The organism is Ruegeria sp. SAZD011 (genome assembly GCF_059612545.1).
The window spans coordinates 1-108,859 of sequence record NZ_JBXWQU010000031.1 but is presented as its reverse complement, the minus strand read 5'-3'; the positions used below and the strand labels follow the sequence as shown (position 1 = coordinate 108,859).

Below are 108,859 nucleotides of genomic sequence, written 5' to 3'. Positions count from 1 at the left end.
GCCGCCAGCACCGCCGCGCGATACCCGCCACCCATGGCGCGAAACAGGACCAGCAGGATGAAGCCAAGGGCAAACAGCGTCTGAAGCGCGATGATCACCGCCAGCGCCAGGCCGGTCTCGGCAATGGTCCAGAGTTGCAGGCTCATCAGCGACATCGCCAGGAACGCGCCCAGCGCAAATTCCGAGATCAGCGCCAGCGTCGGCGTGCGCGACACGCGCGGGGCGCGCGGAAACAGCGCCGTGCGCAGGTTGCCCACCACGATGGCGGTCAGCAGGCAGGGCACGAAAAGCGGCAGTTTCAGGCCCATCTGGTCGATGGTTTCATGCAGCGCAAAGCCCAGCAGGATCGCCACGTTCAGCGTGAACAGCACCCGCATCAGCGACTTGTGGTCGATCCGGGGCGGTTCCTCGTCCATCTCGTTGGGCAGACCAACGGTCAGTTCCTCGTCCGGGCGGTTCGGGGTCAGGTTGCGGCTGTCGACCAGATAGGTGGCGATGGGCCCGCCGATCAGCGCCGCAATCACCAGACCCAGCGTCGCCACCGCGACCCCCAGTTCGGTGGCCGAGGCCAGGCCCGTGGCCCGCGCAACCTCGGGCGCCCAGGCGATGGCGGTGCCGTGTCCCCCGATCAGCGAGGCCGAGCCGAACAGCACTCCCGCCTGCGGCGGAAAGCCGAACACCACCGCGCCCAGAACCCCGATCACGTTCTGCGCCAGAATGGTCAGCAGGGTCAGCACCAAGAGGATCGCCAGCGGCTTGCCGCCCGCGATCAGATCGCCAAGCCGCGCGTTCAGCCCGATCCCGGTAAAGAACAGAACCAGCAGGAAATCGCGCCCGGTCAGGTCAAAGGCCAGTTCGATACCGAAGCCGGAATAGAGGCCCAGCACCACCAGCGAGGCGAGCAACCCGCCCGTCACCGGTTCGGGGATGCTGAACCGTTCCAGAAACGGCAGCCGGTCATTGATACGTACACCGATCAGATAGACCGCCAGCCCCAGGGTCACGGTCATGAAGGCGGATATGTGCAGTGTCTCTGTCACCGGTTTCCGCCTGTCGCTTCAGTTTTCGGGGCGCGGCGGACATTCCTCGCCGACCACGGTACCGTCATAGGCCTTTTGCCCGCAATTGTTGAGCGTATGCCAGACATGGCCACGCCCGTCCTCGGCCACGGTGACGATCCTGTCCACCCCATAGTGGATGTTCTTGGCCGCCAGATAGGCGCGCGCTGTCCCGGCTTTCAGCGCCGCGGCAATGGCCGTCGCGTCGTAGCAATCGAACCAGGCGGGCGCGGTCAAGGGTTCGGGCGCTTCGGCGGGTTCATAGCCTGCGCTCAGCGCATCTAGGGTCAGATCGGTGGTGAAACAGGCGCGGTACCGAATGGGCGAGCTGTCGGCGTCGATGGCCCGGAACCCGTCATAGGCTATGGGTTGCGGCGTGCCGCCACCCAGCGGCACCAGCGCCACATCCTGGCCCGGTGTCGCCGTGACCTCGTAGTAAAAGCCGTAGACCTGAAGGTAATACATCGCCGCGCCGGCGGCCGCACCGCAGAGCAGCAGCACAATGACCAAGACCTTGCCTGTCATGGGGTTCTCCGATTGACCGCCTGGACCTGGATTCAGATCCAGTCGAGATTGACCTTGCTGGTGGCGTATTTCTCCCCGATCCGCTCTTTCAGCGCGCGAAAGCGCGGGCGCAGGTCGGGAAACTTGCGTTCATGGGTTTCGACTAGGGTGACGCGGACCGGCGCGAACAGGTCGCGCTCTTCCATCGCTTCGAGGATGTCCAGTTCGGCCCCTTCGATATCCATCTTGAGCATGGCGATATCGCCATGTTCGGCGACCAGCCCGGACAGAAAGGCCGGAAAGTCGATCATCTCGACCTCGATCACGTTGTCCGTCTCGGTGCTGATGCCCCGCCCGCCGGGCAGGGTGGTGCTCATCACCGTGTTCTTTTTGGGGTCCTCGCCAAAGCTTTCGGCGCGCATCAGGCCGATACTGCCCGCCGTCACCCCGGCGGCCTGATTGTGCAGATGCACATTCGCGGCATCGCCGAACCGGTCTTCGAGCAGGGAAAAAGCATAGGGGTCAGGCTCGAAACAATGCACGGTTGCGCCGGTCGCGGACAGCACCTCGGTAACGTCACCGACATTGGCGCCGCAGTCGATCACCACATCGCCCGGTCGCAGCATCGCGGCGGCCCCGGTCATGAAACCCTCGCTTTGCGCCGTGCGGACATGACGTTTCAACCGGCGCCGCGCCTTGCGCAGCTTCTCCTCATAGGCGTCGCGTGTTGCCTGATCCATGGCGGTTGCCCCTGCCCTGTTGTCCTCAGGCCGCAGCATAGCCCCCGGCAGCGGTCTGCACAAACGCATCCGCGCATTGCTTGGCCAGCGCCCGCACCCGGCCGATATAGGCCTGCCGCTCGGTCACCGAGATCACGCCGCGTGCATCCAGCAGGTTGAAGATATGGCTGGCCTTGATGCACTGGTCATAAGCCGGATGCGCCATCACGATGCGCTTGCCGGTCTTGGGGTCGTCATGGCTTTGCGCCAGGATCGCGGCGCATTCCGCCTCGGCCTCTTCGAAATGCCGAAGCAGCACCTCGGTATTGGCCACATCGAAATTCCAGCGCGCGTATTCCTCTTCGGTCTGCTTGAACACGTCGCCATAAGTCAGCGGAATCGGAGATTGCGGGTCGTTGAAGGGCATGTCCATCACATGGTCGATCCCCAGCACATACATGGCCAGTCGCTCCAGACCGTAGGTCAGTTCGCCCGAGACCGGCGCGCAATCATACCCGCCCACCTGTTGGAAATAGGTGAACTGGCTCACCTCCATGCCGTCGCACCAGACCTCCCAGCCCAGGCCCCAGGCGCCCAGCGTTGGGCTTTCCCAGTCATCCTCGACAAAGCGAATGTCATGCAGCGCCATGTCGATGCCGATGGCCTCCAGCGAGCCGAGATACAGCTCTTGCAGATCCGGCGGGCTGGGTTTGATCAACACCTGGTACTGGTAGTAGTGCTGAAGCCGGTTGGGGTTCTCGCCATAGCGCCCGTCGGTCGGGCGGCGCGACGGCTGCACATAAGCCGCAGCCCATGGGCTGCTTCCCAGCGCGCGCAGGGTCGTGGCCGGGTGGAAGGTACCCGCGCCGACCTCCATGTCATAGGGTTGCAGAATGGCGCAGCCCCTGGACGCCCAATAGGTTTGCAGCCGCAGGATGATTTCCTGGAAGGAACGCGGAGCGGTGGGGGGCGGGTTGGTCATGACGGCCTCGGGCGCTGGATGGCGATAGGATCGCGCCTTTCCTATGCAACCGCCCCTCCAGCGTCAACGGCGCTTCTGCCCTGCGCCGGCCCGCCGCTGCGCTGATATCGCCACACCGGCCCATACCGCATGTCTGCCCCATGGCATTTGCCGGCAATTCCTGCATAACCTGCGAGGACGATACGTATTTGAAGGTACGAGACCCAACAATGATAAGACCGCTGATCGCCGTCCTTACTCTTTTTTTTCTGATTTCCACAGCCGCGCAGGCCCAGCAATCCGCCAATGAGGTGGTCTGGGTCCAGATCGAGGCACAACCCAATCTGCGCACGGCGCAAGAGCGCGCGCAGGCCTATGCCGCCGACCTGTCGGACGTGGCTGGTTTCTCGCTTGGCGGGGGCTGGTACGGGATCGTGCTGGGCCCCTATCTGCGGGACGATGCCGAACAGGTATTGCGGGTGTATCGGGCCGAGCGGCGCATCCCGAGCGACAGTTTCATCGCCCTGTCAGGCGCGCTGGGGCAACAATTCTGGCCGGTGGGCTCGGATCTGCTGAACCGGGGCGCGGTTGTCGCGCCGGTCGAGCAGACCGCGCCCGAGCCGGTGGCCGAAGCAACGCCGCAGGTGCAGCCGGAACCCGCGGACGAAACCCCTGCCCAGGCCCGCCGCAGCGAACAGGCGCTGAGCCGGGAAGAGCGGCAGGAGTTGCAGATCGCATTGCAGGCGGCCGGCTTTTACAATGCCGCAATCGACGGCGCCTTTGGCGCTGGCACGCGCCGGTCGATGGCCGACTGGCAGGGCTTCAACGGGTTCGAGGTGACCGGCGTGCTGACCACCCGCCAGCGCAAGGTGCTGATGGATCAGTACAACGCGCCGCTGATCTCGACCGGCATGGCGCGTCACCGCGACACCGCTGCCGGGATCGAAATGGACCTGCCGCTGGGCGTGGTCCGGTTCAGCCGCTACGAGGCGCCCTTTGCCCATTTCGATGCCTCTGACACGCTGGGCGCACGGGTGCTGCTGATCAGTCAGCCCGGCGACAAGGCGACACTCTACGGCCTCTATGACATCATGCAGACGCTGGAGATCGTGCCGCTGGACGGTCCGCGCGAACGGCGCAGCGACAGCTTCACACTCGAAGGGCGCGGCAATGGCATCGTATCCTATACCGAGGCTGCGCTGAGTGGCGGCGAGATCAAGGGTTTTACCCTGATCTGGCCTACCGGCGACGAGGATCGCCGCACCAGGGTTCTGGATGCGATGCGGGCAAGCTTTACCCGCACCGACGGGGTACTGGACCCGGCGGCGGGTGGCGACGCGGTACAAAACGTCGATCTGGTCTCGGGGCTGGAAATCCGCAAGCCGCGCCTGTCGCGCTCGGGCTTCTTTATCGATGGCAAGGGCACGGTGATGACCGTGGCCGAGGCGGTGCAGGGCTGCACCCGCGTAACGCTGGATGGAAGCTATGACGCGCGAGTGGTCGACACCGATGCCGGTCTGGGCGTGGCGGTGCTGCGGCCAGATCAGGCGCTCGCACCCATGGTGGTGGCCGGATTGGGCCGCGAGATGCCGCGCCTGGGCGCCGAGATCACGGTGGCGGGCTATGCCTACGAAGGTATCCTGGGCGCCCCGACGCTGACCTTTGGAACGCTCGATGACGTCAAGGGCCTGCGCGGTGAAACCGAACTGGCGCGGATGGGTCTGCTGGTTCAAACGGGCGATGCAGGCGGGCCAGTGATCGACGACCAGGGCGCGGTGGTGGGCATGCTGCTGCCGCAACCGGCAACCGGCCAGCAATTGCCACGCGGAGTAAGCTTTGCCGCCAAGGCGCAGGCCCTGCGCGACGTGCTCGCCGCTTCGGGAATGACCCCACGTGAGGCGGCGCCGACAGGCCGGATCACTCCGGACGAACTGAACCGACGCGCCAGCGGCATGACGGTTCTTGTCAGCTGCTGGGATTGAGACCCGGCGTTCCGGCAAAGCCGGAATTTTGCAAAAATTCCGGCCTGGAAAACATCCGTTTTCCAGGCCGTTTTTCGTGACGAAAAACGGTTAACCCCTGTCAGGCGCGCCAGAACTGCACGGTGAAGAGAACATAGACCGACATGACCTCGAGCCGCCCGATCAGCATGCCCACGCTCAGCATCCATTTCGCAGCATCGTTCAGCCCGGCGAAATTGCCCGCTGGCCCGATCTCGTCTCCCAAGCCGGGTCCCACATTGGCAATCGCCGTCGCGGCTCCCGACAGCGCGGTGATGAAATCGAGCCCGGTCAGCGCCAGCCCCCAGGCCAGAACACCCATGGTCACGATGAAAAAGACAAAGAAACTCATCACCGAGCCCAGCACATCAGGCCCGATCGGACGGCCCTGGAAGCGGGGCAGGAACACCCCGTGCGGGGTCCGGATCCGTTGCAACTGAACCTTGATCGAGGCGAAAAGCAGCTGATAGCGGAAGATCTTCACCGAACAGGCGGTCGATCCGGCGCAGCCGCCGATCAGCCCGATGACAAAGAACATGGTCACCAGGAACCCGCCCCAGCCCATGTAATCGACGCTGGCATAGCCGGTGCCCGAGATGATCGAGGTGATGTTGAACAGCGCCTCGCGAAAGGCCTGTTCGACATGATGTGGAAACACCGTTGTCAAAACCACGGTGGTCATTCCGACCAGGATCGCGATGACGATGAGGAACACATGCACCTGGCTGTCGCGGAACAGCGGCGCCGAGTGGCCGTTGACCATCTGCACATAGCGCACGAAGGGTAGCGCCGCGAGGATCATGAAGACCGAGGCGGCATATTCCGGCAGGCCCTGGAAAGTCCCGAACGAGGCGTCGTAATTCGAAAATCCACCGGTCGAGACCGTGGTCAGCGAATGCACCAGCGCGTCGAAGAAACTCATCCCCAGCGCGCCATAGACCAGGGCACAGGCAAAGGTCAGCGCCACGTAGATCACCGTGATCTGGCCCGCGATCTCCTGCGCGCGGGGCAGGATCTTGCCCATCGTGTCGAACCCTTCCGAGCGGAAGATCTGCATGCCCCCCACCCGCAATTCGGGCAGGAACACCATCGCCACCACGATGATCCCGATGCCGCCCAGCCATTGCAGCACGCCGCGCCACAAGAGCAGCCCCCGCGGCAGACCGTCCAGCCCGGCAATCACGGTGGAGCCGGTGGTGGTGAGGCCCGACATCGCCTCGAAGAACGCATCGACAAAGCGCAGTTCCGTCGCGCCGAACATGAACGGCAAGGCGCCGAACAGCGGCAGCGCCACCCAGACCAGCGTGGTCAGCAGAAAGGTCTGCTGGATGGTCAGCCCCTCGCGGACGCCATTGGCACAGCTCAGCGCCAGAATGCCCCCGGTCAGCACGGTTATCACGCCGCTTTGCAGAAAGACCGGCCATTCGCCGCGCCCATCGATCAGGTCGGCGGCAAGGGGAAACACCATGGTGGCGCCAAGAATGGCAACCAGCAGACCGATCACATATCCGACGGGGCGCATGTCCAACATGAGGCGCAGGGTTGGCGCCCCTCGGCGCCGGAGTCAAGCGGCTGCGCGCGTCACTTGTCCGAGGACTCTTCCTTTACCGGCATGGGCGCCGGTGTCGCGGGTTTGCGCCGCCGACGGGGGGCCGGATGTGCTGCCGCGACCGGCGTCATCGGCTGTTTGGGTTCGGGCTCCTGCGCCATGGCGGACTTGGCGACCACTTCGGTTACCTCCGTCGCTTCGCCGGCTGCCTCCTGCTTTGACACCGTTTTCGCAGATGCCGGCTTCTTTTTCGATGCAGGGGCCGAAGCGGCCGCCTGCAACGCCTGAACCTGCGCAAGCGGCGCATTGAGCGCCGCGCGGGACAGGATATGCATCACGCGCAACTGGTTGCTGATCGCATATCCGGCCAGCCGATAGGCGGCGGCCTGAACATGCAGCGGAGAGGTCATCTGTAGCATCGCCATCTTACTCCATCAGACAGATCGGGCGAATGCAGCATCCGGCCGGGAAGCGGGGCGGCCCGAAAAGCGAATCTGCATCAAGGCCAGTCTACGGCACACAACCCGTGCTTGCGCAGCAAAAAATGCCGCAGCGCGGCACAAATCCGCCATTGCGCCGCCCGATTGTCCAAGACTCCGGCTATCCGATGTGGAACAGCGTGGTGAACAGGCGCGGGTCGAGGCTGGCCGAAGCAAAAGTGGGGCCCTCGGTCAGGATCGACACCGCGTCATGGCTGTGCAGACTTTCCTGGTGGCTGGCGATCACCCGGAAGTCGCCGACATGGTGATCGGCCTGCAACTCGGCACAGAACAACCGCGCCGCATCCTCGACAAAGATCGGATTGGCGGCATTCAACTCGGCAAAGGCCTGCTCGTCCTCGCGCTTGACCATCACCTGGGTCTCGGTCGGTACTGCCCGGCGGCAGAGCGCGATCAGATCCTCGAACCACAGGCAATCGGCGTTGCAATCGACCACTACCGAAATCCGCGCCACCGAACGCTGTGAGTGCGGGGTGGCCAGCTGGCCGCGCGCCGATCGCGCGTGCTCACTCAGCTCCAGCGAACAGGGACAGGTCGAGGAGTAGACATAGTCGAGATGTATGATCTTGAGCCGTTCGCCATCCTTTTCGACCAGCTCCAGCGCGATGTCGTAATACTGGTATCCCTCCAGCCCCGAGCGCAGGCTGCGCACCTTGTCGGGAAACGAGAACCGCATCTGGATGCGCGCGTCAAACGTGTCCAGATCGGTCATGTAGTCGTCCAGCGCCGCTTCCATCACCTCGAAACTGAAGGTGCGCTCGGCATGTTTGTAGAACGACCGCATGATGCGGGACATGTTGATGCCCTTCTTCTCGGCATCCAGACTCACCGTGCCGGTCACCGAGGTTTCCAGTGTCAGATCGTCACCGCCCTTGCGATGAAAGCGGATCGGCAGGCGGAAATTCGAGATGCCCACATGCTGGATCTGCTGCTTTGCGCCGCGGATAAGACTGGCGGGCCCGTTCTGCAGATCGGGCAGCGTGTCGCGATAGGCTTCGTCGGCGACGAAGTCCTGCGGATAGTGGCGCGACAGGTCGGGATAGTTGGATGGCACGGCGCCGGGGATCAGTCTGGCCACCGCAGGATCAAGCAGGCTGACCTCGGTCGCGCTCGCCTTGGCTGCCCAGCGCCGCAGCACGTCCAGCGCGGCCTCGGCCTCGTCCCGATCCGGGGTGGGGGTCACATCGCGAGGGTGAATGTTCATGCCGTGCGTCCTCGATTGATCGCGGTTTCATAGCTGATCCCGCTCAGGGTTCCAATGCTCCCTGTTACGTAGAACATAGCAGAGTGGATTTGTTTTTCCTGCAAAACCCACCGCGTCGATGTCCGAAACCGGCACAATGCCCCTGCCGGTCGCAAAGCGCAGGGCAGTTTTTTTTGGTAGACGCGCGCCTGAATACCATCAGATTGGGTCAAACCCGCGGGGAGGAAAGCAATGCAGGATATTATCGATCTAGATCGCTATCCGCTGGACCGGCCCGGCAGCTCTGACTGGCAGGCGCTGGTGGAACGCTGCCGCGCCGACCTTGTCACCAGGGGCATGTTCGACCTTGACGGCCTGATACCAGGCGATGTTGCCGCTAGCATGGTCGAGGCGATGATCCCGCGGTTTGCCAGCGACGCCTTCCTGCACGAACGCATGCACAACATCTATTTCAACCCTGTCGAGGATTTGCCCCGGGATCACCCCGCGCTGCGGCAGCTCAGGACCGCCAACCGAACCTTGTGCGCCGACCAGATCGCGGGATCCCCCCTGTTGCGCCTGTATGATTGGCCGGAATTCGCCCGGTTTCTGGCCGCAGCACTGGACAAGCCCGAATTGCATGTGATGGATGATCCGCTGGCGCGGGTAAATGTCATGGCCTATGGCGCGGGTCAGGCACTCAACTGGCATTTCGACCGGTCCGAATTTACAACAACGCTGTTGTTGCAGGCGCCTGAGGCCGGAGGCGGTTTTGAATACCGCACCGACCTGCGCAGCGACACCGACCCCAATTACGACGGCGTTGCCCGGCTGCTGGCCGGGGAGGACCCCGAGAGCCAGATCGTCACACTCAGCCCCGGCACGCTCTCCGTGTTCCGGGGCCGCAACACCGCCCACCGCGTCACCCCGGTCGAGGGCGCACGTGCCCGTGTCATCGCGGTGTTTTCATACTACGAACGCCCCGGAGTGACCTTTTCCGAGGCCGAACGGATCGGCTTTTACGGGCGGTCGCGCTAGAGCGCCCCGCCTGTCCTCTTTCCAACGATACGCCGGGAGAGGTGACAAAATTCTACGAATTTTTGCACCCGTGGCAGCGCTCCCACTTCCCACCCGGACAAGGCCCCGATCCTCTCGGGCACGCCTCAGCCCCGGGATGCCTCCAGCGCCTGCTGCAAATCCGCCAGCAGATCGCCCGCATCCTCCAGCCCGACCGAGAACCGGATCAGCCCGGGCGTGATGCCCAGCGCCGCGCGCTGCTCCTCGCTCAGCCGCTGGTGGGTGGTGGTCGCCGGATGCGTGGCGATGGATTTCGCATCACCCAGGTTGTTCGAGATCACCGGGATCGTCAGCGCGTTCAGGAAGCGGAAGGCAGCCTCTTTGCCGCCCTCGATATCCAGCGACAGAACCGTGCCGCCCTTGCCGCCCAGTTGCGTCTGCACCAGCGCGTTCTGCGCATGGCTCTTCAGCCCGGGATAAAGCGTGCGCGCCAGCGCCGGATGCCCCTCCAGCGCCTCGGCCAGCTTCTGCGCGGTCTCGGCCTGCGCATTCACGCGCAGCGCCATGGTCTCGATCCCCTTGAGCATGATCCAGGCGTTGAACGGGCTCAACGCGCCGCCGGTATGTTTCAGATAGGGTTCGACCGTGCCCCGGATGAACTCGCGGCTGCCGATGATCACACCGCCCAGCACGCGGCCCTGACCGTCGATATGCTTGGTCGCCGAATAGACCACCACATCGGCGCCCTGTTCGATGGCGCGCGAAAAGATCGGGGTCGAGAACACGTTGTCCACCACCACCTTGGCGCCCACCGAATGGGCGATTTCGGACACCGCAGCAATGTCGATCACTTCCAGCGTCGGGTTCGACATGCTCTCAAAGAACACCGCCTTGGTGCCGGGCCGTACCGCCGCGCGCCATTGCTCCAGATCGGTGCCGTCGACGAATGTCACCTCGACCCCGTAGCGGGTCAGGATGTTCTCAAGGATATAGAGGCACGAGCCAAACAGCGCCTTGGCCGACACCACATGGTCGCCCGCCTTCAGCATCGACACCAGCGCGCCATTGACCGCAGCCATGCCCGAGGCGGTGGCAAAGGCATCCTCGCCGCCCTCGAGCGCCGCGATGCGCTCTTCGAACATCGCCACGGTCGGGTTGCCATAGCGGGCATAGATGAACTCATCCGGCCCGCAGTCGATAAACCGCGCCTCGGCCTGTTCGGCGGTCTCGTAGACAAAGCCCTGCGTCAGAAAGATCGCCTCGCTCACCTCGCCCCATTGGCTGCGGCGGGTGCCGCCATGGACCGCCTGTGTGCGCTTGCTCCAATCCGTGCTCATATCCGTTCCTTTCGGCCCCGGAACCAGAAGGGCAAAGAAAAACCCCAATCGCGGGTCAAGCGAAAGGGGGTCTTTCATCCTGACCTTTTAGCGGTGATGTTTAGCGTGGCCCGCAATCCGGTAACAAATCGCCACGTGGTTCCTGAAAAGGGGCTTTAGACCCGTGAAGCAGTTGCGTCAAGCCCGCGCGCATCGGATCGCAAGGCAATCATCGCCCCCGCTCCTCGAAGCGGTTGGCGGAATTCTGCAAGAATTCCGAATCGGAAAACGAGCCGTTTTCCGAGCCGGTTTTCCTTCGAAAACCGGCTCCGCCTAGGCACGCTCGACCGCCACCAATCCCAGTTCGCGCGCGGCAGCGCGCGAGAGGATACCGCTGTCCAACCCCTGCGGTTTCTGATACCGGCGCACCGCGGCGCGGGTCCGGGCATCCATCTCACCACTTGGTGCGCCACGATAGAGGCCGCGCACCGCCAGCGCCCTTTGCACCGAGGCTATGAATTCCGGAGTCATTTCCTCGGCGCAAAGTGTTTCGAACCAGGTTTCCTTGCGCTCTCGCACGATCTCTTGCCGGGTCTCGGTCTTGTACACCGCGGGCCGCAGCACGCTGCCATCGCTCTGCACTTCGGCCGGTTGCAACATCACCTGATGGGTCACCGTTTCGATGATCGCAGGTGTCACCTGTTTGCCCCAGCAGGTGCCAGGCGCAGCCCCCGGTGGCGCTTCGGCGGTAAAGCGCGAAACTTCCGGCTCGCGGAGCGCATCCACATCCGGCAGTCCGGCGTTGCATGCGCTCAGGCCAAGAAAGGCCAGCGCACAGAAAAGGGCGGTTCGTGACGTCATGCTCGGGCCTCTGGGGCTTTTGCCGCACCTTACCCCATCTTGCCCCCCGCGCAAAGCCTCGAGGACCGGGGGTGGGACGCCGCAAAAGCGGCTGACAGCGCACCGGCTGGCAAAACGGGCTGGCCAGACCTAAATGGCTTGGCTATTGGAGTCAGCGCAACGTTACAAAGGAACATCCGAGCCATGGCAAAGATCACCTATATCGAGCATAACGGCACCCAGCACACGGTCGAGGTCGCCAACGGGCTGACCGTGATGGAAGGCGCCCGCGACAACAACATCCCCGGGATCGAGGCCGATTGCGGCGGCGCTTGCGCCTGTTCCACCTGCCATGTCTACATCCATCCTGACTGGGTCGAGAAGCTCCCCGCCAAGGACGACATGGAAGAAGACATGCTCGATTTCGCCTACGAGCCCGATCCGGCCCGCTCGCGCCTGACCTGCCAGTTGAAGGTCACCGATGCGCTGGATGGCCTTGTCGTGCAGATGCCCGAAAAGCAGATCTGATGCCGGGGGCGATGTCTGCGCTCGCGGAAACCATTTTTTCCGCTGGCGTCGCACGCAGCCCGGACAAGGCGCCGCGTCCACCGTTGCGCCTCTTGCACTCTGCGTCCCGCGGCGCGGCTCTGATGGCGTGCCTGTGGCTGGCCCCAGCCAGCGCCTGGACCTGCGAGGCGCGCTATCCCGAACGGGGTCTGCCGGGGCGCGCGGCCGAGGCAAGCTTCTCCAACCGTACCGCTTCGGGAAGGCACGAGGACTGGGCGGCGCGCGACGCGCAGCTTCAGTTGCATGCCGCCTATGCGGTTGAAACCGACGAATACGGCCATGGCGTATTGGGTCGGCTCAGAGATGCCAAGGCGCTGACCATCCATCTCTCGAGCCCCGGCGATCCCCGCATCACCTGTCCCGCTGAAACCACCCTGCCCGACGGCGCGGTGTTTGAGGATATCGCGCCGCATCTGGCCGATCTCGACGGAGACGGCCTGCCCGAGGTGATCGCCGTGCGCAGCACCGTCACCGATGGCGCAAGGCTCGAGGTCTATGACCGCCGCGCCCGCCTCTTGGCCGCGACACCCCCCATCGGCACCCGAAACCGCTGGCTGGCTGTGTTGGGCGCCGCCGATCTGGACGGTGACGGATATATAGAGATCGCCTATGTCGATCGCCCGCACCTGGCCAAGGTCCTTCGCATCTGGCGCTACCGCGACGGTACCCTGACCGAGATCGCCGCCCTGCCCGGCCTGACCAATCACCGCATCGGCGAGGAGTTCATCACCGGTGGCCTGCGCGACTGCGGCAGTGGCCCCGAAATCGTGCTGGCCAGCGCCGACTGGCGCCAGATCATCGCCCTGCGCCATGACGAGGGCTGGCAAAGCCGGGCGCTTGGCCGCTTTTCAACTAACGCGATTGCTGCCGAACTCGCCTGTAAGCCCCTCTGACCACCCCTCACCCGGCAGATGGCACCACATGTTCTCCGCCGATATCGCCCAGTGACTGGAACAGGGCGGCGGTATTGCTGACCCCGAACTTCTTCAAGAGCCGCGCCCGGTGCACCTCGACCGTGCGATAGCTCAGGTCCAGCTCGCGCGCGATCTCCTTGCTGGTCTTTCCCTCGCCCAACAGCGAATAGACCTCGCGCTCGCGCCGGCTCAGCGGCTGATAACGGCGGATCTCGGAGAGGTCGGCAAAGGTCCAGACCGCGCGGGCCAGCGGTTCTTCGGGGGTAAAGGTCTGGCCGCGCACCCGACACCAGAACAACTCACCGTCGCGCCGCCGCATCACCCGCTCGTCCCAATAGAGATTGCCCTCGCCCAGATCCTTGTCGCCGCGATGCAGGATATTCTGGAACTCCTCATCCGAGGGGTAGAGGAACACAAACAACCGGTCCAGCAACTCCTCGCGCGCATAGCCGAACATGGAACAGAAGCGGTGATTGACCTCGCGGATCACCCGCGCTTCGGTCACCACGATCCCGACCGGCACCCAGTCAAAGGCCAGCCCGCGCAATTCGCGCGTGGCATAGGCGTTGTCCAACAGATCCTTGTCGACCGGTCCCGGCATGCCGTTCCTCCCTGACCCGATCATATCGCGTGACCAAGACGAATGAAAACCTCTCTCCGGGCCGCACCGCTCCCCCTTCATTTCACCTCAAATACTCCCGGGGGGCCGACAAAATTCGGCGAATTTTGTCGGCGGGGGCAGCGCCCCCTTGCCCGGTCAGAGTGCGCGCCAGCCGATATCGCGGCGATAGAACCCACCCGGCCAGTCGATCGCCTCGACCATGGCATAGGCCCGCTCGCGCGCCTCTTGCAGGCTGTCGCCCCGCGCCGTGACATTCAACACCCGGCCGCCTGTCGCGACGATCGCGCCCTCGCGTTCGGCGGTACCCGCATGGAACACCATGTTGCGACTATCTTCGGGAAGCGCATCCAGGCCCCTGATCTCGCTGCCTTTCTCATAGGAACCAGGATAACCGTTGGCCGCCATCACCACGGTGATCGCGTGATCGTCGCCCCAGTTCACCCGCGCTTCGCCCAGACGACCCTCGGCGGCGGCATGCATCAGGTCCATCGCCTGCGCGCCCAGCCGCAGCATCAGCACCTGGCATTCCGGGTCGCCGAAGCGGACATTGTATTCCACCAGACGCGGCGCGCCGTCCTTGATCATCAGCCCGGCATAGAGCACGCCCTGGAACGGCATGCCGCGCCGCGCCATCTCGGCCATGGTGGGGCGCACGATCTCGTCCATCGCGCGCGCCTCGACCTCGGCGCTCAGCACCGGCGCCGGGGAATAGGCGCCCATGCCGCCGGTATTGGGGCCGGTATCGCCTTCGCCCACCCGCTTGTGGTCCTGCGCGGTGCCGATCGACAGCACGGTCTCGCCGTCCACCAGCACGAAAAGCGAGGCTTCTTCACCTTCCATGAATTCCTCGATCACCACCTCTGCCCCGGCGCCGCCAAAGACACCGCCCAGCATGTCGTCGATGGCATCCAGCGCGGTCGCCTCGTCCATTGCCACGATCACACCCTTGCCAGCGGCCAGCCCGTCTGCCTTGATCACGATGGGCGCGCCCTGCGCCCGGATGTAATCCTTGGCAGGCCCTGCCTCGGTAAACCGCGCATAGCCTGCCGTGGGCGCTCCCGCCGTATCGCAGATCTCCTTGGTAAAGCTTTTCGACGCCTCCAGCCGCGCCGCCGCCTCGGACGGGCCAAAGACCAGGAAACCGGCCTCGCGCAGCCGGTCGGCCACGCCCGCGGCCAAGGGCGCCTCGGGGCCCACGATGACAAAGTCGATGGCGTTCTCTTCGGCAAATGTCGCCACCAGCCCGCCATCCATGATGTCGAGACCCGCGCATTCCGCGATCTGCGCGATCCCCGCATTGCCCGGCGCCACGATCAGCTTGTCGCATTTGGGGTTCTGCATCACCGCCCAGGCCAGCGCATGTTCACGCCCGCCGCTGCCGAGAATGAGGATGTTCATCGGGATCTCCACGCATTGCCGTCGCGCGCGGTCTACCCCCCGGAACCGCCCCCTGCAAGGGCGACACCGTCACACCCTGCACCCAGGCGAAACAAGACAGGCCCCGTTTAGCAACGCTGCCCCGATTTCTTCAGCCCCTCCACCAGCAGCGCATTGTGTTCGGGAAGACGATAGAGCGTCAGGCGGCCCGACACCAAACTGTCCAGGAAGGTAGGTGCGAAATCCGCCAGCGCTTCTGTATGAGGGCGCGCCTGCTCCAGAAGACCTAGATGGGCCGCTGCGGCAATCATCAGGGCCCGCCGGATCGGGGCACGTGGCGTCATATCGATCGCCCGTTCGCCCCACCTGCGGGCCTCGATGAAATCACCTTCGGCAAAACTGGCCTGGGCCAGTGCCAGGTATGCGTCTCCGACCCAGATATCGGCATCCCTCGGCGAAAGCCGTAGCGCCAGCAACGCGTGTTCCCGCGCATCTTCGGTGCGCCCGACCAGCGACTCGTGCCAGGCCATGAAGAAGAGGTTCAGCGCAAAATTCGGGTTGAGTTCAAAGGCACGTCTGAAATCGGCGGTGGCCGCATCATAGTCATGTCGGAAATGGCGGATCATACCCCGGACCGACAGTGCTCGCGGATCGGACCTGTTGTTCTGGAACAGCCGATCCGCTGCGGCCTCAGCATGTCCCAACGATTCCTCGGGCGCTTCACCAAACTGGTAAAGGTACCGTATTTTATAGACATAGGCCTGGATCCAAAGCGCTTGCGTGTTGCGCGGATCAAGTTCCAGCGCCCGCCGGGTAAGCTCCAGAACCTTATCATGACCCTCACTGTCGGAAAAGGCACCTTCGTGGAACGTTGCCTGTGCCTTTAGCGCCAGATCGTAGGAACTGATGTCGATACCCCGCGCGCGCCCCGCGCGCTCCAGTTCGGCCTTGGTGATCTGCGGTGCGATCGCGCCGACGACGCTGCTGGTGATTTCGTCCTGCAGCTCGAAAACGTCCTCGATATCGCGGTCATAGCGCTCCGCCCAGACATGAACCCCGGTTTCGCAATCAATCAGCTGGGCCGTGATGCGCACACGATTAGCCGCGCGGCGCAAGCTGCCCTCCAGCATGTACCGTACACCGAGATCCCGGGCCACTTCGCTATGCGTGACGGGCCGGCCCTTGTAGGAAAAGGAAGAATTGCGGGCTATCACGAACAAGTCTGGGAACCGCGACAGCTCGGTGATGATATCCTCGCAGACCCCGTCGCAAAAGTACTCCTGCTCCGGGTCGGCGGACATGTTCTGGAACGCGAGAACCGCGATCGAGGGTTTCCTCTGGGCCGGACCGGGCGCTTGCGCCTGAACGAACGGCGCAGTGCCTTCCAGGTCGATGGCATAGGCATGTACCGGCGACGGTATGTTCTTCAGACTCAGTTCGCCCAGATCGACAAACGAAAGCCCGACCTTGCCCCGGACCTGACTTTGAACATCCGCCGAAACAACGATACCGCCGGGCTCGGCCTGTGCCTCGAGGCGCGCCGCAATATTCACCCCGTCACCGTAGATCTCTCCATCATCGACGACGACATCCCCGACATGAATACCGATGCGGTAGCGAATGCGCCCCTCCAAGCTACCGGTTTCGATCCTGCCAAGGGTGTCTTGAATCAGCGCTGCGGTCTCGACAGCCTCAACGACACTCGTGAAAAGGACCAGCAACCCGTCCCCGATCAGCTTTACGATCTCGCCACCCCCCCGCAGAATCGCGGGGTCAAGAACATCCCGGCGCATGTCCTTCAACCGGGCAATCGTCCCGGCCTCGTCTGTCGCCATCAACCGCGAATACCCGACCATATCGGCGGCGAAGATTGCTGCAAGCCGGCGTGACACCTGAAAGCCTTCGTTCCCATCAAGCGTGAAATCCACATCGAATGGTACATTTGACCGGCTTGGCATTCAAAGCCCTATTCTCCCACGGCAAGACTCCCGCCAGTCACCGCGACCGGGATGCTGCACGTCCTCCAAGACACAGGCGAAGGTTTTCGGTACTCTACTACCCATAGGCTCAAAAGAGGTTCACCATGAACAAGACGGTCGCGATCCTTACGTTCTTCTTCTGCACGCCCCTCGCTGCACTCGCCGATCCCGCCTCTGAATGCGGTGGAAGCAGCCAGGTCGAGATCGCCGCCTGCGTGTCCGATACGCTGGACCGGGTCGATGCGACAGTCGCGCTCTATCTCGGCTTTGCCATGGCCGCCGCGCAAGAGCTGGACGAGGTCACCGGCCGCAAGGTTGCCGCCCCGGCGCTGACCTCGTCGCAAGACGCTTGGGCAGCCTATCGCGATGCCCATTGCGAATATGTCGGCGCAACGTTCGGTGGTGGGTCGGGCACCGGCATCGGGATCAATTCCTGTCGCATTGAAATGGGCCGCGACCGCGCCAAGGATCTGATGCGCCACACTCAATAACGCCAGAGGACAGACCCCGCAGGGTGGGCAGTCTGCCCACCTCCGATCCTTCCGATATCGCCCCGCCGCCACCCCCAACCGATGTACAAAACGGTTAAAACGCAGCCTTCGCGCGACCTGCTTGGCCTTCTCCGCCGACAAGTCTAATCTGGCGCGACAGGCAAATCAGGACACAGACATGGATCTCCTCGACGACCCCCAACCGGGCCAGAACATGCCCGAATTCACCGTCTCCGAGATCTCGGGCGAGGTGAAGCGTACGCTTGAGGGCAGCTTTGGCCGCATCCGGGTACGGGGCGAGGTCGGGCGGGTTTTTCAGGCCCGGTCGGGGCATCTTTACTACGACATCAAGGACGACCGAAACGTGCTGGCCTGTACCACCTGGAAGGGTCAGGTCGCGAGCCTGTCCGTGGTGCCCGAAGAGGGGTTGGAGGTCGTGGTGACCGGCCGCCTGACCGCCTTTGGAGCCCAGTCGAAATACAATCTCAACGTCGACGAGGTGGCGGTCGCCGGCCAGGGCGCGCTGATGGCGCTGCTGGAAAAACGCAAGAAACAGCTTGAGGCCGAGGGACTGTTCGCGCCCGAACGCAAGCGGCCGCTGCCCTATCTGCCGCAGATCATCGGGGTGATCACCTCGCCTCAGGGGGCGGTGATCCGCGATATCCTGCACCGCCTGCGCGACCGGTTTCCGCGCAAGGTGCTGATCTGGCCGGTGGCCGTGCAGGGCGCCAATTGCGCCCCAGAGGTGGCCCGCGCGATCGACGGGTTCAACCAGCTCACCCCGGGCGGCGCGCTGCCCCGGCCCGACCTGCTGATCGTGGCGCGCGGCGGTGGCTCGATCGAGGATCTGTGGGGTTTCAACGAGGAAATCGTCGCCCGCGCGGCAGCGGCCAGCCAGATCCCGCTGATCTCGGCCGTGGGGCACGAGACCGACACCACACTGATCGACTTCGTCTCGGACCGGCGCGCGCCCACTCCGACCGCCGCCGCCGAGATGGCCGTCCCCGTTCGCCTCGAACTGCTGGCCTGGACCGGCGAACAGGGCGCCCGCCTGTCGCGCGCAGCCTCTGACGCGGTGCAGAGGCGCGCCCAGCGCCTGCGCGACCTGTCGCGCGCCTTGCCTGGCAAGGACAACCTGCTGTCAGAGCCCAGACAGCGTTTCGACCGGGTTGCGGAAAAGCTCGACGGTGCGCTGATGACAGGGGTCCAGCGCCGCCGCCTGCGCCTGACCGAACTTTCGGCACCGCTGCGCCCCGCCAGCCTGCGCGCACTGGTCGCCGCCCGCCGCGACCGGCTCGCCCATCTGGGCTCGCGCCTGTCGCCGCGCGCGCTGGACCGCGAGATCGTGGCACAGGGCGACCGGCTGACCCGCCTGTCGGACCGCCTGCACAACGCCCACACGAGCCGCGTCGACCGCCTGCGCCAGCAGCTGGAGGCCACCGACCGGCTACGCATCCAGCTCGGCTACAAGGCCACGCTCGCGCGCGGCTACGCCGTCGTGCGCGACGATCAGGGCGCGCTGCTGACCACCCGCGCAGAGGCGGCCAAGGCCGCAGCCTTGCAGATCGAATTCGCCGATGGCACGCTCGACGCCGGCGCCGCCCCCGCAAGAGCCGCCAGCAAACCGAAACAGACCCCGCCCGAACAGGGCTCGCTGTTCTGATGCTGACGATCTGGGGCCGCAAGACCTCCTCGAATGTGCAGGCGCTGATGTGGTGTGTGGGTGAACTCAACCTGCCCCATATCCGCCACGACGCCGGGCATCGCTATGGCGGACTCGACACGCCGGAATTCGGCCGCCTCAATCCCAATCGCACCATCCCGGTACTTCAGGACGGCACCAACCCACCGATCTGGGAAACCGGTGCGATCCTGCGCTATCTCGCCGCCCGCTATGGCAAGGACAGCTTCTGGCCCGCCGAGCCGCTTCGGAGGGCGCGGGTGGATCAATGGGCCGAATGGGCCAAGCTGAACGTGGCCCAGGCTTTCACCACGCCGGTCTTCTGGCGCGTGGTCCGCACCGCTCCCGAAGAGCGCGATCCCGACGCGATCAAACGGGCCGTGCGTGAACTCGAGGTAAAGCTCGCCCTCGCCGACACCCAGCTTTCGCGCCACACGCATATTGCCGGAGACGCTTTCACCCTGGCCGATATCCAGCTCGGACATATCCTCTATCGCTACTACGACATCGATATCGACCGCGCGCCGCTGCCGCATCTGCAACTCTACTATCAACGCCTCGGCGCGCGTCCGGCCTTCCGCCAGCATGTGATGATCTCTTACGAAGAGCTTCGCGTGACCTGAGCCGCTTCATTTCGCCCAAAATACTCCGGGGGAATCGCCGCAGGCGATGGGGGCAGCGCCCCCTGCCCGGCCTCAGACCCCGACATCCGGCCCGTAGCAGAGCATCTCTTCGCCGATCTCGTCGGCCTCGTAGAGTTCGGTCTGGGTCGGATCGCCCTCGAACTGCGCCACCAGCCCACCGCCGGTATCGCGAAACACCCAGCATTGCGGGTCGGACCTGTCCTCGTAAACGAAACAGATCTGTCCCGCCGCCTCGTACCAGACGCCTTCCTTGCACTCGCCGTCGAGAAACGACCAGATCACCCTGCGCCCGGAAAGATAGCGCTCCACACCATAGGCGGTGCCGTCAAAGCCATAGAACAGTGTCTTGCCCTGCGTATAGCGGTCGAACTCCTCCGCCGACATGACAGGCTGCGCCAGCACCGGCGGCGCCAGCATCGCGAGAATCAGGGCCAATCGCATCATGCGCTCAAGTTTGGCAGAAGCCGCCGCCGGGGGCTACTCACAGTTCTCTGTAACCGCGTGAACCCGCGGGTCCATCACCCGCCGCCAAAGCGGCGGCACCGTTGCCAGAACCGCCATGATGGGCATCGCATAGGGCCATTGCGGCATCCCGGGGTCCAGCCGCAGCGCCGCGAAATCGCGGGCCGGGTACTGGTGGTGATCGGAATGGCGGGGCGCGTTCAGCATCATCGCCGAACTGTACCAATGCGGCGCATTCCAGGAATGGTGCGCGCGGGCCGGTTCGTATTTGCCATTGGCCAGCGTTTCGCGCCGAAGCCCGTAGTGCTGGATGTAATCGGCCAGCAGCAACTGTATCTGCGCATAGCCCGCCAACAGCAGCAGCACCATCACCCCGCGTCCGCCCGCCAACAGCCAGGCAGCCGCCAGCATCGCCGCCGCCCCGGCAAGATAGGCCCGGTAGGGGGTCGCGCCCCGGCCCTTCCTCAGCGCCCGCTCGGCCGCCAGCCCGGCGCGGAACGACCCGATCCAGGCGCGCGGCAAAAAGGCCCAGAACCCCTGCCCAAACCGCGCCGAGTTGGGGTCGCGCGGGGTCGCCACCCAAAGGTGATGCACCCGCATATGGGCCGAGGTGTGGTGACCGAACAGCAGGCTGACATAGATCGCCGCTCCCAGCCAGTGCTGCCAGCGGTCCCCCCGGTGGATCAGTTCATGCGCGTTCGAATTCGACACCTGCCCGAAACACAGCGCTACCGCCACACCCAGAGCCACCGCCTGCACGCCGCTCAGCGCCCCCTGCGCCAGCGCCGGGATCGCCAGCGCCAAAAGCGCGAAATGCGCCCCCGCCAGCACCACCGGCAGGGCTTGCGCGCCCGCCCAGTCAGTCGCTGCCAGCGGCCGCACCGGCAGCTTGTCCATCACCGCCACATAGACGGTCATCCAGATCAGCGCCCCCCAGGCCCAGCCCCCCCCAAGCAGGCAGGCGGTGCCAAGCACCGCATAGGGAGAAAGGCTGGCAAGGATATAGCGGTACATGCAGGCTCTCTCTCGATCGTCACCTCTGCTTAACATCGCGTCAGGTTGGCGGAAATCCCCTTGCTCGCCACGCGCACCCCGCGTCAACTGAAGCACCAGCCCGGAGGAACCCTTGACCCAATCCCTGTTTCTTGCCGCCGCCTGCGCCCTGACCTATCTGGCGCTGACCGCCCGCCCCGCCAGCCTGATGCGCAGCACGGTCAAGACCGCCTCGGTGGCGCTGCTTGCGCTGATGGTGCTGGTCGCGGGTGGCCCTGCGCTGCTGGTGCTGGCACTGGCCCTCTGCGCGCTCGGCGACTGGCTCCTCTCGCGCGAGACCGAGGCCACCTTCATGGCCGGTGTCGGTGCCTTTGCCGCCGGTCACCTGGCCTATGTCGCCCTGTTCCTGACCCATGCCACCAGCGAGACCGGGCGGCTTGCCGAAGAGTGGCCACTGGTGGCGGGCCTCGCGGTGCTGGGGCTTGTGATGGCCCGCCTGCTCGGCGCCCGTGCGGGTGACCTCAAGGGGCCGGTGCTGGCCTATATCCCGATCATCCTCGGCATGGGTCTGGCGGCGCTGACCCTGCCGCAGGCGGGCATGCTGGCCTGGGTTCTACCTGCCGCGACCGCCTTCATCGCCTCTGACATGATCCTCGCGACCGAGAAATTCCTGCTGCCGCCCGGTCACCCCGCCCTGCGCCTGACCCCCTATCTGGTCTGGCCGCTCTATTGGGGCGCGCAGATGGGCTTTGCCCTTGCGCTCACCTGACCCTTTGCAACCGGCGCCAATCCGCATTAGGTGAGACAGGATCGCAAGCGGAGGGCCGGACATGGCGTTTTTCTCGAAACTCAAGGACCGTCTGTTCAAATCGTCCTCGAAAATCGAACAGGGGCTCGACGCGATTGTCGAGGATGGCGGGGTCGAGGAGACGGTTACCGCCGCTCAACCCGACCCGGTGATCCCCCAGCCCGACCCGGAACCGCAACCGGTGCCGGAACTGCCCGACACGCCCGAGATGCCAGAGCCGCAGCCGGTTGACCCCGCCCCGACGCCGATGCCGCCCGAGGCGCCGCAGCCCATCGACCCGACCCCGCCCGCTGAAACCGGCACGGGTCGCGGCCTGCTCGGCCGCCTCTTCGCCCGTCCCGGCAGCGCGACCGTGGTGCGCCGCACGCTGGACGACGACATGCTGGAACAGCTCGAAGAGCTGCTGATCGCCGCCGACATGGGCGTCGATACCGCCCTGCGTGTCACCGCCAACATGGCCGAGGGGCGGATCGGGCGCAAACTCTCGACGCAGGAAATCAAGGAACTGCTGGCCCAGGAAATCACCCGCATCATGGAACCGGTCGCACGCCCGATGCCGCTCTACCCCAGGCGCCCGCAAGTGGTGCTGGTGGTGGGCGTCAACGGTTCCGGCAAGACCACCACCATCGGCAAGCTCGCCAGCCAGTTCAAGGCGGCGGGCAAGAAGGTGGTCATCGCCGCCGGCGACACGTTCCGCGCTGCGGCTGTTGAACAGCTCCAGGTCTGGGGCGACCGCGCCGGCGTGCCGGTGCTGACCGCGCCCGAAGGCTCCGACCCCGCCTCGCTTGCCTTCGACGCCATGACCCGCGCCCAAGCCGACGGCGCCGACCTCCTGCTGATCGACACGGCGGGCCGCCTTCAAAACCGCGCCGACCTGATGGAGGAGCTGGCCAAGATCGTCCGCGTCATCCGCAAAAAGGACGACACCGCCCCCCACAACACGCTTCTGGTGCTCGACGCCACCACCGGCCAGAACGCGATCAGCCAGGTCGAGACCTTCCAGAAACTCGCCGATGTCTCGGGCCTGGTGATGACCAAGCTCGACGGCACCGCCAAGGGCGGCATTCTCGTCTCGCTGGCCGACCGCTTCGGCCTGCCGATCCACGCCATCGGGGTGGGCGAACAGATCGACGATCTGGCCCCTTTCGACCCCGAGGAGTTCGCCGCTGCACTGACCGGGCTCGACACACAGGCATGACGCCCATCCCCCTTCATTTCGCCAGAAATACTCTCGGGGGGTCCGGGGGGCAGACAGCCCCCCGGCGCTGGCCCCGAAACACTCCCCCGCGATCATGAGCACCTGGCTCGTCTCGCTCGAAGGCACCGCCGCCGGTCACGACCTTGCGCTGGGTCTCGCACTCATGGCGGCCTTCCTGCACGCGGTCTTTGGCGCGTTGCAAAAGGGCCGCCACGATCCCTGGCTCAGCCGGGGTGCGATCGACGGCGCCTATGCGCTGATGGCCGCGCCCTTTGCTTTCTTCGTGGTGCCTTGGCCCGAGCCGCATATGTGGCCCATCTTCGCCACCGCCTGGCTGATCCATGTCTTCTACAAGCTGTTCCAGGCCATGGCCTATACCAAGGGCGCCTATACGGTGGTCTATCCGGTGGTGCGCGGCACCGGGCCGCTCTTTACCGTGATTGGTGCCTATCTGCTCTTTGGCGAGACCTTCACCGCCCTGCAATGGCTGGGCGTCGGTGTCCTGCTGGCGGGTATCTTCGGGCTTGCCGTCTATAACATGATCTTTCTCGACACCGCGCGCGAGACGCTGATGCCCGCGCTGGGTCTGGCGGCGATCACCGGCCTCTTCGTGGCGCTCTACACCACCTATGACGCCTATGGCATCCGGGCCACCGCCGACCCGTTCACTTTTCTGGCCTGGTTCTTCTTCATCGACGGTCTGGTGTTTCCGGTCATCGCCGGGCTGCGCTGGCGGTCGATGATTCACCGCCCCACCCCCGGTCCCCTGATCCTGCGCGGCTTTGCCGGGGGCATCACCGCCTTTCTCTCCTTCGGCGCCATCATGCTGGCCACGCGGCTCGACAAGGTGGGCGAGGCCGCGGTGCTGCGCGAAACCTCGACCGTGTTTGCCGCGCTCATCGGCTGGCTGGTGCTGAAAGAGACGGTTGGACCGCGCCGGATCGCTCTGATGGGGTTGATCGCGGCGGGTGCGGTGATAGTTGAGTTCGGAGGCTGAAGGAATGGACAGGAACGGCATGGCGGCGGAAAAGGACATCAACCCGATCATCAAGCAGGTGCTGGAACTGGGCCCGACCGTGGCCTTTTTCCTGATCTACCTCAGGCTCAAGGAAAAGACCTTCGAGATCGCCGGCGCCGAATACTCGGGGTTCATCGTGGCAACGCTGGTCTTCATCCCCATCCTGCTGGCGGCGATGGGGGTGCTCTGGGCACTGACGGGCAAGCTCAGCCGGATGCAGATCTTCACCGCCTTCATGGTGATCTTCTTCGGCGGGCTCACGGCCTGGTTCAACGACGAGCGCTTCTTCAAGATGAAGACGACGCTGGTTTATGGCGTCTTCGCGGTCCTGCTGGGCATCGGGCTGATGCGGGGACGTTCCTATCTGGCCTATGTATTGGGTGACGTGCTGCCCATGCGCGACGAAGGCTGGATGATCCTGACCCGTCGGCTATGCGGCGCGTTCACCGGACTGGCGGTGGCCAACGAGCTTGTCTGGCGCAACATGTCCACCGATCTCTGGGTCAAGATCGAGACCTTCGGCTTTCCAATCCTGCTGATGGGCTTCATCATGTTGCAATTCGGCCTGTTGCAGGCCCATATGATCGACCCCGACCAGGACCAGGGCTGATCCACCGCGCCGCTTGAGTGTCGCTCATCCCCGGCTTAGGGTATTGACCTGAAGCCCGTGAAAGGTCCGCGACGCCATGATATCCCTGCCCGATACCGGCTTTCTGGCCGACGCCTCGCCAAGGCTGAAACAGATGCTGGCGGCCCAGGCCACCGAGATCGGGCTTGAGCGCGGCGCGGGGCTCTTCAAGCAGGGTGATCCGGGGGACGCGCTTTATGCCGTGCTGGCGGGTTCGATGGAAATATCGATCCTCTCGCTAGACGGGCGCAAGCTATCGCTCGATCTTGTCGGCCCCGGCGCTGTGTTCGGCGAGATCGCGCTGTTCGATCCCGGCCCGCGCACCGCGACGGTGACGGCGGTAGAACCGTCGCGGGTGCTCAGGGTGCTCAGCGCCGACGTGATGGCCGAGCTTCACCGGCATCCGGAACTGGCCATCGACATGGTGCGGCTGGCCGGACAGCGCATGCGCTGGATGGGCGGACAACTCAACGAACAGGTGTTTCTGCCTGTTCCGACCCGGCTGGCGCGCAAGCTACTGCACCTGGCACCGCATCACGACGCGGGCGGGGCGACGGTGCGACTGTCGCAGGCGGAACTGGCGGAATATGTCGGCGCGACGCGCGAGGCGATTTCCAAGACCCTGGCCACCTGGAAGCGGTTGGGCGTGATCGATGTGGGGCGCGGGACACTTGCGATCCGCGACCCGAATGCTCTGCGGGCGCTGGCCGATCCCGATCAGATCTGACCCGCGCCCGCGGCCTGGGAACCGTGGCCCCGGCACCGGATTTTCATCGCTTGTGACATGGGTCACAGACCCGAATCGTCACTGCCATCATACCTGTCCGTGGTTACCGTCCTGAGGTCGGGGAGCATCCCCAGTGTTCCGTCCCATACTGACCTCTATTACCTCACTTGAGCCATGTGCCCCCGCACATGGCTCTTTTTCTCTGGCGCCTCAACCGACCGCGGGCGTGTCCTGGCTGAACAGGTTGCGCCAGCCGCCCTCGCCATCCCGCCGCCAGATCGAGCTGACATACATCTCTTCGTCCGCCTTCCGCCCGACCCGGCGGTACCGTGCGCTATAGCTCAGCACCGCACAGCCCGGAGCCAGTTCCAGCACCCGTGCCTGCGACAGGGTGAACCGTGCAACCGTCGGACCATTGGCAAGTTGCCCCGCATGTGCGTCGCGCCCGGCAAAGCCGTCCGGATAGACCCCCAGAAAACCCGGATCGAGCGCCGCGATATCGGCCGCGGCATCACCCGCGACGAGCGCTTGCCAGACCCGGGTTTCACATTCCAGAAGCGTTTCGAGCAAATCTCCCATCACGTCCTCTCGCCAAATAAAAAGCGGCCGGGAAAACCGGCCGCCTTTTTGTCGGTATTCGCGCGTGTCACTGATCGAGGCTCAAGGCCACAAACCTCGGCTCGCCACCGCGCCGCACCAGCAGCAGCAGCGACTTGCGGCCCGCCTCGCGCGCCTCGTCGATACGGGTTTCCAGATCGGCCAGCGTGGCCACTTTCTGCTGCCCCGCCTCGGTGATCACATCGCCCGTGCGCAATCCCTTTTCAAAGGCTTCCGACGCTTCGTCGACCGCGATGATTGCAAGCCCGGTCGCATCGTCGGCAAGGCCCAGCTCGGTTCGCATATCCGACGTCAGCACGCTGACCGTCAGGCCCAGGAACTCTTTCTTGCTGGCTTCCGGCTCGGACTGGCCGCCATCGTTCTCGTCCTCGGTTCCCGAACCGGCGCGCTCGGCATCCTCGCGACGGCCAAGGGTCACCAGCACGGTCTGGGTGCCACCGTCGCGGAACACCACCACACGCACCGATTTGCCGACCTCGCTTTCGCCCACCCGGCGCACCAGGTCGCGGGTGTCACGCACCTCGGCCCCATCAAAGCTCAGGATGACGTCACCGGCCTTGAGCCCGGCCTCCTTGGCGGGGCCGTCCGGCACATCGCTGATCAGCGCGCCGCCGGTCTTTTCCAGCCCCATCGCCTCGGCCATGTCCTCGGTCACATCCTGGATACGTACGCCCAGCCAGCCGCGGCGGGTCTCGCCATATTCGCGCAGTTGGCCCACCACCTTGGTGACCACGTTCGAGGCCATCGAGAAACCGATGCCGATCGAGCCGCCATTGGGCGACAGGATCGCGGTGTTCACCCCGATCACTTCGCCATCCATGTTGAACAGCGGACCGCCGGAATTGCCCCGGTTGATCGCCGCGTCGGTCTGGATGTAATCGTCATAGCTGCCGCTGAGCGCCCGGTTGCGGGCCGACACGATTCCGGCCGAAACCGAGAAACCCTGTCCCAGCGGATTGCCCATCGCCATCACCCAATCGCCCACACGGGCGGTGTCGGAATTGCCGAACTTGACATATTTCAGCGGCCCGTCCGCCTCGACCTTCAACAGCGCGATATCGGTATTTTCGTCGGTGCCCACCACCTTGGCCGGCAATTCGCGCGCCGGCTGGCCGTCGCCGGGAAAGAACTCGATCAGGATCTCGTCGGCCTTGGCGATCACATGGTTGTTGGTGACGATATAGCCGTCCTCGGAGATCACGAAACCCGAGCCCAGCGCCGAGCTGCGCCGGGGCCGGTCGCCACCGCCGTTGCGGTCCTGGAACTCGCGAAAGAAATCCTCGAAGGGCGAGCCTTCGGGCACGATTCCCTGCGGGCCGGTCGGGCCCTCGACCAGGGTCGAGGTGGTGATGTTGACCACCGCCGGGCTGACCTTGTCCGCCAGCGGCGCCAGGCTTTCCGGCCGGGCCTGGGCGATGAGGGTCTGGAGCAGCAGGAACAGCACGCTCAGTCCCGCCATCGCCAACAACCGGGCGTTGGTGATCATCCTGCTATCCTGCGTCCGGGCGATACTGCGTGCCTGTGGCTGCACTGGGGGTCTCCTTGTCACCTACCTGCCGACCGGGGGCGCTGCCTTGTCCGGTCACTGTCTCGACAACAATGTAGTCAGTTTGCCCCCGCCCGCAACTCGGGATCGCGGGGAAATGAAAGGAGGCAGGCACCGAGCCAAGTAAAAAAGGTCAAAACCCGATCTGATAGGCACCCCAGACCAAAATCAGGCCAAACACCATGCTTAGCAGGCCGGTCTGCCGCCGCGCCGCCAATGGCAGGCTGCGCAGCATCTCGAGCAGCCTTTCCACCATGCCGGGCGCCAGCGCATAGACCGCGCCCTCTGCGATCATCACCAGCCCCAGCGCCAGCACCAGCAGGCCGATCATCCGTCGCCCCCCCGGTCACGGCACGATTTGATGCCTCCCGCACCCTGGTAGCGCATCGCGTAGGTGACCAAAAGCTCCGCTCCCGCCTGCGACAGCCGCCCATCGGCCGAAGTCAGATGATCGAGCGCGATGAAATACTCGCGGTCGCAGGAATAGGACGGGAACTTGCGGCTTTCACTGACCCCAAGCCCCATGTCACGGGCCGATTGCGTGGTTATCTCGCCACTTTCGCCACCACGTTCGGCATCGTCTGCCCCGGTCAGCCGGGCCGAGATGACGCCCTTGCAGCTCTCGTCCTCATGGCTCAGGCGCTCCCAGATTTCGAAATAACGGGCACCATCCTCGGGCAGGTCCTGCACATAGCGGAGCGCGCGCATCTGCATCCCCTTGGGATAGCTGGTGCTCTTGGCATAGGTCGCGGTAATCTGAAGCTTGGCGTCGATGGCCGAGAGCAGACCGCCCACGCCTGCCGCCAGTTCCACACCGGCGGTCTGTTCCAGCGTGATCTCGTCGCTGCAATTCTTCTCCTCGACCAGGAGACGTTCGAAGAAGTCGCGCGCTTCGCGAAAACTTTGCGCGTCAAGGTCAAGGTCGGCAATATCCCGCGCCAGCCGGGCCAGCGCGTCGCCGCGTGTCAGGGGCCGGATCGGCGCATAGCTGGTGTCGTTGCGCAGCTCGTCGGTATCGACAAAGACGAAATCGCTGTCCTCGCGCGGGATTTCGACCGTGGTGGCGGCGTCGAAACCGGGCTTGCGGTTCTCGGGGCCGACGGCCAGCGTCACCGTATCCTCGCTGTGATCGACCAGCTGATACCGCTCGGAGCTGCTGTATTCCAACACCCGGCCATCGGTGGTTTCCACCGCCCCCGGACGCTGCGCCACGGCGATGAACCCGTCATAGCCATCGGCCTTGAAATAGCCCTTGCTGTCGGCCCGCACATAGACGGGCAGCCCGTCCTGGGTGACGGCAAAGCACCACAGGTCGAGCGACTGCTTGCGACAGAGCGGGCCGCGCCCCACCAACAGGATCTTGCCCGCCGGCAGATAGGCGCGGGTAGCGCTCATGCTGACACGATCGCCGGTGATGGTGGCCAGGCGCACGACGCTGCTGACCGAGACCCGCTTGCCGTAGGTGTCATAAGCGGTGTCGTCCAGCACGATGGCAGGCTCTGACAGCGCCGGAGTGCCCAGAGCGAGGGCCGTCAAACAGGCATAAATCAATCGCATTTCAGTTCCCGAGTTCCGGTCTTGCCGCATTTGACGGCATTCATGGCCACGGATCAAGACAACTGTGGGGAGAACGTGAAAAGGGCCGGCACAGAGGCCGGCCCTTTCGGTATCCGTCGATGCCGCGTGGCTTACTCGGACCTGCCCGAGGGCGATTTCAGATAATTGAAGAACTCGGAATCCGGGCTCATCACCATCGAGCTGTTTCCCCCTTGCAGCGCCTTTTCATAGGCCGAGAGCGAACGGTAGAATTCGAAGAACTCCGGGTCCTTGCCATAGGCTTCGGCAAAGATGCCGTTCCGCTGGGCATCGGCCTCACCGCGGACGATTTCGGCCTCGCGGCGCGCCTCAGAGACCAGCTCGACCACGGTCCGATCGGCCTGCGCCCGGATCCGCTGTGCCGCCTCGTTACCGCGCGCCACCTCGTCGGCGGCTTCGCGTTCGCGCTCGGCCCGCATCCGGGCAAAGGTGGCGTTCAGGTTGGCCTCGGGCAGGTCGGTGCGTTTCAGGCGCACGTCGATCACCTCAAGCCCCAGATCGCGGGCCTCGAAGATGGCACCGTTGCGGATGCGCAGCATCAGCGCGGCACGGTCGGAGCTGAGGATGTCGTTCGAGCTGACCGAACCCAGGATCTCGCGCGTCTTGGCGCGCAGGATCGAGTCCAGACGCGTTTCGGCGGTTGCGATACCACCGGCACCCACCGCCTGACGGAACTGCCGCACATCGGTGATGCGATAGCGGGCAAAGGCGTCGACCACCAGTCGGCGGTCATCCAGCGGGGTGACTTCCAGCGGGCCGACTTCGCGGCTCAGGATGCGGTCGTCATAGCGCACCACTTCCTGGATCAGCGGGATCTTGAAGGCCAGTCCCGGCTCTTCCTTGACGTCGATCACCCGGCCGAATTGCAGCACCAGCGCCTTTTCACGCTCGTCCACGATGAACAGCGACGACAAGCCCAGCGCGACCAGCACCACGACGATGGGCAGGAGAAAGGTCGATTTCCGCATCAATTGTTCTCCTTGTCGCCGGATTTGCGCAGCTCGTTGAGCGGCAGATAGGGCACCACGCCCTGGCTGCCCGCCCCGTCACTGTCCAGGATCACCTTGTCGATATCGCCCAGCACCTGCTCCATCCGCTCCAGATAGAGACGTTTGCGGGTCACGTCGGGCGCCTTGGAATATTCTTCGAGCACCGCCGAGAAGCGGCTGGCCTCACCCTGGGCCTCGTTGACCACGCGGGCGCGATAGCCTTCGGCCTCTTCCAGCACCTGCGCCGCTTCACCGCGCGCACCGGCCAGAACCGTGTTGGCATAGGCATCGGCCTGCTTTTCCAGCCGGTCGCGTTCCTGACCCGCCGACTGCACCTCGCGGAAGGCATCCTTGACCGGCTCTGGCGGGTCGGCCCCGTCAAAGTTGACCCGGACGATGTTGATGCCCGAGTTATAACTGTCCAGCGTCAGCTGGATCAGCTCTTCGAGCCGCTCGGCGATGACCGCACGGTCACGGTTGAGGATCGGCGCCAGTTCCGACTGCGCGATGATCTCGCGCATGGCCGATTCCGACACCGCCTGGATGGTCTGGCGCGGGTCGCGCAGGTTGAACAGGAAATTGGCCGGATCGGTGATGTTCCACACCACCTGGAAGTCGATATCGACGATGTTCTCGTCGCCAGTCAGCATCAGACCGGCATCGCTGCCGCGCCCGCCCGAGCCGATGGTCTCGGTCTGTTCGACCTTGACCGGGATCACCTCGGCGGTGACCAGCGGCCAGGGCGCAAAGTTCAGACCCTCGGTGCCGATGCCGGAAAACTCGCCCAGAAACAGTTCCACCGACTGTTCTTCGGGTTTGACTGTGTAGAAGCTGGCCATGCCCCAGAGACCAAGCGCAACCACAACGCCCAGACCCAGCGTGCCGCGGGTAAAGGCCGGGCCACCGCCACCGCCGGTGCCGCGACCGTTGCCGCCGCCCCGGTTGCCGGTTCCGCCGCGCCCGCCCATCAGGACACGCAGCTGTTCCTGGCCCTTCTTGACCAATTCGTCGATCTCGGGGATCTGCGGGCCATCACCTTCGGGCGGCTTCTGACCGCCATTGTTTCCCCTGTTTCCGCCGCCACCGGAAGAGCCTCCGCCCCCCCAGGGGCCACCTGAGTTGCCCGCCATCTGGTTTCCGTCTCCTTGTTGTTCACACGGCCGTGACCGACCTGTTCCTTAACCTGAGCATTTCGCTCCGTAAATCAAGCACTGCGGACCGGTTGCCGCAGGGTGACCAGTTCTTCGGCCATTACCGGGTGAACCGCAACCGTCCGGTCGAAGTCCTCCTTGGTGGCGCCCATCTTGACCGCGATCCCGGCCAGCTGGATCATTTCGCCCGCCCCCGGCGCCACGATATGGCAGCCCAATACCTTGCGCGTGGCCTTGGATACGATCAGTTTCATCAGCACCCGCTGGCTGCGCCCGGCAAAGGCGGTCTGCATCGGCTTGAACGAGGTCGCATAGATCTCGACCGGCTCCTGCGCCGCGGCGTCTTCTTCGCTCAGCCCCACGGTGCCCATCTCGGGTTGGGTAAAGATCGCGGTCGGGATCAACTCGTGATCGACCGGGGTCGGCTTGCCCCGGAACACGGTGTCGACAAAGGCCATGCCCTCGCGGATCGCAACCGGCGTCAGGTTGACCCGGTCGGTCACGTCCCCGATGGCATAGATCGAGGGCACCGCCGTCTGGCTGTAGTCATCCACCACGATCTGACCCTTGCGGCCGAACTCGACGCCCAGCCCCTCAAGCCCCAGATCGTCGGCATTGGGCACCCGGCCGGTGGCGAACATCACCTGGTCGAACAGCTCTTCGTCGCCGTTGGTGGCCTTGACCCGGATCCGGTCTCCCTCGCGTTCCATCTCCAGCACATTTGTGCCCAGATGCAGCTTGATGCCGTTCTGGCACATCTCCTCGCTGACCAGCCCGCGCGCCTCGTCATCGAAGCCGCGCAGGATCTGGGCGCCACGATAATACTGGGTCACCTCGACCCCCATGCCGTTCATGATGCCCGCAAATTCACAGGCGATGTAACCACCGCCCACGATCAGCATCCGCTCGGGCAGCTTCTCCAGATGGAAAATCTCGTTCGAGGTGATGCCCAGCTCGGCGCCCTTGATCTCGGGCTTGACCGGACGGCCGCCGGTGGCGATCAGGATATGTTTCGCGCTCTTGCGGGTGCCGTCGGACAGTTCGACCGTATGGGCATCGACCAGCCGCGCGCGGGTGTCGAAGGTCTCGACCCCGTTGTTCTTGAGGATGTTGCGATAGACGCCTTCCAGCCGGTCCAGCTCTTTGTACAGCTTGGTGCGAAACACGTCCCAGTCGAACGCGCCCGGCTGGATGTCCCAGCCATAGGCCTGCGCGTCCTCGACCATGCCGGCATATTCGCTGGCGAACACCATCAGCTTTTTCGGCACGCAGCCCCGGATCACGCAGGTGCCGCCATAGCGGTCCTCTTCGGCCAGTGCCACCTTGGCCCCGGTCTCGCCCGCCGCAACGCGCGCCGCGCGCACGCCGCCCGAACCGCCGCCGATGACAAAAAGGTCGTAGTCAAAATTCATCTGTTCGCCTCGTAGTCCCGCCGCTGCCCAGCCGGGCGGCAGCCTTTTGATCCTGTGCCGGCCCGCAGGCCCTGCATGAGTTGTTCACATATGGCCGACCCTGCCGAAAACAACGTCGATCACACCCGCGTGAGCGCCCGCTCAATCCGCCAGATCGGTAAAAAGGTTGTCGCTTTCGACAAAATCCAGCCGGTCATGTTCCACCGTGCCCTGGTTGATGTCGCGGATTTCCACCCGCCCGTCACCATGGCCCACCACGACCGTGTCACAAATGTCGATGAACAGGCCATTTTCCACCACGCCGGGGATCTGGTTCAGCACCAGCGCCACCTGACGGGCATTGCCGATCCGTTGCAGGTGCAGGTCCAGGATATGGTTGCCCTCGTCGGTGACAAACGGTGTGTCGCCGTTCATCCGCAAGGTCGCCGTCCGCCCCAGCACGTCCATCGAGATCAGCGTCTCCTCCAACAGCGCCTGGGTGGTCTGCCAGCCAAAGGGGATCACCTCGACAGGCAGGGGAAAGGCGCCCAGACGGCCCACTTCCTTGCCGACATCGGCAATCACCACCATCTGGTCCGAGGCTGTCGCCACGATCTTTTCGTGGAGCAGCGCGCCGCCACCGCCCTTGATCAGGTTCAGGTCGCCATCGAATTCGTCGGCCCCGTCGATGGTGATATCCAGCCAGCGCGCCTCGTCCAGCGTGATGATCTCGATCCCCACCTCTCGCGCCAGCTGCGCGGTGCGGGTCGAGGTCGGAACGCCGCGCATCTTCAACCCTTCGTTGCGCACCATCTCGCCGAGGCAGCGCACCAGCCAGGCGGCTGTGGACCCTGTCCCGAGGCCGACCCTCATACCATCCTCGACCAGATCCGCCGCCCGCTTGGCGGCAACGAATTTCGCCTTGTCGATGGGCGAGAGTTCTCCGGTCATGGCAGTATCCCCTGTCGATGATTGCCAGCGTTATACGCAACGCCCCGCCCGACTGCGAGACCAAATCCGGCCGTCAGCCCCAGACCCGCCCCTCAGCCCCGTTGCATATTGCCGATCACCCGGCGCATCAGCGCGGTGAATGTCGCGCGCTCTGCCGCGTCCAGACCCGCCAGCGCCTGCGCATTCTGCGCCCCCGCCGCCGCCTTGGCCTCTGCCTCCATCGCGTGGGCGCGGTCGGTCAGATGGATCAGCCGGGCGCGGCGATCCTCCTCGGACGGCAAGCGCCGGATCAGCCCGTCCCGCTCCATCCGCTTGAGCGTATTGGCCATGGTCGCCTGCTCCACATCCAGCGCCGTGTTCCTCGCGCTCCGCGCCAATGCCGGTCAGTTCGATACGCTCTTCTATTTCGTGCAGGCGCTGGAACTTCTGGCTGGGGTCACCAACATCACCCTGCTGACGCTGAACCTTCGCGCCGGTCTGGCCTTGCGCCGCCGCCGCGCAGGGTGACTCCGAACAGGGCAAGGCCCTGCCGGGCCCCGCCGTTTTTGGGGCGCTTCGCTGAATGTGCTATGGTCGCGGCAGGAGGAGCAATCGCATGCTGCAATTCGACGAAGACACCGCCCGCATTCTGGAGGATGCTTATCAGGGCGCCGATGTCACCCGCCGCCGCTGCGCCAGTTTCGATGCGCTGTCACCATCGCCGGGAGATCGATTGCTGGATCTGGGCTGTGGCAACGGCCTCTTGACACTCGACCTGTCCCGCGCGGTGGGCGACACCGGTCATGTGCTGGGTCTTGATCCCAGCCCCGACATGCTCGATCTCGCGCGCGCCCGCTGCGCGGATCGCGGCAATGTCGCCTTCCTGGAGGGCCACGCCGAGGCCCTCCCCTGCGATGAAAACAGCCTCGACGGCGCGGTCTCGCTGCAAGTGTTCGAATACTTCCACGACATGCGCCCACCGCTGGCCGAACTCTTTCGCGCCCTGAAGCCCGGTGGCCGGCTGGTGATCGGCGACATGCATTTCGATACGCTCACCTGGCACAGCGACCAGCCCCAGCGCATGGCCGAGATGTGCCGCATCTGGGACCGCCACCTCGCTTGCCGCGATGTGCCCGCGCGGCTGCCTGCGCTGCTGGCCGAGGTCGGGTTTCGCAAGGTCAGCACGACGCCGCTTGCCTTTTGCGACACACAGCTGCGCCCCGACGGGCTGGCCGCGATGATGATCCGCCTGATGACCGCCTATGCCATCCAGATAGACGCAATGCCCGAACCCGAGGCGCGATCCTGGGCACAGGAGCAGCAGGAGCTGGCACGCGCGGGGCGGTTCTTCTTTTCCCTGACCCATTTCGTCTGTCACGCGCAGAAACCGTGACTCGCGGCAAGCTTACGCGTTTCCGATGGGAAACGTCGCAATCGGTGAATGCAGAATCGCCCGTGCATCTTATATCGGGGGCATGACCGCGCCCTATCGCCTGCATTACGCCCCCGACAACGCCTCGCTGGTGATCCGGCTGGCGCTGGAGGATATGGGTCTGCCCTATGAAACCATGCTGGTGGACCGCACCAACCGGGCGCAGGACAGCGCCGCCTATCGCGCGCTCAACCCCGCCGGGCTGATCCCGGTGCTGGAAACCCCGCAGGGTCCGATCTTTGAAACCGCCGCCATCCTGCTCTGGCTTGCCGATACGCATGGCCAACTTGCCCCGGCCCCCGCCGATCCGGCGCGCGGCGCCTTCCTGAAATGGCTGTTCTTCGCCTCGAACACGCTGCATGCGGATATGCGGATGTTGTTCTATCCCGACAAATACATCGCCGAGGCTCAGGTCGAGACGCTGCGCACGGGCCTGCGCCCGCGCCTGCGCACTCATCTGGCCCTGCTCGATGCCGTGGCGGCAGGGGCGCCGGACTGGCTGTCGCCCGCCACCCCGTCCATCCTGAGCTGGTATCTCGCCTGCCTGATGCGCTGGCTGGTGCTCTATCCGCAGGACAGCGACCGCTCCTGGTTCGCCGCCACCGACACGCCGCATCTGCACCGCATCCTCGCAGCGCTGGAAACCCGCCCCGCCACCCGTGCCGCTCAAGTGGCCGAGGGGCTGGGCGACACCCCGTTCACCGCCCCTCATCACGCAAACCCGCCAGAAGGTTCGGCTACCTGATATGTTCCTCTCCGTCTTCGACATGTTCAAAGTGGGCATCGGCCCGTCCTCGTCGCACACAATGGGGCCGATGGTGGCCGCCGCGCGTTTCCTCGACATGATGCGCGCCTCACCCTTCGAGTTTCATGGGGTCAAGGGCTCGCTGCATGGCTCGCTGGCCTTTACCGGCGTTGGCCATGCCACCGACCGCGCCACCATCCTCGGCCTCGCGGGCTTTGTCCCCGACAGCTATGACAACGACAAGGCAGAGGAAGCGCTGGCCGCGATCCACGCCACCCATACGGTAACGCCCGAAGGGCTGCCGGAGCTGGCCTTCGACCCCAAGCGCGACCTTGTCTTCGACTATGACCACACCCTTCCGGGCCATGCCAACGGCATGATCCTGATGGCCACCGACGCACAGGGCGACGTGATCCTGCGGCAGGTGTTCTATTCCGTCGGTGGCGGCTTTGTCCTGACCGAAGATGAGCTGGCCCAGGGCAAGGACAGCAATGACGGCCCGCCGGTGCCCTATCCGTTCAAATCCGCAGCCGAGATGCTGGAGATGGCCGCCGCCTCGGGCAAGTCCATCGCCCAGATGAAACGGGCCAACGAAATCGCGCGTGGCTGCGAGGTCTCATTCGCCAGGGGCACTGCGCGGCTCTGGGAAGTGATGAACAACTGTATCGAACGCGGACTGGCCACCGATGGCATCCTGCCCGGGGGCCTCAATGTGCGCCGTCGCGCCAAGGGGATCCATGACGCGCTGGTGGCCGAGCGCGGCATGAACCTGAACGCGCCGCATACGATCAACGACTGGATGAGCGTCTATGCCATGGCGGTGAACGAGGAAAACGCCGCTGGCGGCCAGGTTGTGACCGCCCCCACCAACGGTGCGGCGGGCACTCTGCCCGCGGTGCTGCGCTACTACCTCGACCACGTGCCGGGTGCCGCCCCCAGCCATGTCGAGGATTTCCTGCTGACCGCCGCCGCCATCGGCGGGCTGGTCAAGTACAACGCCTCGATCTCGGGCGCCGAAGCGGGATGTCAGGCCGAGGTCGGCAGCGCCGCCGCCATGGCGGCGGCAGGCCTCTGCGCGGTGATGGGCGGCACGCCCGAACAGGTGGAAAACGCGGCCGAGATCGCGCTGGAACATCACCTCGGCATGACCTGCGATCCGGTCAAGGGTCTGGTTCAGGTGCCCTGTATCGAACGCAACGGTCTGGCCGCGATCAAGGCGGTCTCGGCAGCTTCGCTGGCCTTGCGCGGCGACGGCAAGCATTTCGTACCGCTGGATGCGGTGATCGAGACCATGCGCCAGACCGGTGCCGACATGCACGAGAAATACAAGGAGACCTCGCTGGGCGGGCTCGCGGTCAATGTTCCGAACTGCTGAGGCGGGCGCCATTTTCTGACACAGAAAATGGCCCAGAAAATCTGCGATTTTCTGTACCGGAATTTTTGCAAAATTCCGGCTTGCTCACTTTTTCGCCGCTTGTATCGCCTCATGCGGGAAACTAGCGTGGCGCAATGACCGCCGACCGTCCCCTGCTCGGCATCTTCCTGATGCTCGGTTTCTGTGTGCTCGCCCCGATGGGCGATGCGCTGGCCAAACTGTTGGGCGGCACCATGCCCACCATGCAGCTCTTGCTGGTGCGCTTCGGCCTTCAGGCGATCATTCTCATCCCGCTGGTCCAGGTCACCAGGCGCCCCTGGCAATTGCACGGGCGGCTCTTGCGCCTGACCGCCCTGCGCACCGCACTGCATATCGTGGGCATCTGGGCGATGTTCACCGCCTTGCGCTATCTGCCATTGGCCGACGCCATCGCAATCGCTTTCGTGATGCCGTTCATCATGCTGCTATTAGGTAAATACGTTCTAGGCGAAGAAGTCGGCCCGCGCCGCCTTGGCGCCTGTATCGTGGGGTTCATCGGCACGCTTCTGGTGATCCAGCCCAGCTTTGCCGAGGTCGGCCCACCAGCCCTGCTGCCGCTGCTGGTCGCGGTGGTCTTTGCTCTCTTCATGCTGGTCACCCGGCAACTGGCCAAGGATACCGACCCGATCGCGCTTCAGGCAGTGTCCGGTGTCATGGCCAGCGTAGTCCTCGCCCCGGTGCTGATGGTCGGACATGCCACGGGGGTCGAGGCGCTGACATTCGTCGCCCCCTCGGGCACAACACTCTGGCTGCTTCTGGCCATCGGCGTGCTGGGCACCGCGGCGCATCTGTTGATGACCTGGTCGCTGCGCTATGCGCCCTCGGCCACGCTGGCCCCGATGCAGTATCTGGAAATCCCGGTCGCCACAGCCATCGGCTGGCTGATCTTCCGCGACCTGCCAAACGGGCTGGCCGCACTCGGCATCCTGATCACCATGGCCGCGGGCCTGTACGTCATCCTGCGCGAGCAGGCCAGCGCCCGCAGTTCGGCGACAGGAACCAGCGGATAATCCCGTCCAGCGCCCCGCGCGGCACCATCGCCAGCAACCCCGGCCCATCTGCCTCGATCACCACCGGCCCGGTCGCCCGGTTCGAGGTCCCGATCTGCCCGTCGGGCGCCATCCCGAGGCCGTCGAGCGGCCAGAACAGACCCTCGGACCGCGCCGTCACCGGCGCCAGCGGAAACAGTGACACGACTTCGCCCGGTACCAGATCCAACTCCAGCCGGGGCGGCAGGTGAAAGATCACCTCGACCGCGCCGATCAGCAGACAAGGACGATCGACGTGCCGCACCAGCGCATTGAACGTGGCCAGTTGGTGATCCACACGCGCGCCCAGAAACCCGACTCCCAATACCAGCGGCGCCGCGATATGGCGCAGGGCCTTGTCGAAATCGGTGCTGTCCTGCTCGGAAATCGAATGAAGCCGCTCGTCAGGGATGCGGACGCGGTGCAATGCCGGCAGGCTGTCCATGTCCCCGATCACCGCATCGGGCATCCGCCCTTGCGCCAGCGCCACCAGCGCGCCACTATCGGCGGCGACCAGCGTACTGGCGCGCTCCAGCGCCAGTTCCAGGTCTCCTGAGCCGACCTCACCGCCGCCAATCAGGGTTACTGGTTCCGACGCCTCAACAATCGCGGTTTTCATGGCGGGATTGTCGCTCTCTCTGGAAACAGGACATATTGTAGTCACAAAATGATACGCTCATTTGCACAGAATCGGGCCGAAATTGACGCCCAAGGGATGGTAACCGCTTAGGCACAACTATGTAGAGGACGAGCATCCCATGGTACAGAACAACAAGGTCTTGACCGTCTCCTATGGGACGTTTTCCTGCACCCTTGAGGGGTTCGAGGATTCCTTTGACACGATGAAGGCCATTGCCGAGTACTTTCGGGACCTTGCCGCCGATGACCGGTATTTCGGGGCCGAACCGCCACAGCCCGATGCCGACATGCTGGCCCGTATCGCCGAACGCGAGATCGCCCGCCAGGTCGAAGCGCGGCGTGACGACAAGGGCATCGTGCTGCGCGCCGCTGCGCCCGCCGCGCTGGCAGCAGAGCCCGCGATTGCGGAAGCGGTGAGCGACGACGCCCAAACCGCAGGACCGGTCGCCGAAGCACCTGTTTCCGATATCCCCGCCGCCGATGCGGCGCCGGCGACCGCCGAACCGGTCGCCGAGGCACCGGTTGAAGCAGAGGAGCCCCCCGCGCTGGCCCCGGAGGATTCGCCGGAAGTCGCCGAGGACCAGCCCGCACCCGCTGATGACGCGCCGATTGTCGAGGCATCAGACGACGAGGCACCCGAGTTGCCGGTGTCCGAGGCGCCCGAAATCGCCGAAGCGCCTGCGGAAGCCGAAGTGGCAGACGCGGTGGTCGAGGACGATGCCGACAGCGAAGCCCTGCTCGCCAGCATCGCCGCGCAATTCGACGACCTGCCCGAGGACGCGGTTGAAGCGCAGATCGAGGATGAGGACGAACTCGACATCCTGCCCATGGCCGAGGTGGTCGAGGACGCCCCCGAAGCGCCGGTCGCACCCGATTCCATCGCGGCCAAGCTGCAACGCATCCGTGCCGTGGTGTCGCGTAACGAACAGGCCAGCCAGGCTGACGCGCGCTATACCGAAGACGAACATGCCGAAAACGTCGCCGAACTCGACACGATCGACGAGGACGCCAATCCGATCGACCAGATCGACAGCGGGCTCGCGGCGCGTTTCGTAACGGAAACCGCCGACGCCGAGGAAGCGCGCGAAGAGGCGATTGCCGACGCCACAGCCGAAGAGGCAGCACAGCCCGAAACCGTGAGCCCCCCGCGCGTGGCCGTCCGTGTCAGCAAGATCAAGCGCACCGAGTTCGAGGCCGAAACGGCAGAGGTCGATGCCCGCGCAACCGGCTCGCTCTCGCCCGAGGATGAAGATGATCTGCTGCGCGAGCTTGCCGCTGTAGAGGCGGAATACCTGGCCGAACGCGGCGGCGACACCGCCCGCACGGATGTGGATGTGGAGGACGACGACGACGACATCGACCTGCTCAGCCTCGACGACGATGACGATGACGATGACGATGACGAAGATACCTCGGATGTGGATGGATCGCTTTTTGCCGAGGCCGACGCCACAAGCGATGTCGATGACGATGACGTCGATACGTTCGAGGGTGGCCCGGAAACGGCCGCGGCCGCTCCAGCCGGCGGCGACGACGACATTTCGCGACTGCTTGCCGCCGCCGACGAGAAACTCGAAGACCCGGATCTGTCCACCACCCGCGAGACCTATTCGCAGATGCGAGCGGCAGTTGCCGCGACCCGCGCCGAGCGGTCGGCTGGCGGCACCTTGGGCAGCCATTCCAGCGAGGACGAATACCGCACGGACCTGTCCGAGGTCGTGCGTCCGCGCCGCCCCGTCGCCAGCAGCAGCACACCGCGCGCCCGGACCGAGGAGCGTCCGGCGCCGCTGAAACTGGTGGCTGAACAACGCATCGATACCAAGCGCTCGTTGGGCAGCGGTCCGGTGCGTCCGCGTCGCGTGGCCAGCCTGGTCGCCGAAGAGGCCCCGGCCAAGGCCGCCGAGGGCAGCTTTGCCGATTTTGTCGCCGAGACCGGTGCCAGCGGCCTGCACGAATTGCTGGAGGCCGCGGCCTCGTACCTGTCCTTTGTCGAGGGTCGCGACCAGTTCTCGCGCCCGCAGCTGATGAACAAGGTGCGCCAGCTCGACGATCAGGAATTCAACCGCGAGGACGGGCTGCGCTCGTTCGGTCAACTCTTGCGCGAGGGCAAGCTGAAGAAAACCGCCAGCGGTCAGTTCACCGCCTCGGGGCAGATCGGGTTCCGACCGGACAAACGCGCCGCCGGCTAACCCATACAAGACCCATGAATGCAAAACGGCGCCCGGTCATCGCGGCGCCGTTTTGCACTTTCAAGGGTACGGATCATTCGTCGACATCATCGACATCGGATTGACCGGCCAGGTGCCGCCGGACGTGGCTCCAGCTCAGCCCGACGCCCAGCACCACCGACAGGGCAAAGATGCCCAGCCAGACATTCACCGTGGTATTGTCCAGATGCAGCAGACCGAAATCAAACAGGACCCAGAGCAGCGAGGCGATCACCGACAGCACCAAAGCCATCCCGAACGGCCCGATCGAACGCAGGGTGGCCCGCAGATAGATGATATAGCCAATCGTCAGCAACAGCCCCATGAACACGGCGACCGACAGATGGGTCTGATAGTTCCAGTATGCCCACCGGACAAAATTTATTTCCGTCGGATTGTAGGTCAATGCCAACAAACCGAAGGCGAACATCCATCGCAGGAAAATGCCCATGTCCCGAACCGCCTGTTCTTTTTTGCGCACGAGAATCACCCAAATAGGTGAATCTGTCCAGTGATTCAGATCACATGCGTCGAAATTGCGGTTTCCCTGCCGCGCGCGCACCGATATATGGGCGCGGGTTTGTAACACCAGCAAAGGACCTATCATGGCCAATGTCGTCGTTGTCGGCGCCCAATGGGGCGACGAGGGTAAGGGCAAGATCGTGGATTGGCTCAGCGAGCGCGCCGATGTGATCGCGCGCTTTCAGGGTGGCCATAACGCCGGTCATACGCTGGTGATCGACGGCAAGGTCTACAAGCTGCACGCGCTGCCCTCGGGCGTGGTGCGCGGCGGCAAGCTGAGCGTGATCGGCAATGGCGTGGTGCTGGACCCCTGGCACCTGATGGGCGAGATCGAGACGGTACAGGCGCAGGGTGTCGAGATCACCCCCGAAACGCTGATGATCGCCGAGAACACGCCGCTGATCCTGCCGCTGCATGGCGAGTTGGACCGCGCGCGCGAGGATGCTGCCAGCAAGGGCACCAAGATCGGCACCACCGGCCGCGGCATCGGCCCGGCTTATGAGGACAAGGTAGGCCGCCGTGCAATCCGCGTTGCCGATCTGGCAGACGAGGCCACGCTGGTTGCCCGTGTCGACCGCGCATTGCAGCACCACAATCCCCTGCGCAAGGGGCTGGGTGTCGAGCCGGTCGATCGCGACGCGCTGATCGCGCAGCTGAAAGAGATCGCGCCGCGCATCCTGCCCTTTGCCGCACCGGTCTGGAAAGTGCTCAACGAGAAACGCAAGGCCGGCAAGCGCATCCTGTTCGAGGGCGCCCAGGGCGCGCTTCTGGATATCGACTTTGGCACTTACCCCTTTGTCACCTCGTCGAACGTAATTGCGGGTCAATCGGCCACCGGGGTGGGCATCGGCCCGAACTCGATCGACTTCGTTCTGGGCATCGTCAAGGCCTATACCACCCGCGTCGGCGAAGGCCCCTTCCCCACCGAACTGCACGACGCCGATGGCGAACGGCTTGGCACGCGCGGCCATGAATTCGGCACCACCACCGGGCGCAAGCGGCGCTGCGGCTGGTTCGACGCGGCGCTGTTGCGCCAGACCTGCGCCACCAGCGGCATCAACGGCATCGCGCTGACCAAGCTTGACGTGCTCGACGGGTTCGAGACGCTGAAAATCTGCGTCGGCTACGACCTCGACGGCGCCCGGCTCGATTATCTGCCCACCGCCGCCGACCAACAGGCGCGCTGCACGCCCATCTATGAGGAAATGCCCGGCTGGTCGGAATCGACCGAGGGCGCGCGCAGCTGGGCCGACCTGCCCGCCAATGCGATCAAATATGTCCGCCGTGTCGAGGAACTGATCGACTGCCCGGTCGCCATGCTCTCGACCAGCCCGGAGCGGGAGGACACCATCCTGGTGACCGACCCGTTCGCCGACTGATGGCGCTGTCGCACAAGGCCCGCCGCCGCTGGTCGCTGGTCGTCCTGCTGGTGGCGCTGCCGCTATATATCGTGGTGGCGGTCACCCTGACGGATTGGCTGCGCGCCCGGTTCGACGGGTTGCCGGTGCTGGTCGAACTGGTGATTTTCGTGGGTCTCGGGATCCTCTGGATCCTGCCGTTCAAGGCCGTGTTTCGCGGGGTCGGTCAGGCCGACCCCGACGACAAGGGCTGATCACTCGGCCAACCGCACCGGCTGGCCATGCGGCGTTGTCAGATAGGCAAGCTCCCAGGCCGCGCGCATTTCGGCGCGTTCCTCTGGGGCGGCCTCGCCCGACTCGCCCAGCAGAGCCTCCAGCGTTTCCAGCCAGGCATTGAAATAATCCTCGCCTCCGTCCAGGTCGCGCGACAGCCCGTGGCGTTTGAGCGTGGCCGAGAACCGGTCCACCCACTCGGCCCAGGTGAACCGCCCCGCCTCGTTCAGATGCACCGTCAGGGCAAAGACCTGCGCATGCCAGGGCTCGGCAAAGACCGGCTCGGGGGCAGCGATATCGGGGCAGTCGCTCATGCCGGCTCCAGATAGCTCTGCCAGAGATCCAGCACCACCTCGTCCCCAGGCGCTTCGGGATCGGCCCACAGCTCCGAGGCCGGAAAGGCCACCGCATAAAGCGGCTCGGGCGCCTCGCCCAGCCGGTGCGCATTGCTGTCGGGCAGCACATGGCTGCCGTGTTTCAGCACGATCCGCCCGCGCGCACCCGCCGCATAGGCGGGAAGCCGCGTATGGCCGCCATCGACCAGCCGGTTCGCCGCCGGGCGCAGGGTGCGAACCATCTGCCCCACCTCGAACCGCGCCGCAACATTCGACGGGCGGTCCGCCGGACCGCCGCGCGCCAGCACGCCCGCGACTGCTTCGGCCTTCATTGCGCGTTCGGCCAGCGGGTGAACCCCTGATGCGCCGTCTCCACGCAGGTCTTCCTCGGTCAGCACTCCGGTCTCGACCAGCAGATCGGCCAGCGCCGCGATCCATTTCTCGAAATAGCTGAAGCGGCCATAATCCGCCGGTGACAGCCGCTCGCGCGCATGGCGCGAGACGTCGATGTTCCACTGTCCCAGCGACCCGGTCGCCAGTGTCAGCGCCAGCGCCCTTGCCTGCCAGTCGCCAAGTTGCGGGATGCCATCGGCCTCGGGCGTGATGGCACCATCGCCAAACCGCCCGCCCATGTCATGCACTCGCGTCATGCCGGCACCCGCGCCAGGCCGGTGCCGATCATGCTGTCGCGCGTCACCAGCGCCGCCAGCGCCTCCTCGTCCAGTCCCTCGCTCCCCTCGGGCCGCATCGGCAGCACCAGATAGCGGATCTCGGCTGTCGAATCCCAGACACGCACGGCGGTCCCCTCGGGCAAGCTCACCCCGAACTCGGCCAGCACCTTGCGCGGCTCGCGCACCGCGCGCGCGCGATAGGCGTCGGATTTGTACCAGCCCGGCGGAATGCCAAGCAAAGGCCACGGGTAGCAGCTGCACAGGGTACAGACGACCATGTTATGGGTATCGGGCGTATTCTCGACCACCACCATGTGCTCACCCTGCCGACCGTAATACCCCAGATCGGCCAACAGGGGCATCGCATCGGTCAACAGCGCCGCCTTGAACGCCGGATCGGCCCAGGCCCGCGCCACCACGCGCGCCCCGTTCTGCGGGCCGATGCGATTCTGATAGGTGTCGATGATCTCGTCCAGCGCGGCCGGATCGATCAGCCCCTTGCGGGTCAGGATCGTCTCCAACGCCTTGACGCGCAGCGCGGGGTCCGGAGGAAGAAGCGAATGCGGGTGGTCGTGATGGTCATGTGGCATGGCGCAAAGACTGCCGCGCCGCCCCATCCCTGTCCAGCCTCTTTGATGTGATCGTCCGCTTAACCGCAGGTGATCCAAACTCGCGACTTGCCCCTGCGGGCAAACTTGCATAGATACCACGCGGTACACGCCACCGGCCGCAGGAATACCATGGAAAACGTCGTCCTCATCATTCACCTTCTCCTGGCTCTGGGCCTGATCGCCGTCGTCCTGATGCAGCGGTCCGAAGGTGGCGGCCTGGGCATGGGTGGTGGCGGCGGCGGCGTGATGACCGGCCGGGCGGCGGCAACCGCTCTCAGCAAGGTGACCTGGGTTCTGGCCATCGCGTTCATCGTGACCTCGATCACCCTGACCGTGATCGCAGCGCAAAAGGCGGCAGGCACATCTGTCATCGATCGGCTTGGCGTTCCCGCGCCCGCGGCATCCGAACCGGCGACACCCAGCGTTCCGGCAGGCAGCGACCTGTTGCCGCCTAGTGCGGGCGACAATGCACCCCTGGTGCCGAAGGCCGACTGATCTACAACAGTTTGCACTCCTGGTGAGGGCCGCAACAGCATCTTGCGGTTCTCTTGCGCAATTGGCGCGAATCCTTTATACGTGAAGTCCCGTGATGCTGCGGTTTTTCCGAAACCGCCGGGCAGCTGAATTATGACTTCTCACGGGGGCAGCCGAACACTCATGGCGCGTTTCATCTTCATCACCGGCGGTGTCGTTTCTTCGCTTGGCAAGGGTCTGGCCTCGGCCGCATTGGGCGCATTGCTGCAAGCGCGCGGATTTTCCGTCCGCCTGCGCAAGCTCGACCCCTATCTGAACGTCGATCCGGGCACCATGTCGCCCTTTGAACATGGCGAGGTCTTCGTCACCGATGACGGTGCCGAGACCGACCTGGATCTCGGCCACTACGAACGCTTCACCGGTGTGGCGGCGCGCAAGACGGACTCGGTCAGCTCTGGCCGGATCTATTCCAACGTGCTGGAGAAGGAACGCCGCGGTGATTACCTCGGCAAGACCATCCAGGTCATTCCCCACGTCACCAACGAGATCAAGGATTTCATCTCGATCGGCGAGGACGAGGTCGATTTCATGCTCTGCGAGATCGGCGGTACCGTCGGCGATATCGAGGGCCTGCCCTTCTTCGAGGCGATCCGCCAGTTTTCCCAGGACAAGCCGCGCGGCCAGTGCATCTTCATGCACTTGACGCTGCTGCCCTATATAAAGGCGTCCGGCGAGCTCAAAACCAAGCCCACCCAGCACTCGGTCAAGGAACTGCGCTCGATCGGTATCGCGCCCGATATCCTCGTCTGCCGCTCCGAAGGCCCGATCCCGCAGAAGGAACGCGAGAAACTGGCGCTCTTCTGCAACGTCCGCCCCGAGGCGGTGATCGCCGCGCAGGATCTCTCGACCATCTACGACGCGCCGTTGGCCTACCACGCCGAAGGGCTTGATCAGGCGGTGCTGGACGCGTTCCAGATCAGCCCGGCGCCCAAACCCGACCTGACGAAATGGGAAGACGTCAGCGACCGCATCCACAACCCCGAAGGCGAGGTCAAGGTCGCCATCGTCGGCAAGTACACCCAGCTGGAAGACGCCTATAAATCCATCGCCGAGGCGCTGACCCATGGCGGCATGGCCAACCGCGTGAAGGTCCGGATCGAATGGGTCGATGCCGAGATCTTCGACCGCGAGGATCCCGCGCCCTATCTCGAAGGCTTCCACGCGATCCTGGTCCCCGGCGGTTTTGGCGAACGCGGCACCGAGGGCAAGATCAAGGCGGCGCAATATGCCCGCGAACACCAGGTGCCCTATCTGGGCATCTGCCTCGGCATGCAAATGGCGGTTATCGAGGCGGCGCGTAACGTCGCGGGCATGGCCAGCGCCGGATCCGAAGAGTTCGACCACGAGGCCGGCGCCAAACGGTTCGAGCCGGTAGTCTATCACCTCAAGGAATGGGTGCAGGGCAACTACAAGGTCAGCCGCAAGGTCGACGACGACAAGGGCGGCACCATGCGGCTCGGCGCCTATGACGCGGTGCTGGCCGAAGGCTCGAAAGTGGCCGAGGTCTATGGCACCTGCAACATCGAGGAACGCCACCGCCACCGCTACGAGGTGGATATCAAGTACCGCGACAAGCTGGAAAAGGCGGGGCTGCGCTTCTCCGGCATGTCGCCCGACGGGCGCCTGCCCGAGATCGTGGAATGGGCGGACCACCCCTGGTTCATCGGGGTTCAGTATCACCCCGAGCTGAAATCGAAACCCTTTGCGCCACATCCGCTCTTTGCCGATTTCGTGCGCGCCGCCAAGGAAAGCTCGCGCCTGGTCTAAGCGAAAGATGGGGGCTCTGCCCCCGTCGCCTTCGGCGCCTCCCCCGGGATATTTTCAGCAAGAGGAAAGTACAGGGTGCAATCCTGCTTCTTTCTGGTTCGAAATACTCCGGAGCGCGAGGCAGCGCCTCGCATGCCGCGCCGCAGGCGCGAAAACAGACGGGCGCGCCGCAGGCGCTCATTTTGTGAACAGTCAGGCGGCCTCGCCCCAGGTTTCGGTCAGAACCCGCATCCAGTTGCTCCAGCAGATGCGCTCGATCCGGGCGGCGGGATAGCCGTGCCGCTCCATTGCCTCGATCAGGGCCGGCAACTTGTCGACCGAATTGAGCCAGCCAGGCGGCGTGCAGCCATCGTAATCCGAGCCGATTGCCACGCCCTCCTCGCCCAGCCTGCCCAGCAAGTGGTCGAATTGCGCCATCAGCCACGCTGCGGGTATGTCATCGTCTGGGCGCCCATCAGGGCGCAGGAAGGTGGATTCGAAATTCACCCCCGCCAGGCCTCCGCTCTCGGCCATGATCCGCAGTTGTTCATCGGTCAGGTTGCGCGCATGCGGTACCCGTGCATGGGCGTTGGAATGGGTCGCCACCAGCGGGCGCGTCGATATCGCCGCCACGTCACGGAAGCCGGCCAGGTTCAGGTGGCTGAGATCGACCAGGATCCGCATCTCGGCGCAGCGCGCGATCAGGGCGCGGCCGCGCTCGGTCAGGCCCGGCCCGATATCGGGGCCGGAAGGATAGCAGAACGGCACACCGTGACCAAAGGCGTTGGGCCGGCTCCAGACCGGCCCGAGCGAGCGCAGACCCAGCGCGTATAGCTCCTCGAGTTCATAGAAATCGGAGCCGATTCCCTCGGCCCCTTCCAGATGCAGGATTGCGGCCAACAGCCCCTCGTCCCGAGCCCGCGCGATCTGGCCAGTGCTGGTACAGATCCGCAGCGCGCCTGCCTCTTCCAGCGCCACCAGCGTGTCGGCCTGGGCCCGGATCATCTCCCAGGCCTGCGGTTCGGGCACCGGTTCGGGCAGAGGCAGATCGTATTCCGGGCCCAGCGCGCTGAAATCCGTGGCACCGTCAGAGCGCGCCCAAAGCGCGAAGAAACCGCCACCAAACCCGCCAGCCCGGGCGCGCGGCAGGTCGAGTTGCCCCGGCAGCCCGGTCAGGAACCCACCCGCGGCAGCCCTGCCGCCGGCGCGGGCGAGCTCGGTCAAGACATCGTTATGGCCATCGAAGACAATCATGCCAGCAAGTTTGCCCGATTTCCGCGCCTGCACAAGCGGGATTGCATCGCCGCGCGTTGCGGGCCACCCTGCGGCCTGAACGACGAGGAGACAATCATGCCCAAAGGATACTGGGTCGCCCATGTGGATGTGGACGACATGGAGATCTACAAGAGTTATATCGCGGCCAACGCGGCGCCCTTTGCCGAATATGGCGCCCGGTTCCTGGTCCGTGGTGGCGGGCGCGAGACGCGCGAGGGCCAGGCCCGCGCGCGCACCGTGGTGATCGAGTTTCCCAGCTATGAGGCGGCGCTGGCCTGTTACGACAGTCCCGGCTATCAGGCGGCCAAGGCCCTGCGTGACCCGGTCTCGACCGGCGATCTGGTTATCATCCAAGGCTATGACGGGTAGAACACGCTTGGCCAGACGCAACATATGGGATAGATTGCGCCCATGCTGAAAAAGTTCCTTCAGGCCTTTCGCCCGCCTTCTCCATCGCCGCTGCCCGACCCCGATGCCGAGCTTGCGCTGGGTGCGCTTCTGGTGCGCGTGGCCAAGGCGGACCGCGAATACCAGGTCGAGGAGATCAGCCTGATCGACCGGATCCTGGCCCGGCTCTATGGTCACAACGCCATAGAGGCGGCCAAGGTGCGCGCAACCTGCGAAAAGCTGCACGCCGCCGCGCCCGACACCGATACCTTCGGCAAGCTGATCCGCGAGACCACGGGCCTCGAAGAGCGGCTTGCCGCGCTGGATGCGCTTTGGGAAGTGGTGCTGGCCGATGGCCTGCAACGCGAGGGTGAGCTGAAGATCGTCGAAGAGGCACGGATTGCCATGGGTCTCAGCCGCAAGGACAGCGACGGCGCCCGCGACCGCATACTGGCGCGCGCGGGCTAGGTCCGTCGCCACCAACGACCAGACCCGGATGGAGTCGCCATGTTCCGAGAGTTTCTGACCCGGCTGACACAGCCGCAGCCCGCGCCGCTTGACGATGGCGATGCGCGTCTGGCGCTGACCGCGCTCTTGGTGCGGATCGCCCGCGCGGACAATGACTATGCCCAGGCCGAGCGCGACCGGATCGACCGGATCGCAGCCGCCCGCTATGGGCTGAGCCCGTTCGAGGCGGCGCAGCTGCGCGCCCGCGCCGAAGAGCTGGAGGCCGAGGCGCCCGACACCGTCCGCTTCACCCGCGCCATCAAGGAAGCCGTCGCCTATGAGGAGCGCCGGGCCGTGGTCGAGGCGCTTTGGTCGGTGGTACTGGCCGATGGGGAACGCGCCCAGGAAGAGGATGCGTTGTTGCGGCTGGTGGCGAACCTGCTGGGCGTCAACGACCGTGACTCGGCCCTGGCACGGCAAAAAGCGGCAAGCCGATGACCGCCATGCTGGGCATGTATGACATGCCGCCCCTGCGCGCCGCCAATGACCGGTTCTGGGCCTTGGTCCGCGCCGAACTGGGATATGGCCCCGAAACGCTCGACCGGACGCGCGATGTCTGGGCGATCTGGCGCGATCCCGAACTGGTGCTGGCGCAGACCTGCGGCATGCCCTATCGCACCCGGTTGCATGGCCATGTGCAACTGGTGGGCACTCCCGATTACGGGCTGCCGGGCTGCGCGCCGGGGCATTACCGCTCGGTCTTTGTGGCGCGGATCGACGATAGGCGCGACCTGACCGCGCTGGCAGGTGGCACCTTTGCCTATAACGAGGCGCTGTCGCAATCGGGCTGGGCGGCGCCTGTAACCCATCTGCAAGGGGCCGGGCTGGCCCCTGCCGCGCTGCTGGAAAGCGGCGCGCATGCGGCCTCGGCCGCGGCCGTGGCCGAGGGGCGGGCCGATCTGGCGGCGCTGGATGCGCTGACCTGGACGTTGCTTTGCGAACACACCGATCTGGGTGCGCGGCTGCGTGAGGTGGCCCATACAACGCCCACCCCGGTGCTGCCCTATATCACTGCGCCGGGACGGGATGCCGCCGCTATTGCCGCCGCCGTCCGGACGGCGATTGCGAATCTGGACCCGGCCGATCGTGCGGCACTGCATCTCAAGGGGCTGGTTGACATTCCTGCCTCGGCTTATCTGAGCGTCCCCAATCCGCCGGCACCGTCTGCTATTTGTTCCGCAGACTGATCATTTCGTCGGGTTAACCGGTACAAACCGTCGATTTGAACATTGCAATGTGTCGGTTTTTCCGACCTAGTACCGCCCTAACACGCAAAACAAGACATCGGGACAACACGTGACAGAGACTGCCCCCGTCATCCAGATCAAGAACCTGCACAAGAGCTTTGGCCAGCTCGAAGTCCTCAAAGGTGTCGATATCACCGCCCATCGCGGGGACGTGGTGTCGTTGATCGGCTCATCGGGATCGGGCAAATCCACGCTGCTTCGTTGCTGCAACCTGCTCGAGGACAGCCAGCAGGGCGAGATCCTGTTCAACGGCGAACCGGTCCGCTGGACCGGCAGCGGCAGTTCCCGCCGCCCGGCCGACCCCAAACAGGTGTTGCGCATCCGCACCAACCTGAGCATGGTGTTCCAGCAGTTCAACCTGTGGGCCCATATGACCATCCTGCAAAACGTGATGGAGGCGCCGATCCACGTGCTGGGCCGCGACCGGGCCGAGGTCGAGGAGAGCGCGCGGCGCTATCTCGACAAGGTGGGGATCGGCGACAAATGCGACAATTACCCGGCCCAGTTGTCGGGTGGCCAGCAGCAGCGCGCCGCCATCGCGCGCGGCCTGTGCATGGAGCCGCAGGCGCTGTTGTTCGACGAGCCGACCTCGGCGCTCGACCCCGAGTTGGAGCAGGAAGTCATCAAGGTGATCCGGGACCTGGCCGCCGAGGGCCGCACCATGATCATCGTCACCCATGACATGAAGATGGCCGCCGATATCTCGTCCCATGTCATCTTCCTCCACCAGGGGCTGGTCGAGGAAGAGGGGACCGCCGAAGATATCTTTGCAGCGCCGAAATCCGAGCGTTTGCAGGGCTTTCTTTCCGTCACCAAGGCCGCATAATCAAAATACCAACGACAATGGGAGTCTCTCAATGAAGAAACTGATTCTGACCACTGCCGCGCTGGCGCTGACCGCTGGCATGGCCATGGCCGATACCGTGCGCATGGGCACCGAGGGCGCGTATCCTCCGTACAACTTCATCAACGACGCGGGTGAAGTCGACGGGTTCGAGCGCGAACTGGGCGACGAGCTGTGCAAGCGCGCCGGCCTGACCTGCGAGTGGGTCAAGAACGACTGGGATTCGATCATCCCCAACCTGGTGTCGGGCAACTACGACACCATCATCGCCGGCATGTCGATCACCGACGAGCGTGACGAGGTGATAGACTTCACCCAGAACTACATCCCGCCGACCGCCTCGTCCTATGTCGCCGCCTCTGATGGCGCCGACCTGTCGGGCATCGTCGCGGCCCAGACCGCCACCATCCAGGCCGGATACATCGCCGAAAGCGGTGCGACGCTGGTGGAATTCGCAACCCCTGAGGAAACCATCGCCGCCGTCCGCAACGGCGAGGCCGATGCGGTCTTTGCCGACCGGGACTATCTGGTTCCGATCGTCGAAGAATCGGGCGGCGAGCTGATGTTCGTGGGCGATGACGTGCCGCTGGGCGGTGGCGTCGGCATGGGTCTGCGCGAAAGCGACGGCGAGCTGCGCGGCAAGTTCGACGCGGCCATCACCTCGATGAAAGAGGACGGCACGCTGAACACGATGATCAAGAAATGGTTCGGCGAAGACGCCGCCGTTTACGAATAAACCCTGCGGGCGGGCCTGCCGATCGCGGCAGGCCCGATCCCATGCGGCCACCATTGCCGCGCCCTGCCCCGCAAAGGCCCGCCGATGTTCTCCTACTGCACCGATCCCGACACGCTGGACACGGTCCGCTGGTTCTCCTGCTTTCTGACCAACGGCGTGCACCTGTCCTTCTACATGTCCTTCCTCAAGGTTCTGGTCCTTCTGCTGGTCACCGCCCCGGTGGCGCTGGCGGTGGGCTTTGCCGGGGCCATGGCCACGCGGGCCACGCTGCCGCCGCTGCGCTGGCTGGGCGAGGGCTATATCGCGATCATGCGCGGCGTGCCCGACATTGCCTTCTTCCTGTTCTTCGTGATCGCGCTGGATCAGGCGTTCGAATGGACCCGGCATCAGATCCTGTGCCCCGACTGGACCGATCCGATCCGGCAGGGCAACGATTTTCTGGTCTGCCCCGATGCCAAGCTGCCGCTGGGCCGGGCGGCGGAATGGGTGCATCAGACCTATTCCTTTTTCCTGGCCGTGGTGACCTTTGCCATCGTGTTCGGCGCCTTCGCGGCCAACGTGTTGCGCGGTGGCATGCGCGCCGTGCCCCATGCCCAGCTTGAAACCGCCGCCGCCTATGGCATGTCCCGGCGCCAGACCTTCTGGCGCATCCTGGTGCCGCAGATGTGGATCTATGCCCTGCCCGGCCTGTCGAACCTGTGGCTGATCCTGATCAAGGCAACCCCGCTGCTGTTCCTGCTGGGGATCGAGGATATCGTCTATTGGGCGCGCGAGATTGGCGGCACCAAGACCTCCAAGTTCACCGACTATCCCCATGGCGACTGGCGCATGTGGTATTTCCTGTTCCTGCTGGTCTTCTACCTGAGCTTCACCCGCATCTCGGAAATTCTGCTTGAGAGGCTGACCGTCCGCCTCAGCCACGGCCAGGCCACCACCGGCGGTGAGGCCCTACGCAAGGAGGCCGCGGCATGAAATCCTGCATCGACACCATCCAGGACTATGGCCTGCGCGCGATCGGTATCGGCGAGCGACTGTTGCCACGGTCCGACTTTACCCTGTGCGAGCAGTTCACCCTGATCGGCTCTGGCATGATCTGGAACATCTATTTCGGCCTGATGGCGCTGGTCACCGGCTATTTCCTGGCCGTCACCCTGGCACTGGGCAAAAGCGCGTCCAACCCCTGGGCGCGGAAACCGGCGGAATGGTTCATCTTCATCTTCCGCGGCTCGCCCCTCTTCATCCAGTTCTTCTTTGCCTATTTCTTCTTCCTGTCGCTGAAGAAGAGCTATCCGATGTTCGACATGCTGACCTCGGCCTGGGCGGGTGCGCTGATCGTGCTGTTCTTGAACACCGCCGCCTATTCTGCCGAGATCTTCTATGGCGCGCTGCGCACGATCCCCAAGGGCGATGTCGAAGCCGCTGACGCCTATGGCATGAGCGGCTGGCCCCGCTTCCGCCGCATCGTCTGGCCCACCATGATGCGGCTGGCATGGCCCGCCTATACGAACGAGGCGATCTTTCTGTTTCACGCCACCACGCTGGTGTTCTTTTCGGCCTTCCCGGCCTGGCAACAGCGTGGCGATGCGCTGTATTACGCCAGCTATTTCGCGGACAAGACGTTCAACCCGTTCGTCCCCTACCCGATTCTCGCCTTTTATTTCATCCTGCTGACCCTGGCGGTGGTGGGCGTGTTCGGTGTGATAAACACGCGGCTGAACCGGCACCTGCCCGCCGAACGCCGGCCCAAGATGCGCCTGCGCCCCAACCTGATGCGGTGACCCTTTCCCGTGGGGGTCACGGGGTGCTGGTCTGGCTGCTACTCCCAACCTGCCGCCTTGGCTGTCTGGACATGGTTTGATCCGGGACCGGTCTCCCATGACACGCGGTCGGACAAGACCGTGGAAATATCGCTTGCCAGCCCCCCATGGCTAGTAGTAGAAATTTGATCAAATCTAACAGACATCGCGTGAGAAGGGCCCATGCAAGCCAAAAACTGGCTGCGGAAGAACCCGCAGGTAAGAACAATTCGTGTGGCCGCTGCCGACCTGAACGGCCAGCCGCGCGGCAAGCGCGTGCCCGGACGTTTTGCTGACAAGGCGATCGAGGGCGGCACCCGCTTTCCATTGTCGGTGATGAATCTCGACATCTGGGGCGAGGATATCGAGGACAGCCCGCTGGTGCTGGCCTCGGGTGATCGCGACGGTGTTCTGCAACCGACCGAGCGCGGTTTCATGCCGATGCCATGGCTCGACACGCCCACCGGCCTGCTGCCGATCTGGATGTTCCACGAAGATGGCCGCCCTTATGAGGGCGACCCGCGCCACGCATTGAACACCGTGGTCAAACGCTACAGGGCGCGCGGCCTGAAACCGGTCGTCGCGGTGGAGCTGGAATTCTTTCTGATCGACGACAGCGGACGCCATTTGCAAGTGCCGCAATCACCGCGCTCGGGCAAGCGGCGCAAGGCGGGCGAGATCCTGTCGCTGCGCGCACTGGACCAGTTTGATCATTTCTTCACCGAGCTTTACGACGCTTGCGAAGTCATGGATATCCCCGCCGATACCGCCATTTCCGAGGCAGGCGTCGGCCAGTTCGAGATCAACCTGATGCATCAGGACGACGCCCTGCGCGCCGCTGACGATGCCTGGTTGTTCAAGATGCTGGTCAAGGGCCTGGCCCGCAAACACGGCTTTGCCGCCAGTTTCATGGCCAAACCTTACGAGGATTATGCCGGTTCTGGGATGCACATGCATTTCTCGGTTCTGGATGAAGAGGGCAACAACATCTTTGACGACGGCACCGAGCGCGGCAGCGACACCATGCTGCATGCGGTGCGCGGTTGCCTGGACGCGATGTCCGGCAGCACGCTGATCTTTGCCCCCCATGACAACAGCTATGCCCGGCTGGTCCCCAATGCCCATGCCCCCACTGGCATCGCCTGGGCCTATGAGAACCGCACCGCCGCCATTCGCATCCCCTCGGGCAGCCCGGTCGCGCGCCGGATCGAACACCGGGTCGCGGGCGGCGACGTCAATCCCTATCTGATGATCGCGGCGGTTCTGGGCGCGGCACTCAACGGAATCGAGGATGGCAAGATGCCGCCCGAACCAATCTCGGGCAATGCGTACAAGGCGGATCTGCCCCAGATCCCCGATCGTTGGGACGCAGCGATTGACGCATTCGAATCCGACCCGGCTGTCGCGCGGATTTTCGCGCCCGAGCTGATCCGCAACTATGTCATGACCAAGCGGCAGGAGTTCCGCTATTTTCAGGAGATGACCGAGAAGGAAAAAACCGAAGTCTATCTGGACACGGTCTGACCTGATCACGACATGGGCACTGCCGGAGCCCCGATCCGGCAAGTTTGATGACTGGTGACACATGAAGATCGGTATTCTCCTCACGGGCCACGCCCCGGATACGCTCATCGACGCGACCGGCGACTATGACGCGTTCTTTGTCCGCCTGCTGGGGCCACAGAGTTTTGAGTTTGAAACCTTTGCGGTGGTGGACGGTCAGTTCCCCAGCAGCGCCGAGGCCGCCGACGGCTGGCTGATCACCGGCTCGCGCCACGGCGTGTACGAGGACCACCCCTGGATCCCGCCGCTCGAGGCCCTGATCCGCGAGATCCGCGACAAGGGTCAACCTCTGATCGGCGTGTGCTTCGGCCACCAGATCATCGCCCAGGCCCTGGGAGGCAAGGTCGAGAAATTCAAAGGCGGTTGGGCCATCGGCCCCACAGAATACGACATGGGCGGCGAGCAGGTGACGGTGAATGCCTGGCACCAGGATCAGGTCGTGGCCCTGCCAGACGGGGCCGAGGTTCTGGCCTCGAACGACTTTTGCCGAAATGCGATGGTGGCCTACGGCGACACCATCTGGACCATTCAGGCACATCCGGAATACGACAACGAGTTCATCGGCGGGCTGATCCGGACCCGTGGTCGCGGCGTGGTGCCCGACCCTGTACTCGACGACGCGACCGGGCGGCTCGACAGCCCGCTCGACAGCCCCGCCATCGGCAAGCGCATGGCGGAATTCTACAAGAAAGCGAGGGCCTGACATGGCCGACTGGACAGAAAATCTCCCCGAGGCCGCGCAGGCCTATCTGGAAAACCGCCGCCTGGACGAGGTGGAATGCATCATCTCGGACCTGCCCGGCATTGCCCGCGGCAAGGCGGTTCCGGCAAGCAAATTTGCGCGGCAGGACTATTTCCACCTGCCCGACAGCATCTTTTACCAGACCATCACAGGTGACTGGGGCGATGCCGCCGGAGACGAGGGCTTTATCGAGCGGGACATGATCCTGCGCCCCGATTACTCGACCGCGACCGCTGCGCCCTGGACCGGCGACTGGACGTTGCAGGTGATCCACGACGCCTATGACCGCGACGGCGACCCGATCCCGTTCAGCCCGCGCAACGTGCTGAGACATGTGGTCTCGCTCTATCATGCGCAGGGCTGGAAACCGGTCGTGGCCCCCGAGATGGAATTCTATCTGGTGGCCCGCAACCTGGACCCGGCCAAGGAAATCGAGCCGATGATGGGCCGCTCGGGCCGTCCCGCCGCCGCGCGGCAGGCCTATTCGATGACCGCGGTCGACGAATTCGGCCCGGTGATCGACGACATCTATGACTTTGCCGAGGCTCAGGGCTTCGAGATCGACGGCATCACCCAGGAGGGCGGCGCCGGCCAGCTGGAAATCAACCTGCGTCACGGCAGCCCGGTGCGGCTGGCCGACGAGGTGTTCTACTTCAAGCGGCTGATCCGCGAGGCGGCGCTGCGCCACAACTGTTTCGCCACTTTCATGGCCAAGCCGATCGAGAACGAGCCGGGCAGCGCCATGCATATCCACCATTCGATCGTGGACATGGAAACCGGCGAGAACATCTTCTCGGGCCCGCAGGGGGGCGAAACCGACGCCTTCTATCACTTCATCGCGGGTTTGCAGAACCACCTGCCCTCGGGTCTGGCGGTAATGGCACCCTATGTGAATTCCTATCGCCGCTACGTGAAGGACCATGCCGCGCCCATCAACCTGGAATGGGGCCGCGACAACCGCACCACCGGCATTCGCGTGCCGCTCTCCGGCCCCTCGTCGCGGCGGATCGAGAACCGGCTCGCGGGCATGGATTGCAACCCCTATCTGGGCATCGCGGTCTCGCTGGCCTGCGGCTATCTAGGCCTGATGGAAGAGGCGCGCCCGCGCAAGCAGTTCCGGGGCGATGCCTATGACGGCGAGGGCGACATCCCGCAGGTGATGGGCGACGCGCTGGACATGTTCGACGAGGCCAAGGCCCTGCACCAGGTGTTGGGCCCCGAATTCGCCCGCGTCTACAGCATCGTCAAACGCGCCGAGTACAACGAGTTCCTTCAGGTGATTTCGCCTTGGGAACGCGAGCATCTTCTGCTGAACGTCTGATCAGCGGCCGATTGTTCTCCCCGTGATGCGGGAAGGGCTTGCCCTTCCCGTTTTTTTTGCGGCGTCCGCGCATCGTGCTGGTCCGGTTCGAGCCCATAGCGGCCGAGCCTCTTCCGAAGAATAATGTCTGATTTCAATTTTTTAGTGGAAGTGGACTCCTGCATCTACTCCGATACTCTGCCCGGTAGTTGTCCGAGACTTGCAAAAGTAGACAACTTGAGAAGCAACATCGTCGATCTCGGTAAAGCTCTTCAGTGCGGCCCTGTCCCGCCAGATATCGTAGCCTGCGTTGTCGGCACCCGGCTTGGGACCACCACCTCCCAAGGCAGTTTCAACCATTAGTCCAGGTGCAACGCAGTTTACCGTGACATCTGGTGCCAAAGCTGCGGCTAAGAACCGAGTGAGGGGGACAACGGCCGCCTTGCTTGGGGCAAATATTCGGTCCTGATACCAATCACCATGACCGAGCGTAGACCCAATGTTCACGACGCGGCCCCATTTAGAGGCCCGCAGGTGGGCAGCGGCAGCACGTACAACCAGATATGGCCCCCTTACATTTACCATCATCATTTCATCCCAGATTTCAGGAGTGAATGCTTCTAGGTCGCCGGGCTCTATCGAGTGTCCACCCGACGCTATTGCCGCGTTATTGACGATAATGTCTAATGATCCCAGATCGGCGACGACCTTGGTTACGGCGTTCTTGATCGACGCGGGATCTGTTTGATCCACCTGAACGGCAAGCGCCGATCCACCAGTGGCTTCAATTCGCTTCCTTACCTCTTCAGCCCGTTCTTGGCCTCGACAATAGCCAATCGCGACTTGCACACCCTCGTCAGCGAGAAGGGTGCAAATTCGAGAGCCAAGCCCTCCACTCCCACCTGTGACAAACGCTACCGCTCCGGAGATTTCCATATCAGGATCCTCTTCTGACTATCCGGTCAGATTATATCAGAAGGGGCTTGGAGTCTCTTCATCACAAGCCATCCCGAAGCGGGCCTTGGAACTCTAGACAGGACAGTCCGGAAAGTCCGCATCGCGAACCAGCACGATTTGCGGAACCGATTTCCCCTGCTCGGCGGATTTCTGTATCTCCGTTCAGGATTTTCTTGGCTCTGTTACACAACTGATTTACAATTTTGAAAGGTTTAATTCGGGAATACCAAATATGACACTGCCGCCCAACGTTCACGACGCCGAACCCATCCCCGCCGCCGCGCGCGAGGCCATCGACGCGCTGATGCAATCGGGTGACCTGTTCCGCTATACCGCTCCGCAGGATGCGCCGGTTGCCCTGCTCGAAGCAGAGTTTGCCGACCTGCTGGGGTCGAAATACGCGCTGGCGGTGTCCTCGTGCTCGGCGGCGCTGTTCCTGTCGCTCAAGGCCTTGGGCCTGCCGCGCGATGCGCGAGTGCTGATCCCCGGCTTCACCTTTGCCGCCGTACCCTCGTCGGTCGTACATGCCGATTGCCTGCCGGTCCTGTGCGAGGTCGGCGCCAATTACCGGATCGACATAGCCGATTTCGAAGCCAAGCTGGACGGCGTGCAGGCGGTGATCATCAGCCATATGCGCGGTCATACTTCGGACATGGACGCGATCATGGCGCTCTGCGAAGCGCGTGGAATACCGGTGGTCGAGGACGCGGCGCATTCGCTGGGCACCACATGGCACGGGCGCAATATCGGCACCATCGGCCTGGTCGGCTGTTTCTCGTTCCAGTCCTACAAGATGATCAACGCGGGCGAAGGCGGCATCCTGGTGACCGACGACGCCGATCTGGTGGCGCGCGCAGTGATCATGTCGGGCGCCTACGAGCATAACTGGAAGAAGCACAAGGGGCCCGAGGGGCAGAACTCGCCCGAACTGGCCGAGGCCTTTGCCCGCTGGCAGAACAAGCTGCCGCTTTACAATCTGCGTATGTCCAACCTGAGCGCTGCGGTGATCCGCCCGCAAATCCCCGAACTGGCCCGCCGGGTGCGCGACGGGCTGGTCAATCACGACTATGTGGCGGGTCGCTTGAACACGTCCCCCTTCATCGACGTCCCTGCCCCGCTCGCCCCGGAACGGCGCGCGCCGGATTCGATCCAGTTCAACCTGATCGGGCTTGACGAGGCCGAAACCCGCGCCTTTGCCGCCGCGGCCGAGCGGCGTGGGGTCAAGGTGCAGGTCTTTGGCCTGAGCGAGGATAATGCCCGCGCCTTCTGGAACTGGCAGTTCCTGGGCGATGTGCCCGAGCTGCCCCAGACCCGCGCCATGCTGATGCGCGCCTGCGACGTGCGCCTGCCGGTGCGGCTGAGCCGGGCAGAACTGGACGTGATCGCCGATATCCTGCTGGCCGCAATGACCGAGGTCACCGGCCCTGCCCGCGCCTATGGGACCTGAGGCATAGATTTTCCTAGGAAAATCGCCGCCGTTTTGTTGGAATGGGCTTGCCCGTTCCAACAGAGCCGCCACCATGACCCGACGCCTGACCGCTATCCTTGCTGCCGATGTCGTCGGGTTTTCCGCGATGATGGGCCGGGACGAGGCCGGCACGCTGGCCCGCCTGATCGACATGCGCAAGACCGTGTTCGACCCGGAAGTGGCGCGCACCGGCGGCCGCATCGTCAAGCTGATGGGCGACGGCGCGCTGGTCGAGTTTTCCAGCGTCGCCAATGCGGTGTCCTGCGCCATCGCGGTGCAGGAACGTCTCGCCGCGGACCCAACGCTGAAACTGCGGATCGGGATCAATCTGGGCGACGTGATCCTTCAAGGGTCCGATCTTTACGGCGACGGTGTGAACATCGCCGCGCGGCTCGAGGCGCTGGCCGAACCCGGCGGTATCTGCGTTTCTGGCCCGGTTGCCGACAGCCTGGGCAGCAGGCTGGACCCGCGCTTTGCCGATACCGGGTTGCAGCCGCTCAAGAACATCGAAAAACCTGTCCGCGTGCTGCGCTGGTTGGCAAACATGGAACCCGCAATAGCCCTGGCCGAACCAGGGTTCGACCGGCCGGGCATCGCCGTACTGGCCTTTGACAACATGTCCGCCGACCCCGAGCAGGAATACTTCTCGGACGGGATCGCCGAGGACATCATCACCGCCCTGTCGCATTTCCGCGAATTCAAGGTCATCGCCCGCAACACGACCTTTACCTACAAGGGCAAGGCCGTTCGCGTCGACCAGGTCTGCCGGGATCTCGGCGTGCGCTATCTGCTCGAAGGCAGCGTCCGCAAGGCGGGCAACAAGGTTCGCGTCACCGCGCAGTTGATCGATGGCGAAACCGGCGCCCATCTCTGGGCAGACCGCTATGACCGCTCGATCGACGACATTTTTGCGGTGCAGGACGAGATCACCCAAGCCATTGTCGAAGCGGTGGCGCCCGAGACCATGAACGCCGAGTTCAAACGCGCCCGCAACCGGCCCGAAAGCCTGTCCTCGTGGGACAAGGTGCTGCGCGCGCGCTGGTATTTGGGCAAGTTCTCGCAGCCTGACAATGAAGAGGCGCGCGCGCTTCTGAGCCAGATTGTCGCCAGCGACCCCAACATGAGCGAGGCGCATGCAGGGATTGCCCTGTGCGACCTGATGGCCATGCTGCATGTCTGGCGCACCGACACGGGTGTCGCGATCCAGTCGGCCAAAGCTTCGGCGGCAAAGGCGGTCGAACAGGACGACAACAGCGCCAATGCCCATGCCATTCTGGGAATGGCCTGTCTCTTTGCTCGTGATTTCGATGAGGGTGAGACCCATCTGATGCGCGCAATCCGGCTCAACCCCAACCTGGCGGTCGGATATGGGAATTGCGCCGCGCTTTACGGTGTCTCTGGCCAGTACCCCGAGGCAAGGGCGGCCTATGAACGGGCCGCTGCGCTCAGCCCGCGGGACCCGCTGAAACCTTTCTGGAGGGGCGGCTTCGGCATCGGCGCCTATGTCGCGGCGGATTTTGAGACCTGCCTCCACAACGCGCAGGCCGGCCTGAAAGAGACACCGGCATATGCCTCTCTGATGCGGCAGGAGGCCGCCGCGCTGGCAATGCTGGGACGACAGGAAGAGGCACGTGCCTCGGTCGCCAGGCTGGTTGAGAAGATGCCCGGACTGACCGTGACCCGCGTGCGTGCAATCGTGCCGGTCCGGAACGAGGCCGATTGGGAACTCTGGCTGGAAGGATTGCGTCGGGCCGGATTGCCGGAATAGACAGCGGGCTAGCCGCTGACGACAAACGGGAGACGCGGGTCTTCGCGACGCTCACTCTTCGTTCAGGTCAAACAGCGCCACTGGCAGGAACAGCGCCGAAACGCCTTTGGCCGATGACGCGATGCGGGACAGGATTGCCGCGACGCCGGGGCGTTCCGTTGAACCGGTCAGCAAGGGCGCGCCGGAATCGCCCCGCATCACCGGGCAGAAGCCGCGCAGCAATCCCTCTGTGTCCGGGCGCACCGGGCATTCCCCTGTCACGCTCAGCACATGCGGGCGCAAACCGCTATACCCGGCGAGGAAACCGGCCTCTCCCGGCGCAGCAGCCGGTAAGAAACCGACCGTCGCCCCCAAAGGTTGCGTCAGTTCCAGCACCGCCCAATCAAGCGCTGGATCAGGCTGAAACCGGCCGTCGAGACCCTGTTGCGGATCGAGGCGATAGCGGCGTACCGAGGAGGTCGCCGCGACCTCCCCACGCTGGTATCCTGCCACGAATTGCACCGAAACAGCCGACACCCAGCGTTTGCGCGCGTGATCATAGAGACAATGCGCGGCCGTCAACACCAGCCGATCAGAGACAAGAACACCGGTACAATGCATGCGGGTATCGGAACCGGCAAAGTTCACGCGCCCGATGGCACGCCATGGGCGCTCAGCCGCATCCACGATCCGGCGCGCCCGGATATCCGCACATCCGGTCTCGGATTGGCTGCCCAAACCGCAGATGCCGTCATATTCGGGGTTCCAGACGCCCTGCGCCTCGCCAGCGTCGATGGGCAGCAGGGCCAACAGCGCCAGCAGCCATAACCGCCCCGGGATCAACTCAGCTTGGAAAGCTTGCGCTGCAGCTCGGCGAGCTGTTTCTTGATGTCATCCAGGTCTTCGCCCTGTTCGCCCTTGGCGCCGTCGCCCTCTTTGCCCGGCGCGCTCCAGGTGCTGCCAAGCCCACCGGTCATGGCGCGGATAAAGGCCTCTTGCTGGGCCTTGAGCGCCTCGAAGCCGGGCATCTGCGCCATCGGGTTCATCGCGTTCATGTTCTCCATCAGCTTGGACTGGCTATCACGCAGCATGTCGAAGGAGCTTTGCAGGAACTGGGGCATCATACCGCCACCCGGCACCATGTAGCTGCGGACAAGGTCATTAAGCACATTGACCGGCAGCACGTTCTCTCCGCGGCTTTCATGCTCGGCAATGATCTGGAGAAGGTATTGCCGGGTCAGGTCGTCTCCGGTCTTGAGATCGACGATCTGAACCTCGCGCCCGGCCCGGATGAAGCCCGCGATATCTTCCAGCGTCACGTAATCGCTGGTCTCGGTATTGTACAAACGCCGACTTGCATAGCGCTTGATCAGCAGCGGTTTTTCCTCTTCGGCCACGACGTTACTCCCCATTCTTGTCGCATTGCAGCGAGCCTATGCGAGCGCAGAACAAAAGAAAAGAGAAACGGCACCGAGCACCGCCGCCTCGGGCGGCACCGGAATTTGGCACAAATTCCGGCTCGGAAAATTCAAGGAATTTTCCTGGCCGTTTTCCGGACCGGAAAACGGCGCTGCGCAACAAGAAAGGGCAGGTCTTTCGACCTGCCCTGCGGTATCGCACCAAGGGGGAGGAGAGCGGTGCGCCCCGCCTGTCGTCTTACTTCGCGGCTGCGGCCTTCTTGGCGGCGGCGGTCACGTCGTTGGTGGCTTTCTTCACAGCGGCGGTCGCATCTTCGGTGATGTCCTTGCCGGCAGCCATCAGCAGCTCGACGGTGTCCATCTGCACTTTCTTGGCGATCTCGGCGAAGGCGGCCATGTTCTCGGCAGCGACTTCGGCCGATGCGCTGGCGAAATCGGTCATCGCCTTGGCATAGTCTGCCGGCTCTGCCTTTGCTTTCGACATGTCGCTCAGCTTGGCCAGGGTTTCCTTGGTCCACTTGCTGGAGATCTCGGCCGATTTCTCGGCGGCTTCCAGAGCAACGCCCGACAGTTTCTCGTTCAGGGCTGCGGTCGACTTGAACGCGTCTTCCATTGCCTTGGTGTCAACGGGGAATGCGCCCATCATGTCTTTCATGATCGCGGAAAAGTCTTGGGTCTTTGCCATTGTCTCAATCCTCATTGCCGGGTCCGGGCCCACCCCGTTTCCTGCGGCTTGAGAGGAATATGCTTTCTGCGGCGCAGCATTTCAAGGAAAATAATGCTGCGCCGCAGAAAAATTTCAGGAATGACGAAAAATCAGGTACTTGCCTTGGCCACCACATAGGTGCCCGGGGCCGGGCACAGGCGGGGATGCTCCGAATCGCCGGTGTCGCGCGCCGGAATTTGCTTGCCCGCGCGCGGTTTCAGCCAGGCCGCCCACATCGGCCACCAGGATCCTTCGTTGAAATCGGCCTCGGCCAGCCAGGTGTCGGCATCGGCCTTCAGGTCGGGATTGGTGTAATGGCCATATTTCTTCTTGGACGGCGGGTTCACGATGCCCGCGATATGGCCGGATTCGGACACCACAAAGGTTTTCGAGCGCGACCCCATCTTCTGCACGCCGCGATAGCAGTCCTTCCAGGCGGCGATATGGTCGGTCTCGCAGGTGATCGCCATCAACGGCACATCCACATCGCGCACATGCAGCGTGTGGCCCATCAGTTCGAACCCATCGCCCGCGAATTCATTCCGCTGGCAGAGCCCGCGCAGATATTGCACGGCCATCTTGGCCGGCAAGTTGGCGCCATCACCGTTCCAATAGAGCAGATCGAAGGCGGGCGGCGTTTCACCCAGCATGTAGCTCTGGATCGCGGGTTTATAGATCAGGTCGTTCGAACGCAGATAAGAGAAGGTCCGCGCCATGATCCACGAGCGCAGCACGCCCTCGCGGGTGACCTCTTCCTCGATTCCGTCGATGAAATCGTCTTGCAGGAACGGGGTGAACTCTCCCTGATCCGAGAAATCGGTGAGCGCGGTAAAGAAGGTCGCGGATTTCACCGACTTGTCGCCGGTCTGTTTCATCAGCGACAGCGTCAGGCTCAGCGTGGTGCCCGCGATGCAATAGCCCACCGCGTTGACCTGCTTGACCTTGCAGATCTTCTTGACCTCGTCGATGGCGGCCAGGAACCCGTCCTGGATGTAATCCTCCATCCCCACGTCGGCATAGCTGGCGTCCGGGTTGATCCAGCTGACCACAAAGATGGTGAACCCCTGCTCTGTCACCCACTTGATGAAGCTGTTCTGCGCCTTCAGGTCGAGGATGTAGAACTTGTTGATCCAGGGCGGGAACAGCACGATCGGGATCTCGTGCACGGTATCCGTGACCGGCTTGTACTGGATCAGTTCCATCATCCGGTTGCGATAGACCACGTCGCCGGGCGTGGTGGCGATATTGCCGCCCACCTGAAACGCCTTTTCATCGGCCAGCTTGACCACCAGTTCGCCATTGTTGGCCTCGAGATCGGTGATCAGGTTCTCCAGCCCCTTGAGCAGCGAGCGGCCCTCGGTCTCGACCGCGCGTTCCAGCGCGTCGGGATTGGTCGCGAGGAAATTGGTAGGGGCCATCATGTCGATGATCTGCTGCGAGAAATACTTGAGCCGCTTGAGATCCTTGTCCGGCAGGTCATCGACCGAGGCGACTGCCTGGGCCAAGGCGGCGGCGTTGGTTTGATATTGCTGGCGAATGAAGCGGAAATAGGGGTTGTTCTCCCACATGGGGTGCGAGAAGCGGCGATCCTTGGGGGCCGCGTCATCATCCTCGACCCCGCCGGTCATCAGCGCCTGCTGCGCCTCGGCGAAATTCATGACCGACTTGCCCCAGAATTCCAGCTGCTGTTCCAGCAACTTGGCGGGATTCTGCCAGGCCTCGGCCCAATAGGCGGTTGCTGCCTTTGCAAAAAGCTCTTGATTCGGGGCATCCAGTGCCGGGGTATGGGGCTTCTTACCGGCCATGATCTCGACCAGACGCTTCGAGAGTTCCTCGACCTTGGTCATGTTTTCCTTAAGCTGTTCAAATTGTTCGCCTGTCAAATGCGTCGACATATCTTCACTTGTTGTCATTTTAAGGAATCCCCCCTAACCTCGCTGCTATGCAGAATAACGTCGTGCATTGCGGGGGGCAAAGCGACGAATGGTCCGAAATCTCCAGGTGTGGCTTAGGAGGCCCGTTTCATGCGTTACATGATGACCTACGACTGGATGGAAACCGTTCGTAATACCAATCAATGGATGGGGGCGACGGCCAATTCGATGGCTTCCTACCCGCTGTTCTCGATGGTTCCGAACCCTGTCTTCAACTGGATGTCCGCCTGGGGCGAAGTGACCGAGCGCACGTTCCAGCGCATGGTGGTCAAGCCCGATTGGGGCATCCGCACCTTTACCTGCGAGGATGGCAAGGACCACCTGGTCGAGATCAAGACCGTGGTCGAGCGTGACTTTGGCGATCTCATCCACATCAACGTCACCGGGCGCGAGACGCAGCCGCGCAAGGTGCTGTTGGTGGCGCCGATGTCGGGTCACTACGCGACGCTCTTGCGCTCTACCGTCAAGAGCCTGCTGGTCAATTGCGAGGTCTATGTCACCGACTGGCACAACGCTCGTGATATCCCGGTCTCGGCCGGCAAGTTCGATGTCGAGGATTACACGCTCTATCTGGTTGAATTCATGCGCGAACTGGGGCCCGACACCCATGTGATCGCAGTCTGCCAGCCCGCCCCGCTGACGCTGGCCGCCACCGCCTATCTGGCCGAGCTTGACCCCAAGGCACAGCCCAGCACGCTGACCCTGATCGGCGGTCCCGTCGACCCCGACGCCACCCCGACCGAAGTGACCGATTTCGGCCGCCGCGTCACCATGGGCCAGCTGGAACAGTCGATGATCCAGCGCGTCGGTTTCAAATACCAGGGTGTTGGCCGCATGGTCTATCCGGGCCTGTTGCAGCTGGCCTCGTTCATGTCGATGAATGCCGAGCGCCACTCCAAGGCCTTCAGCGACCAGATCCACCGGGTCATGCGCGACGAGGCCTCGGACCACGATGCCCATAACCGTTTCTACGACGAATATCTGGCCGTCATGGACATGACCGCCGAATTCTACCTCTCGACCGTCGAGCGGGTGTTCAAGAAGCGCGAGATCGCGCGCAACGCATTCATCGTCGATGGTCACAAGGTCGATATCAGCAAGATCACCGATGTCGCCGTGATGACCGTCGAGGGTGCCAATGACGATATCTCGGCCCCCGGCCAGTGTATCGCCGCGCTCGACCTGTGCACCGGGCTGGCCGACAGCAAGAAGGCCAATCATCTGGAGCCGGGCGCGGGCCATTACGGCATCTTTGCCGGGCGCAGCTGGCGCGACAATATCCGGCCGCTGGTGATCGACTTCATGAACACAAACAGCCGCAAAGGCAAATCGCTGCGTCCCGCCAACAAGAACAGCGCCGCCTGATCATGGCACAGGCCAAGGCGACCGAGCTTGCCTTTGCCTGTTCCTGCGGGGCGCTGGCGGGGCATCTGACTGCCGATGCTGTCCGCACTGGCACCAGGGTCGGGTGCCACTGCCCGGATTGTCGCGCGGCCGAGCTCTACTTCGATCAGCCGGACCCGGCGCCGGGTCCGGTGGATATCTTCCAGACCAGCCCCGACGGTTTCGTGATCGACCGCGGCGCAGAACATCTTGCCCTGATGCGCCTGTCGCCCAAGGGGCTGTTCCGCTGGTACGCCAAATGCTGCAACAGCCCACTGGCCACGACGCTCAATTCCGCCAAAAAGCCTTTTGTCGGGGTGAATGTGCGCCGGCTGGCCGATCCCGATGCGTTGGGCCGCACCCGCGCCCATGGCTTTGTGCCGCAGCCCGATGGCAGCCGCAAACACCGCAATATCGCCCCCGCCGTCTATGGCCTGCTGAGCCGGATGCTGGCCGGGCGGCTATCGGGCCACTGGCGCAAGACGCCGTTCTTTGATGCCTCGACCGGCGAACCGGTGGCCAAACCATATGTGCTGGACAAACAAACGCGCGCCGCACTCTATCGCTGAGGCTCGGCCAGCCACTCCTGCAAAGCCTCTGTCACCACCTCTGGCGTCTCAAGCGTGGGCAGGTGACCCGCCTCTTCGATCACCATCAACCGCGCATCGGCGACGAGATCGGCCATGAAAATGTGTCGCTTGACCGGCGTCAGCCGGTCATGGGCGCCGCACAGGATCAGGGTCGGCACCTTGATCCGGCGCAGGGTCCCCTGCTGGTCGGGGCGCCTCTGAAGCGCCCGCATCTGCCGCACGAACTGGTCCGGCCCGGCCTCCAGCCCCATCTGGCGCACCACCTCCAGCACCGGCATCCGTCCCGGCCCGGGCGCCAGACTGTCGGGGCGCAGTACCTGTCCCAGCGCCTGCTCCAGCTTGCCCACACGGGCGCTGATGATCAGCGGTTCGCGCGCGGCAGCGATCTGCGGCGTATCGGTTTGGGCATCGGTGGACATCAGACACAATCGGCTCACCCGGTCGGGCGCGCGCCGGATCATCTCCATCGCAACGATACCACCCATGCTGAGCCCCGCCAGCGCAAAGCGCGCGGGCAGATGCGGCAGCAGGTCCTCGACGATCCGGCTGATCTGATCAGCCTGTCCTACGGGGCAGACGGTGACGGCGCGCGAACGCGAGAGAACCGCCAGTTGCGGTGCAAACAGCCGCGCATCGCAGCACATGCCGGGCAGGAAAATCAGTGGTTCGTCCATGTGTTCCCTCCTGCACCCTTCCGGTTACCCACCGGCAGAATGGGCAGTTTCCCGCATCACGACAAGCCCTGTCAGGGATAGGCGATGGCACGAAAGGGCGGAAAATCGGCATAGGCCCGGCGCCGTTCGTCCTGCGGCATCGGCGGCTCCTGCCCGGCCACCACCAGCCGTCCGCGCGGCGCGATATAGCTGTCGATCCGGCGCAGCGGGGTCGGTCGCCACACCAGGTTAAAGGCGCAGAGCTTGGGAAAGAACCAGATCTCGGAATAGTCCAGGTGATCGTGCAGCCACCAGGCCAGATCGCGCCAGTCGCGCCCCTGCGCATAGCGGTCGGCAAACCAGGGAATCACCACTGAAGCCCCGGCAATGCGCGCCTCTCCCGGACCCCGGTCCCAGATGTGGCATTCCAGCGGATGATCGTTGCGGGCACAGTTCAGACGGTTCTCATTGCCGAACCGGTTGAGCGCCGCCGAGCGATAGCCCGAGCGCACCGCGATACGGCCGAATGTCTCCTCCAGCGGGTCCAACAGCGTCTCGCAAAAGGCACGCCCGGTCTCGATCGCCAGATCGGGATCGTCGGGAATGTTCTGACGGGCATGGAAATTGCCGATCTCGGAATAGAGAAAATCGCGCATGAAGAAATGCCGTGACAGGCGCACACGGCCCAGGGTTTCCAGGCTCCACATGCTGCCCGGGCGGCGCATCAGCCGTACCCGTTCCAGCGAAACTCGCCATTGGGTCCCAGCGCCGAAAACGGGTTATGGGCGATTTCCCAGATGCTGCCATCCGGCGCACGGAAATAGCCGTGATAGCCTCCCCAGAACACCTCTGTCGCGGGTTTGAGGATCTCGGCCCCCGCCCTCTGCGCACGCTCCAGTAACGCATCAACCGTTTCCCGGTCGCGGCAATTATGGCTCAGCGTCATCGCCCCCTGCCCCAGCGCGCCCACCGGCAGGCCGATATCCTCGGCCAGCGCCGCCAAGGAATAAAGGCCCAGAACCTGCCCGATCAGGTCAAAGGCGATCACCCCGTCCGGGGTGTCGACCCGGCGCCATCCCAACGCCTCGTAAAAGGATGCCGCCGCCTCGACATCCTCGACGCCGATAGTGATCAGGCTCACCCGCTGGTCCATCATTCTATTCCCTGTTCCCGCAGCCAGGCGAGCATGCCCGCAACCGCGATATCGGTCTGCCCCGGCGACATGATATCGCCCGCGATCACATGCGAGGACGGGTCGTCGCCCGGCCCTATGGTGACGGTGCGCATCTCGGCCGGTCCGCCCCAGCGCCGGGCGACCTCGCCCGTCAGATCGGGGCGCACCACCTTGTCGTCGGGCGAAAACCAGAACAGGGCCGGCACCCGGGCCTGCCCGAAATCAAGCGCCATCACCGTCTTGACCAAGGCCGCCATCGGCACCAGCGCCGACCAGCTGTAACGGGTGGTCCAATAGATGTTTTTCTCCGGGTCCGGGCTGCTGGCATCGCGCTCGCCACCCATGACCGCGGGCAACCAATAGCGCGCGCCCGGCAGGGTCGGAACAAAGGCCATTGGGTCGTTCACCCCGAAATTGGGCGAGACAAGGATCATCGCCGCCACATCCGCCGACATGCCGGGGTCCAGCGCCGCCGCCGCCGCCAGCGTGCCACCGGTCGAGGTGGCCATGACGATCACCCGCTCGCCAACCGCACGGCCCGCTGCCAGCGCCTCGGCCGCGTCCCGCATCCAGCCCGATGCGCTGCCCTGCTCCATCGCATCGCTGCCGCGCCCATGACCTTGCAGCCGGGTATAGACCAGATTGGCGCCCAGCGCCTGGGCTATGCGATCGGGCACCGGGCGGATTTCCTCGGAAGTGGCCGAGAACCCGTGCAGATAGACCAGCGCATAGCGCGTCCGGCGCTCATATCCGTCCGGCGTCCAGACCACACGTTTTTCGACACCCGGCGTGATATCGGCAAAACGCGACTCGATACTCTCGAAATAGACCTGCACTCCCTCGCCGAACTTGCGCGGGTCGAAACGGGCCTTCAGATCGACGTTTTCGTAGGGGCCAAACCACCAGGCCAGCCCCCCCGCCAGCGCCAGAACAGCCAGGACACGCCCCAGAAACTTCCCAAACCGTCGCATCAGCCCACTCCCCGCACGTCGATCACCGCGTCCTCGATGATCTTCAGGCAGGCCTCGTCCGAAAAGCGGTGATCGGCATCCTTGACCAGCAAGAGGCGCATGTCGGGCCCGGTGGCATGATTCAAGAGGCGCACCGCCGTATCGACCGACACCGCCGTATCGGCGGTACCTTGCAGGAAGCGCACCGGGAACGGCAGATGCAGCGGCGCGCGCAGCACCAGATGATTACGCCCATCCTCGATCATCCGGCGGGTGACGATATAGGGTTCCATATAGTCCGAGGGCAGCTCCACCCGGCCCTCGGCCGCCAGCTGCGCCTTTTGGCCCGCGTCAAACCCGGCCCACCAGCCGTCCTCGGTGAAATCCGGCGCTGCGGCGATGGTCACCATGCCCGCGATCCGCCCTGGCCGCGCCCGCGCCAGCAAGAGCGCCTGCCAGCCGCCCATCGACGAACCCACCACGATCAACGGCCCCTCGGTCAGGCTATCGACAACGGCCAGCGTATCCTGATGCCAGTCCCCGATCGCGCCCTCGTCGAATATGCCTGAGCTTTCACCATGCCCGGAATAGTCGAACCGCAGAAACGCATGCCCCCGCCCACGTGCCCAGGCCTCCAGATGCACCGCCTTGGTACCCTCCATGTCCGACTTCAGCCCGCCCAGGAACACGATGCAGGGGCCGTCGCCCGGGGTGAGATGATAGGCGAGGCTGCGCCCCTGGTCGGTTGTCAGAGTATCGCTCACCGGGCTTTTCCTTTGCTGGTCGTTTTCCCAAGCCTCCATCGCTTTGCAGGCGGGTGCAAGGCTCATTAAGTTACCATATTGTCACGTGACTATAGAATCACATATAGTCGCAACATGGACATACTTTTCAAAGCTCTCAACGACCCCGCCCGCCGCGCCATTCTGGATCAATTGCGCCAGAAGGACGGGCAAAGCCTGAGCGAGTTGGAAAGCAAGTTCGACATGACCCGGTTCGGGGTCATGAAACACCTCAAGCTGCTGGAGGAGGCGCATCTGGTCCTCAGCCGTCGCGAGGGGCGGTTCAAATACCATTACCTCAATCCCCTGCCCTTGCAGGACATGATCAACCGCTGGGTGGCGCCCTTCCTGCAACCGCAGGCACAGGGGCTGGCCGCGCTGAAAGAGAAATTGGAAACGGAGAACAGAATGGGAAAGCCCGATTTCATGATGCAGACATTCATCCGCTGCACACAGGATGCGCTCTGGGCGGCGCTGACCGAGACCGAGCAGATGGCGGCCTATCACTTCCTCTGCAACGAGGTACGCGGTGCGGTCTCGCCCGGCGAGACTGTCGAGTTCATCACTCCCGCCGGCGGCGCGATGTTGCGGCAGGTGACCCGAAAGCTTGACCCGAAATCCCGCATCGAGATGAGCTTCGAGCCGCTTTTCATGGGGCCGGGCGCCGTAGCCTCGGAAATGGTCTATCTGATCGAACCTCAGGGCGAGATCTGCAAGCTGACCATCGAGCACTACAACCTTGCCGCCGGGCAGGATGGCATCGGCGAAGGCTGGGCACGCCTGGCCGCCTCGCTCAAGAGCTATCTGGAAACCGGAACCGCGCTGAAAGGGGCCGCATGATGGAGAGCTTTCCCACCGAACTGGGCATTCTCACCTGCCTGATGATCCTCGCCGCCTCGCTCTGGATTCCCTATGTCGTCGGCATCGCCACCGATCCCTCGCAAGAAGAGGCCTTCGCCCGGCCAGCGCAGATTTCCAATCTGCGCCCCTGGGTGCAGCGCGCCCACCGGGCGCATCTGAACCTCTTGGAGCAGGCGATGCCCTTTGCGGTGCTGGTGCTGATCCTGGCGCTTATGAACGGGTTCTCGACGCTGACCTATTGGACCGCGATCGCCTTTTTCTGGATCCGGGTGCTGCATGCGGCGGGCATGATCTCGGGCTATGCCCGGATGCCGCTGCGCCCCATCCTGTTCAGCGCGGGCTGGATCTGCACTCTGTTGATGGCCTATGCCATCTTTGCCGCGCGCTGACCGCGCGGCCGGCCCAAAGTTTCGCGAAACTTTGGGCACAGACTTTCTGCGAAAGTCTGCTGCCTTGACTTCGTCTGCGGCCCCTGCCAAATCGGGCGGACACCATAACCCGCAACCGGGCGTTCAGTGGGCGCCAAACCGACGAGGAGCCGCCAGATATGGCCCAGATCTCTCTCACCTTTCCCGATGGCAATGCACGATCCTATGACGCAGGCGTAACGCCCGCGCAGGTCGCCGCCGATATCTCCACCTCGCTGGCGAAAAAAGCCATCTCCGCCACCGTCGACGGCAAGCACTGGGACCTGCAATGGCCCATCTCGGCCGATGCGCAGATCGCCATTCACACCATGGCCGACGAGGCGCAAGCCAACGAGCTGGTGCGCCACGACCTGGCCCATATCATGGCCCGCGCCGTACAGGAGACCTGGCCAGCGACCAAGGTGACCATCGGCCCGGTCATCGAGAACGGCTGGTATTACGATTTCGACCGTGCGGAGCCCTTCACTCCCGAAGATCTCGGCCTGATCGAGAAAAAGATGAAAGAAATCATCAACAAGCGCGAGCCCGTGACCACCGAGGTCTGGGAACGCACGCGCGCGATCGAATTCTACAAGGCCAATAACGAACCCTACAAGGTCGAGCTGATCGAGGCTATTCCCGGCACCGAGCCGATCCGCATGTACTGGCACGGCCATTGGCAGGATCTGTGTCGCGGCCCGCACCTGCAACACACCGGCCAGGTCCCCGGCGACGCGTTCAAGCTGATGTCCATCGCCGGCGCCTATTGGCGCGGGGACAGCAAACGCCCGATGCTGCAACGCATCTATGGCGTCGCCTTCACCGGCAAGGAAAAGCTGAAAGCGCATCTGCACATGCTGGAAGAGGCCGCCAAGCGCGACCACCGCAAGCTGGGCCGCGAGATGGACCTGTTTCACATGCAGGAAGAGGCGCCGGGCCAGGTGTTCTGGCACCCCAACGGCTGGACGATCTATACCGAGTTGCAGGACTATATGCGTCGCCAGCAGCGCCGCGGCGGCTATGTCGAGGTGAACACGCCCCAGGTCGTCGACCGCAAGCTGTGGGAGCGTTCGGGTCATTGGGAGAAATACCAGGAGAACATGTTCATCGTCGAGGTGGACGAGGAACATGCCCGCGAAAAGGCGGTCAATGCGCTCAAGCCGATGAACTGCCCCTGCCATGTCGAGATCTTCAAGGTCGGGCTGAAATCCTACCGTGACCTGCCGCTCAGGATGGCCGAGTTCGGCTCGTGCAACCGCTATGAGCCCTCGGGCGCGCTGCATGGTATCATGCGGGTGCGCGGGTTTACCCAGGATGACGCGCATATCTTCTCGACCGAGGAACAGATCGAGGCGGAAACCGCCGAATTCATCCGCTTCCTTAGCGCCATCTACAAGGACCTCGGCTTCGAAAGCTTCAAGGTCAAGTTCTCGGACCGGCCCGAAACCCGCGCCGGATCGGACGCGGTCTGGGACAAGGCCGAAAGCGCCCTCTTGTCCGCCACCCGCGCCGCCGGGATCGAGCCAGAGCTCAATCCGGGCGAGGGTGCCTTCTATGGCCCGAAACTGGAATTCGTGCTGACCGACGCCATCGGGCGCGACTGGCAATGCGGCACTTTCCAGGTCGATTTCGTGCTGCCCGAGCGGCTGGACGCCACCTATGTCGGCGCCGACGGGGCCAAGCATCGCCCCGTGATGCTGCACCGCGCAACGCTGGGCTCGTTCGAGCGGTTCATCGGCATCCTGATCGAGGAACACGCGGGCAAGCTGCCCTTCTGGCTGGCGCCGCGCCAGGTGGTGGTCGCCTCGATCACCTCGGAGGCGGACGACTATGTGCATCAGGTGGTGGCCGAATTGCGTGCCGCAGGCGTTCGGGCCGAGGCCGACACCCGCAACGAGAAGATCAACTACAAGGTCCGCGAGCATTCGGTGGGCAAGGTTCCGGTGATCCTGGCCGTCGGTCAACGCGAGGTCGAGGAGCGGACCGTATCGGTCCGTCGGCTGGGCGAAAAACAAACCAGCGTGCAGAGCCTGGCGGATGTTACAAAAGAGCTGGGACAGGCCGCGACGCCCCCCGATCTTCTGTAACAATTCTCACGAACGCTGCGCAGGCCAGCCCCCGGACCGGGGGCTGGCCTGTAACATTTCCGGCCCACGCCGCAAGAATCCCTTTGTTTATCGCAACACTTGCCCAAGAATTCTGACGGGAATGTGAGACACGGGGTCGTGAATTCAAACGGCGCCCACCGCACACTACCTTTGAACTGTCCAAAGCAGACATATCACACGATCACGAAGGGATGAACGACATGTCGAACACCGCAAAGACCCTTGCCATCGCAGGCGCCGTTGCAGCAGCACTGGCTGGCACCGCCACCACCGCCAGCGCCCAGGCCAAGGAGAAATGCTATGGCGTTTCGCTGGCCGGCAAGAACGATTGCGCCGCCGGCCCCGGCACCACCTGTGCCGGTACCTCGACCGTGGATTACCAGGGCAATGCCTGGACTCTGGTCGATGCGGGCACCTGCGAAAGCATGGAACTGCCCGCCCAGGCCGATGGCTCGGCCCGCAAGGGTTCTCTGGAAGCGCTGGAGCGTGACCTGCCCGCATAAGCCGGCACCGGAACGCGGGGCGGGCCGGAGCATCGGCCCGCCCCTATTCTTTCTATCTCCTTGCCCATCCCCCATTGCCGCAAAGGATTGGACAGATGCTGGACAGTTCGCGAACCGATACCCACCTGCCTGCCAAGCCGGGCGTCGGGTACAAGCCGCAGCATTTCGCAGAAATCCTCGAGGCGCCCGGCCCGGTGGGCTGGCTGGAAATCCATGCCGAAAACTACATGGGCGATGGCGGCCGTCCGCTGGCGCAACTGCGCCAACTGTCCGAGCGGTTCCCGATCTCGGTGCATGGGGTCGGCCTGTCGATTGGTGGCGAAGGTGCGCTGGATGCCGACCATCTGGCCCGGCTGAAACATCTGGTGGGCTGGCTGAACCCGGCCAGTTTCTCGGAACATCTGGCCTGGTCCACCCATGACAGCCATTTCCTGAACGACCTGCTGCCGCTGCCCTATACTGACGCCACGCTGACGCGTGTCTGCGATCACATCGACCAGGTGCAGGATGTGGTCGGGCGCCGGATGCTGCTGGAAAACCCCTCTTCCTACCTGGCCTTTGCCGAAAGCACCTGGTCCGAGCCCGATTTCCTGCGCGAAATCGCCCGGCGCACCGGTTGCGGATTGCTTCTGGACGTCAACAACGTCTTTGTTTCGGCCACAAATCTCGACTTTTCACCGCAGGGTTATATCGACGCCTATCCGCTGGAGCATGTGGGCGAGATTCATCTGGGCGGCCATGACGAGGATACCGACGACCACGGCCACCCGCTGCTGATCGACAGCCACGGGCGCGAGGTGGTGGATCCGGTCTGGGCGTTGCTCGACTACGTGCTCGACCGGTCCGGGCCGAAACCGATCCTGATCGAATGGGATACCGATGTGCCGGACTGGCCCGTGTTGCGGGCCGAGGCGGCGCGCGCGCAAAGGGCGCTGGAGCGCATCCCGGCATGAGCGTCTCGCAAACCCAGTTCCACACCGCGCTGCTGGACCCGGCCAGCGCGGTGCCGCAGGGCCTGTGCGACGCGGGCGCGCAGCCGGCGGGCCGGCGGTTTGACGTCTATCGCAACAATGTCGCGGTCTCGCTGACCGAGGCGATGCACCAGGCCTTTCCCGTGATCGCCAAACTGCTGGGTACGCAGAACATGGACGGGCTTGCAGGCATCTACCTGCGCCAGCATCCCCCCACATCGCCGCTGATGATGTTCTATGGCGAGACATTCCCCGAGTTTCTGGCCGGGATGCAGCAGCTGTCGCATCTGGGCTATCTGCCGGATGTGGCGCGGCTGGAACTGGCGTTGCGCCATGCCTATCACGCCGCCGACAGCACGCCCATCGACCCGCAGGTTCTGGCCATCGACCCCGAGGCGCTGATGGCTTCGCGACTGGAATTCGCCCCCGCGATGCGCCTGTTGCGCTCGCCCTGGCCGATCCACGCGATCTGGCGGTTCAATACCGAGGACGGCGCACCCAAGCCGATGCCCGAGGCGCAGGACGTGCTGATCACCCGGCCCGAATATGACCCGATCCCGCAGCTGCTGCCCCCCGGCGGTGCCGACTGGATCATCGCGCTGCAAGGCAGCGCCACCATCGGCGCGGCCTATGAGGCCGCCGCCGAACAGACCCCCGATTTCGACCTAGGCGCCACGCTCGCCCTGCTGCTCCAGGGCGGCGCCATCACCTCACTCACAGAGCAAGGACAAGACAATGAACCCACTCGTCTCGATCCATAACCGTGTCTTCGGCCTGGTGGAAACCGCCGGAGATTGGCTGTTGCCACTGTTTGCCCGTTTCACCTTTGCGGCCGTGCTGCTGGTCTATTACTGGAATTCCGGCCTGACCAAGCTGGGGGATGGGATTTTCGGCCTCTTCAGCCCCTCGATCGGCGCTTATAGCCAGATTTTCCCGAAACAACTCGAAGCGGTCGGCTATGACGTATCGCAACTGGGCCTGTTTCACTGGGCCGTGGTCATGGCGGGCACCTATGCCGAATTCATCCTGCCGCTGCTGATCGTCATCGGCCTGTTCACCCGTCTGGCCGCGCTCGGCATGATCGGTTTCGTGGTGGTGCAGTCGCTGACCGACGTTTATGGCCACGGCGCCACCGATCTGGCCACGCTGGGCGCCTGGTTCGACAATCAGGCCAGCAGCGTGATCATGGACCAGCGCCTGTTCTGGGTGTTCACCCTCAGCCTGCTGGTGATCAAGGGCGCCGGGGCGCTGTCGGTCGATGCGCTGATGCGCGGTCGCACCCAGGCGGCCATGGCCTGAACACCTTGTTGGCCCGCGCCCCCGGCGTGGGCCAGAACCTTCAGAAATGCGCCTTGGGCTCGTCCGGCTTGCCCGCGGCCACGCCCAGAACCCCGCCCACCGCGGCAAAGGCGATGGGGAACATGGTGAACACGTTGAAGCCAAAGGCGTGATACATCCCCGCCGCCGACACCAGCAGCAGCACCCCGCCCCAAAGCGCCCGCGACCGCGCCATGGCACCGCCCGCAATCGCCAGCATCGGCGCGATGATCGAGGTCATCTGCACCAGATCGGCATTCTCGACCTGCTCGGCCAGCCCGTCGATTTCGCCGAAATGCTCGATCGCCTCGACATAGCCAAAGCTGAAAAAGCCGACCAACATACCGATCAGACCGGCGATGATCCCCAGAACAAGGGCGGCATTGCGCATCTTGGGTTCTCTCCTGCGTTTTCCTACAGGACCGACATAAGGCCGGTCCTAGTCCAGACCAAGGGCCTGACGGGTGGAGGGGGTCCAACCGAGGTAAAATTCCCCCCCGGCTTCGATCAGCGGCCGTTTCATCAACGCGGGATGCTCGGCAATGAGGTCCAGCGGCGCGCGCGCGCGCTCGGCCTCGTCCAGCCCACGCCATGTGGTCGAGCGAGTGTTGAGAAGATCGCCGCCAAATCGCGCCCAGGCCCGGCCCAGGACCGCCGGATCGATCCCGTCGGCGCGCACATCGACAAGCCGCGCATCCGGCAGGGATTTCAACGCCTTGCGGCAGGTATCGCAGTTCTTCAGACCATAGATCAGCATGGCGCCCCCTTCTTGTTACTGCGGAAATATCGCGCATTTTGCGCCTCGACACCCCCTTTTTCTTGATTTTTGCACGCACCGTGCAATCTTGTGGCCGGAGCTTCCGGCCTGTCGGCGTCCGGCATGTTCATGCTGGACCGGGCGTTCGCCTGTCCGGTCGCCCGATCACGACCCCGACAATTACAGGGGTGACCTGGAAGGTAGAAGGAGACACGGGACATGCCTACCGGCACCGTGAAATGGTTTAACGCAACAAAAGGTTACGGGTTCATTGCCCCTGATGATGGGGGCAAGGACGTTTTTGTACATATTTCGGCTGTCGAAAGGTCCGGTCTGACTGGACTCGCCGACAACCAGAAAGTGTCCTTTGAAATGCTGGACGGACGTGACGGCCGCAAGATGGCCGGAGACATCAAGCCACTGTAACGGGACCAGCCCGGTTGTTTCCGGGTCATGCATCTGGCGGCGGCCGGGACGCACGGCCGCCGGTCACCCGATGACCGCGACGCGGCCTCCGGCCTCAATCGGATGCCCGCTGTAGCGACCCGCTGATCAGGGTCGCAATCGCCCCTTTGTTCGCCTCTACCGCGCCGGCAAGGGCCTTGGCATCGTTTGCGCCCGCGCCAACCTCGGTAACGGCGATACTCAACGTGACCGGCCGCCCCTGATGATAGGGCATGATCGCCGTATCGTATCCGCCCTCAGGACTGTCGGGATAGATCTCGGGAACCGCCCTGTGCCGGACGCCCCCAAAAGGCGATGAGACATTTGCCCTTGCAGGTCTCAATCCCAGGCTTTGCGAGTGGCTGACCAATTCGCCGTCGGCATCGACCGCAGCCACAGACAGGGTGACGGCGGCCCCTGCCCAGCCGATTTCCTCGGCCTTCACGCTGGTCGCGGCCTTCAGCACCGGGGTATAGGAATAGACGGGCCTTACGAACATGGCACCATCGCCGATTTCCTTCAGCTCGAGCACGATCGCCGAATAGAGATCGCGACGGGTCTTGTCGGTACTCAAGGGCCCCATGCGGACGATACCGACGCAGCGGATATCGTTTGTGGTGCGCCCGATCTGGAAATTCGAGAAGTTTGCCGAACCGACATAGCGCGCCTGATAGCGCTGTGCCCATTTTCGCGCGCCCTCGACCACCGCATTGGTCAACACGTTGGTCACAATGGATAACAGCGCCGTCCGCAACAGCGCCGCTTCTCGGTCGCCGTCCGTCGGCGGTGGCGGAGGTTTGCGCAGGGCACAGCGTTCGGTCGGGAAATCCGGCAGAACGATGTTCATCCTGTCGGTATTGGCGCCGCCAAAGAAAATCAGCCTGGCAGTATCGCCGCCCGAGGTTCCTTCATGCTGCACACAGGCGGCAAGCGGCACGGCAAGGCACAAACCCAGAAACGATCTACGCATCGATCCTCCCCCCGGAAAACAGGGGGAGGATGGCAGATTATCTGCGATTTTTCAACTTCAAGGCGTATTACCGGCCGATGACGTCCTGGAATTCGCGCCATTCGCGCGCCGAAAGGCCCGAGGTCTCTTGTGTCACCGCCTCGCCTGCCAGCATCCGGCGCAGGCTGTCGACCATCTGCGCCGACAGGTTTACCGCACCCAGCCGGTAATCCTCGAACGCCTTGTAGGCGAACGGCACCCAGTCGGCGACCAGGCGGCACATGGTTTCGGCATAGACCCGGATCTCGTATTGCGCATGCGCGTCTGCACGCAACCGCAGGAAATGGAACAGGTTGTGCAGATCGACCTTCCAGTACCATTGGGTATAGATATTGGCTGGCAGGTTCATCCGCGCCAGTTCGCGCGCCAGGCCCTGCTGACCTTCCTGTCCGATCATCGCCTCGTAATTGTCGTAGCAGCGGGCACTGTCGGCCTTGAGGATCTCCAGCACGCGCGCCGCCTCCTCCCCTTGCAGCGCCTCGCCCCGGCCCTGGTTGTTGACCGCCGATTGCGCCGCCACATGCTCGGGCGCCGGGATATAGAATTCACGATCCAGGATCGAATAGCGCGCCGAGTATTCGTTCACATTGGCGGTGCGGTGCCGGATCCACTGTCGGGCCACGAAAACCGGCAGTTTCACATGCAGCTTGACCTCGCACATCTCGAACGGGGTCGAGTGCCAGTGCCGCATCAGGTAGCGGATCAGACCTTCGTCATTCTGCACCGATTTGGTACCCTTGCCATAGCTGACGCGCGCCGCCTGACAGATCGCCGCATCGTCGCCCATATAGTCGATCACCCGGACAAAGCCGTGATCCAGCACCGGATGCGCGGTATAGAGATGCTCCTCCATCCCCGGCGACACGACACGGCGGGTCGGCGCGGTCTGCGCCCGCTGGGCCTCGATCTCGGCCAATTGTTCCGGGGAAAGCGGCATCGGGTGTCCTTTCACTACATGAGTCGCAGCTATACTATATATGGCCGCGCGCCGTACCAAAACCGCCATATGAGGTATGGCTTTTCGGACACCCTGTTTCGCTTTCCGACAACCCGCTCAGGTTGCGATTGACTTTCGTGTCATCAGACCGGACTATCGGCCAAAATGATCTGACAAAAGAGCAGAGGCAGGCAGTTATGAAACCCCATCTCGTTGCGGTCGCAACGTGCGTTGTGTTGGCAGCGTGCGGTGGCTCCGATGCCGTATTTGGAACTGGTGATGGATCCGGCGACGGTGGCAGCGGTGGCGACACGGGCGGCGATACAGGTTCGCCCATCCAAGGTGATCGTACGCTTCCGCCGGGAACAACTTCGCCCACCGCAAGAACCGGGATCTTCAGAAGCGAACCCACCAGCACCGAAACCGCCTATAACGGTAACGGTTTTGCCCGTGATGTCCGTTACAACGCCGCCGACGACACCTTCTCGGTCGACAACCTCGGCTTCGATGGCGACAATACCTATTCCCGCGGAACCACAGTCGGCAGCCTCGGCCCCTATGCGGTCTACGAGGCTGACGCCCAGTTCCTGGACAGTTTCGATGGCCAGCCGGTCAACCAGTTCCGCCACCGCGCCATTTATGGCGTCTCGACCTCGGGCAATACGCAATTCGCCATCGTGCGGACCGGCGCCTATGTCGGCTATGGGTTTGGCGGTTTCATCTACCAGCGTAATAACGAGGTGAACCTGCCGACCACCGGCCAGGCGCTGTTCTCGGGGAACGTTGCGGGCTTGCGCGATTACAACGGTGTCGGTGCGCTGGAATACACCACCGGTGATATCCGCATCGCCATCGACTTTGACGATTTCAACGATACCACCGGCACCCGAGGGGACGCGGTACGCGGCGAAATCCGCAATCGCCGCATCTTTGACATGGACGGCAACGACGTTACCGAAACCACGCTGAACCGGATCAACACCCAGAACAACGCCACCCTGAGGGAAATCCCGACCGCCACATTCACGGTCGGTCCCGGCGTGATGGACGACAATGGCGAGATACTGGGTCAGATGACCAGCTATTTCGTGAACAACGAAGGCCAGGCGCTGCTGTTCGAGGAAGGCAATTACTATGCCATCGTCTCGGGTGACAGGGCACAAGAGATCGTGGGCGTGGTGGTGCTGGAAACCAAGCGCGACCCGGCTGCGACCTCGGTTCGCGAGACCGGCGGCTTCATCGTCTACAACTGAGGCCGGTGATGCGGCCGTGGGGAAAGATACGCCGCCCCATCGCGGCTCTGGCCCTTCTGACCGGGTTGCTGCCCTCTGTGCTCGGTGCCGAGGCGCCGGTCAGGCTGAGCCCCGATGAACTCAGGGCCACCGCCGTCCAGGCGCTCCGCATCGGGGCGCCGGAACAGGCCTATAGCTATGCGCAGGCTTTGTTGCAGCGTGATCCGGCGGACCGGCAGGCGCTGCTGGTACATTCTCGCGCGGCCCGCACGCTTGGCCGCTTTGACGAGGCGCGCAGCTCTGCCCAACAGGCCTGGCGGCTGTCCGAAACCGACGAGCAGAAATTCGCAAGCTCGATGGTCATGGCCCAGGCGCTCGCCTCGGATGACCGCCGCACCCTCGCGCAATGGTGGCTGCGCCGCGCCGTCGAACATGCCCCGTCCGAGGAGTTGAGCCGGATCGCCGTGCGCGATTTCCGCTATGTCCGGGCGCGCAACCCCTGGTTGACGCGACTGTCCTTTGCGATCACCCCGGACAGCAATATCAACAACGGTTCCTCGCAACGGTCCTCGTTCCTGAACTACAAACTGTCCGAAGTCCTTTATGGCCAGCCGGTCGAATATCAGCTGGGCGGATCGGCGCGGGCGCTGTCAGGAATCGAATATGCGCTGGGCCTGACCACTCGCTACCGGTTTCGCGAATTGCCGACCCGCGCGCATGACCTGATCCTGTCGGTCGATCTGCGCGCCTATTCGCTGTCCTCCGAGGCCAAGGCCATTGCCCCAACCGCCCGTGCCAGCGATTTTTCCTTCGCCTCCTACACGCTGGGCTATGGCCAGCGCGGCATCAATTTCGACCGGCGCGGCGAATACCGTTTCTTTGTCGATGTCGGGCAGAGCTGGTATGGCGGCAACGAATATGCCCGCTTTGCGCGGCTCAGCCTGGGGCAAAGCTACAAGCTGGACAGGGGGCGCCAGATCAACGCCCGCATCGCCGCCGAGCGGCAATGGGGCGTGACCCGCAGCGATCAGGACACGATACGCGCGGATCTGTCCTATACCCTGCCGCTCGCGGGGGGGACGACGCTGTGGACCAATCTGACCGGGGCGGTGGCGACCTCTGACGTGGCCGCAGACGAGTTCGACGAAATCGCGCTGCGCGCCCAGATCACCTTTGCCAAACCGATCCTTGGCGCCACAGCACAGCTGGGCCTCTGGGCGCGCAGCCGCGACTATGACGTGTCCCCACATGATCGCAACGGCCGGCAAGAGGACAGGTACGAGGCCGATTTCACGCTGATCTTCAACAAGATAGACTACTACGGCTTCAACCCGACCATGCGCATCAGCGCCTCGCGCACCGAAAGCAACATCGCGCTTTATGACGCGCGCCGGTTCGGAGTGAATTTCGGCATCCAATCGGCGTTCTAGGTGGTCTCGACATTGCCGGCCACTGCGCTAGGCTTCGCCCGACACCCAGAACAGGAAATCAAGCGATGCCGCTCAAATATCTGCATGTCATGGTCCGCGTGAAGGACCTGGAAAAATCCATGGCCTTCTACGAATTGCTCGGCCTACGCGAAATCCGCCGCTACGACAGCGAAGAGGGGCGGTTTACCCTCGTTTATCTTGCCGCACCCGGTCAGGACGAGACCCCGCTGGAACTGACCTATAACTGGGATGGTGACGACGGGCTGCCCAGCGACAGCCGCCATTTCGGGCATCTCGCCTATGGGGTCGACGACATCTATGCCACCTGCGCGATGTTGCAAGAGAACGGTATCACCATCAACCGGCCACCGCGCGACGGGCGCATGGCCTTTATCCGCTCGCCCGACAATATCTCGATCGAGCTTTTGCAGAACGGTGCCGCGCTGGACCCGGCCGAACCCTGGGTCAGCATGGACAGCACCGGCCACTGGTGATGCGCCGGGCCGCCGCCGCCTGTCTGCTTGCAGTGCTGGCAACGCAGGCGTCGGCTGTGGAATGCCGCCTGGCCCTTGCCCTGGCGCTCGATGTGTCGCGCTCGGTCGATGCCCGCGAGGATCGGTTGCAGCGGCAGGGGCTGGCGATGGCGTTGCTGGCCCCCGAAGTGGTGCGCGCGGCCTTGTCGACACCGCAACCGGTGGCGCTTGCCGCCTATGAGTGGAGCGGGCCGACCGACCAGCACCTGCTGGTCGACTGGGTGCTGATCCGCTCGCGCGCCGATCTGGAGAGCGCCGCCGCCCGGATTGCGGCGTCTCAACGCGCCACGACCGAGGCGCCCACCGCAATGGGACACGCGCTGGCCTATGGCGCGGCGCTGCGGGCGCGGGGTCCCGACTGCCTGTTCCACACGATCGACCTGTCGGGCGATGGCGAGAATAACGAGGGCTTCGGCCCACGCGCGGCCTATGCCACACCGGCGTTTGACGGGATTACCGTGAACGGGCTGGCGATCAACGGGGCCGAATACGAGACCGAGATTCAGCTGATCCCTTATTTCGAGACCGAGGTGCTGCATGGCCCCGGCGCCTTTCTCGAGGTGGCGCAGGGCTTTGCCGATTTCGAACGCGCCATGCGGCGCAAGCTGGAACGGGAACTGTCCGGGCTGGTGATCGGGGGGCTGCGATGATCCGCGTGTTGGCGCTTCTGGTCCTGCTGGTGCCAGCGCCCGGTTGGGCCGGGTGTCGGCAGGCGCTGGCACTGGGGCTCGACGTATCCGGCTCGGTCGATGCGCGCGAATACCGGTTGCAACTCGACGGGCTGGCCGCCGCGCTGCTGTCGCCCGCGGTTCAGTCGCGCCTGCTGGCGATGCCCGGCCACCCGATCCGGCTGGCCGTCTATGAATGGAGCGAACCGGGGTTTCAGCGCCTGATCCTGCCCTGGCGGCAGATCGGCACCACAGCCGATATGGAGGCGGTCGCGGCCACCCTCCGCGCCACCCGCCGGACTACGGCGCCGCCGGGAACGGCCGTCGGCCCCGCGATGCGACACGGAGCCACCCTGCTGGCCCAACAGCCCGATTGCTGGAAACGCACACTCGACCTGTCCGGCGATGGCAAGCACAACATGGGTCCGCATCCCCGCGCCGTAAAAGCCGCGCTGGAGGGCACCGGCCTGACCGTCAACGCGCTGGTGATTGGCGCGGACAGCATGACCTCCACGGACCTCCGCCAGACCCAGATTGGAGAGCTGTCGGCCTATTACGGCGCCTGGGTGATCCTGGGACCCGGCGCCTTTGTCGAGGTGGCGCTGGGATATGATGACTATCAGGCCGCAATGGAGCGAAAACTGCGGCGCGAGCTGGAGGGGCTGGTTCTCTCTGCCCTTCCCGCCCGCACCGCGACGCAGCTACACGCGCCTGTCCTGCCTGGGCCTGTCCTGCCTGGGCCTGTCCTGCCTGGGCCTGTCCTGCCTCAATAAATGTACCGGATCTGATCGGTCCAGTACCGCTCCACCCGTTTCAGGGCCGAGGTGATCTCCTCGATTCCGTCGGGCCCCAACACGCCACGGCTTTGCAACCCCTCGGCATGGCGCATGAACAGCTCGGCCACCACATCTCGGATCTCGCGACCACGCTGGGTCAGCCTGACCCGAACCGACCGGCGGTCGATCTCGCAGCGCTGGTGATGCATATAGCCCATCTCGACCAGCTTCTTGAGGTTGTAGCTGACATTGCTGCCCTGGTAATAGCCGCGGCTTTTCAATTCGCCCGCAGTCACCTCGTTATCGCCGATATTGAACAGCAAAAGCGCCTGTACCGCGTTGATTTCCAGCACGCCGACCCGCTCGAACTCGTCCTTGATGACGTCGAGCAGCAGCCGGTGCAACCGCTCGACCAGAGACAGCGCCTCCAGATAGTTTGCCATGAAACCTTTGGCGCCGGCCTGGGCGATCTGCCTCTCCATACTCATCCGTCTCTCCGACTCGCTGCTGCTTGCCGAACACTCTGAGACGAAAACCCAAAGAATCAGTTAAGTTGAAAACTGTGTTATTTTTGAAACGTTTGCGAGATATCCGCGATCAGATCCCGATAGCGGTCCGGGGCAGAAACCTGCCCCGTGACCCATTGATAGAGATCCTGATCGTTCTCGTGCAGCAGCGCGTCGTAAAGATCGAGCGCGCCCGCATCCATCGCCTCGATATTGCGGTCGGCATAGGCGGACAGGATCAGGTCCATCTCCTTGATCCCGCGCCGCATCGACCGCATGCGCATCCGTTTGATCCGGGTTTCGCGGCTTTCGCTCACTCGGTTTGCTCCATGATCTGGCGCAGCTGCTTCTCCAGCCGCGCGGCGCGTTGGCCGCTGGCCTGAAGATCGGCGCGAAGGCTGCGCAATTCGGTCAGCAAGGCCGCCATGTCGCGGGCGGTCTCGTCGGTCTCGGTCAACGCCTCGCCGCCCTGCCCCTCGCCGGTGATCAGCCAGACGATCGAGACATTCAGCAGCCCCGCCAGCATCGACAGACGATTGGCGCGCGGCTCGGAGAGGTCGTTTTCCCAGCCGCTGATCGTGCTCTTCTTCACCCCAAGACGGCGGGCCAGTTGCGCCTGGGTCATGTCCGCGGCCTCGCGCGCCGCAGCCAGACGGTCGCCAAAGGTCGCGGCCTCGGGTCCGTACCAATCGGTTTCGTCGCTCATAGCGGTCCTTTCCGGTTGCCTCCGCAACCTGCTTGATCGTCGGTTGGGCGCACCCTATGACAGGGACGCGCAACATTCAAACCGAGGCCGCCATGAGTTTCCTGTCTGCGACATTGTCCCGCGTCAAACCCTCGCCCACCGTTGCCATGACGGCCAAGGCGGCCGAACTCAAGGCCGAAGGCCGCGACATCATCGGGCTGAGCGCGGGCGAGCCGGATTTCGACACGCCGCAGAACATCAAGGATGCCGCAACCGCCGCCATTGCGGCGGGCAAGACCAAATACACCGCCCCCGATGGCATCATCGAGCTGAAACAGGCGATCTGTGCCAAGATGCAGCGCGACCACGGGCTGATCTATACCCCCGCCCAGGTCTCGGTCGGCAGCGGCGGCAAGCAGACGCTCTATAATGCGCTGATGGCGACACTGAACCCGGGTGACGAGGTGATCATCCCCGCCCCCTATTGGGTCAGCTATCCCGACATGGTGCTGCTGGGCGGCGGCACACCGGTGGTGGTGGAAACCGCGCTGGAGACCGCATTCAAGCTGACACCGGCGCAACTTGAGGCCGCAATCACGCCGCGCACGAAATGGTTCATCTTCAACTCGCCCTCGAACCCGACCGGCGCGGGCTACAGCCGGGACGAGTTGAAGGGGCTGACCGATGTGCTGATGCGCCACCCGCATGTCTGGGTAATGTCCGACGACATGTATGAACATCTCGCCTATGACGGGTTCGAATTCTGCACCCCCGCACAGGTGGAGCCGGGCCTTTATGAGCGCACGCTGACCTGCAATGGCGTGTCCAAGGCCTATGCGATGACCGGTTGGCGCATCGGCTATGCGGCGGGCCCGGTCGACCTGATCGCGGCCATGCGCAAGATCCAGTCGCAATCCACCTCGAACCCCTGCACCATCAGCCAATGGGCAGCGGTAGAGGCATTGAACGGCACGCAAGAATTCCTGGCCCCGAACGCGACGCTTTTCAAACGCCGCCGCGACCTGGTGATCTCGATGCTGAATGCCATCGACGGCATCGAATGCCCCACCCCCGAGGGCGCGTTCTATGTCTATCCCTCAATCGCGGGCCAGATCGGCAAGACCACGCCCAGCGGTACCGTGATCGACAGCGACGAGACCTTTTGCACCGCATTGCTGGAAGAGGCCGACGTGGCGGTGGTGTTTGGCGCGGCCTTCGGGCTTTCCCCGAATTTCCGGGTCAGCTACGCTGCCTCCGATGCGGCCCTGACCGAGGCCTGTACCCGCATCCAGCGCTTCTGCGCGTCACTGACCTGAAACGGGAGACACCGGAATGGGCGCCGAATTGCCAGACTATTACTTCCGGGTCCGGGAAAACGGCGCCTTTGTCTTTCGCGTCGACACGGAAAACCGCCAGCGCCGGATCGAGATGGATCACATTGCCGTCGTCAACATCAAGAATGGCGATATCAAGCCGCAGGGCGGGCGCACGCTCAGCCCCGAGGATCTGCGCGAGATCAAGCGCTGGATGGCCGAGCGCACCGACCTGCTGGCGCGGCGTGATATCGACGATATCCACCGGGCGGTGGATTACCTGAACCTGACCACCCATTGGGTCCAGTCCAAGGCAAGCGACGCGCAACTCGAAGAGGTCACTGATGCGCTGCTGCTGGCCATGCACGACCTGCGCTCGGTGCTGGTCCGCAAGAAGGCGGATCGGTTGATGAAAGGCTGATACCCGAGCGTATCGGAGCCGCGCAGAATTTCCGCGAAATTCTGCCAAAGAAAATCAAGATTTTCTTTAGACATTTTCTTTGCAAGAAAATGTCCCGCTGGCGTGCCGGTCAACCGAACGGGTTGGGGGCAACCGGACGGCCAGGACGCGGGGGGCGTATTGGCAGGCCCGGCAAATCGGCAGGATTGCAACCCAGCGCGTCATCGACATCATCGTCGATCAGACAGTTCACCAGAAACCGCGCCGCCGCCCCGGTGAGCCGCTCATAGAGCGCGGGCTGCAACGGATCGGTTTCGTCCAGCACCTGCCGAGGCGCGGGACAATGGGCAAGCAAACCGCCCTCGACATAGATGACCTCGTCCTGGTGAAAGGCCAACGTGGTGATCTCGACCCGCTCGCCGGGCCGACCGGCATCGATGCCGCGATAACCGCACAGCAACCTTACGGGAACCACCGCGAAAGGATCACCCAACACATCCAGAGCCGCCTCGCATTCCACCAGCAGGCCCTGATCGGGCATCAGCCACAGGTCGCGCCGGTTGTGACATACGCCCCGAGGCAGTCGCACCGGACGCAGCGTCGCTGGCAGCCCATGCGGGAGCAAAACCTTTTCCCGCTGGATATCGGCCACTGTCTGCATCGCGTGATCAAAGGTCAGCACCTTGTCGCCGACCTTGAGCGTCTCGACAGGTCGCCAGCCGAGATTCGAGACAACCATTGTCCCCGCCACAAATCCCGATTGCCCGGTAATGAGCAACCCGTCGAGGGCCGCCATGGCTTCCCCATCGGTAGGGCTCACCCCCGCTTTGCTGTTTTTCCATCCGAACATTCGCGCCGTCCCTACATGTGGCAGCAGCAAGAGCCTGGCTTGCCGGATTAACCAATTTATGGGGTCAGGACACGCGATTCGGATGCCAGAACCATGCCACGACAAGGGCGAGTTTGTGGCATTGGCCGGGTCTTTTCAGACAATACACCACCTGGCAGAGGATTGGCGCCACGGGCGCAACAGCGCCTCAATCGAAGCGATAACCAAATCGCGCGATATCGCTTGCACAAGCTTCACCCAGCATTTCGGCGGCGCGGTCCGAGTAATAGTCGCGGTAATCGGCGGCGCGGTCGGACCGGTTCGCCCGCGACAGGTTGAGCGCAAAACCCAGATGCGCGGTGACCGGCGCCAGGTCCGCCTCAAGATGCTCCAGCCGAACATAGGCCGCGCATTGCTCCTCGCCGTCGGCACGGCGCATGTAGCTGGCCGCGGGCGTGGCCTGAAAGGCCGCCAGCGTCTGGGGATCGGTGACAAACGCCTCGAACCTCACCCGCCGGGCCAGATGTACCGCCGGATGGTCAAAGCCCTGCACCCGCAGCCAGTGATAATAGCTGACAGCCCGGTCCCAGGGATTGCGCACAAGGGTGAAGGCAAAGAGGTCGACCAGCGCCTCAGGCGCGATCAGCCCGTCGATATCGGCCAGGGTCGAATGTTTCCACAAGCGACCGCGCGCCCGAACCCCCTTCAGACGACCGCGCCGGCGGATCGCCTTGGGCGTGTCGCCGATCAGGATGTCATCCTTCATCGCCCGTGCCTCCAGCGCCAGCGCCAGCGAGGTGCCGCCCGTCTTGGGGATGTGCACGAAGATATAGCCGCGACCCGGTGAAATGATCATGCCGTCACGGTAGCGGCGCGGGCAGCGGCCCTCAACCCGATCTGAGCGCGATGATCGCGCCCGCCAGCACGATCAGCCCGATGCCCAGCATTTGCCAGGGCCCCAACCCCACGCCCAGCACGACCCAGGCAAAGAGCGGACCAAAGATCATCACCGAAAACTCGAAGACAGAGACATAAGAGGGCTCGCCCAGTTGATAGGCGCGGATCAGCATGAACACCGCAGTGGCCGACCCCACCGCCTGCAACGCGACCCAGGGCAATGCCTCGGCCATCGGCCATACCCAACCGCGCGCGACGAACCCGTCCGGCCCAGGCACCGGCGCCGCAGGAAAGAACGCCAGCCAGATCAATCCCGCCAGACCGGTCAGGCCCAGCGCCGTCACCATCGCCGCCAGCAGCGCTGCCGTGCTCTCGCCCGCGCAGTGGTTGCGGGTGACCACCGCACCCAACGCATAGAAGAACCCTCCCGCAACCGGGATCAGCACCGTCGCATCGAAGGCGCTCGGATCGGGTTGCAACACGAACAGGATACCGGCAAAGCCCATCAGAACTGCCAGGATGCGCCAGGGTCCGATCCGCTGGCGCAATCCAAAGGCGGTGATCAGCAGCACGAAGATCGGCGAGGTGAACAACCCCGCCAGCGCCTGTGCGATCGGCATGAAGGCCAAAGCGCTGAAATAGAACAGCATCGCCACCGTCAGCAGGAGGCTGCGCAGCAACACCCAGCCCTTGCGGCGTGGCAACAACCCGCCCAGACCCATCAGAGACATCAGCGCCACCAGGGGCAGCATCATCACCGCGCGGGTGAAATGGAACTGCCACAGCCCGATGCTCTCGGCCAGCCGGATCACGAAATTGTCGATCACGCCGATAATGCTCATCGCCGCGATCATGTAGAGTGCCGCCGCCAGGGGGGCCGAAGGATTTTCTGCCTGCATCCCAAGCTGATAGCCGGGCCATGGACCCCGGTCTTGTCCCATAGCGACACCCGAGAGGGGTTTTTGCCTGCGACTTCGGGCGCCGCGCAAGCCGTTTGCCGCTGGCCCGTCAAAGGTGTAGTCTGAACAAAAAACAAGAACGAGCATTCCGTACCAGGCATGACAGCTCTCAAGCAATACGAGCGGATCGAGGCAACCGGCCTCTGGCGCCCCACCCCCGATGCGCAACGGCGCGAGGTTGTGGTCTCGATCGGCGAGGCGACGCTGACGATTTCCGATTTCAACGACCGCGCCCTGACCCATTGGTCTCTGGCGGCGCTGGAACGGCAGAACCCCGGCGCTTTTCCGGCGATCTATTGTCCCGACGGCGACCCCGGCGAAACGCTGGAACTGGCCGAGAGCGAGACAACGATGATCACCGCCATCGACCGGTTGCAGCGGGCCATCGACAGCCGCCGGGCGCATCCCGGACGCATCCGCTGGATCACGGTGGCGGTGATGGTGACAGTTGTGCTGGCAGTGCTGACGCTCTGGCTGCCGGGTGCGTTGCGACGACATGTGGTCGCCGTGGTGCCCGAAATCAAGCGGGCCGAGATCGGCCGCGCCGTGCTGAACCGGATCGAGCGGGTCACCGGTCAGGCCTGCATGGGTGAGGATACCGATGCAATCCTGTCCCGTCTGGCTCAGCGCACCGGCGTTCAGCGGCTGGTCGTCGTGCCCGGTGGACGCGCCGACAGCCTGTTCCTGCCCGGCGGCATCGTGGTGCTGAACCATGCACTGATCGGCGACCACGAGGACAGCTCGGTCGCCGCCGGCTATATCCTGGCCGAGCGCGCCCGCGCCAAGGCGCAGGATCCGCTGGATGACCTTCTCTATCGCGCGGGGCCGCTTGCCTCGTTTCGACTCCTGACCACCGGCGGGCTGACACCCGGCATTCTCGACAGTTACGCCGAAGGGGTGTTGGCCGAGCCGCGCCCCGACCAGCCGGACGAAGCGTTGCTGGCGATGTTCAGCCAGGCAGCGATCCCGTCTTCCCCCTATGCCTATGCCCGCGACATCACAGGCGAGTCGGTGCTGGGCCTGATCGAGGCGGACCCGATGACGGGGCGCAAGCTGGAACCCATTCTGGCCGACCGCGACTGGGTCCGCTTGCAGGATATCTGCGGCGGCTGAGGACAAAACAGATCAGGCCGCCCCATCGGGCGGCCTGATCGGTTCCATTCCGGTCGCTGCCGCCTTAGCGGCGGCCGCGCGTCGGCGCCGGGGGTTCCTTGGCCGGAGCATTCCGCGTCGACAGGCGCAGGTTCCAAGGCGGCTTGGCACCATTGGTGTACGAACGCTCGCTATGCTCGACGGTAACGGTTCTGGGATTGGTCTCGACCGGCAGCAAGGTGCGCGGCAGATCACGCGACCAGAGCTGTTCCATCTGCGCATCCCCCTCGGCAGTACGCATGCCGCGCATCGGGTTCAGCCGGTCATCCTCGCGATCGACGGCCCGGAACCCGGCTGGGGTCTGAAAGTTGCTGTACTGGATCGCCGGGCGCAGGGTGCGTTCGGCGCGATGCGGGTTGAGCCGATCGTCGTTCCAAACCGGACGGTATCCGGCGGGCACCTGCACATTGGTGGTGTTCTGCCGCTTGTCATAGACATGCTGTGGCACCACGCGGGTGTTGAGCGAGACCCTGACACCGGTATCCCCCACCTTGAGCGAGGAACTCTTGCGGGTGCCATAGGTGATCGGCGGCTCTGCCTGCGGACCACAGCGCACACCGGTCTGATTGATATACCTCTGGCTTAGCGCCGAGGCATTGGGGCAGCCCCCTGAAGAGGCCGCCGGAGCCACCGCGCGCGGCTTGACCGGGGCCGGCGCCGGGGCCGGAGCGACCGGCACGATAACGGGCGTCGGCCGTGCGGTGGTGGTCCGCGTGGTCGGAACAGCGACCGGGCGCACGGTGGTGGCCCGTACCGTGGGCGTGGGCGCGGTGCGGGGTGCGGGGCTGGCCGTTGTCCGCACCTGCGGCTTCGGTGCCGCTGCGGCGGCGGGTTTCGTAGCGGGTTTCGCGGTTGGTTGATCCAGGCTGATCACCTTGGGTGCGGCCTGTTGCGGCGCGGTGCTGGTTGCCCCCGCGACGGCGGTGGGCTTGTACCCGCAGACCTGCTTGCGCTCGCGCGAGACGCGCGGAACCCATGTCACGTTGCCGTCGATCCCGGCGCGAATGTAGATACAGCCGCGGCTGTCCACATATTGCTTTCCCTTGTAGGAGGCGGGCGGAAACTCCGCCGGAGGCGAGGCATTTCGCAAGGTCTGAGCGTTCAGCGTGCTGAACCCGACGCTCAGTCCGATGACCGAAAGTGCAATAATCCTTGTAACTCTCATGCCTGCCCCCACAAGATATGGAAGGCAGGATGCCGCAAAACCTATTGATAGTAAAGCGGCACTTGCCTCAGTTTCGCCCTATTTCGTGCCGAACATGCGGTCTCCGGCATCGCCCAGACCGGGCATGATATAGCCCTTGGAGTTCAGCGCACGGTCCAGCGAGGCGGTGACGATGGGCACATCGGGGTGTGCCTCCTTCATCCGCGCCACGCCTTCGGGCGCAGCCAGCAGGCAGAGGAAGCGGATATCGGTGGCGCCAGCCTGTTTCAGCAGATCGACGGCGGCGGCCGAGCTGTTGCCGGTGGCCAGCATCGGATCGACCGCGATCACCAGCCGATCCTGCAACCCTTCGGGCACCTTGAAATAGTATTGCACCGGTTGCAGCGTTTCCTCGTCGCGATAAAGCCCGACAAACCCGACCCGCGCCGAAGGGACCAGTTCCAGCACCCCGTCGAGCATTCCGTTACCCGCCCGCAGGATCGACACCAGCGCCAGCTTCTTGCCCGCGAGTATAGGCGCCTCCATCTCTTCCAGCGGGGTTTCGATGGTGCGGGTGGTCAGCGGCATCTCACGCGTGACCTCATAGGCCAAAAGCTGGGTGATCTCGCGCAGAAGCTGGCGGAACGAGGCGGTCGAGGTGCCCTTGTCCCGCATGAGCGTCAGTTTGTGCTGCACCAGCGGGTGGTCGACGACGGTCAGATGTTGGCTCATGATGTCTCCAGTCTCTTTGCTACCCGGCTCCGGGTGTCTTCATCGCAGAATGCCGCGCCAAGCGCCGTGGCGTTCAGGTCGGCGAAATCCTCTGCCCCCCAGCCAAAGGCCCGGGCCAGCATCTCATACTCGCGCCGCATCGTGGTATGGAAAAACGGCGGATCGTCGGTGGATACGGTGACGCGGACACCCGCGTCGCGCAGCCGCGCGATAGGATGGGCCGCAAACGAGGGGTAGAGGCCCAGCGCAACGTTGGAGCCGGGGCAGACCTCGAGCGTGACGCCCCGGTCGGCCAGTTCATGCACCAGATCGGGGTCCTCGATGGCGCGCACCCCATGGCCGATGCGTTCGACCCCCAGCACGCGCACCGCGTCGCGCACGCTGTCCGGCCCGCCAAATTCGCCCGCATGGGTGGTGAGTCTCAGCCCCGCCTCGCGCGCGCAGTCGAAGGACCAGGCATAATCGCCCTGTTTGCCCACCCCTTCGTTACCGCCCATGCCGAACCCCACGATCCAGTCGCCCGCCGTCTCGGCGGCGCAGCGGGCGGCGCGCTTGGCCTGATCGGGGCCGAAATGGCGCACACAGGTGACAATGCCGCGCAGGGTGATGCCCAGTTTCGCCTCGGCCGCGTCCGCAGCATCGCGGATCGCGGCCAGGTAATCGCGCCAGGCGGCGACATCGCCGCCACCGCAGAAATCGGGGCTGAGGAAGGTCTCGGAATAGACCACCCCGTTCTCGGCGCTTTGTTCCAGTATGGCCCAGGTCAGGCGGCGGAATTCCTCGGGGCCGGTCAGCACCGAGGAAGCGGCCTCGTAGATGCTCAGGAAATGGGCGAAATCGCGGAAATCATAAGAGCCGTCTGGCTTGAAAATGCCACGCAGGTCGATCTTTTTCTCATGCGCCAGCTGCCGGATCAGGGCGGGCGGTGCCGCGCCTTCGTGATGCAGGTGCAGTTCGACCTTGGGCAGGTCGGCGACGGGGGGCTGTTCTTCGCTCACAGAAAACTCCTCCCCGGTCCCTGCGCCGGAATAGCCAGATGCGCCGCGACCGAGGCGGCGATATCGGCGAAATTCACCTGTCCGATCTGCCCTGCCCCCCGCCCGGCCACCAGAACCGGCACCTGTTCGCGGGTGTGGTCCGTGCCGCTCCAGCTGGGATCGTTGCCATGATCGGCGGTCAGTACCATCAGGTCGCCGGGCCGCAGGCTTTGCAGGATTTGCCCGATCTCGCGGTCAAACCACTCCAGCGCCCGTGCATATCCGCTGATGTCGCGGCGGTGACCATAAAGGCTGTCGAATTCGACAAAATTGGCAAAGGTCAGGCTGCCCTCTTCGGCGGTGCCGACCAGCCGGGCAAGATGGGACATAAGCTCGGCATCCGACCCTTTGACCACATCGTCGATCCCCTGCATCGAGAAGATATCGCCGATCTTGCCGACGCCGTGCACATGGCGGCCCGCATCCTGCGCCCAGTTGGTCAGCACCGGCGCGGGCGGAGTGATGGCAAAATCCTTGCGGTTGGTGGTGCGGGTGAACCCGGTCTCACGCGTGCCTACAAAGGGCCGCGCGATCACCCGCCCCACCTTCATCGCATGCAGGCGCGGCGCGACGGCCTTGCACAGCGCCAAGAGGCGGTCGAGGCCAAAGGTTTCCTCATGCGCGGCGATCTGGAACACGCTGTCGGCGGAGGTATAGCAGATGGGCTGGCCCGTCCGCATATGCTCGGCCCCGTGGCGGTCGATGATCACCGTGCCCGAAGCATGGCAATTGCCAAGGATGCCGTCGCTGCCAGCAGCCTCGGCCACCGACTGCACCAGATCATTCGGGAAAGCGGGAATGGTATCGGGGAAATAGTGCCAGTCCCACGGCACCGGCAGGCCCGCCAGTTCCCAATGACCCGAGGGCGTGTCCTTGCCCCGGCTGTGTTCGCGCGCGCAGCCCCAGAGGCCCGAAGCCTCCGCTGCCAGCCCCGGCGTGGCCGCACCCGAAGCCAGCCGGGTGGCCGCGCCCAGGCCCAGCCGGTCGAGATGGGGCAGATGCAGCGGGCCGCTGCGCCCCTCTTCCGCCGCGCCACGCGCGCAGGCCTGGGCGATATGGGCCAGCGTGTTGGCGCCGGTATCGGGGCGGTCGCCGTTAAAGAAAGTATCGGAATCCGGCGCACCGCCGATGCCGACCGAATCCATCACCACCAGAAAGGCACGGGTCATGGCGTGATCCTTTCATGGATGAGCGGTGGCGCGGCCACCGGCTCTGGCCCGATGGTGATCGCCGCACGCAGGGTCGCCTCGGCGGCCTCTGCCGCCTCTTGCCTTGCGGCGTGGATGGTGGCGAGCGGGGTGCTTGGGTTAACCGCTGTGCCCAGCCGGATCACCCGTGACAGGCCAACCGCCGGGTCAACAACATCGGTCTCGACCTGCCGCCCGCCGCCCAGCGCCACCACGGCAAGGCCCAGCGCCTCGCCGTCGATGGCGGTGACATAGCCTGACGCGCGGGCGGGAACCTCGCGGATCACGGTTGCCTCGGGCAGGAACCGCTGCCAGTTCTCGACGAAGTGTACCGGCCCGCCGACAGCCGCGATCATGCGACCAAAGCGTTCGGCCGCGCGACCGTCTGAGATGATGGCAGCAATGCGCGCGGCGCCGCTGGCCGCGTCCGGGGCCAGCCCCGCGTCCGTCAGCAGCACGCCGCCCAGCTCCGCCGAGAGCTGTGCCAGCGGGTCATCAGCGTGACCGCAGGTCAGCACCCGCATCACCTCACCCACCTCAAGCGCGTTGCCGAGGCTGGGCGCCAGCGGCTGGCTCATATCGGTGATCAGGGCCGAAGTCCGGCAGCCAGCGGCATTGGCGGTCTCGGTCAGGGCAAGGGCCAGCGCGCGCGCCTCGTCCGGCGATTTCATGAAGGCGCCGCTGCCCAGTTTCACGTCCAGAACCAACGCATCGGGGCTGGCGGCCAGTTTCTTGGACAGGATCGAGGCGGTGATCAGATCGAGGCTTTCAACCGTGGCGGTCACATCGCGGATGGCATAGAGCCGCTTGTCGGCGGGCGCGATGCGGGCGGTGGCGCCGACAATAGCGGCCCCGGTGTCGCGCACCACCTGCGCCAGCCGGTCGGGCCCAAGCTGGGTGGTGACGCCGGGGATCGCCTCCATCTTGTCGAGCGTGCCGCCGGTATGGCCCAGCCCCCGGCCCGAGATCATCGGCACATAGGCGCCACATTCGGCCAGCGCGGGCGCCAGCACCAGGCTGACGCAATCGCCCACCCCACCAGTGGAATGCTTGTCGATCACCGGCCCGTCGAAATCCCAGTGGAGCACATCGCCGGTATCGCGCATGGCCAGCGTCAGCGCCGCGCGCCCCTCGGGGCCAAGCCGCACCATACAGACACCCATGGCAAAGGCGCCCGCCTGGGCATCACTGACTGAACCATCGGCAAGACCCTGGGCAAACCAGGCCAACTCAGACGCACTGGGCACCTCGTGCCGTCTGAGCCGGGCAATGATGGCACGCGCATCCATGGTTCAGCTTTTGTCCATATGGGCGGCGCCAAAGGCGCCAGGCAGGAGCTGACCGATGGTCATCGCGGTTTCGATCCCATCGAGATTGGCCATGGTCACGACCACATCCGGATCCCCGAATTCAGCCAGTTTCTGTCGGCAGCCACCGCAAGGCGGCACCGGCGCCGGGCTATCGGCGACCACATAGACCTCGGTCAGGCGGCTTTCGCCCGCGGCGACCATTGCAGCGATGGCGCCCGCTTCGGCGCAGGTGCCTTCGGGATAGGCGATGTTTTCCACGTTGCAGCCAGCATAGACCACGCCCGAGGTGGCCCTGATCGCCGCACCGACCTTGAACCGGGAATAAGGCGCATGGGCGTTTTCACGAACGGTCAGGGCGGCGGATTTGAGGCTCATGGCGATTCCCCGGTTTTTGATCATCTGGTCGGAAATGCATAGCCTATCCCGCACCCGCGCGCGAGAGGAACCACCGGGCAAGGGGCGCTGCCCCCGTCCTGCGGACTCCCCCGGAGTATTTTGGGCGGAATGAAGGAGTTCTAGCCCAGTGTGGTGGTAAAGGTTCCGGGCAGCGTGACCTCGAGCAATTCGATATCGTCGGAAGGGTCGGACAGGCGGGTGCGCATGCCCGGCGGGATCACGAAGGCGTCGCCCTGTTCCAGCGGGAACGGATCGCGCCCCTCGCCCATCAGCGTGACGGTGCCGTTCATCACGAAGGTGAAGAGGATATCGGTGTCATGGGCCGCCCATTGCGGCACGCCCTGCCCCCGGCGCACCACCTGCACCCCGGCCACGCCCTTGGTATTCTCGGCGATGGTGGTGTCGCGGGAGATATAGCCCGGCAGGCGGAAGGGGGACCATTCGGCGCCCTCGGCGCGGTTATAGACAAAGCGCTGGCCCTGCCACTCGCGGTCGGGGCGCAGGTGCGGTGTGGGCAGGGTCATCTCGTGGTCGATCTCGGTGACATGCTCGGCCGGCACGCCGATCTCGATCACCTGCACGTTGTCGCTGGCCTCGAGCACGCGGTGGCGGATTTCCGGCGGCTGGATGAAGCAATCCCCGGCGGTCAGGCGCATCTTGTCGCCCTGATCCTCGTAGACCACATCGACCCAGCCATGGATGCAGAAGATGAGCTGAAAGCCCACGCGGTGGAAATGCACCATGTCCGGCACCGGCCCGCCGTCGGGGATGCGGATATGGCTGGCGATGATCGAGCCGCCCAGCCGCGAGGGCACCAGATCGCGGTAATGCATGCCGGCCCGTCCGATGATCCAAGGCGCCTGATCCTTGAGCCGGCGCACCACGAATGTGTGTTCGGTCTGCGGCATCACCAATGGCGGGTGGCGTTCCTCGATCTCGATCCGCGTGCCGTTGGGCGCGGTCAGGCGGCGCTGGCCATCGGCGAATCCGTCCGGGTCATCGGTGAGGATGCGCAGGGTGCCGGGCGCCTCGGGTGCACCCTTTTCGATGCGCAGGCGCAGGCCGTGGCCCGAGAACACCGCGATACGCGGGTCGTCGGCGGGATAGATCATGTCCATCCGCATGCCCAGAACCTTGGTATAAAAGGGGATGTCGTCGCGCAGTTCCTGCGTCGGCAGGCGCATCTCGGCTATGGTGTCGGTCATCGGTCCCTCCCTCGCGGAGCGAGAGTGGCGGCCGTGCTCCGCTTTGGCAAGCGGGGCTGCGACCTTGTTGCGCAAAAATCCCGGTTTCCCCCACGTCAAATTTAGTTTAATGCTAAACTAGTTCCCCGAGGAGGATTTTCCGAGATGTCCGACCAGCCCAGCCAGCGCCAGGCGGCGCTTGATTACCACGCCTTTCCCAAGCCCGGAAAGCTGGAGATCCGGGCCACCAAACCCATGGCCAACGGCCGCGATCTGGCCCGCGCCTATTCGCCCGGCGTGGCCGAGGCCTGCCTGGAGATCAAGGAAAACGCCGACCACGCCGAGGCCTATACCGCGCGCGGCAACCTTGTGGCGGTGGTATCCAACGGCACCGCGGTGCTCGGGCTGGGCAATATCGGCGCGCTGGCCTCGAAACCTGTGATGGAAGGCAAGGCGGTCCTGTTCAAGAAATTCGCGGGCATCGACTGTTTCGACCTTGAGGTGAACGAGAGCGACCCGGAGAAACTGGCCGATATCGTCTGTGCGCTCGAGCCGACTTTCGGCGCCATCAACCTGGAAGACATCAAGGCGCCCGACTGTTTCATCGTCGAGAAACTGTGCCGCGAGCGGATGAACATCCCCGTCTTTCACGACGATCAGCATGGGACCGCAATCGTGGTTGGCGCCGCTGCGCGCAACGCGCTGCATGTGGCGGGCAAGGCGTTCGAGGATATCAAGATCGTTTCGACCGGGGGGGGCGCCGCGGGCATCGCCTGCCTGAACATGCTGCTGAAACTGGGCGTGAAGCGTGAGAATATCTGGCTCTGCGATATTCACGGGCTGGTCTATGAGGGGCGCGCCGACGACATGAACCCGCAAAAGGCGTGTTTTGCCCAAGCCACCGATCTGCGCACGCTGGACGATGTGATCGAGGGGGCCGATCTGTTCCTTGGCCTCAGCGGGCCCAACGTGCTGAAGCCCGAGATGGTGGCGCGCATGGCGAAACGTCCGATCATCTTTGCGCTGGCCAACCCCACGCCCGAGATCCTCCCCGACGCGGCGCGCGCGGTGGCACCGGACGCGATCATCGCAACCGGCCGCAGCGACTTCCCGAACCAGGTCAACAACGTCCTCTGCTTTCCCTTCATCTTTCGCGGCGCGCTGGATGTGGGCGCCACCGAGATCAACGACGCCATGCAGATCGCCTGTGTCGAAGGCATCGCGGAACTCGCCCGCATCACCACCAGCGCCGAGGCGGCGGCAGCCTATCAGGGCGAGCAGCTGACATTCGGGGCCGATTACCTGATCCCCAAACCCTTTGACCCACGCCTTGTCGGGGTCGTCTCCTCTGCCGTGGCGCGCGCCGCGATGGAGAGCGGCGTCGCGCGCCGCCCGATCGCCGATCTGGAGGCCTATCGGCAGAAGCTGAACCAGAGCGTGTTCAAATCCGCCCTGCTGATGCGCCCGGTGTTCGAGGCGGCGGCCAAGGCAGCGCGGCGGCTGGTCTTTGCCGAGGGCGAGGACGAGCGCGTTCTGCGCGCGGCACAGGCCATTCTGGAAGAGACCACCGAGACCCCGATCCTGATCGGTCGCCCCGAGGTGATCGAGGCGCGTTGTGAAAAGCTGGGCCTGTCGGTACGCCCTGGCCAGGATTTCCAGATCGTGAACCCGGAAAACGACCCGCGCTACTACGATTACTGGACCTCTTATCACCAGTTGATGCAGCGGCGCGGCGTCACCCCGGATCTGGCCAAGGCGATCATGCGCACCAACACCACCGCCATCGGCGCCATCATGGTGCACCGGGGCGAGGCTGACAGCCTGATCTGCGGCACCTTCGGCGAATATCGCTGGCACCTGAACTATGTGCAGCAGGTACTGGGAACCCATGACCTGCGCCCGCATGGCGCGCTGTCGCTGATGATCCTGGAAGACGGGCCGCTGTTCATTGCCGACACCCATGTGCGCAGCCGCCCCAGCCCCGAGGAACTGGCCGAGATCACGCTGGGTGCTGCGCGTCATGTGCGCCGCTTCGGCATCGAACCGCAAATCGCCTTTTGCTCGCAATCGCAATTCGGCAACCAGGCCGAAGGCTCGGGCCTGCGGTTGCGGCAAGCGATCGAGATATTGGACAGCCAACCGCGTGACTTTGTCTATGAGGGCGAGATGAACCTCGACAGCGCGCTGGACCCTGAACTGCGCCAGCGCATCTTTCCGAATTCACGACTGCATGGGGCAGCGAACGTGTTGATCTTTGCCCATGCGGATGCCGCCAGTGGCGTGCGCAACGTGCTCAAGATGAAAGCGGGCGGTATCGAGGTTGGGCCGATCCTGATGGGCATGGGCAACAAGGCGCATATCGTGACCCCCTCGATCACCGCGCGCGGGCTTTTGAACATGGCGGCCATTGCCGGAACCCCGGTCGCTCACTACGGTTGATCCCGGTGGCGTCTTGCCGCCAACAGGGAGAACCGCAATGAAGGGACATTGCCATTGCGGCGCGGTGCGCTGGCAGAGCGACGGTGACGTCGCGTGGAGCTGTTATTGCCACTGTGCCGATTGCCGCCGCAATTGCGCCGCGCCGGTCACTGCATTTTTCGGGCTCCCGCATGAGAGTGTCGTGTGGAGCGGCGATGCCCCGCGCATCTATCGTTCATCAGACCGTGTCGAGCGGCTGTTCTGCGGCACCTGCGGCACCCAGATGGCCTATCGCAACGCCGATGATCGCGTGAACATCCATCTTTATACCGCAACGCTGGAGGACCCGTCGGTGCTCCCACCCCGGTTTCACGTCTTTCATGCCGCGCGACTTCCCTGGCTGAACTTGCAGGACGATCTGCGTCGCTTCGACCGCACGACCGACTAAGAGCGATTCCGGCCCCTTTGCAGATCAATCATTTGCAACTTTGCAAAGAGGCTCAAATTTTCCGGTAAACCAGACGAGAAAAGCGGCTTTGCAAAAATTTGCAGACTTGATCAGGCAATCTCTGCAAATTTCTTGCGATAATGTGACGCGACGTCCTTTGTCCGGCTTGCCCGGTGGCGCCGCTATGCCTAACACACCAGCCAGCCGAACGTGAGGAGGACGCCATGGCATATCAGGACGTTTACGAGAGCTGGAAGAGCGATCCCGAAGCCTTCTGGATGGAGGCCGCCAAGAGCATCGACTGGGTCGAGGCGCCCAGCCATGCGCTCGATGACAGCAACGCGCCGCTCTATGAATGGTTCACCGATGCCAAGGTCAACACCTGCTGGAACGCGGTCGACCGCCATGTCGAGGCGGGCCGGGGCGAGCAGACCGCGATCATCTACGACAGCCCGATCACCCATACCAAGCGCCAGATCTCCTATGTCGAACTGCGCAACCGCGTGGCCATGCTGGCCGGTGCCCTGCGCGCCAAGGGTGTGGAAAAGGGCGACCGCGTCATCATCTACATGCCGATGATCCCTGAGGCGCTGGAGGCGATGCTGGCCTGTGCCCGTCTGGGCGCCGTGCATTCGGTGGTCTTCGGCGGGTTTGCCGCCAACGAACTGGCCGTACGCATCGACGATGCCCAGCCCAAGGCGATCATCGCCGCATCCTGCGGGTTGGAGCCGGGCCGCGTGGTGCATTACAAGCCCCTCCTCGACGGCGCCATCGACATGGCGAAACACAAGCCCGATTTCTGTGTGATCTTCCAGCGCGAGCAGGAAGTGGCCAAGCTGATTGAGGGGCGCGACTACAACTGGCACGGGTTCCAGTACGGTGTCGAACCGGCCGAATGCGTGCCGGTCGAGGGCAACCATCCGGCCTATATTCTCTATACCTCGGGCACCACCGGCGCGCCCAAGGGGGTGCTGCGCCCGACCGCTGGCCATCTGGTGGCGCTGAACTGGACGATGAAGAATATCTATAACGTCGATCCGGGCGATGTGTTCTGGGCGGCATCCGATGTGGGCTGGGTCGTGGGCCACAGCTATATCTGCTATGGCCCGCTGATCCACGGCAACACCACCATCGTGTTCGAGGGCAAGCCCGTGGGCACCCCCGATGCGGGCACCTTCTGGCGGGTGATTTCCGAGCACAAGGTCAAGAGCTTCTTCACCGCCCCCACCGCGATCCGCGCCGTCAAGCGCGAGGATCCCAAGGGCGAGATGCTGGCGAAATACGACCTGAGCTGCCTCAAGGCGCTGTACCTGGCGGGCGAACGGGCCGATCCGGACACCATCGTGTGGGCGCAAAAGGCGCTGGGTGTGCCGGTGATCGACCACTGGTGGCAGACCGAAACCGGCTGGGCCATCGCCGGAAACCCGTTGGGGATCGAGGAATTGCCGGTCAAGCTGGGCTCTCCCGCCAAGGCGATGCCCGGCTATGACGTGCAGATCCTGGACGAAGGCGGCCACCAGATGAAACCCGGCGAGCTGGGCGCCATCGCGGTGAAGCTGCCGCTGCCGCCGGGCACCCTGCCGGGCCTTTGGAATGCCGAGGCGCGGTTCAGGAAATCCTATCTGGAGCATTTCCCCGGCTATTATGAGACCGGCGATGCGGGCATGATCGACGAGGACGGGTATCTCTATATCATGGCACGCACCGATGACGTGATCAACGTCGCGGGCCACCGCCTGTCCACCGGCGGCATGGAGGAAGTGCTGGCCGGGCACGAGGATGTGGCCGAATGCGCGGTGATCGGCGTCAGCGACGATCTCAAGGGCCAGATGCCGCTGGGCTTCCTGTGTCTCAACAACGGGTGCAATCGCGACCATGCGGATGTGGTGAAAGAGGTGGTCAAGCTGGTGCGCGACAAGATCGGCCCCGTCGCGGCGTTCAAGCTGGCCGTGGTGGTCGACCGCCTGCCCAAGACCCGCTCGGGCAAGATCCTGCGTGGCACCATGGTTTCGATCGCCGATGGCAAGGAGTACAAGATGCCCGCCACTATCGACGACCCGGCCATTCTGGACGAGATCAAGGTCGCACTGCAATCGCTGGGCTACGCCAAGTAACCCCCAGCGCGACCGCAAGAACAGGCGCCGCCCCCCGCGGGTGGCGCCTTTTTCGTTGCCCGCATCGCATCTGCCCAACAGCTTGTGATCGCCCGTCATCGCCCCGGTGATTGCCAGACTCTGGGTGGGTTTCTACCCTGACCGCAATCGCTGCAACTGACGAGGTTACCCATGCGTGCATTCCTGACCGCACTGGCCTGTTCCGCCGCCCTGCCCGCCTTGCCCGCCCTGGCAAGCGAAGGGCACCGCATCCAGGTCACCGGAGAACTGATCGACACCTGGTGCTATTATTCCGGTGTCATGGGCGGACCCGAGGCGGTGGTCGGCTCGGCCCACCATACCTGCGCCCTGTGGTGCTCGGCGGGCGGAATCCCGGTCGGCTTGCAGGCCGAGGACGGCAGCATCTATATGGTGCTCAAGATCGAACAGGACGACCAGCTGGCCGGGGGCGATACCGCTCTGCGCCTCGCCTCGCACACGGTCGAGGCGGACGGGATGCATTACCAGCGCGACGGCATCAACTATCTGATCGTCGATCAGGTGATCAGCGATCTCGATATCACCAACCTCAATCACGAAGACTATGGCCCCGTGCCCGGCTTCGCCATTCCGGAGCCCAAGGAATGAAGCGCCTCTCGCTTGCATTGGCCCTCTTGGCCAGCCCCGCCCTCGCCCAGGATTTCTCGGCCGGATCGACCGCCAAGCCCTGGAACCTCTATGCCGAACAGCCCGCCTTTTTCGAGGCCAAGGTGGTCGATCTGCTGTGTGAGCTGACCGGTGACTGCCCTGCCGATTGCGGCGCGGGCAAGCGGCAGCTGGGCCTGTTGCGCAGCGCCGATAACGTGATGGTCCTGCCGCTCAAGAACGGGCAACCGGTCTTCTCGGGCGCCGCCGCCGATCTGGCCCCTTATTGCGGCCAGACGGTCGAGGTGGACGGGCTGCTGATCGACGACCCGGATCTGGGCGCCAAACATGTCTATCAGGTGCAAATGATCCGCCTGCCCGGCGGCGAATGGGAAAAGGCCAACCGCTTTACCAAGGTCTGGGAGGAAGAGAACCCCGAGGCCACCGGCAAGGGCCCCTGGTTCCGCCGCGATCCCCGCATTCTCGACCATATCGAGGACAAGGGCTATCTGGGTCTGGGTCTGGAGGTGGACGAGGCCTTTATCAAGGAGTGGTTCTGATGCGCGGCCTGCTTGGGGCCACCCTGCTGATGGGGGCCGTTCTGGCGGCTCCCGCGCAGGCGGGCAACGCACCGCTGCCCTTTGACGTGGGCGGTCCGTTCGAGCTGACCGACCAGAACGGCGCAAGGCGAAGCCAGGCCGATCCACAGGGGCATGGGCAGCTTCTGTTCTTTGGCTATGCTACCTGCCCCGGCATCTGCTCGGCGGCGATGCCGATGATGGCCGACGCGGTGGACCGGCTGGCCGATGCCGGCATCCCCGTCACGCCGGTGATGATTACCGTCGACCCCGAACGCGACCGCCCCGGCGAGATGAACGCGCCCCTGGCGCGGTATCACCCGGACTTCATCGGACTGACCGGGTCCGAGGCCGAGTTGCAGGCCGCCTATGACGCCTATTCGGTCGAGCGCGAATTGGCCTATGTCGATCCCGAATACGGGCCCGTCTATACCCACGGCGCCTTTGTCTATCTGCTGGATGCCAAGGGCGAGGTACTGAGCCTGTTCCCGCCCATCCTCAGCTCGGACCGGGTGGTGGAACTGGCCCGCAAATACCTCGGCAGCGAGGGATCATGACCTAGCGTCACCTTTGGTTCCGGGCGTGGCCTTTGGCCGATGGGCCGCCTAACCTGACAGCAGGAGGCCCCGGACATGACAGAAACAGCGCTTTGGCAATTGGACGCGACCCAGATCGCGGCGCAAACCACAAGCGGCGCGCTGAGCGCCGAACAGGCGGTCGGCGCCGCCATCGACCGGATGCAGGCGGTAAATCCCGGCCTGAACGCGGTGGTCGACAGCTGCGCCGAGGCGGCTATGGCCCGCGCGGCGGAACTGGACAAGGCCCGCGCGGCGGGCGCAGCCTGCGGGCCGCTGCACGGGGTCCCGGTGACCATCAAGGTCAATGTGGATCAGACCGGATACGCCACCACCAATGGCGTCACCGCGCTCAAGGACATGATCGCCCCCGAAGACGCGCCCGTTGTGCGCAACCTTCAGAACGCGGGCGCGGTGGTGATCGGACGCACCAACACGCCCGAATTCTCCTTCCGCGCCGATACCGACAACCCGCTATATGGCCGGACCCATAACCCCTGGGGACGGCATATCTCGCCCGGCGGCTCTTCGGGTGGGGCCGGATCGGCGGTGATGGCGGGGATCGGCGCTCTGGCCCATGGCAACGATATCGGCGGCTCGCTACGCTTTCCGGCAGCAGCGAATGGCGCCGTCACCGTGAAACCCGGTCTGGGCCGGGTGCCCGCCTGGAACCCCAGCCAAAAGGCCGAGCGTGGCATGCTGGCGCAATCCATGTCGGTGCAGGGGTTGATCACCCGGTCCGCCGCCGATCTGCACCTGGCCATGCCCAGCCTGATCGCCCCCGATCCGCGCGACCCGTTCCACGTTCCCTTGCCCTGGCACGGCTACCCGGCCGAAGGGCCGATCCGCGTGGCCTTTACCAAGGCGACCTATGGCTATGACCTGCACCCCGAGGTCGAGGCGGCGCTGGACACCGCCCGCGACGCGCTGCGCGATGCCGGTTATATGGTCGAAGAGGTCGAGACCCCGGACGCGTTCGAGGCCGGTCGCGCGGGCTATCGCGCGCTGATGGGCGAGGTCTGGGCGCTGATGAAGGCGGATGTCGATGCCTATGGCTCGCAGACCGTGCGCGATATCTTCGAGGTCTATTTCCAGGAATTCCCGCCCTTTCACGGCACCGAACTGTTGCAGGTGATGGCCAAGCGCAGCCACTACGCCCGCGAATGGTCGCTGTTCCTGGAGCAATATCCCCTGGTGCTGGGTCCGTTCCTGCCGCAGCCCTTCTTTGGTCCCGACCGCGACACCGAGGGCGCCGAGGGTGTGCACGAGGTTCTGGGCGCAGCGGTCTGGTCCTATTCGATGAACTTCATGGGCCTGCCTGCCGCCTGTCTGCCGTCGCGCTTGGCGGTTCTGCCGAAGGGGCCGCAACCGATCAACGTGCAGATCACCGCCCGCCGCTGGCGCGAGGATATGGCGGTGGATGCCGCCGCCGCGATCGAGGCGCGCGTCGGTCGCATGGCGCCACATCTGTGGGCACGAATGGCATGACAGTCGTAGGGATGTTTTGCCGAAATTGACCCCGGGCAAGGGGTACGGGAACTGCCCGGGGCCATCTCTTCAGTTAAATCAGACGGCCGATGGAGGGGCGGACGCAAGCAAATACCTGCGTCCGCTGCTTACCATGCGAACTCGTCCCAACACTCGACACGAAGCAGCCACTCACTTCCACTCCATGCGATGTATCGGCATGATCGAAGCTGCCAGAAAGCCGCGCACTTTCCTGTGAAGTTGGTCACATATCTGCGAAATTTCCGTAAACGGATGACAGATCAGGTGAATTGTTCGGAAATCAGCCGCTCTTCCAGGCCGTGGCCGGGATCGAACAGAATCCGGTGACGGATCGTGGGCTCGGACTGGATCTCGACCCAGTCGATATCCGGGATCGACGTTGAATCGGCATCGGCCATGACCGGGCGCTTGTCGGCATCGACCACATCGAACCGAACCTTGGCGGTTTTTGGCAACAGCGCCCCACGCCAGCGGCGCGGCCGAAAGGCGGCAATGGCGGTCAGCGCCAGCACATCCGACCCGATCGGCAAGATTGGCCCATGCGCCGAGTAGTTATAGGCGGTTGACCCGGCGGGCGTTGCCACCAGTGCCCCGTCGCAAACCAGTTCCGCCAGCCTGAGCCGCCCGTCAACCGAGATTTTCAGCCGCGCGGCCTGGGGTCCCGCGCGCAGCAGAGAGACTTCGTTGATCGCCAGTGCCCGATGTATCTGCCCCGCCTGATCCATCGCCGTCATCGACAAGGGGTTGATGATCTCTTCCTCGGCCGCCTCGAGACGTTCCAGCAGGTTGGTCTCGGCATATTCGTTCATCAGAAAGCCGATGGTGCCCCGGTTCATGCCATAGACCGGCACATCCAGATGCTGGGTGCTGTGCAGGGTGCGCAGCATGTAGCCATCCCCGCCCAGTGCGACGATCACCTCGGCGTCGCGGGGGGCCACGTTGCCGTAGCGGCCAATCAACGCGGCACGCGCGGTCTGGGCCACCGGCGCGTCGCTGGCGAGAAAGGCGATTCTTTTGGGCATCTATCGAGGTTTCCGGTGCTGCGCATTCGGTTCCGAAACAAGCACACCTTTCCCCCAGTGGCCAGACTTGACGCCGCAGTTGGCCAATTCGTCGCTTTACAGCCTTTTGCGTTGCCCCGGTTTCCGATAGGAAATCGCGGAAATCGACCCTTCTCATGCGGAGCTGTCATGAACGCGAGCCACCAGGACCCCGGATTTTTCACAGAGGCGCTTTCGGAGCGTGATCCCGAGCTGTT

117 protein-coding genes and 1 riboswitch (1 of these 118 cut by a window edge) are annotated in these 108,859 nt (G+C 64.1%); of the genes, 60 read left to right on the top strand and 57 right to left on the bottom strand.

What is annotated here, in order from left to right:
- The 4 genes in view from gltS to AC2FLM_RS16560 are tightly spaced (at most 32 nt apart) and all read right to left on the bottom strand, a layout consistent with a single transcriptional unit that may run on beyond the window.
- Positions 1-1,040, bottom strand: the 5' portion of a protein-coding gene (gene gltS / locus AC2FLM_RS16575) for a sodium/glutamate symporter (protein ID WP_496859189.1). The gene continues 172 nt to the left of window position 1, outside the view; the window shows 1,040 of its 1,212 coding nt (coding positions 1-1,040); it begins with the start codon at positions 1,038-1,040; its stop codon lies beyond the left edge, outside the window.
- An 18-nt stretch (positions 1,041-1,058) separates the two neighbouring features.
- Complete coding sequence (locus AC2FLM_RS16570) at positions 1,059-1,583, bottom strand: DUF6446 family protein (protein WP_234218987.1); 525 nt, start codon at positions 1,581-1,583, stop codon at positions 1,059-1,061.
- A gap of 32 nt (positions 1,584-1,615) precedes the next feature.
- Positions 1,616-2,302 carry an FkbM family methyltransferase gene (locus AC2FLM_RS16565; RefSeq protein ID WP_496859188.1) on the bottom strand — a complete coding sequence of 229 codons (687 nt, stop codon included), beginning with the start codon at positions 2,300-2,302 and terminating at the stop codon, positions 1,616-1,618.
- Positions 2,303-2,327: 25 nt separating this feature from the next.
- Positions 2,328-3,263, bottom strand: coding sequence for a glycine--tRNA ligase subunit alpha (locus AC2FLM_RS16560; protein ID WP_496859187.1), 936 nt, complete (start codon positions 3,261-3,263; stop codon positions 2,328-2,330).
- Positions 3,264-3,472: 209 nt separating this feature from the next.
- Between AC2FLM_RS16560 and AC2FLM_RS16555 the strand changes: the two genes are divergently transcribed.
- Positions 3,473-5,224, top strand: coding sequence for a serine protease (locus AC2FLM_RS16555; protein ID WP_496859186.1), 1,752 nt, complete (start codon positions 3,473-3,475; stop codon positions 5,222-5,224).
- A 100-nt stretch (positions 5,225-5,324) separates the two neighbouring features.
- Here AC2FLM_RS16555 and AC2FLM_RS16550 read toward each other — a convergent pair whose 3' ends face one another.
- The 3 genes from AC2FLM_RS16550 to folE2 form a co-directional block, all read right to left on the bottom strand.
- Positions 5,325-6,773 carry a TrkH family potassium uptake protein gene (locus tag AC2FLM_RS16550; RefSeq protein ID WP_234144852.1) on the bottom strand — a complete coding sequence of 483 codons (1,449 nt, stop codon included), beginning with the start codon at positions 6,771-6,773 and terminating at the stop codon, positions 5,325-5,327.
- A gap of 50 nt (positions 6,774-6,823) precedes the next feature.
- Positions 6,824-7,216 carry a hypothetical protein gene (locus AC2FLM_RS16545; protein WP_496859185.1) on the bottom strand — a complete coding sequence of 131 codons (393 nt, stop codon included), beginning with the start codon at positions 7,214-7,216 and terminating at the stop codon, positions 6,824-6,826.
- Between the two features lie 175 nt (positions 7,217-7,391).
- The gene (gene folE2 / locus AC2FLM_RS16540) at positions 7,392-8,495 is read right to left on the bottom strand and encodes a GTP cyclohydrolase FolE2 (protein ID WP_496859184.1); all 1,104 of its coding nucleotides are present in this window, start codon (positions 8,493-8,495) and stop codon (positions 7,392-7,394) included.
- A 231-nt stretch (positions 8,496-8,726) separates the two neighbouring features.
- Between folE2 and AC2FLM_RS16535 the strand changes: the two genes are divergently transcribed.
- On the top strand, positions 8,727-9,512 hold the full coding sequence (locus AC2FLM_RS16535; RefSeq protein ID WP_496859183.1) for a HalD/BesD family halogenase: 786 nt from the start codon (positions 8,727-8,729) through the stop codon (positions 9,510-9,512).
- Positions 9,513-9,637: 125 nt separating this feature from the next.
- On the opposite strand, the gene metZ is transcribed toward AC2FLM_RS16535, so the two are convergent.
- Complete coding sequence (gene metZ, locus AC2FLM_RS16530) at positions 9,638-10,828, bottom strand: O-succinylhomoserine sulfhydrylase (protein WP_496859182.1); 1,191 nt, start codon at positions 10,826-10,828, stop codon at positions 9,638-9,640.
- A 67-nt stretch (positions 10,829-10,895) separates the two neighbouring features.
- Positions 10,896-10,973, bottom strand: a riboswitch (SAM riboswitch).
- Positions 10,974-11,140: 167 nt separating this feature from the next.
- Positions 11,141-11,668, bottom strand: coding sequence for a peptidoglycan-binding domain-containing protein (locus tag AC2FLM_RS16525; RefSeq protein WP_234166921.1), 528 nt, complete (start codon positions 11,666-11,668; stop codon positions 11,141-11,143).
- Between the two features lie 183 nt (positions 11,669-11,851).
- Between AC2FLM_RS16525 and AC2FLM_RS16520 the strand changes: the two genes are divergently transcribed.
- Together AC2FLM_RS16520 and AC2FLM_RS16515 are read left to right on the top strand one after the other, a co-directional pair.
- A complete protein-coding gene (locus tag AC2FLM_RS16520) occupies positions 11,852-12,175 on the top strand; it encodes a 2Fe-2S iron-sulfur cluster-binding protein (protein WP_011047086.1) in 324 nt (107 codons plus the stop codon).
- Between the two features lie 122 nt (positions 12,176-12,297).
- Entirely contained in the window at positions 12,298-13,107 is an 810-nt protein-coding gene (locus AC2FLM_RS16515; RefSeq protein WP_234219006.1) for an FG-GAP repeat domain-containing protein, read from the top strand.
- 7 nt (positions 13,108-13,114) lie between these two features.
- Here AC2FLM_RS16515 and AC2FLM_RS16510 read toward each other — a convergent pair whose 3' ends face one another.
- From AC2FLM_RS16510 to AC2FLM_RS16500, 3 genes are all read right to left on the bottom strand, one after another.
- The gene (locus tag AC2FLM_RS16510) at positions 13,115-13,729 is read right to left on the bottom strand and encodes a LuxR C-terminal-related transcriptional regulator (protein WP_234137822.1); all 615 of its coding nucleotides are present in this window, start codon (positions 13,727-13,729) and stop codon (positions 13,115-13,117) included.
- A gap of 156 nt (positions 13,730-13,885) precedes the next feature.
- The gene (gene purD, locus AC2FLM_RS16505) at positions 13,886-15,148 is read right to left on the bottom strand and encodes a phosphoribosylamine--glycine ligase (protein ID WP_496859181.1); all 1,263 of its coding nucleotides are present in this window, start codon (positions 15,146-15,148) and stop codon (positions 13,886-13,888) included.
- Positions 15,149-15,255: 107 nt separating this feature from the next.
- Complete coding sequence (locus AC2FLM_RS16500) at positions 15,256-17,055, bottom strand: adenylate/guanylate cyclase domain-containing protein (protein WP_496859180.1); 1,800 nt, start codon at positions 17,053-17,055, stop codon at positions 15,256-15,258.
- A gap of 155 nt (positions 17,056-17,210) precedes the next feature.
- On the opposite strand from AC2FLM_RS16500, the gene AC2FLM_RS16495 reads away from it, so the two are divergent.
- The 3 genes from AC2FLM_RS16495 to AC2FLM_RS16485 all read left to right on the top strand — a co-directional run bounded on the left by AC2FLM_RS16495 (position 17,211) and on the right by AC2FLM_RS16485 (position 19,901).
- Positions 17,211-17,597, top strand: a complete 387-nt coding sequence (locus tag AC2FLM_RS16495; protein ID WP_496859179.1) for a lysozyme inhibitor LprI family protein — start codon at positions 17,211-17,213, stop codon at positions 17,595-17,597.
- Between the two features lie 178 nt (positions 17,598-17,775).
- The gene (gene xseA, locus AC2FLM_RS16490; RefSeq protein WP_496859178.1) at positions 17,776-19,260 is read left to right on the top strand and encodes an exodeoxyribonuclease VII large subunit; all 1,485 of its coding nucleotides are present in this window, start codon (positions 17,776-17,778) and stop codon (positions 19,258-19,260) included.
- On the top strand, positions 19,260-19,901 hold the full coding sequence (locus AC2FLM_RS16485; protein WP_496859177.1) for a glutathione S-transferase family protein: 642 nt from the start codon (positions 19,260-19,262) through the stop codon (positions 19,899-19,901). The genes xseA and AC2FLM_RS16485 overlap by 1 nt, the downstream gene beginning before the upstream one ends.
- A 72-nt stretch (positions 19,902-19,973) precedes the next feature.
- Here the strand turns inward: AC2FLM_RS16485 and AC2FLM_RS16480 are convergent, their stop codons facing one another.
- Together AC2FLM_RS16480 and AC2FLM_RS16475 are read right to left on the bottom strand one after the other, a co-directional pair.
- Positions 19,974-20,366 carry a hypothetical protein gene (locus AC2FLM_RS16480; RefSeq protein WP_496859176.1) on the bottom strand — a complete coding sequence of 131 codons (393 nt, stop codon included), beginning with the start codon at positions 20,364-20,366 and terminating at the stop codon, positions 19,974-19,976.
- A 33-nt stretch (positions 20,367-20,399) separates the two neighbouring features.
- Positions 20,400-21,398, bottom strand: a complete 999-nt coding sequence (locus AC2FLM_RS16475; protein WP_496859175.1) for an alkane 1-monooxygenase — start codon at positions 21,396-21,398, stop codon at positions 20,400-20,402.
- 112 nt (positions 21,399-21,510) lie between these two features.
- Here AC2FLM_RS16475 and AC2FLM_RS16470 point away from each other — a divergent pair, with 112 nt between their 5' ends.
- The 5 genes from AC2FLM_RS16470 to AC2FLM_RS16450 all read left to right on the top strand — a co-directional run bounded on the left by AC2FLM_RS16470 (position 21,511) and on the right by AC2FLM_RS16450 (position 25,756).
- Complete coding sequence (locus tag AC2FLM_RS16470; protein WP_496859174.1) at positions 21,511-22,146, top strand: lysoplasmalogenase family protein; 636 nt, start codon at positions 21,511-21,513, stop codon at positions 22,144-22,146.
- 61 nt (positions 22,147-22,207) lie between these two features.
- Positions 22,208-23,383 carry a signal recognition particle-docking protein FtsY gene (gene ftsY, locus AC2FLM_RS16465; protein WP_496859173.1) on the top strand — a complete coding sequence of 392 codons (1,176 nt, stop codon included), beginning with the start codon at positions 22,208-22,210 and terminating at the stop codon, positions 23,381-23,383.
- A 94-nt stretch (positions 23,384-23,477) separates the two neighbouring features.
- On the top strand, positions 23,478-24,380 hold the full coding sequence (locus AC2FLM_RS16460) for an EamA family transporter (protein WP_496859172.1): 903 nt from the start codon (positions 23,478-23,480) through the stop codon (positions 24,378-24,380).
- Positions 24,381-24,399: 19 nt separating this feature from the next.
- Complete coding sequence (locus AC2FLM_RS16455) at positions 24,400-25,011, top strand: inner membrane-spanning protein YciB (protein ID WP_234144965.1); 612 nt, start codon at positions 24,400-24,402, stop codon at positions 25,009-25,011.
- A gap of 76 nt (positions 25,012-25,087) precedes the next feature.
- On the top strand, positions 25,088-25,756 hold the full coding sequence (locus AC2FLM_RS16450) for a Crp/Fnr family transcriptional regulator (protein WP_234184093.1): 669 nt from the start codon (positions 25,088-25,090) through the stop codon (positions 25,754-25,756).
- Positions 25,757-25,966: 210 nt separating this feature from the next.
- Here the strand turns inward: AC2FLM_RS16450 and AC2FLM_RS16445 are convergent, their stop codons facing one another.
- The 9 genes from AC2FLM_RS16445 to AC2FLM_RS16405 all read right to left on the bottom strand — a co-directional run bounded on the left by AC2FLM_RS16445 (position 25,967) and on the right by AC2FLM_RS16405 (position 34,327).
- Positions 25,967-26,335: a DUF4440 domain-containing protein gene (locus tag AC2FLM_RS16445; RefSeq protein WP_496859171.1), complete on the bottom strand. Its 369-nt coding sequence runs from the start codon at positions 26,333-26,335 to the stop codon at positions 25,967-25,969.
- 67 nt (positions 26,336-26,402) lie between these two features.
- On the bottom strand, positions 26,403-27,860 hold the full coding sequence (locus AC2FLM_RS16440) for a DegQ family serine endoprotease (protein WP_496859170.1): 1,458 nt from the start codon (positions 27,858-27,860) through the stop codon (positions 26,403-26,405).
- Positions 27,861-28,053: 193 nt separating this feature from the next.
- Positions 28,054-28,251 carry a DUF2065 domain-containing protein gene (locus AC2FLM_RS16435; protein ID WP_234184094.1) on the bottom strand — a complete coding sequence of 66 codons (198 nt, stop codon included), beginning with the start codon at positions 28,249-28,251 and terminating at the stop codon, positions 28,054-28,056.
- Entirely contained in the window at positions 28,248-29,477 is a 1,230-nt protein-coding gene (locus AC2FLM_RS16430; RefSeq protein WP_496859169.1) for a hypothetical protein, read from the bottom strand. The genes AC2FLM_RS16435 and AC2FLM_RS16430 overlap by 4 nt, the downstream gene beginning before the upstream one ends.
- 131 nt (positions 29,478-29,608) lie before the next feature.
- Positions 29,609-30,484 (bottom strand): protease modulator HflC, encoded by an 876-nt coding sequence (hflC, locus tag AC2FLM_RS16425; protein ID WP_496859168.1) that lies wholly within the window; start codon positions 30,482-30,484, stop codon positions 29,609-29,611.
- Entirely contained in the window at positions 30,484-31,635 is a 1,152-nt protein-coding gene (hflK, locus tag AC2FLM_RS16420) for an FtsH protease activity modulator HflK (protein WP_234219038.1), read from the bottom strand. Before hflK ends, hflC begins: the two co-directional genes overlap by 1 nt.
- A 74-nt stretch (positions 31,636-31,709) precedes the next feature.
- Complete coding sequence (gene gor / locus AC2FLM_RS16415; protein WP_496859167.1) at positions 31,710-33,068, bottom strand: glutathione-disulfide reductase; 1,359 nt, start codon at positions 33,066-33,068, stop codon at positions 31,710-31,712.
- A 141-nt stretch (positions 33,069-33,209) separates the two neighbouring features.
- A complete protein-coding gene (gene rpiA / locus AC2FLM_RS16410; RefSeq protein WP_234219042.1) occupies positions 33,210-33,998 on the bottom strand; it encodes a ribose-5-phosphate isomerase RpiA in 789 nt (262 codons plus the stop codon).
- Positions 33,999-34,090: 92 nt separating this feature from the next.
- The gene (locus tag AC2FLM_RS16405) at positions 34,091-34,327 is read right to left on the bottom strand and encodes a MarR family winged helix-turn-helix transcriptional regulator (RefSeq protein WP_496859166.1); all 237 of its coding nucleotides are present in this window, start codon (positions 34,325-34,327) and stop codon (positions 34,091-34,093) included.
- Here AC2FLM_RS16405 and AC2FLM_RS16400 point away from each other — a divergent pair.
- From AC2FLM_RS16400 to AC2FLM_RS16380, 5 genes are all read left to right on the top strand, one after another.
- Positions 34,326-34,505, top strand: coding sequence for a hypothetical protein (locus AC2FLM_RS16400; protein ID WP_496859165.1), 180 nt, complete (start codon positions 34,326-34,328; stop codon positions 34,503-34,505). The genes AC2FLM_RS16405 and AC2FLM_RS16400 overlap by 2 nt on opposite strands.
- Positions 34,506-34,593: 88 nt before the next feature.
- A complete protein-coding gene (locus tag AC2FLM_RS16395) occupies positions 34,594-35,370 on the top strand; it encodes a methyltransferase domain-containing protein (protein ID WP_496859164.1) in 777 nt (258 codons plus the stop codon).
- A gap of 82 nt (positions 35,371-35,452) precedes the next feature.
- Positions 35,453-36,154 carry a glutathione S-transferase family protein gene (locus AC2FLM_RS16390; protein WP_496859163.1) on the top strand — a complete coding sequence of 234 codons (702 nt, stop codon included), beginning with the start codon at positions 35,453-35,455 and terminating at the stop codon, positions 36,152-36,154.
- Position 36,155: 1 nt separating this feature from the next.
- Entirely contained in the window at positions 36,156-37,529 is a 1,374-nt protein-coding gene (locus AC2FLM_RS16385; protein WP_496859162.1) for an L-serine ammonia-lyase, read from the top strand.
- A 134-nt stretch (positions 37,530-37,663) separates the two neighbouring features.
- A complete protein-coding gene (locus AC2FLM_RS16380; protein WP_234144829.1) occupies positions 37,664-38,578 on the top strand; it encodes a DMT family transporter in 915 nt (304 codons plus the stop codon).
- Here the strand turns inward: AC2FLM_RS16380 and AC2FLM_RS16375 are convergent.
- Complete coding sequence (locus AC2FLM_RS16375) at positions 38,523-39,215, bottom strand: thiamine diphosphokinase (protein WP_496859161.1); 693 nt, start codon at positions 39,213-39,215, stop codon at positions 38,523-38,525. The genes AC2FLM_RS16380 and AC2FLM_RS16375 overlap by 56 nt on opposite strands.
- A 139-nt stretch (positions 39,216-39,354) precedes the next feature.
- Here AC2FLM_RS16375 and AC2FLM_RS16370 point away from each other — a divergent pair, with 139 nt between their 5' ends.
- Positions 39,355-41,424, top strand: a complete 2,070-nt coding sequence (locus tag AC2FLM_RS16370; protein WP_496859160.1) for a chemotaxis protein CheA — start codon at positions 39,355-39,357, stop codon at positions 41,422-41,424.
- A 73-nt stretch (positions 41,425-41,497) separates the two neighbouring features.
- On the opposite strand, the gene AC2FLM_RS16365 is transcribed toward AC2FLM_RS16370, so the two are convergent.
- Positions 41,498-42,031 carry a DUF6524 family protein gene (locus tag AC2FLM_RS16365; RefSeq protein ID WP_496827934.1) on the bottom strand — a complete coding sequence of 178 codons (534 nt, stop codon included), beginning with the start codon at positions 42,029-42,031 and terminating at the stop codon, positions 41,498-41,500.
- A gap of 16 nt (positions 42,032-42,047) precedes the next feature.
- Between AC2FLM_RS16365 and AC2FLM_RS16360 the strand changes: the two genes are divergently transcribed.
- Entirely contained in the window at positions 42,048-43,343 is a 1,296-nt protein-coding gene (locus tag AC2FLM_RS16360; RefSeq protein ID WP_496859159.1) for an adenylosuccinate synthase, read from the top strand.
- Positions 43,343-43,576, top strand: coding sequence for a DUF2842 domain-containing protein (locus AC2FLM_RS16355; RefSeq protein WP_234144825.1), 234 nt, complete (start codon positions 43,343-43,345; stop codon positions 43,574-43,576). The genes AC2FLM_RS16360 and AC2FLM_RS16355 overlap by 1 nt, the downstream gene beginning before the upstream one ends.
- Here the strand turns inward: AC2FLM_RS16355 and AC2FLM_RS16350 are convergent, their stop codons facing one another.
- The 3 genes from AC2FLM_RS16350 to nthA are packed head-to-tail and all read right to left on the bottom strand — an operon-like array spanning position 43,577 to position 45,191.
- On the bottom strand, positions 43,577-43,909 hold the full coding sequence (locus tag AC2FLM_RS16350) for a nitrile hydratase accessory protein (RefSeq protein ID WP_496859158.1): 333 nt from the start codon (positions 43,907-43,909) through the stop codon (positions 43,577-43,579).
- Positions 43,906-44,580, bottom strand: coding sequence for a nitrile hydratase subunit beta (nthB, locus tag AC2FLM_RS16345; protein WP_234219062.1), 675 nt, complete (start codon positions 44,578-44,580; stop codon positions 43,906-43,908). Before nthB ends, AC2FLM_RS16350 begins: the two co-directional genes overlap by 4 nt.
- A complete protein-coding gene (nthA, locus tag AC2FLM_RS16340) occupies positions 44,577-45,191 on the bottom strand; it encodes a nitrile hydratase subunit alpha (protein ID WP_496859157.1) in 615 nt (204 codons plus the stop codon). Before nthA ends, nthB begins: the two co-directional genes overlap by 4 nt.
- Before the next feature lie 150 nt (positions 45,192-45,341).
- On the opposite strand from nthA, the gene secG reads away from it, so the two are divergent.
- The gene (gene secG / locus AC2FLM_RS16335) at positions 45,342-45,707 is read left to right on the top strand and encodes a preprotein translocase subunit SecG (protein WP_234184119.1); all 366 of its coding nucleotides are present in this window, start codon (positions 45,342-45,344) and stop codon (positions 45,705-45,707) included.
- A 162-nt stretch (positions 45,708-45,869) separates the two neighbouring features.
- On the top strand, positions 45,870-47,513 hold the full coding sequence (pyrG, locus tag AC2FLM_RS16330; RefSeq protein WP_234137791.1) for a CTP synthase: 1,644 nt from the start codon (positions 45,870-45,872) through the stop codon (positions 47,511-47,513).
- 192 nt (positions 47,514-47,705) lie between these two features.
- Here the strand turns inward: pyrG and AC2FLM_RS16325 are convergent, their stop codons facing one another.
- Positions 47,706-48,746, bottom strand: a complete 1,041-nt coding sequence (locus AC2FLM_RS16325) for a dipeptidase (protein ID WP_496859156.1) — start codon at positions 48,744-48,746, stop codon at positions 47,706-47,708.
- A gap of 96 nt (positions 48,747-48,842) precedes the next feature.
- Here AC2FLM_RS16325 and AC2FLM_RS16320 point away from each other — a divergent pair, with 96 nt between their 5' ends.
- The 11 genes from AC2FLM_RS16320 to AC2FLM_RS16270 all read left to right on the top strand — a co-directional run bounded on the left by AC2FLM_RS16320 (position 48,843) and on the right by AC2FLM_RS16270 (position 57,910).
- Positions 48,843-49,136 carry a DUF1330 domain-containing protein gene (locus AC2FLM_RS16320; protein ID WP_234144819.1) on the top strand — a complete coding sequence of 98 codons (294 nt, stop codon included), beginning with the start codon at positions 48,843-48,845 and terminating at the stop codon, positions 49,134-49,136.
- A gap of 42 nt (positions 49,137-49,178) precedes the next feature.
- The gene (locus tag AC2FLM_RS16315) at positions 49,179-49,622 is read left to right on the top strand and encodes a tellurite resistance TerB family protein (RefSeq protein WP_234144818.1); all 444 of its coding nucleotides are present in this window, start codon (positions 49,179-49,181) and stop codon (positions 49,620-49,622) included.
- A gap of 39 nt (positions 49,623-49,661) precedes the next feature.
- Positions 49,662-50,099, top strand: a complete 438-nt coding sequence (locus tag AC2FLM_RS16310; protein WP_234144817.1) for a tellurite resistance TerB family protein — start codon at positions 49,662-49,664, stop codon at positions 50,097-50,099.
- Positions 50,096-50,848, top strand: coding sequence for a phosphate/phosphite/phosphonate ABC transporter substrate-binding protein (locus tag AC2FLM_RS16305; protein ID WP_496859155.1), 753 nt, complete (start codon positions 50,096-50,098; stop codon positions 50,846-50,848). Before AC2FLM_RS16310 ends, AC2FLM_RS16305 begins: the two co-directional genes overlap by 4 nt.
- 109 nt (positions 50,849-50,957) lie before the next feature.
- Complete coding sequence (locus tag AC2FLM_RS16300; RefSeq protein ID WP_234137785.1) at positions 50,958-51,734, top strand: ABC transporter ATP-binding protein; 777 nt, start codon at positions 50,958-50,960, stop codon at positions 51,732-51,734.
- 31 nt (positions 51,735-51,765) lie between these two features.
- The gene (locus AC2FLM_RS16295) at positions 51,766-52,488 is read left to right on the top strand and encodes a transporter substrate-binding domain-containing protein (protein ID WP_234184122.1); all 723 of its coding nucleotides are present in this window, start codon (positions 51,766-51,768) and stop codon (positions 52,486-52,488) included.
- A gap of 84 nt (positions 52,489-52,572) precedes the next feature.
- Positions 52,573-53,460: an ABC transporter permease gene (locus AC2FLM_RS16290; RefSeq protein ID WP_234137783.1), complete on the top strand. Its 888-nt coding sequence runs from the start codon at positions 52,573-52,575 to the stop codon at positions 53,458-53,460.
- Positions 53,457-54,266 (top strand): ABC transporter permease, encoded by an 810-nt coding sequence (locus AC2FLM_RS16285; RefSeq protein ID WP_496859154.1) that lies wholly within the window; start codon positions 53,457-53,459, stop codon positions 54,264-54,266. Before AC2FLM_RS16290 ends, AC2FLM_RS16285 begins: the two co-directional genes overlap by 4 nt.
- A 201-nt stretch (positions 54,267-54,467) precedes the next feature.
- Positions 54,468-55,808 (top strand): glutamine synthetase family protein, encoded by a 1,341-nt coding sequence (locus tag AC2FLM_RS16280; RefSeq protein WP_496859153.1) that lies wholly within the window; start codon positions 54,468-54,470, stop codon positions 55,806-55,808.
- A 61-nt stretch (positions 55,809-55,869) separates the two neighbouring features.
- Positions 55,870-56,550 (top strand): type 1 glutamine amidotransferase, encoded by a 681-nt coding sequence (locus AC2FLM_RS16275; RefSeq protein WP_496859152.1) that lies wholly within the window; start codon positions 55,870-55,872, stop codon positions 56,548-56,550.
- 1 nt (position 56,551) lies between these two features.
- Positions 56,552-57,910, top strand: coding sequence for a glutamine synthetase family protein (locus AC2FLM_RS16270; RefSeq protein ID WP_496859151.1), 1,359 nt, complete (start codon positions 56,552-56,554; stop codon positions 57,908-57,910).
- A 141-nt stretch (positions 57,911-58,051) separates the two neighbouring features.
- Here AC2FLM_RS16270 and AC2FLM_RS16265 read toward each other — a convergent pair whose 3' ends face one another.
- Complete coding sequence (locus AC2FLM_RS16265) at positions 58,052-58,825, bottom strand: SDR family NAD(P)-dependent oxidoreductase (protein WP_496859150.1); 774 nt, start codon at positions 58,823-58,825, stop codon at positions 58,052-58,054.
- Positions 58,826-59,078: 253 nt separating this feature from the next.
- Between AC2FLM_RS16265 and AC2FLM_RS16260 the strand changes: the two genes are divergently transcribed.
- Entirely contained in the window at positions 59,079-60,293 is a 1,215-nt protein-coding gene (locus AC2FLM_RS16260; protein WP_496859149.1) for a DegT/DnrJ/EryC1/StrS family aminotransferase, read from the top strand.
- 73 nt (positions 60,294-60,366) lie between these two features.
- Positions 60,367-62,082 (top strand): adenylate/guanylate cyclase domain-containing protein, encoded by a 1,716-nt coding sequence (locus AC2FLM_RS16255; RefSeq protein WP_496859148.1) that lies wholly within the window; start codon positions 60,367-60,369, stop codon positions 62,080-62,082.
- Positions 62,083-62,133: 51 nt separating this feature from the next.
- Here AC2FLM_RS16255 and AC2FLM_RS16250 read toward each other — a convergent pair whose 3' ends face one another.
- The 4 genes from AC2FLM_RS16250 to AC2FLM_RS16235 all read right to left on the bottom strand — a co-directional run bounded on the left by AC2FLM_RS16250 (position 62,134) and on the right by AC2FLM_RS16235 (position 66,098).
- Positions 62,134-62,871, bottom strand: coding sequence for a trypsin-like serine peptidase (locus AC2FLM_RS16250; protein ID WP_496859147.1), 738 nt, complete (start codon positions 62,869-62,871; stop codon positions 62,134-62,136).
- A gap of 29 nt (positions 62,872-62,900) precedes the next feature.
- Positions 62,901-63,458, bottom strand: a complete 558-nt coding sequence (gene phaR, locus AC2FLM_RS16245) for a polyhydroxyalkanoate synthesis repressor PhaR (protein ID WP_234144961.1) — start codon at positions 63,456-63,458, stop codon at positions 62,901-62,903.
- 259 nt (positions 63,459-63,717) lie between these two features.
- Complete coding sequence (locus AC2FLM_RS16240) at positions 63,718-64,164, bottom strand: phasin family protein (protein ID WP_234138096.1); 447 nt, start codon at positions 64,162-64,164, stop codon at positions 63,718-63,720.
- A 131-nt stretch (positions 64,165-64,295) separates the two neighbouring features.
- Positions 64,296-66,098, bottom strand: a complete 1,803-nt coding sequence (locus AC2FLM_RS16235) for a PHA/PHB synthase family protein (RefSeq protein ID WP_496859146.1) — start codon at positions 66,096-66,098, stop codon at positions 64,296-64,298.
- 111 nt (positions 66,099-66,209) lie between these two features.
- Here AC2FLM_RS16235 and phaZ point away from each other — a divergent pair, with 111 nt between their 5' ends.
- Both phaZ and AC2FLM_RS16225 read left to right on the top strand, forming a co-directional pair.
- Positions 66,210-67,484, top strand: a complete 1,275-nt coding sequence (phaZ, locus tag AC2FLM_RS16230; protein ID WP_234219075.1) for a polyhydroxyalkanoate depolymerase — start codon at positions 66,210-66,212, stop codon at positions 67,482-67,484.
- A 2-nt stretch (positions 67,485-67,486) separates the two neighbouring features.
- The gene (locus AC2FLM_RS16225; RefSeq protein WP_496859145.1) at positions 67,487-68,071 is read left to right on the top strand and encodes a DUF6151 family protein; all 585 of its coding nucleotides are present in this window, start codon (positions 67,487-67,489) and stop codon (positions 68,069-68,071) included.
- On the opposite strand, the gene AC2FLM_RS16220 is transcribed toward AC2FLM_RS16225, so the two are convergent.
- The 5 genes from AC2FLM_RS16220 to AC2FLM_RS16200 form a co-directional block, all read right to left on the bottom strand.
- The gene (locus AC2FLM_RS16220) at positions 68,062-68,766 is read right to left on the bottom strand and encodes an alpha/beta fold hydrolase (protein WP_496859144.1); all 705 of its coding nucleotides are present in this window, start codon (positions 68,764-68,766) and stop codon (positions 68,062-68,064) included. The two genes, AC2FLM_RS16225 and AC2FLM_RS16220, sit on opposite strands and share 10 nt — an antisense overlap.
- A gap of 71 nt (positions 68,767-68,837) precedes the next feature.
- Entirely contained in the window at positions 68,838-69,452 is a 615-nt protein-coding gene (locus AC2FLM_RS16215; protein WP_496859289.1) for a hypothetical protein, read from the bottom strand.
- Positions 69,453-69,469: 17 nt separating this feature from the next.
- Positions 69,470-69,898 carry a VOC family protein gene (locus AC2FLM_RS16210; RefSeq protein ID WP_496859288.1) on the bottom strand — a complete coding sequence of 143 codons (429 nt, stop codon included), beginning with the start codon at positions 69,896-69,898 and terminating at the stop codon, positions 69,470-69,472.
- The gene (locus AC2FLM_RS16205; protein ID WP_496859143.1) at positions 69,898-70,890 is read right to left on the bottom strand and encodes an alpha/beta hydrolase; all 993 of its coding nucleotides are present in this window, start codon (positions 70,888-70,890) and stop codon (positions 69,898-69,900) included. The genes AC2FLM_RS16210 and AC2FLM_RS16205 overlap by 1 nt, the downstream gene beginning before the upstream one ends.
- On the bottom strand, positions 70,890-71,633 hold the full coding sequence (locus tag AC2FLM_RS16200) for an alpha/beta fold hydrolase (RefSeq protein WP_496859142.1): 744 nt from the start codon (positions 71,631-71,633) through the stop codon (positions 70,890-70,892). The genes AC2FLM_RS16205 and AC2FLM_RS16200 overlap by 1 nt, the downstream gene beginning before the upstream one ends.
- A gap of 114 nt (positions 71,634-71,747) precedes the next feature.
- On the opposite strand from AC2FLM_RS16200, the gene AC2FLM_RS16195 reads away from it, so the two are divergent.
- The 7 genes from AC2FLM_RS16195 to AC2FLM_RS16165 all read left to right on the top strand — a co-directional run bounded on the left by AC2FLM_RS16195 (position 71,748) and on the right by AC2FLM_RS16165 (position 77,800).
- Complete coding sequence (locus AC2FLM_RS16195; RefSeq protein ID WP_496859141.1) at positions 71,748-72,491, top strand: ArsR/SmtB family transcription factor; 744 nt, start codon at positions 71,748-71,750, stop codon at positions 72,489-72,491.
- Entirely contained in the window at positions 72,488-72,901 is a 414-nt protein-coding gene (locus AC2FLM_RS16190; RefSeq protein WP_496859140.1) for an MAPEG family protein, read from the top strand. The genes AC2FLM_RS16195 and AC2FLM_RS16190 overlap by 4 nt, the downstream gene beginning before the upstream one ends.
- Positions 72,902-73,059: 158 nt before the next feature.
- A complete protein-coding gene (gene thrS / locus AC2FLM_RS16185; RefSeq protein WP_496859139.1) occupies positions 73,060-75,006 on the top strand; it encodes a threonine--tRNA ligase in 1,947 nt (648 codons plus the stop codon).
- A gap of 221 nt (positions 75,007-75,227) precedes the next feature.
- Entirely contained in the window at positions 75,228-75,530 is a 303-nt protein-coding gene (locus AC2FLM_RS16180) for a BufA1 family periplasmic bufferin-type metallophore (RefSeq protein WP_234219117.1), read from the top strand.
- A gap of 95 nt (positions 75,531-75,625) precedes the next feature.
- The gene (gene bufB / locus AC2FLM_RS16175; protein ID WP_496859138.1) at positions 75,626-76,483 is read left to right on the top strand and encodes an MNIO family bufferin maturase; all 858 of its coding nucleotides are present in this window, start codon (positions 75,626-75,628) and stop codon (positions 76,481-76,483) included.
- A complete protein-coding gene (locus AC2FLM_RS16170; RefSeq protein WP_496859137.1) occupies positions 76,480-77,262 on the top strand; it encodes an HvfC/BufC family peptide modification chaperone in 783 nt (260 codons plus the stop codon). The genes bufB and AC2FLM_RS16170 overlap by 4 nt, the downstream gene beginning before the upstream one ends.
- Positions 77,237-77,800 (top strand): DoxX family protein, encoded by a 564-nt coding sequence (locus AC2FLM_RS16165; protein WP_234137766.1) that lies wholly within the window; start codon positions 77,237-77,239, stop codon positions 77,798-77,800. The genes AC2FLM_RS16170 and AC2FLM_RS16165 overlap by 26 nt, the downstream gene beginning before the upstream one ends.
- 40 nt (positions 77,801-77,840) lie before the next feature.
- On the opposite strand, the gene AC2FLM_RS16160 is transcribed toward AC2FLM_RS16165, so the two are convergent.
- Positions 77,841-78,209 carry a hypothetical protein gene (locus AC2FLM_RS16160; RefSeq protein ID WP_234144800.1) on the bottom strand — a complete coding sequence of 123 codons (369 nt, stop codon included), beginning with the start codon at positions 78,207-78,209 and terminating at the stop codon, positions 77,841-77,843.
- A gap of 48 nt (positions 78,210-78,257) precedes the next feature.
- Complete coding sequence (locus tag AC2FLM_RS16155) at positions 78,258-78,575, bottom strand: arsenate reductase family protein (protein ID WP_496859136.1); 318 nt, start codon at positions 78,573-78,575, stop codon at positions 78,258-78,260.
- Between the two features lie 219 nt (positions 78,576-78,794).
- Here AC2FLM_RS16155 and AC2FLM_RS16150 point away from each other — a divergent pair, with 219 nt between their 5' ends.
- Complete coding sequence (locus AC2FLM_RS16150; protein ID WP_011047016.1) at positions 78,795-79,001, top strand: cold-shock protein; 207 nt, start codon at positions 78,795-78,797, stop codon at positions 78,999-79,001.
- A 94-nt stretch (positions 79,002-79,095) separates the two neighbouring features.
- On the opposite strand, the gene AC2FLM_RS16145 is transcribed toward AC2FLM_RS16150, so the two are convergent.
- Both AC2FLM_RS16145 and thyX read right to left on the bottom strand, forming a co-directional pair.
- Positions 79,096-79,989: a hypothetical protein gene (locus tag AC2FLM_RS16145; protein ID WP_496859135.1), complete on the bottom strand. Its 894-nt coding sequence runs from the start codon at positions 79,987-79,989 to the stop codon at positions 79,096-79,098.
- Between the two features lie 67 nt (positions 79,990-80,056).
- Positions 80,057-80,965: an FAD-dependent thymidylate synthase gene (thyX, locus tag AC2FLM_RS16140; RefSeq protein ID WP_234184146.1), complete on the bottom strand. Its 909-nt coding sequence runs from the start codon at positions 80,963-80,965 to the stop codon at positions 80,057-80,059.
- A gap of 197 nt (positions 80,966-81,162) precedes the next feature.
- Between thyX and AC2FLM_RS16135 the strand changes: the two genes are divergently transcribed.
- From AC2FLM_RS16135 to AC2FLM_RS16115, 5 genes are all read left to right on the top strand, one after another.
- Entirely contained in the window at positions 81,163-82,218 is a 1,056-nt protein-coding gene (locus AC2FLM_RS16135; RefSeq protein ID WP_496859134.1) for a hypothetical protein, read from the top strand.
- Positions 82,219-82,226: 8 nt separating this feature from the next.
- Positions 82,227-83,627, top strand: a complete 1,401-nt coding sequence (locus AC2FLM_RS16130; protein ID WP_496859133.1) for a surface lipoprotein assembly modifier — start codon at positions 82,227-82,229, stop codon at positions 83,625-83,627.
- Between the two features lie 65 nt (positions 83,628-83,692).
- Complete coding sequence (locus AC2FLM_RS16125) at positions 83,693-84,121, top strand: VOC family protein (protein WP_011047011.1); 429 nt, start codon at positions 83,693-83,695, stop codon at positions 84,119-84,121.
- A complete protein-coding gene (locus AC2FLM_RS16120) occupies positions 84,121-84,810 on the top strand; it encodes a DUF1194 domain-containing protein (RefSeq protein WP_496859132.1) in 690 nt (229 codons plus the stop codon). The genes AC2FLM_RS16125 and AC2FLM_RS16120 overlap by 1 nt, the downstream gene beginning before the upstream one ends.
- Complete coding sequence (locus AC2FLM_RS16115) at positions 84,807-85,601, top strand: DUF1194 domain-containing protein (RefSeq protein WP_496859131.1); 795 nt, start codon at positions 84,807-84,809, stop codon at positions 85,599-85,601. The genes AC2FLM_RS16120 and AC2FLM_RS16115 overlap by 4 nt, the downstream gene beginning before the upstream one ends.
- Here AC2FLM_RS16115 and AC2FLM_RS16110 read toward each other — a convergent pair.
- From AC2FLM_RS16110 to AC2FLM_RS16100, 3 genes are all read right to left on the bottom strand, one after another.
- Positions 85,595-86,086, bottom strand: coding sequence for a MarR family winged helix-turn-helix transcriptional regulator (locus AC2FLM_RS16110; RefSeq protein ID WP_430539070.1), 492 nt, complete (start codon positions 86,084-86,086; stop codon positions 85,595-85,597). The two genes, AC2FLM_RS16115 and AC2FLM_RS16110, sit on opposite strands and share 7 nt — an antisense overlap.
- A gap of 83 nt (positions 86,087-86,169) precedes the next feature.
- Positions 86,170-86,427, bottom strand: a complete 258-nt coding sequence (locus AC2FLM_RS16105) for a succinate dehydrogenase assembly factor 2 (RefSeq protein WP_234137757.1) — start codon at positions 86,425-86,427, stop codon at positions 86,170-86,172.
- Positions 86,424-86,816 carry a helix-turn-helix domain-containing protein gene (locus AC2FLM_RS16100; protein WP_234137756.1) on the bottom strand — a complete coding sequence of 131 codons (393 nt, stop codon included), beginning with the start codon at positions 86,814-86,816 and terminating at the stop codon, positions 86,424-86,426. The genes AC2FLM_RS16105 and AC2FLM_RS16100 overlap by 4 nt, the downstream gene beginning before the upstream one ends.
- Before the next feature lie 92 nt (positions 86,817-86,908).
- Here AC2FLM_RS16100 and AC2FLM_RS16095 point away from each other — a divergent pair, with 92 nt between their 5' ends.
- Both AC2FLM_RS16095 and AC2FLM_RS16090 read left to right on the top strand, forming a co-directional pair.
- Positions 86,909-88,111: a pyridoxal phosphate-dependent aminotransferase gene (locus AC2FLM_RS16095; RefSeq protein WP_496859130.1), complete on the top strand. Its 1,203-nt coding sequence runs from the start codon at positions 86,909-86,911 to the stop codon at positions 88,109-88,111.
- Positions 88,112-88,127: 16 nt separating this feature from the next.
- On the top strand, positions 88,128-88,529 hold the full coding sequence (locus AC2FLM_RS16090) for a hypothetical protein (protein WP_234172193.1): 402 nt from the start codon (positions 88,128-88,130) through the stop codon (positions 88,527-88,529).
- A gap of 109 nt (positions 88,530-88,638) precedes the next feature.
- On the opposite strand, the gene AC2FLM_RS16085 is transcribed toward AC2FLM_RS16090, so the two are convergent.
- The 3 genes from AC2FLM_RS16085 to AC2FLM_RS16075 all read right to left on the bottom strand — a co-directional run bounded on the left by AC2FLM_RS16085 (position 88,639) and on the right by AC2FLM_RS16075 (position 91,133).
- Complete coding sequence (locus AC2FLM_RS16085; protein WP_496859129.1) at positions 88,639-89,304, bottom strand: Hint domain-containing protein; 666 nt, start codon at positions 89,302-89,304, stop codon at positions 88,639-88,641.
- Between the two features lie 241 nt (positions 89,305-89,545).
- Positions 89,546-90,193, bottom strand: a complete 648-nt coding sequence (locus AC2FLM_RS16080) for a sulfotransferase family 2 domain-containing protein (RefSeq protein WP_496859128.1) — start codon at positions 90,191-90,193, stop codon at positions 89,546-89,548.
- Between the two features lie 31 nt (positions 90,194-90,224).
- A complete protein-coding gene (locus AC2FLM_RS16075) occupies positions 90,225-91,133 on the bottom strand; it encodes a DMT family transporter (protein ID WP_496859127.1) in 909 nt (302 codons plus the stop codon).
- A 159-nt stretch (positions 91,134-91,292) separates the two neighbouring features.
- Between AC2FLM_RS16075 and AC2FLM_RS16070 the strand changes: the two genes are divergently transcribed.
- Positions 91,293-92,306 (top strand): hypothetical protein, encoded by a 1,014-nt coding sequence (locus AC2FLM_RS16070; RefSeq protein WP_496859126.1) that lies wholly within the window; start codon positions 91,293-91,295, stop codon positions 92,304-92,306.
- A 64-nt stretch (positions 92,307-92,370) separates the two neighbouring features.
- Here the strand turns inward: AC2FLM_RS16070 and AC2FLM_RS16065 are convergent, their stop codons facing one another.
- From AC2FLM_RS16065 to AC2FLM_RS16035, 7 genes are all read right to left on the bottom strand, one after another.
- On the bottom strand, positions 92,371-93,510 hold the full coding sequence (locus AC2FLM_RS16065) for an SPOR domain-containing protein (RefSeq protein ID WP_496859125.1): 1,140 nt from the start codon (positions 93,508-93,510) through the stop codon (positions 92,371-92,373).
- A 78-nt stretch (positions 93,511-93,588) separates the two neighbouring features.
- Positions 93,589-94,221 (bottom strand): uracil phosphoribosyltransferase, encoded by a 633-nt coding sequence (gene upp / locus AC2FLM_RS16060; protein ID WP_496859124.1) that lies wholly within the window; start codon positions 94,219-94,221, stop codon positions 93,589-93,591.
- A complete protein-coding gene (locus tag AC2FLM_RS16055; RefSeq protein ID WP_496859123.1) occupies positions 94,218-95,219 on the bottom strand; it encodes an adenosine deaminase in 1,002 nt (333 codons plus the stop codon). Before AC2FLM_RS16055 ends, upp begins: the two co-directional genes overlap by 4 nt.
- On the bottom strand, positions 95,216-96,427 hold the full coding sequence (locus tag AC2FLM_RS16050) for a phosphopentomutase (protein WP_496859122.1): 1,212 nt from the start codon (positions 96,425-96,427) through the stop codon (positions 95,216-95,218). The genes AC2FLM_RS16055 and AC2FLM_RS16050 overlap by 4 nt, the downstream gene beginning before the upstream one ends.
- Positions 96,424-97,734: a thymidine phosphorylase gene (locus AC2FLM_RS16045; RefSeq protein ID WP_496859121.1), complete on the bottom strand. Its 1,311-nt coding sequence runs from the start codon at positions 97,732-97,734 to the stop codon at positions 96,424-96,426. Before AC2FLM_RS16045 ends, AC2FLM_RS16050 begins: the two co-directional genes overlap by 4 nt.
- 3 nt (positions 97,735-97,737) lie before the next feature.
- The gene (locus AC2FLM_RS16040; RefSeq protein WP_275671842.1) at positions 97,738-98,154 is read right to left on the bottom strand and encodes a cytidine deaminase; all 417 of its coding nucleotides are present in this window, start codon (positions 98,152-98,154) and stop codon (positions 97,738-97,740) included.
- Between the two features lie 116 nt (positions 98,155-98,270).
- The gene (locus AC2FLM_RS16035; protein WP_496859120.1) at positions 98,271-99,356 is read right to left on the bottom strand and encodes a cupin domain-containing protein; all 1,086 of its coding nucleotides are present in this window, start codon (positions 99,354-99,356) and stop codon (positions 98,271-98,273) included.
- A 144-nt stretch (positions 99,357-99,500) separates the two neighbouring features.
- Here AC2FLM_RS16035 and AC2FLM_RS16030 point away from each other — a divergent pair, with 144 nt between their 5' ends.
- The 7 genes from AC2FLM_RS16030 (at position 99,501) to AC2FLM_RS16000 (ending at position 107,580) form a co-directional block, all read left to right on the top strand.
- A complete protein-coding gene (locus AC2FLM_RS16030) occupies positions 99,501-101,774 on the top strand; it encodes an NADP-dependent malic enzyme (RefSeq protein WP_496859119.1) in 2,274 nt (757 codons plus the stop codon).
- Positions 101,775-101,811: 37 nt separating this feature from the next.
- Positions 101,812-102,201, top strand: coding sequence for a GFA family protein (locus AC2FLM_RS16025; protein ID WP_234165988.1), 390 nt, complete (start codon positions 101,812-101,814; stop codon positions 102,199-102,201).
- Positions 102,202-102,425: 224 nt separating this feature from the next.
- The gene (gene prpE / locus AC2FLM_RS16020; RefSeq protein ID WP_496859118.1) at positions 102,426-104,315 is read left to right on the top strand and encodes a propionate-CoA ligase PrpE; all 1,890 of its coding nucleotides are present in this window, start codon (positions 102,426-102,428) and stop codon (positions 104,313-104,315) included.
- 171 nt (positions 104,316-104,486) lie between these two features.
- Entirely contained in the window at positions 104,487-104,942 is a 456-nt protein-coding gene (locus AC2FLM_RS16015) for a hypothetical protein (protein ID WP_496859117.1), read from the top strand.
- Entirely contained in the window at positions 104,939-105,499 is a 561-nt protein-coding gene (locus AC2FLM_RS16010) for a hypothetical protein (protein ID WP_234172177.1), read from the top strand. The genes AC2FLM_RS16015 and AC2FLM_RS16010 overlap by 4 nt, the downstream gene beginning before the upstream one ends.
- Entirely contained in the window at positions 105,499-106,074 is a 576-nt protein-coding gene (locus AC2FLM_RS16005) for an SCO family protein (protein WP_234138821.1), read from the top strand. Before AC2FLM_RS16010 ends, AC2FLM_RS16005 begins: the two co-directional genes overlap by 1 nt.
- 75 nt (positions 106,075-106,149) lie before the next feature.
- Complete coding sequence (locus tag AC2FLM_RS16000) at positions 106,150-107,580, top strand: amidase family protein (RefSeq protein ID WP_496859116.1); 1,431 nt, start codon at positions 106,150-106,152, stop codon at positions 107,578-107,580.
- Between the two features lie 281 nt (positions 107,581-107,861).
- Here the strand turns inward: AC2FLM_RS16000 and AC2FLM_RS15995 are convergent, their stop codons facing one another.
- Entirely contained in the window at positions 107,862-108,623 is a 762-nt protein-coding gene (locus AC2FLM_RS15995) for an NAD kinase (protein ID WP_234144775.1), read from the bottom strand.
- Positions 108,624-108,859: the final 236 nt, after the last annotated feature.

What these genes read in the sequence shown, in the direction of transcription:
- gor (WP_496859167.1), bottom strand. Translation starts at nt 33,068, where the DNA reads ATGAATTTTGACTACGACCTTTTTGTCATCGGCGGCGGTTCGGGCGGC.
- AC2FLM_RS16210 (WP_496859288.1), bottom strand. Translation starts at nt 69,898, where the DNA reads ATGGACCAGCGGGTGAGCCTGATCACTATCGGCGTCGAGGATGTCGAG.
- AC2FLM_RS16050 (WP_496859122.1), bottom strand. Translation starts at nt 96,427, where the DNA reads ATGACCCGTGCCTTTCTGGTGGTGATGGATTCGGTCGGCATCGGCGGT.
- AC2FLM_RS15995 (WP_234144775.1), bottom strand. Translation starts at nt 108,623, where the DNA reads ATGCCCAAAAGAATCGCCTTTCTCGCCAGCGACGCGCCGGTGGCCCAG.
- AC2FLM_RS16405 (WP_496859166.1), bottom strand. Translation starts at nt 34,327, where the DNA reads ATGGCCAATACGCTCAAGCGGATGGAGCGGGACGGGCTGATCCGGCGC.
- AC2FLM_RS16120 (WP_496859132.1), top strand. Translation starts at nt 84,121, where the DNA reads ATGCGCCGGGCCGCCGCCGCCTGTCTGCTTGCAGTGCTGGCAACGCAG.
- AC2FLM_RS16190 (WP_496859140.1), top strand. Translation starts at nt 72,488, where the DNA reads ATGATGGAGAGCTTTCCCACCGAACTGGGCATTCTCACCTGCCTGATG.
- metZ (WP_496859182.1), bottom strand. Translation starts at nt 10,828, where the DNA reads ATGAGCACGGATTGGAGCAAGCGCACACAGGCGGTCCATGGCGGCACC.
- AC2FLM_RS16515 (WP_234219006.1), top strand. Translation starts at nt 12,298, where the DNA reads ATGGCGTGCCTGTGGCTGGCCCCAGCCAGCGCCTGGACCTGCGAGGCG.
- AC2FLM_RS16080 (WP_496859128.1), bottom strand. Translation starts at nt 90,193, where the DNA reads ATGATCATTTCACCGGGTCGCGGCTATATCTTCGTGCACATCCCCAAG.
- AC2FLM_RS16180 (WP_234219117.1), top strand. Translation starts at nt 75,228, where the DNA reads ATGTCGAACACCGCAAAGACCCTTGCCATCGCAGGCGCCGTTGCAGCA.
- AC2FLM_RS16085 (WP_496859129.1), bottom strand. Translation starts at nt 89,304, where the DNA reads ATGGCGGCCCTCGACGGGTTGCTCATTACCGGGCAATCGGGATTTGTG.
- AC2FLM_RS16145 (WP_496859135.1), bottom strand. Translation starts at nt 79,989, where the DNA reads ATGCGTAGATCGTTTCTGGGTTTGTGCCTTGCCGTGCCGCTTGCCGCC.
- AC2FLM_RS16240 (WP_234138096.1), bottom strand. Translation starts at nt 64,164, where the DNA reads ATGGCAAAGACCCAAGACTTTTCCGCGATCATGAAAGACATGATGGGC.
- AC2FLM_RS16310 (WP_234144817.1), top strand. Translation starts at nt 49,662, where the DNA reads ATGTTCCGAGAGTTTCTGACCCGGCTGACACAGCCGCAGCCCGCGCCG.
- AC2FLM_RS16090 (WP_234172193.1), top strand. Translation starts at nt 88,128, where the DNA reads ATGGGCGCCGAATTGCCAGACTATTACTTCCGGGTCCGGGAAAACGGC.
- AC2FLM_RS16270 (WP_496859151.1), top strand. Translation starts at nt 56,552, where the DNA reads ATGGCCGACTGGACAGAAAATCTCCCCGAGGCCGCGCAGGCCTATCTG.
- xseA (WP_496859178.1), top strand. Translation starts at nt 17,776, where the DNA reads ATGGATCTCCTCGACGACCCCCAACCGGGCCAGAACATGCCCGAATTC.
- rpiA (WP_234219042.1), bottom strand. Translation starts at nt 33,998, where the DNA reads ATGACCGGAGAACTCTCGCCCATCGACAAGGCGAAATTCGTTGCCGCC.
- AC2FLM_RS16275 (WP_496859152.1), top strand. Translation starts at nt 55,870, where the DNA reads ATGAAGATCGGTATTCTCCTCACGGGCCACGCCCCGGATACGCTCATC.
- AC2FLM_RS16350 (WP_496859158.1), bottom strand. Translation starts at nt 43,909, where the DNA reads ATGAGCGACTGCCCCGATATCGCTGCCCCCGAGCCGGTCTTTGCCGAG.
- AC2FLM_RS16380 (WP_234144829.1), top strand. Translation starts at nt 37,664, where the DNA reads ATGACCGCCGACCGTCCCCTGCTCGGCATCTTCCTGATGCTCGGTTTC.
- AC2FLM_RS16560 (WP_496859187.1), bottom strand. Translation starts at nt 3,263, where the DNA reads ATGACCAACCCGCCCCCCACCGCTCCGCGTTCCTTCCAGGAAATCATC.
- AC2FLM_RS16135 (WP_496859134.1), top strand. Translation starts at nt 81,163, where the DNA reads ATGAAACCCCATCTCGTTGCGGTCGCAACGTGCGTTGTGTTGGCAGCG.
- AC2FLM_RS16525 (WP_234166921.1), bottom strand. Translation starts at nt 11,668, where the DNA reads ATGACGTCACGAACCGCCCTTTTCTGTGCGCTGGCCTTTCTTGGCCTG.
- AC2FLM_RS16485 (WP_496859177.1), top strand. Translation starts at nt 19,260, where the DNA reads ATGCTGACGATCTGGGGCCGCAAGACCTCCTCGAATGTGCAGGCGCTG.
- AC2FLM_RS16475 (WP_496859175.1), bottom strand. Translation starts at nt 21,398, where the DNA reads ATGTACCGCTATATCCTTGCCAGCCTTTCTCCCTATGCGGTGCTTGGC.
- AC2FLM_RS16325 (WP_496859156.1), bottom strand. Translation starts at nt 48,746, where the DNA reads ATGATTGTCTTCGATGGCCATAACGATGTCTTGACCGAGCTCGCCCGC.
- prpE (WP_496859118.1), top strand. Translation starts at nt 102,426, where the DNA reads ATGGCATATCAGGACGTTTACGAGAGCTGGAAGAGCGATCCCGAAGCC.
- AC2FLM_RS16370 (WP_496859160.1), top strand. Translation starts at nt 39,355, where the DNA reads ATGGTACAGAACAACAAGGTCTTGACCGTCTCCTATGGGACGTTTTCC.
- AC2FLM_RS16070 (WP_496859126.1), top strand. Translation starts at nt 91,293, where the DNA reads ATGACAGCTCTCAAGCAATACGAGCGGATCGAGGCAACCGGCCTCTGG.
- AC2FLM_RS16265 (WP_496859150.1), bottom strand. Translation starts at nt 58,825, where the DNA reads ATGGAAATCTCCGGAGCGGTAGCGTTTGTCACAGGTGGGAGTGGAGGG.
- AC2FLM_RS16125 (WP_011047011.1), top strand. Translation starts at nt 83,693, where the DNA reads ATGCCGCTCAAATATCTGCATGTCATGGTCCGCGTGAAGGACCTGGAA.
- AC2FLM_RS16375 (WP_496859161.1), bottom strand. Translation starts at nt 39,215, where the DNA reads ATGAAAACCGCGATTGTTGAGGCGTCGGAACCAGTAACCCTGATTGGC.
- AC2FLM_RS16360 (WP_496859159.1), top strand. Translation starts at nt 42,048, where the DNA reads ATGGCCAATGTCGTCGTTGTCGGCGCCCAATGGGGCGACGAGGGTAAG.
- AC2FLM_RS16225 (WP_496859145.1), top strand. Translation starts at nt 67,487, where the DNA reads ATGGCACAGGCCAAGGCGACCGAGCTTGCCTTTGCCTGTTCCTGCGGG.
- upp (WP_496859124.1), bottom strand. Translation starts at nt 94,221, where the DNA reads ATGAGCCAACATCTGACCGTCGTCGACCACCCGCTGGTGCAGCACAAA.
- AC2FLM_RS16535 (WP_496859183.1), top strand. Translation starts at nt 8,727, where the DNA reads ATGCAGGATATTATCGATCTAGATCGCTATCCGCTGGACCGGCCCGGC.
- AC2FLM_RS16030 (WP_496859119.1), top strand. Translation starts at nt 99,501, where the DNA reads ATGTCCGACCAGCCCAGCCAGCGCCAGGCGGCGCTTGATTACCACGCC.
- AC2FLM_RS16205 (WP_496859143.1), bottom strand. Translation starts at nt 70,890, where the DNA reads ATGCGACGGTTTGGGAAGTTTCTGGGGCGTGTCCTGGCTGTTCTGGCG.
- AC2FLM_RS16045 (WP_496859121.1), bottom strand. Translation starts at nt 97,734, where the DNA reads ATGGATGCGCGTGCCATCATTGCCCGGCTCAGACGGCACGAGGTGCCC.
- bufB (WP_496859138.1), top strand. Translation starts at nt 75,626, where the DNA reads ATGCTGGACAGTTCGCGAACCGATACCCACCTGCCTGCCAAGCCGGGC.
- AC2FLM_RS16100 (WP_234137756.1), bottom strand. Translation starts at nt 86,816, where the DNA reads ATGAGCGACGAAACCGATTGGTACGGACCCGAGGCCGCGACCTTTGGC.
- AC2FLM_RS16220 (WP_496859144.1), bottom strand. Translation starts at nt 68,766, where the DNA reads ATGGACGAACCACTGATTTTCCTGCCCGGCATGTGCTGCGATGCGCGG.
- AC2FLM_RS16445 (WP_496859171.1), bottom strand. Translation starts at nt 26,335, where the DNA reads ATGGGAGATTTGCTCGAAACGCTTCTGGAATGTGAAACCCGGGTCTGG.
- AC2FLM_RS16390 (WP_496859163.1), top strand. Translation starts at nt 35,453, where the DNA reads ATGACCGCGCCCTATCGCCTGCATTACGCCCCCGACAACGCCTCGCTG.
- phaZ (WP_234219075.1), top strand. Translation starts at nt 66,210, where the DNA reads ATGCGTTACATGATGACCTACGACTGGATGGAAACCGTTCGTAATACC.
- AC2FLM_RS16570 (WP_234218987.1), bottom strand. Translation starts at nt 1,583, where the DNA reads ATGACAGGCAAGGTCTTGGTCATTGTGCTGCTGCTCTGCGGTGCGGCC.
- AC2FLM_RS16170 (WP_496859137.1), top strand. Translation starts at nt 76,480, where the DNA reads ATGAGCGTCTCGCAAACCCAGTTCCACACCGCGCTGCTGGACCCGGCC.
- ftsY (WP_496859173.1), top strand. Translation starts at nt 22,208, where the DNA reads ATGGCGTTTTTCTCGAAACTCAAGGACCGTCTGTTCAAATCGTCCTCG.
- AC2FLM_RS16550 (WP_234144852.1), bottom strand. Translation starts at nt 6,773, where the DNA reads ATGTTGGACATGCGCCCCGTCGGATATGTGATCGGTCTGCTGGTTGCC.
- AC2FLM_RS16095 (WP_496859130.1), top strand. Translation starts at nt 86,909, where the DNA reads ATGAGTTTCCTGTCTGCGACATTGTCCCGCGTCAAACCCTCGCCCACC.
- AC2FLM_RS16440 (WP_496859170.1), bottom strand. Translation starts at nt 27,860, where the DNA reads ATGATCACCAACGCCCGGTTGTTGGCGATGGCGGGACTGAGCGTGCTG.
- AC2FLM_RS16235 (WP_496859146.1), bottom strand. Translation starts at nt 66,098, where the DNA reads ATGACAACAAGTGAAGATATGTCGACGCATTTGACAGGCGAACAATTT.
- AC2FLM_RS16115 (WP_496859131.1), top strand. Translation starts at nt 84,807, where the DNA reads ATGATCCGCGTGTTGGCGCTTCTGGTCCTGCTGGTGCCAGCGCCCGGT.
- AC2FLM_RS16510 (WP_234137822.1), bottom strand. Translation starts at nt 13,729, where the DNA reads ATGCCGGGACCGGTCGACAAGGATCTGTTGGACAACGCCTATGCCACG.
- AC2FLM_RS16555 (WP_496859186.1), top strand. Translation starts at nt 3,473, where the DNA reads ATGATAAGACCGCTGATCGCCGTCCTTACTCTTTTTTTTCTGATTTCC.
- AC2FLM_RS16165 (WP_234137766.1), top strand. Translation starts at nt 77,237, where the DNA reads ATGAACCCACTCGTCTCGATCCATAACCGTGTCTTCGGCCTGGTGGAA.
- AC2FLM_RS16520 (WP_011047086.1), top strand. Translation starts at nt 11,852, where the DNA reads ATGGCAAAGATCACCTATATCGAGCATAACGGCACCCAGCACACGGTC.
- AC2FLM_RS16460 (WP_496859172.1), top strand. Translation starts at nt 23,478, where the DNA reads ATGAGCACCTGGCTCGTCTCGCTCGAAGGCACCGCCGCCGGTCACGAC.
- AC2FLM_RS16400 (WP_496859165.1), top strand. Translation starts at nt 34,326, where the DNA reads ATGGTCGCCTGCTCCACATCCAGCGCCGTGTTCCTCGCGCTCCGCGCC.
- AC2FLM_RS16545 (WP_496859185.1), bottom strand. Translation starts at nt 7,216, where the DNA reads ATGGCGATGCTACAGATGACCTCTCCGCTGCATGTTCAGGCCGCCGCC.
- secG (WP_234184119.1), top strand. Translation starts at nt 45,342, where the DNA reads ATGGAAAACGTCGTCCTCATCATTCACCTTCTCCTGGCTCTGGGCCTG.
- AC2FLM_RS16455 (WP_234144965.1), top strand. Translation starts at nt 24,400, where the DNA reads ATGGCGGCGGAAAAGGACATCAACCCGATCATCAAGCAGGTGCTGGAA.
- nthB (WP_234219062.1), bottom strand. Translation starts at nt 44,580, where the DNA reads ATGACGCGAGTGCATGACATGGGCGGGCGGTTTGGCGATGGTGCCATC.
- AC2FLM_RS16430 (WP_496859169.1), bottom strand. Translation starts at nt 29,477, where the DNA reads ATGCGATTGATTTATGCCTGTTTGACGGCCCTCGCTCTGGGCACTCCG.
- AC2FLM_RS16450 (WP_234184093.1), top strand. Translation starts at nt 25,088, where the DNA reads ATGATATCCCTGCCCGATACCGGCTTTCTGGCCGACGCCTCGCCAAGG.
- AC2FLM_RS16195 (WP_496859141.1), top strand. Translation starts at nt 71,748, where the DNA reads ATGGACATACTTTTCAAAGCTCTCAACGACCCCGCCCGCCGCGCCATT.
- pyrG (WP_234137791.1), top strand. Translation starts at nt 45,870, where the DNA reads ATGGCGCGTTTCATCTTCATCACCGGCGGTGTCGTTTCTTCGCTTGGC.
- AC2FLM_RS16395 (WP_496859164.1), top strand. Translation starts at nt 34,594, where the DNA reads ATGCTGCAATTCGACGAAGACACCGCCCGCATTCTGGAGGATGCTTAT.
- AC2FLM_RS16305 (WP_496859155.1), top strand. Translation starts at nt 50,096, where the DNA reads ATGACCGCCATGCTGGGCATGTATGACATGCCGCCCCTGCGCGCCGCC.
- AC2FLM_RS16075 (WP_496859127.1), bottom strand. Translation starts at nt 91,133, where the DNA reads ATGCAGGCAGAAAATCCTTCGGCCCCCCTGGCGGCGGCACTCTACATG.
- AC2FLM_RS16565 (WP_496859188.1), bottom strand. Translation starts at nt 2,302, where the DNA reads ATGGATCAGGCAACACGCGACGCCTATGAGGAGAAGCTGCGCAAGGCG.
- AC2FLM_RS16385 (WP_496859162.1), top strand. Translation starts at nt 36,156, where the DNA reads ATGTTCCTCTCCGTCTTCGACATGTTCAAAGTGGGCATCGGCCCGTCC.
- AC2FLM_RS16315 (WP_234144818.1), top strand. Translation starts at nt 49,179, where the DNA reads ATGCTGAAAAAGTTCCTTCAGGCCTTTCGCCCGCCTTCTCCATCGCCG.
- hflC (WP_496859168.1), bottom strand. Translation starts at nt 30,484, where the DNA reads ATGCGGAAATCGACCTTTCTCCTGCCCATCGTCGTGGTGCTGGTCGCG.
- nthA (WP_496859157.1), bottom strand. Translation starts at nt 45,191, where the DNA reads ATGCCACATGACCATCACGACCACCCGCATTCGCTTCTTCCTCCGGAC.
- AC2FLM_RS16160 (WP_234144800.1), bottom strand. Translation starts at nt 78,209, where the DNA reads ATGCGCAATGCCGCCCTTGTTCTGGGGATCATCGCCGGTCTGATCGGT.
- AC2FLM_RS16005 (WP_234138821.1), top strand. Translation starts at nt 105,499, where the DNA reads ATGCGCGGCCTGCTTGGGGCCACCCTGCTGATGGGGGCCGTTCTGGCG.
- thrS (WP_496859139.1), top strand. Translation starts at nt 73,060, where the DNA reads ATGGCCCAGATCTCTCTCACCTTTCCCGATGGCAATGCACGATCCTAT.
- AC2FLM_RS16260 (WP_496859149.1), top strand. Translation starts at nt 59,079, where the DNA reads ATGACACTGCCGCCCAACGTTCACGACGCCGAACCCATCCCCGCCGCC.
- AC2FLM_RS16435 (WP_234184094.1), bottom strand. Translation starts at nt 28,251, where the DNA reads ATGATCGGCCTGCTGGTGCTGGCGCTGGGGCTGGTGATGATCGCAGAG.
- AC2FLM_RS16065 (WP_496859125.1), bottom strand. Translation starts at nt 93,510, where the DNA reads ATGAGAGTTACAAGGATTATTGCACTTTCGGTCATCGGACTGAGCGTC.
- AC2FLM_RS16110 (WP_430539070.1), bottom strand. Translation starts at nt 86,086, where the DNA reads ATGGAGAGGCAGATCGCCCAGGCCGGCGCCAAAGGTTTCATGGCAAAC.
- AC2FLM_RS16015 (WP_496859117.1), top strand. Translation starts at nt 104,487, where the DNA reads ATGCGTGCATTCCTGACCGCACTGGCCTGTTCCGCCGCCCTGCCCGCC.
- purD (WP_496859181.1), bottom strand. Translation starts at nt 15,148, where the DNA reads ATGAACATCCTCATTCTCGGCAGCGGCGGGCGTGAACATGCGCTGGCC.
- AC2FLM_RS16480 (WP_496859176.1), bottom strand. Translation starts at nt 20,366, where the DNA reads ATGATGCGATTGGCCCTGATTCTCGCGATGCTGGCGCCGCCGGTGCTG.
- AC2FLM_RS16000 (WP_496859116.1), top strand. Translation starts at nt 106,150, where the DNA reads ATGACAGAAACAGCGCTTTGGCAATTGGACGCGACCCAGATCGCGGCG.
- thyX (WP_234184146.1), bottom strand. Translation starts at nt 80,965, where the DNA reads ATGCCGCTTTCCCCGGAACAATTGGCCGAGATCGAGGCCCAGCGGGCG.
- AC2FLM_RS16150 (WP_011047016.1), top strand. Translation starts at nt 78,795, where the DNA reads ATGCCTACCGGCACCGTGAAATGGTTTAACGCAACAAAAGGTTACGGG.
- AC2FLM_RS16280 (WP_496859153.1), top strand. Translation starts at nt 54,468, where the DNA reads ATGCAAGCCAAAAACTGGCTGCGGAAGAACCCGCAGGTAAGAACAATT.
- AC2FLM_RS16495 (WP_496859179.1), top strand. Translation starts at nt 17,211, where the DNA reads ATGAACAAGACGGTCGCGATCCTTACGTTCTTCTTCTGCACGCCCCTC.
- AC2FLM_RS16040 (WP_275671842.1), bottom strand. Translation starts at nt 98,154, where the DNA reads ATGATCAAAAACCGGGGAATCGCCATGAGCCTCAAATCCGCCGCCCTG.
- AC2FLM_RS16010 (WP_234172177.1), top strand. Translation starts at nt 104,939, where the DNA reads ATGAAGCGCCTCTCGCTTGCATTGGCCCTCTTGGCCAGCCCCGCCCTC.
- AC2FLM_RS16130 (WP_496859133.1), top strand. Translation starts at nt 82,227, where the DNA reads ATGCGGCCGTGGGGAAAGATACGCCGCCCCATCGCGGCTCTGGCCCTT.
- AC2FLM_RS16355 (WP_234144825.1), top strand. Translation starts at nt 43,343, where the DNA reads ATGGCGCTGTCGCACAAGGCCCGCCGCCGCTGGTCGCTGGTCGTCCTG.
- AC2FLM_RS16155 (WP_496859136.1), bottom strand. Translation starts at nt 78,575, where the DNA reads ATGCTGATCTATGGTCTGAAGAACTGCGATACCTGCCGCAAGGCGTTG.
- folE2 (WP_496859184.1), bottom strand. Translation starts at nt 8,495, where the DNA reads ATGAACATTCACCCTCGCGATGTGACCCCCACCCCGGATCGGGACGAG.
- AC2FLM_RS16320 (WP_234144819.1), top strand. Translation starts at nt 48,843, where the DNA reads ATGCCCAAAGGATACTGGGTCGCCCATGTGGATGTGGACGACATGGAG.
- AC2FLM_RS16285 (WP_496859154.1), top strand. Translation starts at nt 53,457, where the DNA reads ATGAAATCCTGCATCGACACCATCCAGGACTATGGCCTGCGCGCGATC.
- hflK (WP_234219038.1), bottom strand. Translation starts at nt 31,635, where the DNA reads ATGGCGGGCAACTCAGGTGGCCCCTGGGGGGGCGGAGGCTCTTCCGGT.
- AC2FLM_RS16255 (WP_496859148.1), top strand. Translation starts at nt 60,367, where the DNA reads ATGACCCGACGCCTGACCGCTATCCTTGCTGCCGATGTCGTCGGGTTT.
- AC2FLM_RS16290 (WP_234137783.1), top strand. Translation starts at nt 52,573, where the DNA reads ATGTTCTCCTACTGCACCGATCCCGACACGCTGGACACGGTCCGCTGG.
- AC2FLM_RS16035 (WP_496859120.1), bottom strand. Translation starts at nt 99,356, where the DNA reads ATGACCGACACCATAGCCGAGATGCGCCTGCCGACGCAGGAACTGCGC.
- AC2FLM_RS16025 (WP_234165988.1), top strand. Translation starts at nt 101,812, where the DNA reads ATGAAGGGACATTGCCATTGCGGCGCGGTGCGCTGGCAGAGCGACGGT.
- AC2FLM_RS16295 (WP_234184122.1), top strand. Translation starts at nt 51,766, where the DNA reads ATGAAGAAACTGATTCTGACCACTGCCGCGCTGGCGCTGACCGCTGGC.
- AC2FLM_RS16215 (WP_496859289.1), bottom strand. Translation starts at nt 69,452, where the DNA reads ATGTGGAGCCTGGAAACCCTGGGCCGTGTGCGCCTGTCACGGCATTTC.